Raw genomic sequence first — 115343 nt, forward strand, 5'->3', positions numbered from 1 at the left:
AATCGAGCGCGCGCACCTGGCGACCACCCTCGACGATCAGGGCGACGACGGTGCACAGCGGGCGGATTTCGCAGCGACCGCTGGCCCGAGCCTTGGCGATGAAGGTCACGTCGGCCGAGCCTTTGTCGCCGCGTGGACAGCCGCGATTGCAGCCGCCGCAGTAGTTGCACGGCGGACGACCGTCGTAGGGCAGGGACAGGGCCGAACGCGGGCTCGCCTGCCAGTGCCAGCCCAGCGCCTCGGCACCGCGACCCAGACAGCGCGCCGCGTGACTGATCGGATGCGGCGGCAGGGGATACGCGGCACTGCGCCAGCGATCCCCCGGGTCGGCGGGACCGGCGACACCGATGAGATTTTCAGCGACGACATAAAAGGGTTCGAGCTGCGCATAAGTCAGCGGCCAATCCGCGCCGACGCCGTGGTCGCTGCGCAGGCGCATCGAATGCGGATTCATCCGGTGCGCTTCGCCGGTGAAATGCAGGGTGCTGCCGCCGATGCCGCGCACATGGTGATAGCCCGGGCCGGAAATGCCGCGGCGCTCGCCGCGGTTCAGACGGCCCGCGACGGCATTCCACGAACGCAGACCGTCATCGCGTGGGTCCAGCGTCTGCATCTCGCCGAAGCTATAGCGCCCGCGACTGCCGGGCTTGAGCGGAAACCGGCTGAGCTCCCAGTCGGGCCGATCCAGACGGTAATCGGTCGCCGCATCGAAGCTCGGACCGGCATCGAGCAGCAGGACGCGCAGACCGTGTTCGGTCAGACGCCAGGCCGCCGCCGCGCCGCCCGCGCCCGCGCCGACCACGACCGCGTCGAAGGTCGTCTCGCGACTCATTCCACGCTCTCGAAATGACCGAAGGGCTGCGGCGGCTGCGTGATCGCCGAGCCTTTCCAGGCCGCCGGCTGCGCGTAGTAATAGCCCATCGCCAGATCGCGGATGAGATCGAAGAACCGCCGTGGCGGCGCTTCCCAGGGCAGCTCGGACATGGTGCGTGCGATCGCGTCGCGCGCCGACGCGTCTGCCGCATCGAAGGCACCCCCGGCCGCCTGATCCAGCCACGCGATGCTGACTTCGATCAAGCGTCCGAACAAGGCATTGCCCTCGGCGTCGGCGAGGATGCGCGCCGGCACGCCGAGCGCAGACGCCGCCGGGCTGAAGTCATCGGCCGGCAGCAGCGTGTCGCAAAAGCGCGCGAACGTCGTCGCCACCGCGGTCGCTCTGACTGCGGCAGCGGGCTCGGCCGCCAGCGCGACCGCGCCGGCGGGGATCGCCGTGCTCGCGAGCGTCGTGGCGATGAGTGCCAGGGCCTGCCGACGGGTGAAACGGGCGTGGAGAGGGGACATGACCGAATCCTAGCGCAAAGCCGTCGCTCCGCCCGCACGGCGGCGGCCGTGGCGGCTCTGCTATCTTTTCCGTCCCTGCCAAGGCCGACCTGATGAGCGAACTGCAAGACCTGTCTTCCCTGATCCGTGCGAACACGCCCTTGATCGTCATCGAAACGCCCGACGAGGGTCGCGTCGTCGATCTGTTCCGGCATGTGCTGGCGAACGTGTTCCGCGCGCTGTACCGCTGGTCGATCACCGAAGGCATGCGCCGCGTCGACATGGACCGCGAGGACGCACCGGAAACGGCGCCGGACATCAGCGCGACCTTGCACGCGATCAAGAGCCACGACCAGCGCGGCATCTACCTGCTGCTCGACGTCATGCCCTACCTGGGCTACGCCAGCACGCAGCGCATGCTGCGCGAAATCGTCGAGCGCCGCGGCAGCCTCGACCACACCGTCGTCCTGGTCGGCAGCAAGATCGAACTGCCGACCGAACTCGACACCCTGGCCGTGCGTTTTTCGCTGCGCCTGCCGGACGAAAACGCCCTGCTGAAGATGCTCAACGACGAAGTCGCGCTGTACATGCGCGAGCACGGCGGTCGCCGCGTGGTCGTCGACAAGGCCGCGGTCGCGGCGATCGTGCGCAATCTGCGCGGCCTGGCGATGACCGAAGCGCGGCGCATCGCGCGCCACCTGGTCTTCCGCGACGGCGCGCTCGGCGAGGCCGATCTGCCCGAGCTGGCCAAACTGAAGTTCGAACTGCTCAACAAGAGCGGGCATCTGCATTTCGAATACGACACCGCGCGCTTCGCCGATGTCGCCGGCGTCGCGCGCCTCAAACAATGGATCGGCCAGCGCCGCGAAGTGTTCGCCAGCGGCGACATGCCGATCGGGCTGGATCCGCCGAAAGGCGTGCTGCTGCTCGGCGTGCAGGGTTGCGGCAAGTCGCTGGCCGCGAAAGCGGTTGCCGGCGGCTTCGGCGTGCCGCTGGTGCGCCTGGATTTCGGTACGCTGTACAACAAGTTCCACGGCGAGACGGAAAAGAATCTGCGCGAGGCCCTGGCCTCGGCCGAGCAGCTCGAACCCTGCGTGCTGTGGATCGACGAGCTGGAAAAAGGCCTCGCCAGCGCCGGCAGCAGCGAAGACGGCGGTGTGTCGCGGCGCGTGCTCGGCTATTTCCTGACCTGGATGGCCGAACGCAAGTCGCGCGTCTTCCTGGTCGCGACCGCGAATGCCGTGCATGACCTGCCGCCGGAATTGCTGCGCAAGGGCCGCTTCGACGAAATCTTCTTCGTCGACCTGCCCGATCACGCCACCCGCGACGAGATTTTCCGCCTGCACCTGGACAAGCGTCGCGTCGACTGGAGCGCGTTCTCGCTCGATCGCCTGTCGGCCGCGAGCGCCGGTTTTTCCGGTGCGGAAATCGAGCAGGCGATCGTCAGCGCGCTGTACGCCGCGCATGCCGGCAAGACCGTGGTGTCCGAAGCGAGTCTGCTCGAGGAACTGCGCGGCACGCGTCCGCTGTCCGTGCTCATGGCCGAACAGGTCGAATCCCTGCGCGAGTGGGCGAAGACCCGGACCGTGCCGGCGGACTGACCGGCGCACCGACGGGCGACGGCGGACGGCGTTATCGCCGCGGCGTCGCCGGCGCGATCTCGAAGCCGGCGTGCCAGCCGTCCGGCGGATCCAGCGGACGCTTGGCCTGCACGAGCGCGCTGCGCATCGCCGCGAGTTCGCCCTGCTGAAGCGTTGCCCGGAAATACGCATGTGCCTCGGCGCCATGCGGGTCCGGGTGCAGGCTGGCGAATTGTTCGAGTTGCCACGACAGACGTCGACGCGCGATCAGGGCATGGGCCTTATCCGCCTCCGTGTCAGCGAGATGCTGCACGAGCGCCATCGCGATTGCGACTTCGAACGCCGTTTCGCCTTCGGCCGCGATGCGCGTGTTGAGCGCACGACAGTCCTCACGGACCGAACCCACCGCGTCCTTGCACAGCGCATGCAGGACGCCGAACCCGGGCAGGCCGAATTCCACGGCGATCGCGCCGGCGAGCATCTGCGCGGAATCTTCATCGCCCTGTGCGTCGATCTGCGCGCGCGCGAGCACGTCGCCCCAGGCCAGGCCATCGAAGGTCGGATAGACCGCGCGCAGCAGCGGGCCGTAGACGCTGCGATAGGTTTTCGCCTGCGCCGCCTGATGCAGCAGCGCGGCGACGCGGGTCGGGTCGGCCTGATTTTCGGCGCGCGAAAACAGCACGAGACCGAAGAAGCCGTTTTGTGCGATCGCCTGTTGCAGGACGCGATTCGCCGCCGCGCGCGGCGCGGCATTGGCCGGCGTCGTCGGCGACTGATCCATCTGCAGGGCCAGGGCCTGCACCATCGGATCCTGACGGCCGTCCTGCAGCGCCGCATCGCGCAACTGCAGCCACTGCGCGCGGGTTACGGACGACGTTGGCGCGACCTGGGACTGCATCGCCCCCATGCCCGACAATGCCAGACGGGCGAGCGGCGAGGCCTGGTGGCTGGCGGCGCGCAGATAGATCGACGACAGATCCGCCGGCGCCGTATCGTCGGTCGTCGGTCGTGCGGAGGCGGCCGTCGAAACAAGTAGGAGCAGGGCGGTGCAGGCGAGCTGGCGCAAGTTCGATTCCAGTCAATGCAGGGACGTGAGCAGCCAGGCCCAGGCGGGCAAGGTGATCAGCGACAACAAGATGCCATAACCCACCAGGGCCGCGGCGAGACCGGGCGCGAGCCGATGCGAGATCGCGAGCGCGCCGGCGGTGATCATCGGCGGCATCGCCGATTCGAGCACTACCGTCTGCGCCTTGAGCGGATCCAGGCCCAGCCAAGGCACGATCAGCCAGGCCAAGGCCGGCATCAGCAGCAGTTTCAGCGCCAGGCCGGCGGCGAGCGGTTTGAGTTCGTGCCGGGGCAAGGCGAACTTGATGCTCAGACCGATCGCGAGCATCGCCAGGGGCAACAGGGCATCGGACACGCGTTGCAGCAGGCCGGCGATCACCGCCGGCGGATCGGCCGGCATCAGGCTCAGGCCGACCACCAGGGCCAGGAACGGCGGAAACCGCAGGATGCGCCGCACGATCGCGCCGGTGCTGGGCGTTTCATCGCCGCCGTAGCGCGCGAGCACGAACAGGCCGAAGGTCGACAGGATCAGGAACGCGCCGAACTGGTCGTAGACCACGGCGTAGGGCAAGGCCGCCTCGCCGAGCAAAGCGCGCACCAGCGGATAGCCGAGGAAACTGGTATTGCCCAGGCCCACGCACAGCAGGAGCACCGCGTGTTCGTCGCGACGCAGCGACAGCCCGCGACTGAGTGCGGCGACGAGGCCGATCGTCGCGACCAGCAAAACCCAGGGCACGAGCGCGATGCCGAGCACCGACGCGTCCAGGGGCAGGCGCGGCGCATAGCGCAGGACCGCCGCGGGCAGGCAGACGTAAAGCACGACCTGGTTCAGCGTTTCCGCGGCGTTGTCGGGAAACACGCGCAGGCGCCGGAAGACGACGCCTAGCGCCAGCATCAACAGGATCGACAGGAAGGCATCGAAAGCCAAGCGTCGCCTACATCGCCTGCACGTGCAGGCGCAGGCGTTCGGCGGCGGTCTGCACGTCGGCGCTCAGCGGCAACAGCTGCGGCCAGTCGGCGGCCTTTGCCGCGAGTTCGAGTTCGGCGGCGGCGTGCGCGAGTTCCTGTGCGCCGACGAGCTTGGCCGCGCCCTTGATCTTGTGCGCCTGGCGCGCGAGCGCGGCGGTGTCGCCGTCTTCGCGCGCCTGCCGCAGCGCCTGCAGATCGTCCTGTGTGCTCGCGAGGAAATCATCGAGCACGGCGCGCAGATCGGCTGCATCGCCACCGGTGAGTTCGGCCAGCACGCTCGGATCCAGCGGCGATGGCGGCGTGTGCAATTGCGGCAGGGACGTAGGCAAGGGTGCGATCGGCAGACTCGGCAGCGTGCCCGTCTCCGGCGCCCGCGTATGCGGCAACCACTTGAGCAGACAGGCGGCGAGTTCGGCAATGCTCACCGGCTTGGCGAGATAGTCGTCCATGCCGGCCGACAGACAGCGTTCGGCTTCGCCCTTGAGCGCGGCAGCGGTCAGGGCCACGACCGGCGTGCGGACGCGGTGCGCACGCATTTCTTCCTCGCGCAGCGCGCGCGCCATCTGATAACCGTCCATGACCGGCATGTGCACGTCCGAAAGAACCAAGGCATAGCGGCCGCTGCGCCAGCGCTCCAGACCTTGCGCGCCGTCGTCGACCGCTTCGCTGGCATAACCGGCGAGCGCGAGTTGGCGCGCGACGACCAGACGATTGGTCGGATGATCGTCGACGATCAGGATCAGGCTGCGCTCGGCTTCGGCCTGCGCCACCGTGGGCAAGGCGCGCGGCGTGAACGCGCCGGGCTGACCGGGCCGTGCGGGATCGGCTTCGATGTCCTCCACGCGGCCGCGCGGCAGACTCACCGACAAGCGCAGCGTCGTGCCCGCGCCGGGCGTGCTTTCCATGGTGACTTCGCCGCCCATCATGCCGGCCAGGCGCTGGCTGATGACCAAGCCCAGGCCGGTGCCGCCGAAGCGCCGCGTGGTGCTGCCTTCCGCCTGACTGAACGGTTGGAACAGGCGCGCCTGCTGTTCTTCGGTCACCCCGATGCCGGTGTCGGTGACGCGGAACACCAGCTGATCCTGATCTTCGAGGCGGCCCTTCCATTCCAGCGCGACCTCGACAAACCCGGCGTCGGTGAACTTGATCGCGTTCGACAGGAAGTTCGACAGGATCTGGCGCAGGCGCAGACCGTCGGCGACATGCGCCGGCCCGACGCGCGGATCGAGCGTGATGGTCAGCACCAGGCCCTTGCTCGACGCCGAGCCGGTGAAATTGGCCGCGGTCGATTGCAGCAGGCGGCCCAGGTCGAGGGTGATCGGCGCCAGTTCCAGGCGACCGGCTTCGACCTTGGAGAAGTCCAGGATGTCGCCAATGATCTTGAGCAGGGAATCGGCCGACTGCTGGATCACGTGGATCGTGCGCCGCTGTTCGGTGTCGAGTTCGCTGTGCGAGAGCACTTCGAGCATGCCGGTCACGCCAATCATCGGCGTGCGGATTTCGTGGCTCATCGCCGCCAGGAAACTGCTCTTGGCGATATTGGCCTCGCGCGCGGCGACTTCGCTCGCGCGCAGTTTGCGTTCGAGCAGCTTGATCTGGGTCAGGTCGGTGGCGACGCCGAGAAAACCGACCATCTTGCCGCTTTCGTCGCGCATGCCCGAGGTCGCCAGCAGCACCGGCACATGGCTGCCATCCTTGCGCACGATGGTCCATTCCTGCGGCGGAAGGCCCTGCTCGATCATCACCGGAATCAGGCGCGCGTCGGTCGGCACCGGCCGATCGAGCGCCGCGGTGAGATTGCCCGCGACCATCGCCATTTCTTCGGGCAGCAACAGGCGGTCGGCGGTGCGCCGGCCGTTCATCTCCTCGGCGCGATAGCCGGTGAGTTTTTCCGCGAAGGGATTGAAGCTGGTGAAGCGGCCTTCGAGATCGATCGACATCACCGCCACGCGCGCGGCCGCGAACAGCGAGCGCTGGAATACCTCGCTCTGCTGCAGGCTGAAACGCACGCGCTCGTTGTTGAGCAGCTGTTCGTTGAGTTCGTTCTCGAACCGCTGTACGTCGTCGCGCATGGTCAAAAAGCCGTCGAGCACCTCGCCCAGCTCGCCTTCGGCGCGGAAACGCGGCACCGCGTTGTAGTCGTGCCGGCGCATCTGCTGCGACAGGTCGCGCAGGCTTTCCACGCCCTTGTAGATGTTGCGCACGATCGATTGCGCGATGAACGCGAACAGCACCAGGCCGCCGATGATCAGCACGATGCGCAGCAGCGCGGCTTCGCGCGCACGCCACAACGAGGCCTGCACGCGCCGGTTGGCCTCGATCAGCTGCAGGTCGGAAAAATATTTCAGGCGCATCGTCACTGGATCGATCGCCGGATACAGCTCGGTGTCGGCGAAACGGCCGAGTTCGCCGATGTCCTTGCGTACGAGGATGCCGCGCAAGGTCACCGCGGCGGCATCGGCGCGCACCTTGGCGCGGTCGATCTGCGCGATCAGTTCTTTCTGTTCGGTGCTTTGCGGCTCCGCCGACAGGGTCCGCCAGTGCGCATCGATGCGCAGCTTGGCGCCGTCGATGACCTGCACGCCTTCCTCCCAGCTCATGAGATCGTTGCGCACGCGGAAGGTCGTGTCGACATAGTCCAGGCCGTAGGCGTCGGATACCGCCTTGATGCGACGCAGGCTGTTGAGCGATTCGTCCTTGAGCTGGCGCAGGGCGTCGGTGTTGTTGCGCCGCTCCCATTCGTCGAGCAACAGGACGCCGATACTGGCGATCAACATCAGGCCGAACAGGCCCAGCAGCTGTTGCCGGATGCTCAGGGTCTTGCCGAGAGCGATCATGCGCGCCGGTTCAGTGCCGGGTATTGCGCCAGCGCTGGATCGCCTCGACGAGGGTTTCGCCGGGCACCGCGGGCGAGATCAGATAGCCCTGGGCGTAGTCGCAACCCAACTGCGCGAGCAGCTGCCACTCCTCCATCGTCTCCACGCCTTCGGCGACGACGCACAGGTTGAGTTTGCGCGCGAGATCGAGACTGGTTTCGATGACCGCGCGCTTGCGCGGCTGGTCGGGCGCACCGCCGACGAAACCGCGGTCGATCTTGAGTTCGGTGAAGGGAATCTGCGACAGCTGGGTGAGCGAGGAATAACCGGTGCCGAAATCGTCGACCGACAGGCCGAATCCCTTCAGGCGCAGGCGCGCGAGCAGGCCCAGGCCGCGCGCGGTATCGCTCATGACCGAGCTTTCGGTGATTTCCAGGATCACATGTTCGGGCGACAGCCCGTGTTCGCGCAGGATCGACTCGTAGCGGTCGGCGACTTCCGGTCCGCTGAGATTGTGCGCGGACACGTTCACGGAAATGCGCAGTTGTTCCAGGCCCGCCTGGCGCCAGCGGCTCGACCAGCGGCAGGCTTCGGCGAGCATGTGCGTGGTCAGGCCCTCGACCAGGCCATTGCTCTCCATGATCGGCACGAACACCGACGGCGGCACCATGCGGCCGTCGGCCAGACGCCAGCGCGCGAGCGCTTCGACACCGACGACCTTGCCGTTGGCGAACTCGGCCTGCGGCTGGAAATACGCAACGATGTCGCCATCGGCGAGCGCCTTGCGCACCTGTTCGACGTCGACGTGGATGCTGTCGTCGGGACCGATGCCGGCCGGCTGCGCCTCGTACAGGGACAGGATGTGGGTGAGCTTGCCGGGCGACAGCGGCTTTTCCACCGCGCCCAGCACCCGCAGGCCCGAGGCCTGGGCCATGACCTGGACGGTATGCAACAGGGCCGGATCCATCGCGCTGACCACGGCGATTGACCGGGCCAGGTGTTCCTGGGCGACATGGCCGATGAACTCGACACCGTCCATGCCGGGCATGTCCAGGTCGACCAGGACCACGTCGGGCGGTTCGGGCAGGGCACGCAGCAGTTCCAGGCCCTGGAAGCCGTCAGCCGCCTCGAGCAGGCGGGTCAGGCCCAGATCGGCCAGCAGCCGCAGGCCCAGCCGGCGCTGGAAACCATGGTCTTCGACGAGCAGCACCTGCAATTGCGTCAGACTCATCCCGCTCCCCCAGAGCAAGCTCGGACTCTATCCGGGCCCGGGGGCCGCGTGAAGAGCGCAGCGCAGCATAAGCAGCAAACTGTGACGGCGCTTTCACAGCCACGCGAGAAGGGCCCGCCGCCGGCCTGATCCGGCTGCCCTGCTATAATTTCGAGTCTTTGCTCGACGTATTCCAGAGTCCCGCCATGTCCGTGCCCGCCAATCCCGTCAGCGCCATCCTCGATCCCGAGTACACCCTCGAACACAAGTACACCCGCAGCGAAGGCCGGATCTATCTGTCCGGCGTCCAGGCGCTGGTGCGCCTGCCGCTGATGCAGCAGATGCGCGACCGCGCCGCCGGGCTCAACACCGCCGGCTTCATTTCCGGCTATCGCGGCTCGCCGCTGGGTGGATTCGATCTCGAGCTGTGGCGCGCCAAGAAGCACCTGGCGGCGTCGGCGATCGAATTCACGCCGGGCCTGAACGAGGATCTCGGCGCGACGATGGTCTGGGGTTCGCAGCAGACGAACCTGTTCCAGGGCGCGAAATACGACGGCGTGTTTTCGATGTGGTACGGCAAGGGTCCGGGCGTGGACCGCTGCGGCGACGTGTTCAAGCACGGCAATGCGGCCGGTACGTCCCGCCACGGCGGCGTGCTCGCGCTCGCGGCCGACGACCATGCCTGCCGTTCTTCGACCTTGCCGCATGGCTCGGAACTGGAATTCGTCAGCGCGATGATGCCGGTGCTCAATCCGGCCGGCGTGCAGGACATTCTCGACATGGGCCTGCTGGGCTGGGCAATGTCGCGTTTCACCGGCCGCTGGGTCGGTTTCAAGACGATCGCCGAGACGGTGGAATCGTCCGCGTCAGTGAACGTCAATCCACACCAGCTCGACATCCTGATGCCGGGCGATTTCGAGATGCCGATGGGCGGACTCAACATCCGCTGGCCGGATCCGCCGCTGGACCAGGAAATGCGCCTGCACCAGTACGCGGTCAAGGCCGCGATCGCGTTCGCCCGCGCGAACCGCATCGACAAGGTGATCTTCGATTCGCCGAAGGCGCGCCTGGGCATCGTCACCACCGGCAAGAGCTATCTGGACGTGCTGCAGGCGCTCGAATACCTCGGCATCGATCACAAGGCCGCCGAGGACATCGGCATCCGCGTGTACAAGGTCGGCATGACCTGGCCGCTGGAACCGGTCGGCATCCAGGAATTCGCGCGCGGCCTCGAGGACATCATCGTCGTCGAGGAAAAGCGCAGCTTCATCGAATCGCAGATGAAGGAATACATGTTCAACTGGGAGCACCGCCCGAGCATCGTCGGCAAGTACGACGAAGCCGGCGAGTGGATCCTGCCGAGCACGAACGAACTCACGCCGGCACGCATCGCCCGCGTGATCGCCAAGCGCCTGTCGCGCTTCTTCACCTCCGAGCACATCACCGGCCGCCTGGCCTTCCTCGCGGCGAAAGAGAAGGAACTCGCGCAGCCGCGCGCGAACTTCCCGCGCGCCGCGCATTACTGCTCGGGCTGCCCGCACAATTCCTCGACCGTCGTGCCGGACGGTTCGCGCGCGCTCGGCGGCATCGGTTGCCACTACATGGTGACCTGGATGGACCGCAAGACCGACACCTTCACGCACATGGGCGGCGAAGGCGTGACCTGGAGCGGCCAGGCGCCGTTCACCGATGAAAAACACGTCTTCCAGAACCTCGGCGACGGCACGTATTTCCACTCCGGCTCGCTCGCCATCCGGCAATCCATCGCCGCGAAGGTCAACATCACCTACAAGATCCTCTACAACGACGCGGTCGCGATGACCGGCGGCCAGCCCGTCGACGGCACCCTGACCGTGCCCGACATCGCGCACCAGGTGCGCGCGGAAGGCGTGCAGACGATCGTCGTGCTCTCGGACGACATCGAGAAGTGGTCGCGTCCGGAGATCTTCCCGAGCGGCGTCGAATTCCTGCACCGCGACGAACTCGATGCCGTGCAAAAACGCCTGCGCGAGCTGCCCGGCACCACCGTGCTGATCTTCGACCAGACCTGCGCCGCGGAAAAACGCCGCCGCCGCAAGCGCGGCAAGATGGTCGATCCGGCCAAGCGCACGATCATCAATCCCGCGGTCTGCGAAGGCTGCGGCGACTGCGGCGTCAAATCCAACTGCGTGTCGGTGCTGCCGCTGGAAACCGAATTCGGCCGCAAGCGCGAAATCGACCAGTCCAACTGCAACAAGGACTTCAGCTGCGTGAAGGGCTTCTGCCCCAGCTTCGTCACCGTCAAGGGCGGCGGGCTGAAGAAGAAGAAAGGCACGGGCGCGGAAGTGAATTTCGACGCCCTGCCCGCCCCGGTGTTCCAGACCGACCTGAGCGAGCCCTGGAACATCCTCATCACCGGCATCGGCGGCACCGGCGTGGTCACCATCGGTGCGCTGCTGGGCATGGCCGCGCATCTGGAGAAAAAAGGCGGCAGCGTGCTCGACCAAACCGGTCTGGCGCAGAAAGGCGGCGCGGTCACCACGCACGTGCGCATCGCCAAGGAACCGGCCGACATCAATGCCGTGCGCATCGCCGCCGGTGAAGTCGACCTGGTGCTCGGCTGCGACATGGTCGTGGTCAACGACTACTGGGCGCTGTCGAAGATTCGCGCCGAGCGCAGCCATGTCGTGCTCAACAGCTACGAGGCGATGCCGGGCACGTTCACGCGCAACACCGAACTGCAGTTCCCGGCCAACGACATCATCGGTGCGGTGAAAACCGCGCTCGGCGGCAAGGATCCGTCCGTGGTCGACGCCAGCGAGCTCGCGCTCGCGCTCATGGGCGATGCGATCGCGACCAACCTGTTCATGCTCGGCTACGCCTGGCAGCTGGGCCTGGTGCCGATTTCGTTCGAGGCGCTGATGCGCGCGATCGAACTCAACGGCGCCGCGATCGAGATGAACCGCAAGGCCTTCGCCTGGGGTCGCATGGCCGCGCACGACATCGCCACCGTCAAAGCCGCCGCCGGCGTTGTCGCCGCGCCGGCGACCGCCTCCTTCGTGGCCGCCGGAGCCCTGGCCACCAGCGCCGCGTTCGTCGGCGAGGGCAAGCTCACGCAGACGCTCGACGAAGCGATCACCCTGCGCGCGAAGTTCCTCACCGAGTACCAGGATGCGAAATACGCGTCGCAGTACACGAGCTTCCTGCAGCAGGTGCGCCGCGCCGAAACCGAACGCACGCCCGGCCTGACCGGTCTGTCGGAAGCGGTCGCGCGTTATTACTTCAAGCTGCTGGCCTACAAGGACGAGTACGAAGTCGCGCGTCTGTACACGACCGGCGATTTCGAAAAGCGCATCCGCGACACCTTCGACGGCGACTTCAAGCTGCACTTCAATCTCGCGCCGCCGATGTTCAGCAAGAAAGACAACAACGGCCACCTGATCAAGCGCGAATACGGCCCGTGGCTGTTCACCGCGTTCAAGTTGCTCAAGCGCCTGAAGTTCCTGCGCGGCGGCGCGTTCGATCTGTTCGGCAAGACCGAAGAGCGCCGCATGGAGCGCCAGCTCATCGTCGACTACCGCAACACCATCGACGAGCTGCTGGCCGGCCTGACGCTGTCCAACCACTCACTGGCCGTGGAGATCGCCCGTCTGCCCGAACATATCCGCGGCTACGGGCACGTCAAGGAAGATCAGCTCGCCAAGGCCAGGAGCAAGTGGGACACGCTCATGCAGGCCTGGCGCGATCCGGCGGCGGAACGTTCGGCGGCCTGAGGCGCCGACACGGAAGACAAACAACCCGCTTCGGCGGGTTTTTTGTTGCGCGTGCCTAGGGCGCGGCGGCGTCGAGCGCCGCGACGGGCAGCAGGATGCGGACGTGGCGCAGGCCCGGTACTTCAACGACCTCCTCGATGCGCCATCCGAGCGCCTCCGCCAGTCGCGACACCAGCGTCAGGCCCAGGCCCGTATCCGATCGGGCGGGTGCGTCCGGCGGCGCCGTCGTCGTGGCCTGCCGAGGCGAGAAACGCAGCGACAGCGCCTGGCCTTCGCGATCGATCTGCAGGCGACCGGCCGCCTCGGGCACCAGCAGGCGCCGCAACACACCCTGCAGCACGAGCACGGCTTCACGCTGCGGCACCTGCCAGGTGCCGGAGACGTTGTTCTGCACCTGCAGGTCGGCATTGCCGGTGAGCGCGGTCAGCGTCGCCAGGCTTTCCTCGATCACGGCTTGGGCCGGCACGGCTTCGATCACGCGCTCACGGCGGCGCGCGAGACCGAGCAGCACGTCGAGCAGCATCGTGAGCTCGCCGATGCCGCGATCCAGACGACCCAGGCGCTGGCGCATGCCCAGGCTGACCGCATCGTCGTCGAGGATGACTTCGGTGACGCCGCGCACGACCGCGATCGGCGTGCGCAGCTCGTGGCTGGCGTCGGCGAAAAAACGGCGCTCGTTGGCGTCGGCGTCGACCAGGCGACCTTGGTAATCGTCGATCGCCGAGGCAAGCCGGCCGAGTTCGTCGGCACCGACGGCGGACGCCAGTTGCGTGCGTTCGGGCATGACCGACAAGGCATCGACGGCGCCGGCGAGACGGCGCACCGGCGCCAGGCTCGCGCCGGCGAGGAACCAGCCCAGCCACGCGGAAAACGCCGTGCCGATGACGAATACCGCCGCGACGAACATCGCCAGCAGGCGTTCGGTGGCTTCGATGTCGCTCAGATCGATCGCGAAATACAGCCGTCCCTGATCGATGTCGTACACGCCGGCATGAATGCCGGGCGGCAGACGCGGATCGTCGTCGTAAAAGCCCGGCGCGAGCCCGAGCAGCTCCGGCGGAATCGTGCCGCTGCCGTCGGTTCGGCGCAGATAGCCGCTCAAGCGGTGACTCTGCGGCAGCGGCGTCATCGGATCGACGGCCAGACGCAGGCTGTAGTCCTGGGCCTGGCCTTCGAGCAGCTCGCCGACCAGGGTGTCCTCGTATTCTTCCGCGACGAACACGGTCACCGCGGTGAACAGCAGGGACAGCACGAGACCCAGTCCGGTCGCGGCCATCGTCACGCGCCAGCGCAGGGAGCGCGGCGAGCGGGCCGTCATGGCGCCGCCACCAGGCGATAGCCCAGGCCATGCACGGTCTGGATCATCGCGTGTGCGAAAGGTTTGTCGATGAGGGCGCGCAGTTCGTAGACATGCGTATGCAGGGCGGCGGTATCGCCGCCTTCTTCGCCCCAGATCGCGCGCAGCAAGCTCGCATGCGACACCACCGCCGGCGCGGCACGCACGAGTTCGGACAACAGACGCGACTGCGCGCGCGTGAGCGCGACCGTCTTGCCCGCACGGGTCGCCCGCAGGGATTGTTCGTCGTACACCAGATCGCCAACCGCCAGCGTCGGCCCGTTCGTCGGACGACCGCGCCGGTGCAGCGCGCGGATGCGCACTTCCAGTTCCTTCATCGCGAACGGCTTGACCATGTAGTCGTCGGCTCCTTCGGCAAATCCGCGCAGCTTGTCGTCGAGCGTATCGCGCGCGGTAAGCATCAGAACCGGCACGCCGTGGCCGGCCTCGCGCAGGCGCCGGCACAGGTCGAGGCCATCGAGCCGGGGCAAGCCGAGGTCGAGCACGATGACATCGTTCGCGCCCGCCAGTGCCCGCGCCAGACCCGATTCGCCATCGGCCGCGTGATCGACCACGTGGCCGCGCCGCTCCAGGAAATCCCAGATATTGGCCGCGATGTCGTGCTGGTCCTCGACCACCAGCACCCTCAGTCCCGCCTGACTCATGTCCGTTCCCGGCGCCGTGATGGCGCTAGCTTGCCACTGGCGCGATCGCAGCGATTAACGAATGCCTGAGAAGCGCCTGAGACCGCTTTACATCCGGACATCAAGACTGCGCTCCGGCCGGGCCACCCGGCCCCGCGCGCCATCGGGCGACGGAGACCGGAGCCGGATTTGTTCACCGACCACCCCTTGTTGCACCGCTTCCGCCCGCTGCTGTGGCTGGGCGCCTGTTTCCTGACGCTGTCCACGCTGACGCGCCTGGCCTTGTTGATCGCCACCGGCAGCGGCATTCCCGCGGCGGCGGGCCATTGGCTGCGCATTTTCGGCGTTGGCCTGGGCTACGACCTGCTGACCTTCGTGTATTTCGCCTGGCCGCTGGTGGCGCTGCTGTGGCTGCTGCCCACGCGCTGGCGGCGGTCGCGCACCGGTCGCGGCGTCCTTGCCGGCCTTTGCCTGGCGATGCTTTTCGTACTGCTGTTCGTGGCGATGGCCGAGTGGACGTTCTGGGAAGAATTCCAGACGCGCTTCAATTTCATCGCCGTCGACTATCTGGTCTATACGACCGAAGTCATCGGCAACATCCGCGAGTCCTATCCGATCGGCTGGCTGCTTGCGGGCCTGGCCGTGTTGACCGGCGCGGTGTTCGCGCTCGGCCGGCGATACTGGCGCGTGTCCGACGACGACACCGGATTCGCGGCGCGCAGCTCGGTGGGTCTGGCCTGGCTCGCGGTCACGGTGCTGGGCACCCTGCTGGTCAGCGGCGACCTCAAGGACCGCAGCGGCAACCAGTACGTCAACGAGCTTTCCGGCAACGGCATCTACGAATTCTTCGCTGCGTTCCGCAGCAGCCACATCGACTACGACCGCTTTTACCGCACCGTGCCGCTGCCCGAGGCCTATGGGCAACTGCGCCGCGACCTGGCGGCGCCGGACGCGACCTTCGTCAGCGCCGATCCGTCCGACATCCGCCGCGACATCCGCAATCCCGCGCCCGAGCGCCGGCTCAATGTCGTGCTCATCAGCGTCGAAAGCCTGTCGGCGTTCTATTCGGCCAGCTACGGCGGCGAGCCGGGCCTGACGCCGGAGCTGGACCAGCTCACCGACCACAGCCTGTTCTTCAGCCAGCTGTACGCCTCGGGCACGCGCACCGTGCGTGGGCTGGAAGCGCTGGCGCTGTCGGTGCCGCCCACGCCGGGCGAGTCGATCGTCAAGCGCCCGCACAACGAGGGCCTGCCGAGCCTGGCCGATGTGTTCAATGCACGCGGCTATCAGTCGCAGTTCCTGTACGGCGGCTACGGCGCGTTCGACAACATGAATTATTTCTTCGGCCACAACGGCTACCAGGTGCGCGATCGCAGCGCGATTCCGGAAGCGCAGATCCACCACGCCAACATCTGGGGCGTTGCCGACGAGGACCTGTACACGCTCGCGCTGACCGAGTTCGACCAGGCGCATGCGCGCGGCAAACCGTTTTTCGCGCACCTCATGACCACGTCCAACCACCGCCCGTACACCTTCCCCGAACACCGCGTCACCGGCGCGCAGGGCAAGCGCGAGAGTGCCGTGCAATACACCGACTGGGCGATCGGCGATTTCCTGCGCCGCGCGCGCAGCAAGCCCTGGTTTGCCGACACGGTATTCGTGATCACTGCCGATCATTGCGCGTCCAGCGGCGGCATCGCGCAGTTGCCGGTGTTCCGTTATCACATCCCGCTGTGGATCTATTCGCCCGCGCATATCCGTCCCGCGCGCGTGGACCGCCTGATCGCGCAGATCGACATCGGACCGACCGTGCTCGGCCTGCTGGGCATGGACTACCGCAGCAGCTTCTACGGCAGCGACATTTTTCAGCGGCCGGCCGGACGCGAGCGCGCCTTCATCGGCAACTACCAGCGCCTGGGCTATCTGCGCGCGAACCAGTTGATCGAGCTGTCGCCGCACCGCCGCATCGACAGCGTCAAGCCGCAGTACGAACAGGATCTGCCGCAAGCGCCCGAAGCGGTCGATGGGCCGCTCGCGCTGGAAGCGATCGGCTACTACCAGACGGCGAGCCACCGTTTCAGCCACGGCCTCATGGCGCTGCCCGAAGACCGCACGGCGGCGGCGACGGTGATTCCGGTCGCAGCCAAGACGACCCTGGCCGCCGCGCGATGAAGCGCCTGCCCGAGGTCGACCTGCGCTACTGGGTGCTGATCCTGAGCGCGACCACCTTGGGTGAGACCGCCGGTGATCTGGTTTCGCAAAGCCTGGGCCTGGGCTACGGCGCGGGTTCGCTGGTGCTGTTGACGGCCTTCGTCGTGGCCTTGCTGGGACAGCTGCGCGCGCGTCGGCAACGGCCCGGGCTGTACTGGACCGTCATCCTGCTCACCAGCACCGCCGGCACGACGATGTCGGATTTCCTGACGCGCTCGCTCGCGCTCGGTTATGCCAGCGGCACGCTGCTGCTCGCGGCCCTACTGGCCGTTGTCATCGTCGTCTGGCGTCGCGTCGAAGGCGCGGCCGGTCTGCGCGGCGCGCTCGATCTGCGTGCCGAGGCGGTGTACTGGTCGGCGATTCTCGCTTCGAGCACCTTGGGCACGGCCTTCGGCGATCTGATCGCCAATGGCACGGCGCTGGGCTTCGCCGGCGGCACGGCTGCGCTCGCGGTGCTGCTCGCGGGCATCGCATTCGCAGCGCGTTTTACCCGCGTGTCGAAGGAGACCTGCTATTGGCTCGCGATCGTGGTCACGCATCCGATCGGCGCGACGATGGGCGATTTCCTCACCAAACCCGAGGGCGTCGGCCTGGGCAATGTGCTGGCGAGCCTCGTGCTGCTGGCGGTGCTGGCCCTGGTGTCGCTGTCGGTGCGCGGCGATCGGGAGGTCGACGTCGATCTGTCGCCGATGTGAGGTGATCGCGGCGGCGATGCTCAGACCGCCAGTCGCGACGGTGGCGCCATGCGGATGCCCGCTTCCTCGAACGCACCCAGGATCATCAGGCGCAGATCGCTGGCGATGCGCCGACGATCGACGCCGGCGTTGAGTTCGATCCAGTAGTGCAGCACGAAGCGCAGACCGTTATCGGCGAACTCGTCGAGGAAGACCACCGGCTCGTTTTTCTCCGCGAGCTGTCCGTGCCGCGACGCCGCGACGCGCATCGCATCGATGACGATGCGCGGGTCGGAGGCCGCCTCGACGACGAGGCCCAATACCTGCCGGCTCAGGCGCGAGCGGAAGGTGACGTTCTTGACGTTTTCCTCCATCAGCGCCGAATTGGGAATCAGCGTTTCCGCGCCGTCGCCATCGCGCACCACCGAGGTACGCAGGTCGATGTCGACGACGGTGCCGCGCAGGTCGCCGACCTCGATGACATCGCCCAACCGGAACGGTCGCTCGACCAGGACCAGCACGCCGCTGATCAGATTCTTGAACAGCGCCTGCATGCCAAAGCCAATACCGATGGCCACGGCGCCGCCGATAAACGCGAACGCGGCCAGCGGAATACCCGCCAAGGCCAGGCTGGCGAGCACGCAGGCCGCCACGAGCAGGGCGAACAGCCAGCGCCGCATAAGCCGTGCGCTGCCTTCGTCGCTGCCGCGCCGGCGCAACCAGCGCTCGCCCCACGCCGTGAAACGCAGGGCCAGAAACACACCGCAGACCAACAAGAGCGGCGCCTTGACGAGTTTGCCGAGGGTGACCGCTTTCGGCACCGCCGTTTGCCGTCCCTCGACGTCGATGGTTTGTGCAACCGTGAACAGCTCGAAATTCCAGGCGCGCGCCAGCCCCGAACGCAGGCGGGCGAGCACCGTGCGCACGCGCTCGGGCCAAGGCGCATGACCGATGCGCTCGTCGAAGTCCGCGCGCATGCGCGCGATCAGGTCGGCGAGGCGGCGCTCGTCGGACATCGCGGTCTGCACCAGGTGCAGACGTTGTTCGAACACCGCGCGCAGAGCGCGTTTGTCGGGCGTCGTCACCGCCGTCGGCGCCTGCGCGATCGCCGCCGATAGCGTGCCGATGCGCGCGAGCAGTTGCTCGGACAAGGCCGCGAGAAACTCACGCCGACGCCGCAGGCGTTCGACCAGCACCGGACCCTGATCGCGCGCTTCGACCAGGGCCGCGGCATCTTCGTCGCGGTAATAGCGCAGGGCGATCTGCCAGGCGGCCTGTTCGGTCGCGAGATTGGACAGGGCTTCGCGCCCGAGCTCCAGGTCGATGTCGGCATTGGCCAAGCGTTCCTTCAACCATTCCCGATGCGATGCGGGCGCCATGGCCGCCGCCTGGAGTTCGTCGCGCACACGCTCGCGGTTCGCGGCCGCGTCGGCCATGCGCCGGCGCAGTTGCGCCGCCTGCACGCGCAGCCGTTGCTCGATCGCCGCCGCATCGTGCACCGATACCGCCACGCGGCCGCGCTGGTTCGCCTGCATCAGACGCTGCGCCAGGACTGCACGGTCGCGGCGCGCGAGCTCCTGCTGCAGGTCGACCAGGCGCAAGAGGAGATCGAGCTCGGCGGTCGCCGATTCGACGAGCTCGGTTTCCAAGCGGGCGAGCGCGAGCGGCGCGGCGGCCGCCTGCGTCTCGGTGAGGACGCGCAGGGCGGCGACCTGTTGGGCGAGTTGGGCGGCGGTCGCTTCGCGTTCGGTTTTCAGGATGGCGAGCCGCCGTTCGCCGCCGGCAAGGGTCGTGTCGAGCTGCTGCAGCTCGCTGCGCAGATCGTCCAGCGCCAGTACGCCTGCGGGCAGCGGCGGGGCCGCCGGTTCGGTCCGGACGGCCAGGCGGCGCGCGTCGGCGAGAGCGCGCTGCAGGTCCTGCCGGCGCTCGAGCGAGGCGAGCAACTGCCGGCGATAGAAATCGCCACGGTCTTCGGCGAGCGATTCGGACGGCGGCGCCAGACTCGCGCGCAAGACCGCTGCCCGCTCGGCCAAGGGCGTCTGTGCCGACGCCGTGGCCGTATGCATCGCGACGACCAGCAGCACTGTCGCGAGCGAACCCCGCGCGATCACGGCGTGGCTTCCTTGACGCCATAACTCACTGCGACCATCACCGGCAGCACGATCAGGGTCAGCAGGGTCGCGGCGGTCAGACCGCCCATGATCGCCCAGGCCATCGGACCCCAGAAGGTCGAGCTCGTCAGCGGAATCATCGCCAGGATCGCCGCCAGTGCCGTCAGTACGATCGGGCGGAAGCGGCGCAGCGTAGAGCCGATGATCGCGTCGCGCGGTGCGAGGCCCTGCGCGAGATCCTGGTCGATCTGGTCGATGAGGATCACCGAGTTGCGCATGATCATGCCCGCGAGCGCGATCGTGCCCAGCATCGCCACGAAACCGAACGGCACCTGGAACACCGCCAGCACCCCCGACACACCGATCAAGCCCAACGGCGCGGTCAGCAGCACGAGCACCATCTTTTTCATGTTCTGCAATTGCAGCATCAAGAGCACGAGGATCAGCGCGAGCGCGAACGGTACGACCGCCGCGATGGACGCCTGGCTGGTCTGGCTCGATTCCGTCGCGCCGCCGACCTCGATGCGATAGCCCAACGGCAAGGTGCGGGCGACTTTCTCGATCGCCGGCCAGACGCGTGCGCTGACATCGGGCGCCTGCGCGCCGGCGACATCGGCGCGCACGGTCACCGTCGGCAAACGATTGCGTCGCCACAGGATGCTGTGTTCGCTGCCCAGGTCGATGCGCGCGACCTGCGACAGCGCCACGAACTTGCCGTCGCGTACATAGACCTTGGCGTCCTTGAGGTTGTCCAGGTCGGTGCGTTCGTCGGCCGTGAGGCGCGCGACGACGTCGATGAGCTGATCGCCTTCGCGGTACTGGGTGATGCTCAGGCCGGACAGGGAGTTCTGCGTGGCGTCGGCGATCTGCTTGGAGCTGATGCCGAGCGCCCGCGCCTTGTCCTGGTCGACGGTCAAGCGCGCGGTCTGCAGGCGTTCGCCGAGATCGGAATTGACGTCGCGGATCGCCGGGTCGGCGCGCAGGATCGCCTGCACCTGCGCGACGATCGGCAGCAGCTTCTGCGGATCGGGACCCGAGATGCGCAGCTTGACCGGATAGCCGACCGGCGGACCGTTCTCCAGGCGCGCGACACGGCCGCGCACGTTGGGAAAGTCGCGTTTGAACAGTGCCTCGATGCGCGCGAGCACCTGTTCGCGCGGTTCTTCGCCCCGCGTCATGACCATGAGCTGGCCGAAATTCGTGTTCGGCAGCTGCACGTCGAGCGGCAGATAGAAACGCGGGCTGCCCATGCCGACGTAGCCGGTCACGGCGACCACGTCCGGATCGTGCTTGAGCGCGGCTTCGAGTTTTCCGACCGCCGCCTCGGTCGCGGCGATGCTCGCCGCTTCCGGCAGCCACAGATCGACCATGAGTTCAGGCCGGCTCGAGGCCGGGAAGAACTGCTGCGGCACCGCGCTGAACAGGCCGATCGCACCGATGAACAGCGCCAGGGTCGTGCCCAGCACCAGGGCGCGATGACGCAGGCAGGCATCGAGCAGACGGCGGAACAGCGCGTAGAAACCACGCTCGTGGTCGACCGCGTGTCCGCCGTGGGCGACGTCCGTCTTCATCTCCGGCAACAGCTTGAAGCCCAGGTAGGGCGTGAACACCACCGCGACCAGCCACGACAGCAGCAGCGCGATGCCAACGACCTGGAAAATCGAGATCGTGTATTCGCCGGCGCCGGACTTGGCCAGGCCGACCGGCAGGAAGCCCGCGGCGGTGATCAGGGTGCCGGTCAGCATCGGGAACGCGGTCGCCGTGTAGGCGAAGGTTGCCGCGCGCGCGCGGTCCCAACCCTGTTCGAGCTTGAGCGCCATCATTTCCACCGCGATGATCGCGTCGTCGACCAGCAGACCCAGCGCGATGATCAGTGCGCCCAGCGAAATGCGCTGCAGGTCGATGCCGAGCGCGTACATGGCCAGAAAGGTCATCGCGAGCACGAGCGGAATCGACAGTGCGACGACGATGCCGGTCCGCCAGCCGAGCGAGGCGAAACTGACGATGAGTACGATGACGATCGCTTCGCCCAGGCTCTTGGTGAATTCGTGTACCGACTCGGCGACCACGGCAGGCTGGTTGGACACCGCATGGATTTCCACGCCGACCGGCAGGGCCGCGCGCATGCGCGCGACTGCGGCATCGAGATCGCGGCCCATGCGCAGCACGTCGCCGCCATCGCGCATCGCGATCGCCAGACCGATCGCATCCTTGCCGTCGTAGTGCATCTTGCTGGTCGGCGGATCGACGAAGCCGCGGGTGACCGTGGCGACATCGCCAAGCCGGAAATTGCGGCCGTTGGCCTGGATGCCGATGTTGGCGATCGCCTCGACCGAGTCGAATTCGCCGGAAATGCGCAGCGCCACGCGCTGCTCGCCGGCCTCGACGATGCCGCCGGGCACGACGACATTGGTCGAGCGCAGCGCGTCCTCGATCACGCGCGGATCGATGCCGAGCGTGGACAGTTTCGCGGTCGAGGTTTCGACGAAGACCTTTTCGTCCTGCACGCCGAGGTACTGCACCTTGCTGACGTCGCCCACGCGCAGGAACTCGTCGCGCGCCTGATCGACGTAACGGCGCAGCTCGGCATAGGTGAAGCCGTCGCTGGTGAAGGCGTAGAGATTGCCGAAGGTGTCGCCGAATTCGTCGTTGAAGAACGGACCCTGCACGCCCTGCGGCAGGGTGTTCTGGATGTCGTCGAGCTTCTTGCGTACCTGGTACCAGACCGCCGGGACGCGTGCGGCCGGGACGGATTCGCGCAGGATCACCGTGATCTGCGCCACGCCGGGCTTGGAATAGCTGGTCAGGTAGTCGACTTCGGCGACTTCCTGCAGTTTGCGTTCCAGGCGGTCGGTGACCTGCTGCGCGACATCGTCGGCGCTCGCACCCGGCCAGTTCGCCTGCACGACCATCGCCTTGACCGTGAACGCGGGATCTTCCATCTGGCCCAGATGCAGGTAGGCGTAGATGCCGCTGGCGCTGAGCAGCAGGATCAGGAAGAACACGATTTGCTGGTGGCGGATCGCCCAGCCGGAGAGATTGAACGTGCTCATGCTCAGCCCTCCGTGCGCGGCGCGGGAACCAGCGGCTGCACCTTCTGGCCGTCGTGCAGTAAGTTCACGCCCGCCGTCACGACGACATCGCCATCGCGCAGCCCGGCGCCGATCAGCACGCCGTCCTTCTGCGCGCGCACCAAGGTCACGGCGTGCTGGCTCACACGCGAAGTTTTCGGATCGACGATCCAGACGCTGGGTTTGCCGTCGGCGTCGTAGATCGCGGTCAGCGGCAACCGACGCAGGCCGGCGATGGGCGGCAATGCGACGAGCACCTTGCCGGTCATGCCCAGACGCACGGCGGCATCGGCGTCGACGAGACTGATCTTGGCCTCGTAGGTGCGCGTGACCGCATCGGTGTCAGGCGCCATTTCGCGCAGGCGGCCGGTATAGCGGCGGGTCGGTCCGGCCCATAGTTCGACGGCCAGCGCGCGGGCCTGACGCAATTCGTCTACACGTGTTTCCGGCACGCTGACGACGATCTCGCGTTCGCCGTTTTCGGCGATGTGCACCACGACCTGGCCGGCCGACACGACCTGGCCGGCTTCGATGTCGATGCGCGTGACCACGCCCGCGACCGTGGCCTTGAGCGTGGTGTAGCCGGACTGGTTCGCGGCGACGCGATAATTGGCCTCGGCGGCGCGATAGGACTGCTCGGCCGTCTCGACCTGCAGCCGCGCCTTTTCCAGCTCCGAGCGCGAAACGTAGTTTTTCTCCGCCAGCTGCGAATAACGGGCGAAGTCGTGCTGCGCCTGGCGCAGCTGGCTGCGCGCCGAATCGACCTGGGTGCGCGCGGCGTTCGCGTTCAGGGCGGCGTCGGTCGGATCAATGCGGAACAGCGGCTTGCCGACGGTGACAACATCACCGACCTCGACCAGTCGCTGTTGCACGCGGCCCGAGACCAGGAAGCCGAGCGCGGTCTCGCGACGTGCACGGATTTCGCCCGAGTAACTCGCGGCGATGCCGTTGGCCTGGGCGGCCACGGTTTCGGTGCGCACGGGACGCGGGGATTCGCCTTCAACGGCGGGCGGGGCACAGGCCGAGAGCAGGCAGAAGACAGCCGCAGCAGCGGCCAGACGGGTCGGAGCAGACATGAGGGCAGTTCCTTGAACGGACGCGGGGCGGGTCACTACGGGAGGGCGTCGGGCGTCGGCGCAGGTTTTCGCCGGCTCTTGGTCCAGCGGCCCGAGAACGCCGTCCACAGCTCGGTCACGGAGTGAAACGGGCGCGACTGGCCCGTCTTCACGTCCTCGACCACGCCCGCGAGGCCTTCCCGGTCCTGCCGGTAGATGCGGACGACATAACTGCGGATGGGTTGCATGGCGCTCTCCTTTCGATGGCGAGAGCGTGGCGGCGGAGCGCCTACTTATTGGCTATTTATTGCCGAACCGGCCCGCACGGGCCGCGGCCGGTGCCGCCGGATCAGTCCAGGCGCAGGGACTGGTAGAGCCGCTCGCTCGCGGCCGAGGGCGCCAAGCCCAAGGTGATCGACAGGATCTGCTTGAGCCGCAGGTAGGCAGCGATCGCCTCGCTGCGCCGGTCGAGCCGGTGATAGCAACGCATCAGGCCCTGATAGAAGGATTCGATCGCCGGGTCGGCGTCGATACCGCGCAGATAGGCCTGGATCGCTGCCTCGTCCTGCTGCGCGGCCTCGAGGGTTTCGCCCTGGCGCGCGAGGGCATGGATGAACCGACCGCGCAGGCGTTCGCGCACCGCAACCGGCCAGGCTTCGCCTTCGTCTTCGGCCAGGAACGCGCCGCGATACAAACCCAGGGCCCGTTCCCGATGCATGGCTTCGGCCGGATCGCGCGCGTGAGCGGCGGCTTCGGCCGAGGCCAGCGCCTGTTCGAACGCGAACACGTCGATCCAGACGCGATCCCGGTCCAGGCTCAAACGTCCGCCGCGTTGCAGGACCGCGTTCGCATCGCCGAGCAGGGCACGCAGGCGCAGCACCGTGGCATCGAGCGCACGCGCGGCCGCATCGCCTTCTTCTTCGGGCCAGAGCGTATCGATGAGGCGCTGCTCGGACACGCTGCGACCGCCCAGCGCGACGATCGCCTTGAGCAGGGCGAGCGTCTTGCGCGGCACCTTGCGCGAGAACTCCAGCGGCCGGCCGTCGCACAACACCGCGAAGCGCCCGAGCATGCGCACCTCGAACGGCCAGGGCCAGCCGGGCGGATCGTCGGTGGGCGGACGCAGGGCGAAATCGCGGATCGTGCGGCGCATGTCGCCGCGATCGCCGTCCAGACCGAGCGCCGCACCGAACACCACCGACAGCACGCGCGGATGCATGCGCAGCGCAAACAGGCCGCGCGGCGTGTGGCTGTCGGCCACCAGGCGTTCGAGCGGAACACGCGCACCGGCGATGTCGCCAGCCTGCAAGGCGGCATAGGCCTGGACGCAATCCACGGCGGTTTCCAGCCGCGCGAAACAAGTGTCGGCAAGCAAGGCACGCGCTTCGCCCAGCAGCGCCGGCACCGCCTCACCCGACCCCGCATCGACCTGCGCCAGCGCCAGCTGCAAACGACCGCAGCAACGCAGCCAGACCGGACCGACCACGTCGAACAGCGCCAGTTGCTCGCGCGCGCAGGCCAGGGCTTGCGCCGGTTCGCCGCGATGCGCCGCGATCGAGGACTGCAGGCCGGCATCGAGCGCCTGATCAAGCCGGCGCGCAAAGGTCCAGGACGCGGCGGCGAGCAGGCGTTCGGCCTCGGCGCGGTCGGCGTCGCCGGCCGCCAGGGCGATCATCGCCAGACCGATGTGGCCGTAGATGCGCAGCGGCAGCAGGGTCAGCGCGTTTTCGCGCGCGAGCGTCTCGGCCTGGGCGTAGAGGCGTTCGGCATCCGCGTCGCGACCTTGCTTGACGCGGAAATGCGCCAGCTGCAGCAACCACAGCGCGTGCCGGTTCGCCGTCATCTCCGGATCGGCCAGCCACGGCGAGGTCATCGCGACGATGCGCTCGGCTTCGTCGAACTCCATCGCGATCTGGTAGTGCGCCAGCATCAGCGTCGCGGCGTCGACGCGCGCATTGGCGGGTACATCCGCCGCAGGCAACAGCGTGCGAATCCGGCGGAGGCAGGCGTCGACGAGATCGCGGCGCGGACGCTGGTAGCTCAGGGCGAACAGCAGTGCCGACTGCGCGCGCAGTTCGGCGGCGGTCGCCGGGAACGGCGGTGCCTGCGCGAGCAGGGGCAGGACTTCGTCGAGCCAGTGATCGGCCGAGCCGTGATCGAACTCGAGGTAGTGCGTCATCAGCACGGCGGTCGCGGCGAGAATGCGGCCGATGATGTCCTCGCCCGGAAACTGCCCGTAGCTGAGCTCGAATTGTTGCCGTGCCTGCAAGGGCGCGGTCGGCGAAAGCGCCACCCCGAGCCACAGGTTCAGCCAGGGCGAGGCGCGCACGAGCTCAGGCGGCAGCGCGTCGAACCAGCCGCGCAGCGTGCTCATGCGTCCTTGCTCGAACAGGCGCGGCGCGAACACGGACACCAGCGATATCGCGAACGGCCAGTCGCCGGCGCGCGCGGCCAGCCCGAAAGCGGCTTCGATCTGCTCGGCCGCGGCAAGCAGGCGTGCCGCCGCGGCACACCGTTGCGCAACAGCCTCGGCGCTGTGCGTGCGTTCGAGTTCGCTGATCAGGAACGCGCGAAACAGATCGTGGAACTGATAGGCGTCGCCACGCCGTTCGACGAACAGGCGCTTGCGGTAGAGCGATTCGAGCAGGGTCCCGGTGTCGGCGTACTCGCTGATCGCGGCCGCCTGCGCGGCGTCGGCGCGCGGCAGCAAGGCCACACGCATGAGTTTTTCGCGCTCGTCCTCGGGCAAGGCGGCGAGGATCTGGCCGGCGAAATAGTTGAACAGCACGTCGCGGCTTTGCGCTTCCTGTCCCGCGAGACCGACGGCGCCGCGCTTGAGTTGTTCCAGCGACAAGGTCAGGCCGACCGGCCAGCCGCCGGCGTGTTCGTGCATGCCGCGCACCGTGTCCTCGTCGACGACCTGACGCAGGGCGGCGATGCGCCGGGTTTCATCCAGGGTCAGGCGCAACTCGTCCCAGTCGAGCACGGCGAGACGATCCAGGGCGCGCAGCGCGGCGCATTCGGCCGGCGGATCGCTGCGACTGGTCGCCACCACGGTGAATCCATCCGGCACTTCGCGCGCGATCGCATCGAACAGACGATGCAGATCGGCGTCGGCCGGCAGCTCGTGGTAGTTGTCGAAGACCAACACGGCCGGCGCCTTCAGGCATTCGAACAGGGCCCGGAAATACACGCGGGCGTAGCCGGGCAGATCGGCGCGGTGTTCGGCGGTGAACGGCGGCAGGACGACGCGGCGCTTGCGGGTGGCGGCGAGGGCGGCGCGGCTGAGGTAGTGAAAAAACGTGGCGAGGTCGTGGTCGCCGGGATCGATCTGGTACCAGATGCCGCCGCTGCGGCTGGCTTCGAGATAGCTGGCGACGAGCGAGGTTTTTCCGGCGCCGGGCGGACCCATCACCCAGACCAGCGGACGGCTGCGACAGTCGTCCAGCCGTGCGAACAGGCGCTCGCGCGACAGCACCTGATGCAGCTTCGGACGGGTCAGCTTGGCCAGATTGGACACCGCGCCCCCGGGCTGGCGAATCCGCGGGTCATTCTATGCCGATGGCCTTTCCCGGCAAGCCTCGGGTTTCGGACAGACAAGGCCGGAAGGCGTGGGTATTTCGGCCTCTTGGCGCGACGGCTTTGCGCGCGGTTTTTAGTTCGCGCCGGCGGTCGACTGCTTGAGCACCTGCTGCGCGAGCCACTTCTCGCCTTTTTCCATGAGCTCGATCGGCGTCATCTGCCAGCCGGTGAGCACCATGGTTTCGCCGACGCTGAATTCGAGTTGTTCCTTGGTGAAATTACGCTTGCCGGCGATCACCGCTTCGAGCACGGCGCGGCTGGGCATCGGCGCATTCATCTCGGCGTCTTTTGCGGCGGCGGCCGCGGCGGGATCGGGCTTGCCGTGCATGACCAGCCATTCGATGCGCGCAAGTGCCGCGACCTGCGGATCGGCCGCGCTGCTCGCCTCCGGCGCGGCCGCAGCGAGCGATTTCTGCAAGGTATTGAGCTGACCGGCGACTTTCATGCGCGCCAGGTTGGCGGCATCGCGCGCGTGCTCGGCATCCTCGACGTCCTGCAACGCCTGTTTGAGCTTTGCCTGCAAAACGTCCAGATCGGGGGGAGTGGTCATGCCCCGATTATAGAACCGGCCAGCCGCCGTTTTGCCACCGCATTGGCCGGCCCGTGGCGACAGGGGACGGGCGGGCGGCGGCGGGCCGTTTCGACCAAGCCGGTAACGTGCGGCGACTCGAAACGGCCTCCCGTCGCCCTCCTGTCCAGCCGCCCGCCTCCCGCGGAAGCCGACACCCGGATCCTAGCGGCCGGACATGTCGATGAACTGCAGGAACTCCATGCGCGTGCGCGCATCGTCGCGGAAGGCGCCGAGCATCTTCGAGGTGACCATGCTCACGCCGCGCTTGTGGATGCCACGCGTGGTCATGCACTCGTGCGCGCCCTCGATGACCACCGCGACGCCACGCGGCTGCAGCACATGCTCGATGCAGCGTGCGATCTGCGCCGTCATCTTTTCCTGCACCTGGAACCGCCGCGCATAGGTTTCCACCACGCGCGCGAGCTTGCTGATGCCCACGACCTTGCCGTCGGGCAGATAACCCACATGCGCCTTGCCGATGATCGGCGCCATGTGATGTTCGCAATGCGATTCAAATTCGATGTCGCGCAGCACGATCATCTCGTCGTAGCCCGCCACTTCTTCGAACGTGCGCGCGAGATACTCGGCCGGGTCCTCGCCGTAACCGGAGAACCAGTCCTTGTACGCCTTGGCCACGCGCTTGGGCGTGTCGATCAGGCCCTCGCGCGCCGGATCTTCGCCGGCCCAGCGCAGCAATACGCGGACGGCCGCTTCGGCCTCGGCCTGGGTAGTGGGTTCGCTCATGTGGTTCTCCCGATTCGACGGCACAGATTACCCAAGCCCCGTGATGCCCGCGTGCGCATCATTCGCCGCGCGTGACCCGCCACGCCACCAGCCCGCCCAGCGCGACCATCGTCGCCGCCAGGTAGAACGTCGCGCCGGCCAGCACGCCGTGCAGGTTCGCATGCACCACGGCGGCAAAGGTCTGCGTGAACAGGGCCGGCGCGAGAATGCCGGCGATCGAGTTCAAGCTGCCGATCGCGCCCTGCAGACGGCCCTGCTCCTGCGGCGAAACATGCCGCGTCATGATCGCCTGCGCGGAGGGATTGGCCACGCCCCAGAGCGCGGCCAGCGGCATCGCCGCCCAGAACCAGTAGCCGGTCGGCGCCAAGCCGTAACACAGGAAACCCAGCGCCCCGCAGCCCATGCCGAACATCAGCGCGCGGCGCTCGCCCAGCTTTTTCACGATGCGTCCGACCAGACCACCCTGCACGATGATCGTGGTCACGCCGACGATCAGCAGGGTGTAGCCGACCATCTTCAGGCCCCAGCCGAAGCGGTAGTCGGCATAGAGCACGAAGGTCATCGGATAGACCAGATGCGCCAGGCCCATGAGGAAGACGACGCTGGCCAGGCCGAACAGCTCCGGATGCCCGCGCAGCAGGCGCAGCGAGGCGAGCGGGTTCGCACGCTTCCACTCGAACTGCGGCGAGCGGTTTTCCGGCACCAGCGACTCGGGCAGGACGAACAGGCCGTAGCAGAAATTGGCCAGGCACAGGCCCGCCGCGACCATGAAGGGCATGCGGATGTCGATCAGGCCCAGCCAGGCGCCGAACACCGGCGCGAACGTGAAGCCCAGACCGAAGGCCATGCCGAGTTTGCCGAACGCCGCCGCGCGTTTTTCCGGCGGCGTCACGTCGGCGATGTAGGCATTGGCCGTGCTGAAACTCGCCGAGGTGACGCCCGACAACAAGCGGCCGATGAACAGCCAGGGCAGGGTCTGCGCGAAGGCCATGATCAGGAAATCGAGCGCCAGACCGAGGTTGGAGATCAGGATCACCGGTCGCCGACCGAAACGATCGGACAACGCGCCCTGCACCGGCGCGCTGAAGAACTGCATGACCATGTAGCCGGTGGCGAACAGACCGTGCCAGGCCGTGGCGCGACCGATGTCGCCGCCCATGAACTGCTTGAGCAGTTGCGGCAGCACCGGAATGATCAGTCCGAACGAAAGGATGTCGATCAGGACGGTGACGAAGATGAAAGCCAGCGCGGCGCGGCGCACGGGCTGGGCGACGGATGCGTCCACGGGCGGTCCTGCAGGGGGATTTTGGGAGTTTACCAGCGAACAGCCTCCCCTCATCCGCCCTGCGGGCACCTTCTCCCCGATGGGGAGAAGGGAATCTCGCCGTCGCAGATGACTCCCTCTCCCGCTCGCGGGAGAGGGCCGGGGCGAGGGTCAGTCGACCCGGCAGAACACCGCCTTGAGATACCGGCTTTCCTTCACATGCGCCATGAACGGATGATCGCCGCCCGCGCCCGACACTTTCAGGATCTGCACCGTGCGACCGGCGTAGAACGCCGCGCGGCGGATCATGTCGAGGAATTCCTCTTCACTGACCAGGCCCGTGCACGAACACGTCAGCAGGATGCCGCCTGGCGCAGTGACCTGCATCGCCAGCTTGTTCATGTCGTTGTACTTCTTCAGCGCGGTGATGACCTCATCGCGGTCGCGCGTGAGCTTGGCCGGATCGAGGATGACCACGTCGAACTGTTCGCCGCGCGCCTGGGCGTCGCGCAGATACGGGAACAGGTCGGCCTGCACGAACTTGATCTTCGCGTTGTTCAAGCGCGCATTTTTTTCCGCGATCTCGAGGATGCCCTCGTCGAGATCGATGCCGATCACTTCCTCCGCTTCGCCGCGAGCTTTCGCGTAGATCGCGAACCCGCCGGAATTGCAGCAGATGTCGAGCACGCGCTTGCCCTTGGTGAAGCGCGTGAGGAATTCGCGGTTGTCGCGCTGGTCGGCGAAAAAGCCGGTCTTGTGGCCGCTGCCGGGGCTGGCGCGGAACTTCAGTCCGTATTCGGTGATGACGCTCGGTGCCGGTGCCTCGGGCGCACGGAAGTCGAAGCTCTCCTGCTTTTGCACGTGTTCTTCGGCGAAGCTGTAGAAGCGGCAGCCCGGGAAACATTCCTTGAGCGCGTTGTAGATCCACTCGCGGTGTCGGAATGCGCCGGCCGAGAAGAACTCGACCACGAGCAGGTCGCCGTAGCGATCGACCACGAGCCCGGACAGACCGTCGCCTTCCGAATGCACGACGCGCCAGGCGTCAGTGACCTCGTCCAGGCGCAGCATGTCGCGGCGCAGGGCGACGGCGGCGCGGATCTTCTTGAGGAAAAACGCCTCGTCGATCGTTTCCTCGAAATCCTCGGTCAGCACGCGCAGGGCGATGCGGGAATGGCCGTTGTAGAACCCGCGCGCGACCCAGTGGCCGGTGTTGTCGACGATTTCCACGATCGAGCCCGGCTTGGGCTTGGCGACCGGCTTTTCGACCATCTTCTGGAAGATCCAGGGGTGGTTGGAGCGCCGTTCGATCTTCAGATGAACGACGGGCAGGTCGGTATGGGCGGGGCGGGCGGTAGTCATGGCGCCATTGTACCGGCTGGGCCCGGAGCCGCTGCTCGAGACCCCATCCACGTGACATTCACGGGCCGGGCGCGTTAATCTGGCGGTGAAGGGGAGTAGCTCCCGCTTCCGAGATCGTCAATACGAGGGCAACCCCCTCCGGTCCGGAAGGCAGGTCAAGACCTGCGAGCAAGACCTTCGTCCTCCGGGGCGAAGGTCTGTCCGAAATCGAACAGCCCTGCGCCTTGGTCGCGGGGTTTTTCATTCTCGGAGCTCGACATGCAAAGTATTGGCACCCCGATGATGTGGACGGCGTTCGCCGTCTTCGTGGTCATCGCTTTGATCGTGGACCTGCTGGTCCTCAAGCAGAACGGTCCGCATCGCGTCGGCCGGCGCGAAGCCCTGATCTGGAGCGCGGCCTGGATCGGTCTGGCGCTGCTGTTCAATGCCGGCCTGTGGTGGTACCTGAAAACACATCTTCCCGCGGTCGACGCCGACCGGGTCGCGACCGAATTCCTGACCGGCTACCTGGTCGAGAAGGCGCTCGCGGTCGACAACATCTTCGTGTTCCTGATGCTGTTCAACTATTTCGCGGTGCCGGCGCCGTCGCAGCAGCGCGTGCTGATTTTCGGCGTGCTCGGCGCAATCGTGTTGCGCGCGGTGATGATCTTCGTCGGCGCGGCGCTGATCGCGCAGTTCCACTGGATCCTGTACCTGTTCGGCGCCTTCCTGCTGCTGACCGGCGCGAAAATGCTCTGGGCCGCCGGCAAGGAACCGGACCTGGAGAACAATCCGCTGCTGCGCTGGTTGACCACGCACCTGCCGCTGACGCGCGGCTATCGCGGCGAAGCGTTGTGGCTGGGCGAAGGCGGCCGACGCAAGTACACGCCGCTGTTCGTGGTGCTGGTGATGATCGGCGTGACCGATGTGATCTTCGCGGTCGATTCGATTCCGGCGATCTTCGCCATCACCACCGACCCGTTCATCGTGCTGACCTCAAACGTGTTCGCGGTGCTGGGCCTGCGCGCGCTGTATTTCCTGCTCGCGGACATGGCGGCAAAATTCCACCTGCTGTCCTACGGCCTGGCCGCCGTGCTGATCTTCATCGGCGCGAAGATGCTGCTGGTCGACGCGATCAAGATTCCGGTGTTCGCCTCGCTTGGCGTGGTCGTGACCCTGATCGCGATGGCGATGGTGCTGAGCCTGTGGATCAAGCCCCGCCCGACAACGTAGGCGGCCGCTTGCCTTCGCCCACCTCCGCCCCATCTATCCCGAATGGACGCCACCAACCTCGATCCCGAACTCGCCGCCGCCCCGACCGTGCTTGCCCGGTTCCGGCGCGCACTGAACCTGAGCATGGCCGCGGTCATCGCCCTGACCGCGGTCTTTCTGGCGCAGGGGCAGTTCGATGTCGCGCCGTTCTCGATTCATCCGCAGGATCCGGCCGCGCTGATCGGCGTGCTGACCGCGCCGCTGCTGCACGGCTCGGCCGGGCACCTGGCCTCGAATGCGATTTCCGTGCTGATCCTGGGCACGCTGGCGGGCACGGTGTTTCCGCGCGCGACACTGCGTGCGCTGCCGGTGATCTGGATCGGGTCGGGCCTGGGGACCTGGCTGATCGCCACACAGGGCTACCACCTCGGCGCCAGTGGCGTGACGCATGGCCTCGGATTCCTCGTGTTCACGCTCGGCCTGTTGCGTCGCGACCGGCCGTCGATGGCGGCGGCGCTGATCGCGTTCTTTTTCTTCGGCGGCATGCTGCTGACGGTGCTGCCGCACGAACTGGGCGTGTCCTGGGAATACCACCTCGCCGGCGCCGTCATGGGCGTGCTCGCGGGCATCGTCTGGCGGCATGCCGATCCGGCGCCGCCGCGGCGTCGTTACAGCTGGGAGGACGAAGAAGACGCGGAAAACCCGGTCGCCGATCCCGAGCTCGACCTGCCGCGTCCCGACGAGGTGCCGGTGCTCTGGCGCCGGCCGCCGCCGGTCGCGCCGGGCGACAATGTCGTTGAATTCCGCCGACCAAAGTCCGATTCTGTGGGCGAGTAGACACTAACGGCCGGATTCGGTCGCCGGCCTGGTCCGGGAGTTGCATCGAACTACTCACCCCTTTCCGTGAGGCGCCTGGTTGCAATGGCCTGGACGTTCGACATCCGCACCGCCCTGTTCCTCGGCGCCTTCCTGTCGCTGCTGATCGGCGTGCTGTTGCTGGTCGTGCGGCGCAGTGTCAGCGGCGGGCTGCAGCCAAGCCTGCGCTGGTGGATCGCCGGCACCTTGCTGTATCCGGTCGGTTTCACCCTGATCGCGCTGCGCGGCGTCATCGACGACCTGTGGACGGCCGTGGTCTCGAACATGGCCATCGCCGCCGCGTTCGCCTGCTTCGCGGTCGCGCTGCGCGTGTTCAACGGCGGCCCGCAGCGACGCACGCGCCTGGGCGTGCTGGTGGTCCTGGTCGCCGCGACCGCGGCGTATTTCACGTTCTGGATTCCGGACCTGTCGGCCCGCACGGGCTGGATCTCCGCGCTCGATGCGATCCTGCTCGGCAGTTCGGCGCGCGCGATCTACCGCCGCGGCCAGGCCCTGAGCGCCGCGATGCACGTCACCGGCTTTCTCTTCGTGTTCAGTACCGTGTTGATGATCTTGCGCTCGGGCCAGCACCTGATCCTGCATACCGGCATCAGTACCGTGTTCACGCCGACGCCGATGCAGGTGACCGCGTTCGGGTTCGGCGGCCTGTTACCGGTCATCGGCACGGTCGGCTTCCTGCTCATGTGCACCGAACGCAGCCAGCAGGAGCTGGCCTCGGCCGCCCGCCTGGACTACCTCACCGGCATCTGCAACCGGCGCGCGATCGAAGACCTCGCCTCGCGCGCGATCGCCGCTGCCCGCCGGCACGGCATGCCGCTGGCGATGATGATCATCGACGTCGACCACTTCAAACGCATCAATGACGAACACGGCCACGAAGCCGGCGATCAGGCGCTGATCGAAACCGTGCGCCGCATCCGCGACAGTCTGCGCGCCGAGGATCTGGTCGGGCGCCTGGGTGGCGAGGAATTCGTCGCGGTCATGCCCAATACCGATGCGCAAAGCGCGCTCGCGGCGGCCGGTCGCACGCGCCAGGCCTTCGCCGATGCGCCGATGTTCGTGTCCGGCAGCCAGGTACGCGTGACCGTGTCGGTCGGCGTGGCCGTGCTCGTGGCCGAAGACGCACAGTTCTCGCACCTGCTGCGCCGCGCCGATCGCGCGATGTACGCGGCCAAGGCCGCCGGCCGCAACCGCGTGATGCTCGACGGCGCCGAAACCTGAGCGCTCAGGACAGTCCGAGCTGACGGTCGTGCACGCGCGACCAGACCCCCTGAGAAACGATCGCGCCGCACAGGCACAGGAACATGTCCCATTGCGTGTCCCAGACATCGCCCTGGGTCGCGAGAAACGCGTCGGCCTTGCCGCCCCAGACCAGCGCCGACCACCATTCGATCATCTCGAAGAACGCGCTGAACGCCAGGCACGCGCAGGTCACCAGCACGAACAGCCAGGTGCCGCGCGTGAGCGGACTGGTGCGCAACAACAACTCGCGCACCAGCACCGCCGGCACGAAGCCCTGCATGAAGTGACCGAGGCGGTCGTAGTGGTTGCGCGCCAGGCCGAAGGTCTCGCGCGCCCAGTCGCCGAGCGGGGTTTCGGCATAGGTGTAGTGACCGCCGTACATCAACACCAGCGCATGCAGCGCGAGCAGCCAGCACAGCAGGCGCGTGAGCGGAAACGCACGCCAGCGCCACGCGACCAGGGGCAGGCCGATCAGGATCCAGACGATCTCCAGTACCCAGGTCATCGGATCCTTGCAGCCGATCGCCGACACGACCAGGGCCGCCAATACGCCCCAGAGCAGAAAATGCGCTTCGCCGCGACCCGGGGACTGCAGGGTGTGCATCGTCATCGTGAGTCCTTCAAACCAGGTGATCGAGCGCCAGTCGCCGCGTCTGTTTTACCGCGCGCAGCACGAAACTGGAATTGACGTCGGCGACCGCATTGCCCTGCAGCAGGCGATCGAGCAGAAAACGCGAGAAATGTTCCAGGTCACGCACGACCACCTGCAACAGATAGTCCATGTCGCCGGTCAGCGCGTGGCAGGCGACGATCTCGTCCCAGGTGTTGACCTGGCGGCTGAAGTCGGCGATCGCCTCGGCGTCATGCCGCGCGAGCTGCACGCGCACGAAGGCCTGCAGGCCCAGGCCGACCTTGGCCGGATCGACCCAGGCCGCGTAGCCGGCGATGACGCCCGTGCTCTCCAGGCGCTGCACGCGGCGCAGGCAGGCCGAGGGCGACAGATTCACGCGCTCGGCGAGTTCGGCATTGGTGATGCGGCCGTCGACCTGCAGGGCCGCAAGAATCGCCAGGTCGGTACGATCGAGCCGGGAATCGTCCATTTGTTGTGCCTCTCTGCGTTTTGACAACATAACATTGCGCATTTACGGCCTGCTGGCGCAATTTTGCAAGCTCCTTCGGTGCTGGGGCCGATAGAATTCGCGCAACCGGAGATTCCCATGGCCAGCCCGCAGCGCGTCGAACACCAGCTCACCGACAAGGGACAGGTCCCGGTCTACACGACGGCCGTGGTCGAGCAGCCCTGGGACAGCTACACCGCGACCGACCACGAAGTCTGGCGCGCGCTGTTCCGCCGCCAGCGGCAACTGCTCGAAGGTCGCGCCTGCCAGGAATTCCTCGACACCCAGGATGCGATGGGCATGGGCGAGGACAGGATTCCGAAATTCGTCGAGCTCAACCGTCAGCTGCAGGCGAAAACCGGCTGGACCCTGATCGGGGTCGAAGGCCTGCTCCCGGAACTGGATTTTTTCGACCACCTGGCGCATCGGCGCTTCCCGGTCACCTGGTGGATCCGCAAACCCGAACAACTCGACTACCTGTCCGAGCCGGACTTGTTCCACGACCTGTTCGGGCATGTACCGCTGCTGATGAATCCGGTGTTCGCCGATTACATGCAGGCCTATGGCCTGGGCGGCGTGAAAGCACACGGCATCGGTCCCGAGGCGCTGGCCGAACTCACGCGCCTGTACTGGTACACGGTGGAATTCGGCCTGATCAACACGCCCGCGGGCCTGCGCATCTACGGCGCCGGCATCGTCAGCTCCAAGGGCGAGAGCATCCACTGCCTGGACAGCGCGGCGCCGAACCGCATCGGCTTCGACCTGCGGCGCATCATGCGCACGCGCTATCGCATCGACACGTTCCAGAAAACCTATTTCGTCATCGACAGCTTCGATCAGCTCATGCAAGCGACGGCGCCGGACTTCCGCCCGTACTACGCGCAGCTGGCGACCGAAGCGACGATCCCGGCGGGCGACATCCTGGCGAGCGATACGGTGTTCCAGCGCGGCACCGGCGAGGGTTGGCTGACCGACGGCGACGTGTAAGCCGGTGCAACCGACGCGCGGCGGACGGTATCCATCCCGGAAATCCTCACCGTGATGACTGTCCATGCGTGCGTTCGTTCTGTCCTGCCTGTGTCTGTGTGCCGCCGCCTCCCCGTTCGCCTTCGCCGCCGATGAGCTCGATGTCGGTCTGAGTGCCGCGCCCGGCACCGTCTATGTCGAACGGCTGCCGGACGTGCAGTCGCTCAATTTCGAATTGCTGCTGGTCAACCGCGGTGCGGTTGCGCTCGACATCGACCGCATCCAGCTCAGCGCCTATGACGCGCAGGGTGCGCTGCTGCTGCGCCGGCTGGTCGACGGTAACGGCGTGCGCCCGAGCATCGGCGTGATCGACGGCCGCCGCATTGCACCGGGGCAGACCTTGGCCGTGTTCAATCCCTTCCACAGCCTCGCCCGCGAATTGCCGCTCGCGCGCCTGCACTACGATATCGACCTGTCCAACGAAGACGGCAGCCACACGCTCACGCGCAGCCTCGATGTCGCCCCGGTCGCCTACGAGAACCGCAGCGAGCTGCTGCTGCCCGTGCGCGGCCGCCTGATCAACTACGACGGCCACGATTTTCTCGGCCATCACCGCCGCTTCGACGTGCATTTCGCGCCGATCGCAGCGATGGGCTTCACCGCGAACTTCATGCGCTACAGCTACGACTTTGTGCCGGTGAACGCCGCCGGCGACATGGTGGCCGGCGATCGGGCGGCCAATGAAAACTGGTTCGGCTTCGGTGCCGACGTGCGCGCCGTTGCCGCCGGCACCGTGGTCGCCGTCGTCAACGATCAGCCCGACAACCGCCAGTTCGACCAGGGCAAACTGGCCACGCAGCCGATGGTGCTGTTCGGCAACTATGTCGTCATCGACCATGGACACGGCGAGTTCGGCGTTTACGGACATCTGCGCCAAGGCAGCGCAAAGGTGAAACCCGGCCAGCGCGTCCGGGCCGGCGAGACGATCGCGGCGATCGGCGCGTCGGGCAGTTCGCTGTTTCCGCATCTGCATTTCGAACTGCAGGACGGTCCGGATACGCGCGCCGAAGGCCTGCCGTCCTACTTCAGCCACTACGCGCGCCTTGTCGGTACGCAGCGCATCGCGCGTGCGCGGCTGCCGGTGGATACCGGCGAGATCGTCGAAGCGGACTGAGGGGTCCCCGCCGCCCTGGCCCGAAAGAAAAACGACCGGCAAGCCGGTCGTTTTTTCTGTTCGCGACAACCAGTTCAAGGATCGCCCGGCTCGGCCGGCATGTCCGGGAACTCTTCGCCGTACTCGTTCAGATGCGCCTTGTCGTGGTGCTCGCCGGTCTTGAGCGTGATGGTGACCGGCGGTCCCGGCGGGCAGGGCGCGCGGATGCACCAGCGCATTTCGCTCGCGCGCATGACGCGCATGTCGCCTTCGTGGAACCACGCGTACACCTTGTAGTCGCCGGCAGCGAGCCGGTCGATGCGGTATTCGCGCTGATCGGCTGTCGTGCGCACACAACCGGCCTGTGCGCCGTCGGTGCTGATCGCGCAGACATGCATCGGCGGGATCGCCTCGCTGGGGTATTCGATATGGCCGGAGATCATGCCGCTGCCACCCGGCGCGGGCTTGGGCGCCGGTGTCGGCGCAGAGGCGTCCGCCGCTGCGGCCGTAGCGACGACGCAGCGCAGCACCGATTGGTTGGCTTCGGCGCCGTCGGCGAATTCGATGCGCTCGCCGCCGTGGCCGTCGAGATCGAGGAAGTCCTGGCCGGCCGCGTCTTTGGACAGCGCGAGTTCGGAGGCCGCAGCGACATCGCTGACCAGACCCGCGCGATCTCCTTGCACCTGCATTGACAAGGTCTGTGCGCTCGCCGAAGACGCGAGCTCGAACGAAAAGATGCGGCGGCCGCCGTACGTCGACAGCGGCTCGGTCGGCTGACAGATCACGAGCGCACGATCCTTGCGGTCCTGCGCATGGCATTGCAGGCGCGGATCGGCGCCGAGCTTGGCCAGTTGCGCCGCCGGTGGCTGCGTCAGCAGGCTGCGATCGCCGCAGTGCACGAGCGCGCTGAGCGCGTCGTTGTCGTCGCTCGGTTCCGACGGCGCCGGCGCGGGTGGCGGCGTCGCCGCGACCGGCGTCGCAGGCGGGCTCGGTGCGGCGGATGCCGCCGGCGCGCGATCGCAGGCGCTTGCCAGGATCGCCAAGGTCAGGACAACAAGTGCGCGCATTGGTGCGTCTCCGCCATCGGGAGCGCCGACTGTACCGCGCCTGCCCCCGACTGGCGGCTGAACTCAGGCGAGTTTCGCCGCCGGCAGCGCGGCCGGCGCCGGCAGGAATTTGCGACCCAGGTAGATGCGCGCGAGCACAGCGGCTGCGAGCGGGGCCAACCAGGCGAGATTCTGCAGCAGCGGGCCGGCCAGCATCGGCAGGAGCTTGGGCAGGCCGATCGAGAGGAAGGCGATATGCGTGGCGACGCCGTTGCCGATCATCGCGCCCAGATGTTCCTCGAGCCACCAGCGCGGCTGCGTCGGCGCACGACGCGTGAAGCGCAACATGCCGACGCCGCCGAGCAGACCGACCAGCGAGAACGCGATGAAGATCAGCTGCGACTGCGACGCGAAAAACAGACCCAGTGCGAGCACGACCGCGCCGCTGGCGAGGTTGAGCACCGCGAGGCCGCGATAGACCGGTCCGGTGAAACGCGCCCAATCGCGCTTGTCACGGATCGCGCGCCAGCTCACCCAGACCGACGTGATCGTGATGACCCACAGGTACAGCAGGAAAATGCCGCCGAAGGTGCTCTTGAGCGTCAGGACGCGGACCGCCAGCGGTAGCGCCGGCACCAGCAGGCCCACCATCGCCGCGAGATAGACCTTGCCGGCCCGCTTGTGCAGCGGACTGCCCTTCTTGCTCATGCCCGCGACCCAGAACGTCGCCAGGGCCACGAGGCCCAACAGGCCATGCAGGGACAACAACACTTGATAGGCGCTCATCATTCTGTCTCCTCGGTGTGGCTGCAGCATCGCCGGCAGGTGCAGGCCGGACAGGTGCCGGCCGTCATCAAGGCGTGGTGCCGGAAGTCACCATCTCGCGCCAACGTCTTGAGCTCGCGCGCGCCGCGGCCCAAGCTGCACCCATGCTCAAGCACCTGCGCCCGCTGATCGACCCGATGAACATCGCCGCCTACCTCGCGTGGGTCGCGATCGGCCTGGAGGTGTGGATGTCGTCGCCCAAGAGCACGGGCCTGCTGCCCGCCGCCGTGTTGTGGCCGACCATGGTTGCGGCGCATGCGGCCGTGCTCGCCCTGTTCCTGTTCGGTCAGCTCGGCACCTGGACCCTGGCGATGCGCCGCGGCCTGGTCTGGGCGCAGATGCTGATCGCGCTGGTGATGATTGCGAGCGCGCGCTACACGGCGGTGCCGGTGCTGCTGATCATCGCGATGGCGCAGAACGCGCAGTTGTATCCGGCGCGGCCGCTCGCGCTGCTGTTCGTTGCCGTGAACGCGGTGATTTACGCCCTGCTGCGCGGCCTGTGGCAGTCCTCGTCGCCGGTGCTGTTCCTGATCATCAATGCCAGCTTCCAGTTGTTCGCAATGATGACCAGCTGGTACGCGGTAACCGCGGAACGCTCGCGCGACGCCTTGCTGGCCGCCAATGCCGACCTGGTGGCGACGCGCTCGCTGCTCGCCGAATCGGTGCGCGACTCCGAACGCCTGCGCCTGTCGCGCGAGCTGCACGACATCGCCGGGCACAAGCTCACCGCGCTCAAGCTCAATCTCGCCGCGCTCGCGCGCGATCCGCGCCTGGCTGACCACGAACCGGTCGCCCTGTGCGCGCAGCTGGCCGACGAATTGCTCGCCGACATCCGCGGGGTCGTGCAGCAGATGCGCCTGCACGACGGCATGGACCTGCGCAGCGCGCTCGTGGCGCTCGCGGCGCCGTTTCCGAAACCGCAGGTGCATCTGGAACTGGCGCCGGACGCGCGCGTGGCCGATCTCGCCCAGGCCGAAGCGGTGTTGCGCTCGGTGCAGGAGGCGCTGACCAATGCCGCGCGCCATGGCAATGCCGACCACATCTGGATCGTGTTGCGCCGGGACGAGGATCGCATCGCCCTGGACATCCGCGACGACGGTCGCGGCAGCGGCGCGCTGGAGTTCGGCAATGGTCTGTCGGGCATGCGCGAGCGCCTGGAAGCGATCGGCGGTCGCTTGCAAGTCGAACGCAATGCCGCCGGGGGCGTGCAGCTGCTCGCGACCTTGCCGGTGATCGCGTGAGCGCGCCGATCCGGCTCGCGCTCGCCGACGACCAGGCCCTGGTGCGCGGCGGCCTGCGCGCCTTGCTCGAGGGCTTCGCGCCCTTGCAGGTGGTCATCGAAGCCGGCGACGGCGAGGCCCTGCTCGCGGCGCTCGACGCGACACCCGTCGACGTGATCCTGTCCGATATCCGCATGCCCGGCACCGACGGGTTCGTCCTGCTGCAGCGCCTGCGCGAACGCGGCGATGCGACACCGGTGATCCTGCTGACCACGTTCGATGAGCCCGAGCTGCCGCTGCGCGCCAGCGCCGCCGGGGCGCAGGGCTTCCTGCTCAAGGATGCGTCGCCCGAAGATCTGTTCGAAGCGATTTCCCGCGTCGCGCGTGGCGAGACCCTGCTCGCGCCGGTGCCAACTGATCCGGTGCGCGCGCGTTACGCCTTCCGCGACCAGAGCCCACCGACTGACACCTTCAACGAGCGCGAGGTCGCGATCCTGCGCCTGCTCGCCGGCGGCTATTCCAATCGCGAAATCGCCAAGGCCGTGTTCCTGTCCGAGGGCACGGTGAAGAACTACGTCTCCGACATTCTCGACAAGCTCGGCACCCGCGACCGCACGCGCGCCGTGCTCAAGGCGATCACGCTGCGCATCATCTGAGCCTCAGCGCTGGAAGAGGATCGCCAGCAGCACGGCCAACAGCATCGCCGACAGGCCGATCGCCACGCGCAGGCCATAGCCGCGGCCGCCACTGACCGTCGCGATCGTGCTCTTGACGATCGCACTAACCGACAGCAGTACCCACAGACCCCAGCGCGACTGGTCGGCGGTGAGTACGGCCTGTTCGAACAATTGTCCGAGCGTGGCGATCGCCGCATGCAGTTCGGCCGCCGCAGCGATCACCGTCGCGAGCAAGGCCCCGCGCGGACCGATCCAGGCGTTCATCGCGGCGGAGACGAAGACGACAGCCGCGATAATCACGGCCAGTCCCAGCGCCGGCCCGAACCGGAACATGCGCGCCTCGGCCGTGGGCGCCGCCTGTGTCGCCGACGCCCCGCCATGCAGGCCGAGCAGGCCACCGAGCAGCAGCGTCGCGCCGCCGGCCACCAGCGGCAGCGCGAGCGTGCGCAGCAGCGTCGGCGAGACAGTGAGCAGGATCGGAACGAACAGGCTCAGCGAGGCGAGGTTGGCCAGCATCGCCGCGCCCACGCAGGCCCGCAGCAGCGACGGGGTTTCGCGCGCGCGTTGTCCGAAGCCGGCGGTCGCCGCTGTCGACGAGGCATAGCCGGCGAAGAATCCCGCGACCGCCAATCCCCAACGGATGCCGACCACGCGCAAGGCAACATGACCCAGTGCGCTGACCGCCATGATCAATACCACCAGTCGCCAGAGGATCGCCGGATTGAAGGCGGCGTAGGGACCGATGCCGCGGTCGGGCAACAGCGGCAGGATCACCAGCGCGGCCGCGAGCAGGACCAGGCCATCGTGCACCTCGCGCTCGCTGATCCGCTCGCGGGTGAAGCGATGCAGTTTCGTCTTGAAATACAGCAAGGCCGCCGTGAGCACGCCCAGGCCCGCCGCGAGCGCCGGGTGGGCCAGACTCAGTCCGCCGATCAAGGCCGTCAGCATCAGCGCCACTTCGCCGGTGACGCCGATATCCTGCGCCGACGAGCGCCAATAGCTGATCAGTACCAGGCCGGCGACGAGGGCGAGCACCAGCAGGAAGACCCCCGGCCCCAACCAGAGCGCGACCGCTCCCAGCAGGGCCGTCAGCGCATGCGTGCGCACGCCGGCCAGGGCATCGCGGTGCTGGCGCTCGCGCACGGTGCCGATCAACAGGCCCAGGCCCAGCGCGGTGATCAGGGACGGCCACAGAGCCTGGAACAGCGGCATCGCACCTCCGGCGTAGTCGCCCCGATTCTGCCACGGCCCTTACAATGGCGGCCTCCCGCCCCCGCCGAGCCGCGCATGAAGCCCATCTCCCTGACCCGCTTCCTGATCCAGGAACAGCATGCCGGCCATATCAATGCCGACCTGCGTCTGCTGATCGAAGTCGTCGCACGCGCCTGCAAGACGATCTCCAACGCGATCGGCAAGGGCGCGCTCGGTGGCGTGCTCGGCGAAGCGGGCACCGGCAACATCCAGGGCGAGGCGCAGAAGAAGCTCGACGTGCTGTCCAACGAGATCCTGCTCGAAGCCAACGAATGGGGCGGACACCTGGCCGGCCTCGCGTCCGAAGAAATGGATCACTCGCATCCGATCCCGAACGCGTATCCAAAAGGCAACTACCTGCTGCTGTTCGATCCGCTCGACGGCAGCTCCAACATCGACGTGAACATTTCCGTCGGCACGATCTTCTCGGTGCTGCATTGCCCCGACGGCATCACCGAACCGTCGGACGAACATTTCCTGCAGCCAGGCACCGCTCAGGTGTGCGCGGGCTACACGACCTACGGCCCGAGCACGATGCTGGTGCTGACGATCGGTCGCGGCACGCACGCGTTCACGCTCGATCGCGAGCAGGGCAGCTTCATGCTGACCACGCGCGATATCCAGATCCCGGCCGACACGCGCGAGTTCGCGGTCAACATGTCCAACCAGCGCCACTGGGAGACGCCGATGCAGAACTACATCGGCGATCTGCTGGCCGGCAAGCAGGGGCCGCGCGGCAGCGATTTCAACATGCGCTGGGTCGCCTCGATGGTCGCCGACGTGCATCGCATCATGACGCGCGGCGGCATCTTCTCGTATCCGCTCGACGCCAAGTGCCGCGACAAGGGCGGCAAGCTGCGCCTGATGTACGAAGCCAACCCGATGAGCTTTCTGGTCGAACAAGCCGGCGGCGCCGCGAGCACCGGCCGCCAGCGCATGCTCGACGTGATGCCGACCGGGCTGCACCAGCGTGTGCCGGTGTTCATCGGTTCGAAGAACGAAGTCGAGACCGCGGTGCGCTACCACCGCGAGTTCGACGCGGGTCAGTAACCGTCCCGCGCCGACCGCGCCAGCGAAGGCAAGCATGAGCCCGCCCGACTTCATCGAGGTTTACGAGAACGCGCTGTCGGCGGACGTGTGTGCGCAGCTGCTCGGACATTTCGAGCGCAGCGGACAGGCCGTGCCGGGGCGCGTCGGAGCCGGCGTGCTGCCCGAGCTCAAGGACAGTCGCGACATCGGCATCAGCGGCAAGCCCGAATGGCGCGAGGCCGAGGCGGCCTTGAACGTCGCGATGTTCACCGGGCTGCTGGCCTATCTGCGCAAGTACCGGCATGTGCTGCTGGCGCCGCTCATGGTGCAGACACGCGATGCGCAGACCGGCGGATTGCGCCGCCTGAGCGAGGCGGATTTCGACACGCTGTCCGATGCCCAGCTCAGCGATATCGTGCGCTCCTTGCTGCGGCCGGGCACGATCAACCTGCAACGCTACACCGCCGACCAGGGCGGCTATCCGTACTGGCACTGCGAGCTGTATCCCAAGGACGCGAGCGCCGACACCCTGCATCGCACCTTGCTGTGGACGATCTATCTCAACGACGGGTTTGCCGAAGGCGAAACCGAGTTCCTGTACCAGCAGCGCAAGATCGTGCCGAAGACCGGCTCGCTGCTGATCGCGCCGACCGCGTTTACGCATACGCACCGTGGCAACCGGCCGCGCGGCGGCGACAAGTACATCGCCACGAGCTGGGTGTTGTTCCAGCGCGCGGAGATGCTGTTTCCGGACAAGTAGGCGGGTTTACTGCGGCTTGTCTTTCGAGCGCGTATGCGAGACCGCCGACAGGATGCCGGCACCGGCAACCACGATCGCGCCGACGATGATCCATTGCGAAGGCACGCTCATCAGCCAGGCGCCGTAGACGAGGCCGCTGATGAGGACGATGACGCCGAGTAGATAGAGTGCGAATGACATGGAAGTTCCTTGGTGTGCTGAGGAAAGCGGGCCGAGTCTGTCCTCGCGACCTGCGCTGCCACCTGAACGCCGTCGTCACTCCGTGAAGATCACCTCGCGTGCTAGGGTGCGCACACCTGTGTTCCACGGGTATTGGTCCACTTACGGGAGAACCTCATGTCCATCGAATCCCTGCTCATCATCCTGCTCATCGGCGGCATCGCCGGCTGGCTTGCCGGCTTGATCATGAAAGGCCGCGGCTTCGGCGTGCTCGGCAACATCGTCATCGGCATCCTCGGCGCCTTCGTCGGCGGTTGGGTGCTGGGTCTGCTCGGCATCGTCATCGCTGGCGGCATCGCCGGGGCAATCATCAATGCGCTGATCGGCGCGCTGATCGTGTTGTTCCTGATCAGTCTGGTGAAACGGGCCTGACGCGACGCGTCTGATCTGCCCGATCCGATCTGTGTGAAGCGAACGGCCGCCCTCGGGCGGCCGTTATCGCCGGCGCGCGTTGGCGTCGCCGGCGCTTTCCGCCTACGCTTGCTGCCGCGCCGACCGCCATCGTGGCCGTCGGCCTTGCGGGATGACGCATGAGCCTGGCCGACCTGTGGACCCCTCTGTCGCTGATCCTTTCGCTGGCCTGGATCGGCTATCTGATCGTGCTCGCGGGCTGGATCATCTTGCAAAAACGCGAGCCGATCGCGACGCTGAGTTGGCTGATGTCGCTGGCCCTGCTGCCGGTGCTGGGTCTGCTGATCTACCATTTTTTCGGCCCGCAGCGCATTCATCGGCAACGCGTGAAGCGTCTGCGCTCGCGTCTGTTGCTCGGCCGCGAAGAGACCACCGCGCGACTCGACCACAGCAGCCCGCTCATGCGCCTGGCGCAGGGTAGCAGCGGTTTTCCGCCCAGCCATTGCCAGCGCGTGCAGTTGCTCGTCGATGGCGGTGCAACCTTCGACGCCCTGCTCGCGGCCATCGCGCAGGCACGACACCACGTGCACCTGGAGTACTACATCTTTGAGCCCGACCGCACGGGCACGCTCGTGCGCGACGCGCTGATCGAACGCGCGCGCGCCGGCGTGCAGGTGCGCGTGCTGCTCGATGCGCTGGGCTCGGGACGCATCAAGAACGATTTTTTCGCTGAGCTGCGTGCTGCCGGCGGCGAAGTCGCGTTCTTCCACCGGCTGCGACTGCGGCTGCGCGGCCTGTGGCGACCCAAGCTCAACCTGCGCAGCCACCGCAAGATCGTGGTGATCGACGGCGCGATCGGTTTCACTGGCGGCATCAACATCACCGATGACGAGAACGAGCGTTTCACCGCGGGCGCCTATCACGACCTGCATCTGCGCATGGACGGCGAGGCGGTCCGCTGGCTGCAGTTGGCGTTTCTCGAGGACTGGACGTACGCGTGTTCGCGCGTGCCCAAGGACGAAGGCCTGTGGCCCGCCCACGACGCCGGCGCGATTCCTGCGCAGGTGCTGCCGGCGGGACCGGATTCGCCCTGGGAAACGATCCATCGCGTGAAGATCGCCGCGATCGGTCGCGCGCACACGCGGGTATGGCTGGCGACGCCGTATTTCGTGCCCGGCGAGGCCGCGCGCATGGCACTGACCTCGGCGGCGCTGCGCGGACTCGACGTGCGTCTGCTCGTGCCCGAACGCAGCGATTCCTTGCTCGTGAGCGCGGCCGCGCGGTCGTATTTCGACGACCTGATCGCGGCCGGCGTGCGCGTGTTCGAGTACCCGCGCATGCTGCACACCAAGGCCCTGCTGATCGACGACGATACCTGCGTGCTGGGCAGTTCCAACTTCGACAATCGCAGCTTCCGGCTCAATTTCGAGCTGTGCGTGCTGTTCGAGGACACGGCCGTGGCGGCTGATCTCGAGGCAGTGTTGAGCGAGGATCTGGGCAAGGCCGCGGAGGTCCCACCGCAACGGCCCATGAGCCTGCTGCACCGGCTGATCGACGCCGCCGCGCGACTGGTTTCGCCCCTGCTGTGAGGGCTACACTTCCGGCAACCGAAAGGGGTGCCCCATGCATTGGATCTACCTGCTGATCGCCGCCATCCTGATGTTCGCCGCCATGATGGCGCGCCTGCCCGGCTGGCTGGTTTTCCTGATGATGCTCGGCTCGCTCGTGGCCGCGATCGCCTGGATCGTCGGCTGGATGTCGGCGCGCATTTCCAGCGGAGCGCGCAGCGAAGTGCATATCCTGAGCCCGGACGAATTGCGTGTGCTGCGCGAACAGGCCGAGGCGCGCCGGAACAGCAGCTCGGCCGACTCCGAAGACGCCGCGCCCTGAAGCTTCCGGCCCTGCCCTGGCCGACGCTGGCCGCGGCCGCACCGCCGGCGCTGGCCGACGATGAATTGCGCCTGGTCTGGTGTCCCGAACGCCCCGATGCTCGACCCCGCCGCCAGCGCATCGATGCGTTGCTGCGCCAGGTGCTCGCGCCGTTGGCCGACGCGGCGCCCGCTGCCTTGGTCTTCGGTCGCGAACGCAAGGGACGGCCGTTTCTGCGGCCCGAACCCACGCCCGACTTCAATCTCACCGATACCGGCGGCGGTAGCCTGATCGCGATCTGCCGGCACGGCCGCGTCGGGGTCGACATCGAACGCCACGACCGCCAGTTGCCGGTCGCGCGACTGGCGGCACGCTGGTTTGCGGCCGAAGAAGCGCAGGCCTTGGCCGCGTTGGATGCCGAAGCGGCACGCGTCGCATTCCTGCGCCTGTGGACGGCGAAAGAAGCGAGCTGCAAGGCGACCGGCACCGGAATTTTCGGCTATCTGCCGCGCTGGCAGTTCGAGGTGACCGAGACGGCGCCGATCGCGCGGGCGGTTCCCGACGATGCGGGCGCGCCCGAACGCTGGCGCTTTCTGCGCTTGGCGCCGTCGCCCGAGCACACCGCCGTCGTGGCGATGCGCGATGCGAACTTTGTCCGCGTGAACGGCTATACCTTGAGCGATTGAACCGCAGCGATCGCGGTGTTCGGGTCAGCGCGGCGGCGGCGGATCGGCGTCGGCTTCGACGCGATTGCGGCCAGCCCGCTTGGCGCGATACAGCGCTGCGTCGGCGCGGCGTAGCAGGCTATTGGGCTCACCTTGCACACTGGGCACGAAACCAGCGACGCCAATACTGACCGTGGTTTCGGTGACTTCGGCATGCATCGCCGCGCGAATGGCTTCCGCACGCCGCAGCGCTTCATCCAGGTGTACGCCGGGCAGGAGCAGGGCGAATTCTTCGCCGCCGTAACGCGCCATGAGTTCGCGCTTGGGATCGTGCAGGGCGATCAGACGTTGCGCGATGCGGCGCAGCAGCACGTCGCCCTCCAGATGGCCGTGGGCGTCGTTGTAGCGCTTGAAGTGATCGACATCGATCATCAACACCGCCAAGGGCCGGCGTTGATCGAGGCAGCGGAACCATTCGCGTTGCAGGCCCTGCTCGAGCGCGCGCCGGTTGTTGACGCCGGTGAGTGCGTCCTCGGTGGCGAGTTCGGCGAGCTTGCGGTTCACTTCCTCCAGCTCCGAGGTGCGCTCGGCGATGCGTGCCTCGAGCTTGCGGTTGGCCTCGCGGTAGCGCTGCGTGCGTCGGCGGATGAATTCCTGCACGACGAACGCGGCGGCGACGAGCACGACCAGGCCGAAGATCGTCAGCACCCACCAGCGCATGTACCACTCGGGCAGCACGCGGTAGCGATAGCTGACCGGGCCGGCGGTGCGGCCGCCGCGCGTGCGCGCTTCGACTTCCAGCACGTAGTCGCCCGGCGTGAGCGCGCGCACGTACAGATCGCGATCGGTCCAGTCGCTCCATTGTTCGGTCAGGCCATGCAGCAGATAGCGGAACTGCAGTCCGCCTTCCATGCTGACGAGGCTGTAGCGGAAATGCAGGCGGTAGCCGGCGGGAATCTCGACCGGCTGCTCCTCGCTCACGATCGGCAGACGCAGGGGTTCCTGGCCGTCGGGACGTTCGGCGCTGACGCTTTCGAAGCCCAGGCGCAGCGGTGCCTGTGTCGGCTCTTTCTGGCTGGCGTCGAATTGCAGCAGGCCGCTCCAGGTCGCCACGCGCAGCTTGCCGTCGCGATTGAAACGCACGCGGGTGAAGCCGGCCGCGCGTTGTGAGCCCAGGTTCACCGCTTTCCATTCGCTCGCGCCGACCGGGCGCAGCCACAGCTGGCGGCTACTGTAGGCATAGGTACCGACCGGCGTTTCGACGACGTCGAGTTCGTTGGGGCGATCGACCAGGGTGAACGGCGGGCCGGTGTCGGCCACGAAACGCTTGCCGTCGAAACGGTAGCCGCGCTCGCCGGTGATCACGTGCACCTGGCCCTCGAGCAGATACAGGCTGGAGCCGCTGTTGGCGTCGATGGCCAAACCGTCGTTGGCGCCGAACACTTCCGCGCGCAGTCGCTTGCCTGCGGCATCGAGCGTCCAGCGTTGCGGACCGCCGCGGGAGTCGCCGAACCAGATCTGATCGGCGGCGGTTTCGACGAGCGTCGCGGCACTGGCGCCGTCCAGGGGCGTCGATTGCGCGAGTTTCCAGTGGCCGTCGACGTTCTGCAGCACGAGCAGGTTTTCTTCGCTCAGACCGTAGGCGCGACCAGCGACCTTGCTCGACAGGCGGATCTCGAACACGCCTTCCTGCGCGCCGGTGAACAGGATGCGCGTCTTGCCGTCGTCCTTGTCGCGCACCATCAGCCCATTGCGGAAACCCATGAGCAGACCGCTATCGGTGCCGACCAGGGTGTAGGCCTCGTAGTCGATGTGATGCGGAATATCGGCCTGCGTGCGGCCGGCGGCATCGGCAGTCAAACGGATGAAGCCACGCGTGGTCGCGACCCACAAAGCGCCGTCGAACCATTCGAAATCGGTGACCGTGCCGCGCAAGCCTTGATCCGACCCCAGGAATGACCACGGCGAGGGCAGGGCCATGCGCACGAGATCGCCTTCGGTCGCGGCCCACAGGCCGCCCTCGGAATCGGCGCCGAGCGCCTGGATGCCGTAGCTTCCCAGGTTCACGCGCTCGGCGAGGTGATAGTCCTTGGCATAACGGAAGACTTCGCCCTCGAGCGTGCCGACCACGAAGCTGTCGTCGGCGAGCGGCAGCACTTCGTAGGCGCGCGTGCCGGCGAGTTCGCTGCCGGCGTTGTTGGGCAAGCGCGCGATGCCGCGGGCGTCGGCGCGATACAGTCCGTCGTCACCGACCAGCAGGCGCCAGCCGGGTTTGGGAATCATGCCTGGCAAGGGTTTGTCGGCGAACAATGCGCCGCCGGGTTCGAGCGTGAAACGACCGTCTTCGAAGCGGCAGAAGCCGAGGCCGGCGACGCGCGCATACAGCGCGTCGTCTTGGACGTAGAAACTGCGCACGTTTTCCGCGAGCGGCCAATGGCGTACGCGGCGGCGATCGTAACTGAGGAAATGCAGATTTTTTTCCGCGCGGAAGTACACGCCTTCGCTGGTCGCATGCACGTCCCAGACGATGCCGACGTCGCGATCGCGTCCACTCAGGCCGCCGGCGGTTAGCAGCTCTTCGTAGCGCATCTGGCCGTCATCGCTGGTCTGCAGCCAGCCGAAGCTGTCGTAGCTGGCGACATAGACGTGGTTGTCGCGACCGATGGCGAGGTCGCGTGCAATGGTCTTGCCCGGCAAGGTGATCAGCGTCCAGGCATCGCCGTCGTAGCGCAGCACGCCCTCGCCGTTGCCGACGTACAGACGTCCCTCGCGGTCGGTCGCGATCGCCAGTTGCTGCGGCGTCGCGTTGTAGTCCTCGGGCAGATAGCGCCGCAGCAGCGGCATGCCCGAGGGGCCGTCGGCCCGGGCGTCCGGCAACGGGCACAGCGCCAGGCTCAACACCAGGCTCAGCGCAACAAGAAAACGACCGGGGAGCGAACGCATCCGGCCAGTATGCGTCAGCGTCGTCGCGCGGTAATGTGCCTGCCTGCACAAATCGCCAACGCAGCGCTCGGTTGCGGGCAGCGGACGGGAATTCAAACAGGCTTCCGATGACGGTATTGAGCGTGAATGTGAACAAGATCGCCGTGCTGCGCAACTCGCGCGGCGGCGACGAACCTAGCGTGGCGGCCGCCGCGCGCGCGGTCATCGCCGCCGGCGCCGGCGGCATTACCGTGCACCCGCGTCCCGATCAGCGGCATATCCGCCCGGCGGACGTACTTGCCCTGGCCGAGGTCGTGCGTGGCCGCGTGGAATACAACCTGGAAGGCAACCCGTTCGCGCCGGCACGCGAGGGCTATCCGGGGTTTCTGGCCCTGGTCGCGGCCGTGCGGCCAACCCAGGCGACCCTGGTGCCCGATGGCGACGGCCAGATCACCTCCGATCATGGCTTCGATCTGCGCCGGGACGGCGAGCGCTTGCGCCCGCTGATCGCCGAGCTGCGGGCCCTCGGCGCCCGTGTTTCCCTGTTCATGGATGCCGGGACCCCCGACATCGCGCGCGTGGCCGAGCTCGGCGCCGAGCGCATCGAGCTCTACACCGGACCGTTTGCGGCCGCGCACGCACGCGGCGACGCGGCGGCCGCGATCGCCCTGTGCGCCGACACCGCTCGGCAGGCGCAGGCGGCCGGTTTGGCGGTCAATGCCGGCCACGATCTTAGCCAGGACAATCTCGGCGATTTCCTGCGCGGGGTGCCGGGCGTGCACGAGGTGTCGATCGGCCATGCGCTCGTCGGCGAAGCCTTGTACGCGGGACTCGATGTCACCGTGCGCCGCTATCTGGCGATCATCGCGTCCGCGGGAGCCCCTGCGAACGCGTGATCGCCGGCGACGTCAGTGCGTCGCGATGTCGAGGTTTTCCAGACCGGCATTGCGCGCGAGGGCCAGGCCCTGCGCCACGGTCTCGTACTCCGCCTCCGGACTGGCGATGACTTCGACGACGATCGGCAGGCTCGCGGCACGCGCGGCCTGTTCGAAACGCTGACGCAGTTCGACCCGGCCTACCGCGACGCCATCGAGGGTGTACAGGTCGCCGGCACCGATCGTCAGGTGCAGGATCTGGCGCTCGGCCGCTTTGCCTGCGGTCCCGGGCAAGGTCAGGGGCATCACCTTGGTCATCGCTGGCGCCGCGATCATGAAGATCACCAGCAGGACCAGCATCACGTCCACGAGCGGGGTGATGTTCATTTCGGCGATCTGGGTGTTGCGTGAGTCCGCGGTTGCAAAAGCCATGGCGCTATCCCCCGGTTGGATGACGCCTCCTATTACTACGCCTGTCCTCGAGTGCCGGCAAGGCGCGCAAAAAAAACGCCGCCCGAAGGCGGCGTTGCTGCGAAGGGTGTTGCGATCGTTAGCCGCCCGAACCGGGCTGGACAAAACTGATTTTGACCAGGTTCGCGTTCTTGGCGCGCGAAAGGACCTTGGCCAGTACTTCGTATTCCGCGTCCTTGTCCGTCTCGATCTCGAGCGTCGGCTGGCGCGCGAGTTCACGCTCGCCTTCGACTTCGAACTGCGACTGCAGGGTCGACATCGGCGTCGGGCTGCCGTTCCAGCTGACCGTACCGCCGGCATCGATGCGCAGGCGGATCGGCTCAGGCGGATCGACCGGGGTCGGCGGCGGATTGGTCGACGGCTGCGGCAGATCGACTTCGATCGGATACGAAGTCGGCGGCACGGTGACCATGAAGATGATGAGCAGCACCAGCATCACGTCCACGAGGGGCGTGACGTTGATGTCGGCCATCGGGCCGCTACCGGAGTTGGATGCAAAAGCCATTGTGTTCTCCTGTCCCTAGGCCGTTACTGGCCAGCGCGTTCCGGGCTCGACACGAAACCCACCTTGCGCATACCGGCCTTGCGGACGGTCTGCACGGCATCGTTGATGATGCCGTACTTGGTGGTGGCGTCGGCGCGGACGTTGACCATCGGCTGCGGGGTACGCTGCACGGTCACGGCGAGTTTCTGTTCCAGCTGGGCGGTGGTGACGCGCTCGTCGTTCCAGTACAGCTCGCCGTTCGACTTGATCGCGAGCGTGACGGGCGGAACCTTCACGATCACTTTCTCTTCGAGCGTGGCGTGCGGCAGCTTGACCGTCACTTTGTGCGTCATCAGAGGGGCGGTGATCATGAAGATGATCAACAGCACCAGCATCACGTCCACGAGGGGCGTGACGTTGATGTCGGCCATCGGGCCACCACCGGAGTTGGAACTGAATGCCATGACTGCGTACCTGTAAGGCCTTGGGAGCTCGACTTAGCGCTTGACTTCGCCGACGCGCGAACCGGTCGCGAAGAAGTCGTGCAGGTCGTGCGCGAAGGTGTCGAACTTGGCGTAGGTGTTGCGGTTGCTGCGCACGAAGAAGTTGTACGCAAGCACGGCCGGAATCGCGACGGCCAGACCGAACGCGGTCATGATCAGCGCTTCACCGACCGGGCCGGCAACGGCGTCGATCGAGGCCGAACCGGACTCGCCGAGGCGGATCAGGGCGTGGTAGATGCCCCAGACAGTGCCGAGCAGGCCGACGAACGGCGCGGTCGCACCGACGGTGGCGAGCCAGGTCAGGCCGTCTTCGAGCTTGGCGCTCTCGCGGGTCACGGCCTGGCGCAGGCCACGGTCGATGAACTCCGAACGGTTCAGGGCTTCGACCAGACGGCTGCCTTCATGACGCTGATGGTGCGCAGCGGCCTGGGCGCAGTCGAGCGCGATCTTCGAGAAGGGCTCGTTGACCGGCTGTTCTTCCATGAAACGGATCGCGTCCTGCGCGTTCGGGGTTTCCCAGAACGTGCGGATGACCTTGTCGGCGCGGCTCTTCACCACGGTGTTCTTGACGAGGTTGACGACGGTGTACCACCAGGAACCGACCGACATGATGCAAAGAATGACGAAGACGGACAGGCCGACCGCGTCGAAATTCTGAACCATGTGGCTGAAGCCCATCTGCTGCAGGGCTTCGGCGTTGTTGGCGGAACCGCCCGCAGCCGGCGCGGCAGCGGCGGCAGTGGTGAGAAGGATGTCCTGCAGCATAAAGATGACCTTTCTTCAGTGTTTATTGAGGGGTGAAATTGACGGGAACGCGCACGAGTCCGCCCACACGCTGACCACCGCGCATGCCGGCATTGAATCTCCATTTGCGTGCTGCCTGCGAGGCGGCACGATCAAGGTTGCGGTTACCGCTGGATTTCTCGACTTGCACGTCAAGGACCGCACCGCTTGCATCGATCTGGACGAGCAGGATCACGGTGCCGCCAATGCCGCCGCGGGCTTCCGCGGGCGGGTAACGCGGCGGAAACAGGGCGCGACCGCTCGGATCTTCGCTGGCGGCGAAGTCGGAGGTGCCGACCGGCGGCGACGGCGGAGCCGGCGGCGGCGCGACGGTGTCGACCGGGCTCGGCGTGTCGTAGACCATCGGCGGCTCTTCCGGCGGCGGCGGAACCGGCGTCGGGCGCGGCTGTTCGACGATCTTGGTGATCGTTTTCGGCGGCTCCGGCGGCGGCGGCGGCGGCGGGGGAGGCGGCGGCGGCGGTTCGATGAAGTTGACCTGGGTCACTTCTTCTTCGTCGTCGGTCGCCGTCGGGGACGAAATCGGCGCCATCAGCATCATGAAACCAGCGACGTGCAGGGCAATGGCAAACGCCGTGCCGCTGATGCGTGGCCAGCTGATCGACTGACGCTCGTTATCGGAATTGAGGTGGTAATCCGTCATGCGGGTGGCGGCTCATCAATACGTTCCCGCGGCGCACGAGCGACGCGACCCGCCGCAATCCGGCGGCGGGAACTTAGTAGCTTATACGAAGGCGTCGGCATAACCAACCGGTCACTTGGCGCCGGCTTGACGCAGCGCCTGCTCGGCAGACTTCTTAGTTTCCGGGTACTTAGCCGCTTCCCGGTACGCCGCGAGCACAGCCGCCTTGTTGCCAAGTCCGAATTCTGCGCGGCCGATCACAATCCAGGCATCGCCCTTTTTCTTCACGCCTTTGGCCAGGGCCTGCTGGGCTGCGGCCCGGGCTTCGGTCCAGTGATCCTCGGTGACATGCAGCTTGGCCAGGTTGAGGTAGGTCTCGCCGTCCTTGCCCAGCGGCGCGGCTTTGTTCCAGGCATCGATCGCCTGCGGAATCTGGTCGGCGTTGTAGTAGATGTTGCCCATGTACGTGTACAGGTCGAAGTTCGGCGTCAGCAGGCCCTTCTGCAGGCCTTCGTTGATGATCGCCATCGCGTCCTTGTCGCGGCCTTCGATATTGGCCAGCAGACGGTAGGCGTTCTCGTAGTCCTTGGTCTCGGTCATCAGGCCGGCGGCGCGCATGCGATCGAACGCCGCGCTGGCTTTGGCGTCCTGGCCAGCCTGCTGGTAGACGCTCGCAAGGTTTTGCAGCAGAGCCTTGTCATTGGGCTTCTTGGCGAGCATTTCCTCGATGATCTTCGCCGCTTCTTCCGGCTTGTCGAGTTCGAGGTAGTTGGCCATGAGCAGGCGGATGTTGTTGTCGTCCGGCGTCGGGCTAAGAGCGATTGCCTTCTTCACCGCTTCGGCCGAATCGGCGTAGCGCTCCATGCGGTAGAGCACGAAGCCCTTGAGGCCGTAGGCCTTCGGGTTCTCCGACTTGGTTTCGCTGAGATAGCGGTCGACCGTGGCCAGCGACGCAGGGTACTGCTCGAGCTCGGACTGGATCTGCGCGATCTGCAGCAGCATCTGGAAGTGCGTGTTGTTGGACAGGCCGTTTTCGCTGATGGCGCGCTCGAGGTACTTCAGCGCCGCCGGGTAGTTCTCACCGTCCTTGCCCAGCCAGGCATAACCGGCGATGTAAGCGGCCGTGGCGCGGTCGAACGCGTTCGCCTTGGGATTGGCCAGGATCTCGTCGGCCTTGGCGATCGCCTGGTCTGCCTTGTCGCCTTCCTGCAGATCGAACAAAGCGCTGAGCTGCTTGCTGAGTTCCTTTGCGCCTTCCTGCTTGGGGTCGACGCGCGTGGCGTTCGGGAACATCGCCGCGGCGGCGGTCGTGGTGCCTTCCTTGCCGGCGGCCTGCGCGCGGCGATTCGCGCGGGTGTTCGCCTGCACGCGGCCCGGGCCGGTGTCGGTCTGGGCGTACGCCTGCATGACGGGCATCGGCAGGAGCACCGCGGCGAGAGCGGCGGACAACAAGAGGGACTTTTTCATGACAGACGCTCCGGGGGCCGCGTCGCCGCGGCGGGATGGGGGGTGAAGGGTAATGAACTTGGGCCGGCAAGCTCAAGCCGCCGCCGGGGAATGATTCAGCTGGCCGCGCTTAGAAACAGGCCGGGCGACGCCCGCCCGATCGCGCCGCGCGGTAATCGGCCTGCAGGCCGGGCGCGCGCCGGGCCAGTTCGCGGATGCGGTTCTGCGGATCGGGGTGGGTCGACAGGATCTGCGGCGGCGCGCCGTTCTTGCTCGCGCTCATCATGTGCTGCCACAGCGTCACGGCTTGGGCCGGATCGAAACCGGCGCGCGCCATGAACTCCTGGCCGCGGGCGTCCGCTTCGGCTTCCTGCTTGCGCGTATTGGGCAGCAAGACGCCAACCTGCGCCCCGAGGCCCATCGCGCCCATGATCAGCTTCGCGCGCTCGGGCGAGGTCTTGGAGCCCGTGTACGCGCCCAGCATGTCCAAGCCGACACCGGCGAGCATCTGGCGCGACACGCGCTCGTTGGCATGCTGGGACGTCACGTGGGCGATTTCGTGGCCGATGACCGCCGCCAGCTCGTCCTGCGAGCGGATGACCGAGAACATGCCCGTGTTCACGCCGACCTTGCCGCCGGGCAACGCGAACGCATTCGGATTGGGATCGTCGAACACCTGCACTTCCCAGGGCTGACGCGACATCTGCGGCGGCAGCACGGCAACCAGGGCATCGACGACGCAGCGCGACTGCGCCAACCGGCGCGGGTCCCGCGACAGCTTGTCGCTGGCCTTGAGCTTGTCGAACGCCTCGGCGCCCATCTGGTCCATCTGACTGTTGGAGACCAGCAGCAACTGCCGGCGCGCGAAGCTTGCCGGCGAGACGACCAGGATCGTGGTCAACGCGGCCATCAGGACGAGCGAACGCTTCATGAGGATCTCCATGAGCCGAATCAGGCCCGGACGTTATGTACGACGCCGGGCCTTAACGTGACGTCAATGCGCCCTCGGCGACTCAGACGTCGAGATTGCCCACGCGCAGCGCATTGTCCTCGATGAACTCGCGGCGCGGTTCGACCACGTCGCCCATGAGCGTGGCGAAAATCTGGTCGGCCGCCACCGCGTCCTCGATGCGCACCTTGAGCAGACGGCGCGTGTCGGGATTGACCGTGGTGTCCCACAGCTGTTCGGGATTCATTTCGCCCAGGCCCTTGAAGCGCTGGATCGCCCGGCCCTTCTTGGCTTCTTCGAGCAACCATTCCTGCGCTTCGCGGAAACTCGCGACCGGCTGCGTCTTGCCACCGCGGGCGACGCTCGCGCCCGCCTGCAGCAAGCCGTGCAGTTGGCCGGCGACCTCGTTGAGCTGGCGCAGTTCGCCGCTGAGCACCTGATGCGCGGCGAGCGTCTGCACGCTGGCCAGACCGTGATGGCGTTTTTCGATGACCAGGGCGCCGCCGCTGGTGTCGGTCGCCGCCTGCACGCGCACAGCGTAGGTGGGACGACCCAAGCCGACATTGTTGAGCTTGCCGGCGAGTTGCGCGGTCCAGTCGTTGAGGCGCTGGTCGTCAGCGAAATCCTCGGCCACGAGCGGACGCAATTCCAGCATCGTCTGCAGCACCGCGCGATCGACGCGATAGGCATGACGTTCGATCACTTCACCGGCGGCGACAACTTCAAGCATGAGCTTTTCCAGCGCCGTACCTGCGATCGCAGGCGCCGCATCGGACGGACGCAATTCGGCGCCGTCGATCGCGTTGCTGACCAGGTAGGCGTTGAGCGCCGCATCGTCCTTGAGATAGAGCTCGTTCTTGCCCTGCTTGATCTTGTAAAGCGGCGGCAGACCGATGTAGATGTGCCCGCGCTCGATGAGCTCGGGCATCTGCCGATAAAAGAACGTCAACAGCAAGGTGCGGATGTGCGAGCCGTCGACGTCGGCGTCGGTCATCAGGATGATGCGGTGATAGCGCAGCTTGTCCGGATTGTATTCGTCCTTGCCGATGCCGCAGCCGAGCGCGGTGATCAGCGTGCCGACTTCGGCGGACGCGAGCATGCGATCGAAGCGCGCGCGTTCGACGTTGAGGATCTTGCCCTTGAGCGGCAAGATCGCCTGCGTCTTGCGATTGCGGCCTTGTTTGGCGGAGCCGCCGGCGGAGTCGCCCTCGACGATGAACAGTTCCGACAACGCCGGATCTTTTTCCTGGCAGTCGGCGAGCTTGCCCGGCAGGCCGGCGATATCGAGCGCGCCTTTGCGGCGCGTGAGATCGCGCGCCTTGCGCGCGGCTTCGCGCGCCCGCGCGGCGTCGACGATCTTGCCGGCGATCGCGCGCGCCTCGTTCGGGCGTTCCTGCAGGAACTCCTCGAGCTTGGCGCCGATCACCGCTTCCACGGCGGGACGCACTTCCGAGGAAACCAGTTTTTCCTTCGTCTGCGAACTGAAGCTCGGGTCCGGCACCTTGACCGACAGCACCGCGATCATGCCCTCGCGCATGTCGTCGCCCGACAGCGTGATCTTGGCCTGCTTGGCGATGCCGTTTTGCTCGATGTAATTGGACAGCGTGCGCGTGAGCGCCGCGCGGAAACCGATCAGATGGGTGCCGCCGTCTTTCTGCGGGATGTTGTTGGTGAAGCAGAACATCGTTTCCTGGTACGCGTCGGTCCACTGCACGGCGATGTCGACGACGATGCCGTCCTTTTCGCCCGAAGCAGAGATAACCGATTGATGCAACGGGGTTTTTAGCGCCGCGAGGTGTTCGACGAAGCTCTTGATGCCGCCTTCGTATTCAAACAGGTCGCGCTTGCCTTCACCGCGCTCGTCGATGAGCTCGATCTTCACTCCGGAGTTGAGGAAGCTCAGCTCACGCAGGCGCTTGGCCAGGATGTCGTAGTGGAATTCGGTGTCGGTGAAGATCTCGGCGTTCGGCAGGAAGCGCAGCTCGGTGCCGCGCTTGCTCGACGGGCCGACGTCCTTGAGCGGGTACATCGGCTCGCCGACTGCGTATTCCTGCTGGTGGTGATGGCCGTCGCGCCAGATGTCGAGCCACAGCTTGGACGACAGCGCGTTGACCACGGACACGCCGACGCCGTGCAGGCCACCGGAGACCTTGTAGCTGTTGTCGTCGAACTTACCGCCGGCGTGCAGCACGGTCATGATGACTTCCGCCGCCGAGACGCCCTCTTCCTTGTGGATGTCGGTCGGAATGCCGCGGCCGTTGTCCGACACCGAGCAGGAACCGTCGTTGTGCAGGGTCACGATGAGGTGGTCGCAGTGTCCGGCCAGGGCCTCGTCGATACCGTTGTCGACGACCTCGAACACCATGTGATGCAGACCGGTGCCGTCGTGGACGTCGCCGATGTACATGCCGGGGCGCTTGCGGACCGCTTCCAGGCCTCGCAGTACCGTGATCTTGCTGGAATCGTACGTATTGGTTTCGGGGGTGGTCGGCGTCTGCGGATCAGTCATCGGTGTGTTCGTCTCGGGCGCGTACGGGACGGCCTGCCGCGCTGGGCAGGTCGTCCGAAAGGGTCTCGCGAGTATAGCGCGATGGGGGTTTTCCTGCCTCGGCGACCCGCCCCGAAGTCTAGTGGCGACGGCTGATCTGGCCGCGTTCCACGTGGAACCAGGTCGGTGCAACTGCCAGTTCCTGGAGGGCCGGTGGCGGCTCCGTGCCGGTCAGCAGCACCTGGGCGCCGGACGCCAGCACCGCCGACAGCACCTGCCGTTGGTGGGCCAGATCCAGCTCCGAGGCCAGGTCGTCGAGACAGACCAGGGGCCATTCGCCGCGATCAGCGGCATAGGCCTGGCCCTGCGCCAGCACGCAAGCCAGGGCAGTGAGCTTTTCCTGCCCGCGCGAAAGCGCTTCCCGACCCGGCAGTCCGGTGTAGGTGACCTGCCAGTCCGCGCGGTGTGGACCCACCGAGGTGTAGCCGCTGGCCAGGTCCCGGTCCCGGGACAGCTGGAGGGCGTCGAACAGGGACAGGTCGCTGCGACGCCAGCCGGGCAGGAACTGCAGGTCGGCGGCGCCCAGCTCGGGCAGGAAATCCCGGGCCACCCCCGCCAGGATCGGCTCCAGGTGCTCGAGATAGCGCTGACGCTGGCGGGTCAGTTCCTCGCCGGCCTCCGCCAGCTCCTGGTCCCAGGGTGCCAGCACCTGAGCCGAGGGTTGGGTCTTGAGCAAGGCGTTGCGCTGTTTAAGCGCGCGCGCCTGCCGTCGCCACAAGGGAAGAAAGCCCGGTTCCACGTGGAACAGACTCCAGTCGAGGAAACGCCGGCGCTGTTCGGAGCCCCCACCGATCAGCTCGTGGCTGCCCGGCTCGAAGGTCACCACCGGCAGCTCCGCACACAGCTCGGTCAGGCTCGGGGCTGGGCCGCCATCGAGTCGGGCTTCCCAGGCGCTGCCGCTGTGACGCAGTCCGGCCCGATGCGCTTGCCCGCGACCGTCGGTCCATTCGGCGTAAAGCGACAAGGCCGGCTGACCCGTGCGGATCAGCCCGTCACGTACCCGGCCACGGAAGGAGCGGCCATAGCCCAGCAGGTGCACGGCTTCAATCACGCTGGACTTGCCTGCCCCATTGGGACCGGTGATCAGGTTCACGCCCGGTGCGAGCGCCAGTTCGGCCGCTTCGAGACAACGCAGGTGCTGGATGCGCAACAAGGACAGGATCATGGCGAACCAAGTAAAACAGGCCCGGGGACACCGGGCCTGTCGAAAGGAACGAGCGCTGCCGACCGCGTCACAGGCGCAGCGGCATCACCACGTGGCGGCTGCGTTCATGGCTGGCCTCGCGGATCAGGGCCGAGGAATTGCCGTCGCGCAGATTGAGGATGACGAACTCCTCGCGCAGCGCCGACAGCGCATCCAGGAGATAGGTCACATTGAAACCGACCGACAGGTTGTCGACCCGGGTTTCGGCTTCGACTTCTTCCTGTGCTTCTTCCTGTTCGGGGTTGTGCGCGACGATGCGCAGCTGCCCCGGCGACACTTCCAGCTTCACGCCGCGGTATTTTTCGTTGGACAGGATCGCCGCACGCTGCAGGGCCGCGCGCAGGATTTCCCGGTCGACCTTCACTTCCTTGTCGGCGCCGATCGGAATGACGGCGTCGTAATCGGGGAAGCGGCCGTCGATGAGCTTGGACGTAAAGGTCACATCCTCGCGGCGCATGCGCAGGTGGTTGCGACCGATTTCCAACTCGACCTCGCGGTCGCCGCCTTCGAGCAGACGCTGCAATTCCAGCACGCCCTTGCGCGGCACGATGATCTGCTTGCGCGTCTGTGCCCCGGCCGGCAGTTCGGCTTCGCACAGGGCCAGGCGGTGACCGTCGGTCGCGACGCAGCGCAGGGAATCCTCGCGCAGGTCCAGCAACAGGCCGTTGAGGTAGTAGCGGACATCCTGCTGCGCCATCGCGAACGCGGTGCGCTCGATCAGTTCCTTGAGCGCGGCTTCGGAAACGCGGATGCGTTCGACCAGATCGAGATCCTCGATCGCCGGGAAGTCGTTCGAGGGCAGGGTCGCCAAGGTGAAGCGGCTGCGTCCAGCCTGCACGGTGACCTTGTCGCCGGTCTGGCTCAGGGTGACCCGGGAACCGTCGGGCAGGGCGCGCACGATTTCGAAGAGCTTGCGCGCCGGAATCGTCGTCTCGCCGTTTTGGGCGTCGTCGACAGCGGAGCGCGCCACCATCTCGACTTCGAGATCGGTGCCGGTCATCGAGAGTTTGCCGTCGGCGATCTGCACTAGCAGGTTGGCCAGAACGGGCAGGGTCTGACGTCGTTCGACGACGTTGACGACCTGCTGCAAGGGTTTGAGTAGAGCTTCGCGCGACAGGCTGAAACGCATGCAGGGAACCCCAAGAACTAAGTGGATATTTATAAGCTTGGTGGTGGTAGAGGGGCCGAGAAACGCCGCCGACCCAACACAACCAATTGTTTTTATTACAAATATTTGCCGTTTTGGCTGTGTGCCAAAGGGCATCAGGGGTCAGGATAATCTGTGGATAAGTTTTGGGGTCCGATATCGTCCCCGGCTTATCCACAGGCTGTCCCCATCCCCCTGGGGATCGATCATTCCGTCAGCTTGCGAACGAGCTTGTCCCAATCCTCGTGGTGCTTGCCGTCGGTCTCGACCAGGTCGCGGATGACCCGACAGGCATGCAATACGGTGGTGTGGTCGCGGCCACCGAACGCATCGCCGATTTCCGGCAGGCTGTGCTCGGTAAGTTCCTTCGACAGGGCCATCGCCATCTGCCGCGGACGCGCCAGGGAGCGTGTCCGCCGCTTCGACAACAGGTCCGCCATTCGCAGCTGATAGTAGTCTGCCACGGTCTTCTGGATATTGCTGATGGAGATCACCTGCGCCTGCGCGCGCAGCAGGTCGCGCAGCGTTTCCTGGGCGAACTCGGGCGTGATCGGCCGACCGGTGAAATTCGAGCGCGCCGCGAGCGTGTTGAGGGCGCCTTCGAGGTCGCGCACGTTCGAACGCATGCGTTTGGCGATGAGGTAGGCGACGTCGTCGGGCAGGCCCAGATGGCGCTCGCTGGCCTTTGCGGTCAGGATCGCCGCGCGCGTCTCGAAATCCGGCGGTTCGATCGCGACCGACAGGCCCCAGCCCAGGCGCGACTTGAGCCGCGGCTCGAGGTTCTCGACTTCGCGCGGGTAGCGGTCGCAAGTCAGGATGATCTGCTGCTTGCCGTCGAACAGCGCATTGAAGGTGTGGAAGAACTCCTCCTGCGTGGTGTTCTTGCCCGCAAAAAACTGGATGTCGTCGATGAGCAGGGCATCGACCTGCTGGAACTGACGCTTGAACTGGTCCATTGACCGGTCCTGCAGCGATTTCATCATCGCGCTGAAAAACTGCTCCGAACGCAGGTACAGCACGCGCATGCCGGGATTGTTCGCGCGCATGAAATTGCCGGCGGCGTACATCAGATGCGTCTTGCCCAGGCCGGTGCCGCCATAAAGCAGCAGCGGGTTGTAGGCGCGACCGGGATTGAGCGCGACCTGGCGCGCCGCCGCGAGACCGAGCTGGTTGCTGCGGCCCTCGACGAAATTTTCGAAGGTGTAGTGCCCGTCCAGATTGCCCTGGAAGTCCGCGCCGCCGGGCCGGGCCGGACTGGCCGCGGTCGCCGAGGGCACGACCACGGTTTCGCGCTTGAGCGAGCCGACCTCGAGCGTGACCGGGGTCGGTAGGCCGGCGTAATGGCTGATCAGTTCGCGGATGCGCGCCAGGTAACGCTCGCGGATCGTGTCGACGACAAAGGCATTGGGCGCGAACAGGGTCAGGCCGTCGCTACGGGCATCCACCTGCAGGGGCTTGAGCCAGGTGTGGACGTCCTCGGCGGGGAGCTCGGCTTCGAGGCGTTCGAGACAGCGGGGCCAGACAGATTCCATCGATTCCAGGGACAGGTTCGCCAGACCGGAAGACATCACGGCCTGTGGATAAGTGGGTAGAGGCCGCAGTCTAGCCCCGTGGCCACTTCCCTGCCAAGCACGATCGGCTTGACGTGCCCCGGCCTGATTCGCTATCCTTTTCAGTCTTTTCCGCCCCTTTTTGAATCCGAGGTGCCACCATGGCCACCAAGCGCACTTATCAGCCCAGCAACATCAAGCGTAAACGCGACCACGGTTTCCGTGCGCGCATGGCAACCGCCGACGGCCGCAAGATCCTGGCCCGTCGCCGCGCCAAGGGCCGTGCCCGCCTCTGCGTCTGACCCTGTGCCGCGATTTCGCGGCACATCGTTTGGATAAGGACGGGCCGTGACTGCCACGACCCCCTCCCGTTTCCCTCGCCGCGCGCATCTGCGCGCCTCGGCCGAATTTCAGGTCGTGTTCGGCGAGGGAAAACGCATTTCTGGCGCCTGCTTCCGTCTGCATGCCCGCGTGGTCGCCGATGCGACCGCGGCGCGCGTCGGCGTGGCGGTGTCCAAGCGTGTCGACAAAACGGCGGTCGGCCGCAATCGCGTCCGCCGGCAGATTCATGAAATTTTCCGGCTGCAGCGCGCGCGTCTGCCCTCGGGCGATTTCGTTTTCGTCGCCAAGCCCGAAGCCGCGCGTGCCAACAATGCGGCCTTGCGCGCCGATCTCTTGTCATTGCTCGATCGCGCCCGCACGTTGAAGCCCATGACCGTGCCCGGCACAATGCCGCCCTCTGCTGCGACTGCTGGTCGCGAGCCCACCGACCCCTGATAGCGCTTACGCGCTCGGCCCCCTTGTCCATGACTCAGACCCGCTCGTTCCTGTTGATCGCCTGGTTGTTCGTCGCTGCCTTGTTGTGGATGGAGTGGGGCAAGGCGCCGGCAGACGCGGCGCCCGGCGCCGTGACGACGTCGGCTACCGCGCCCGCCGCGCCGGTCCCCGGTGCTCCGGGCGTGCCCGCCGCGCCGTCCTCGCCCGGGCAACCGCCCGCGCCGGGCACCGCACCGTCCGCGGTCGCGCAACCGATCACGATCGAAAACGACGTGTTGCGTCTCACCGTTGATCTCAATGGCGGCCGGCTGACCGATTCGCACCTGCTCAAGTACACCGTCGAGAAGAAAGCCGGCAGCCCGAGCGTCGCGCTGCTGAGCAGCGAGCCGGGCCGTTATTTCACCGCCGATGCCGGCCTGTACAACCAGGATCGCTCGCGCAAACTCGACGAGCATTTCACCACCGAGAACGGCGCGACCCAGTTCCAGATTCCGGCCGGCGCCGCGTCGCTGGTCGTGCCGCTGACCTGGGTGGACGCACAGACCGGTCTGACCGTGCGCCGCACGCTGACGCTCGATCGCGGCAGCTATGTGCTCAAGCTCAGCGACACCGTCAGCAATGGCGGCACCAGCGCACAGCAGGTGTATCCCTATGTGTCGCTCGATCGCGTCGCGCCGCCGGCGCCGCCCAAGCACAGCTTCATGACCAATCCGGAGACCTTCAGCTTCGTCGGGGCAGCCTGGTACAGCCCGGAAGAAAAATACGAGAAAGCCAAGCTCGCCAAATTCGACAGCGACAAGCCGCCGACCGGCGATATCGCCGGCGGCTGGATCGCGATGCTGCAGCACCACTTCGTCACCGCCTGGGTGCCGAACGAAAAAGAAGTGCAGCGCTTCAGCACGCAGACCAGCGCGCACAATGGCGCCGCGCTATACGAAATCCAGAGCATCGGCGCGCCGCTGGCGATCGCGCCGGGCGCCTCGGCCACGCACGACTCGCGTCTGTGGGTCGGCCCGAAACTGCAGGCACCGCTGGAGAAGCTCGCGCCGACGCTCAAGCTCAGCGTCGACTACGGCATCTTCACCGTCATCTCGCAACCGCTGTTCTGGTTGCTGTCGTGGTTGCACACCCTGCTCGGCAACTGGGGCTGGGCGATCATCGCGATCGTGGTCCTGCTCAAGGCCGCGCTGTATCCGCTGTCGGCCAAGCAGTACAAGTCGATGGCGAAGATGCGCGCGGTGATGCCGCGCATCGAGGCGCTGAAGGAGCGTTATGGCGATGACCGCCAGGCGTTCGCGATGGCGCAGATGGACCTGTACAAGAAGGAAGGCGTCAATCCGATCGGCGGCTGCCTGCCGATGCTGATCCCGATCCCGATCTTCCTCGGTCTGTACTGGGTGCTGCTGGAAACGGTCGAGCTGCGCCATGCGCCGTGGATCGGCTGGATCCAGAACCTCACCGACGCCGATCCGTATTTCGTCCTGCCGGCATTGAACCTGCTGGTGATGTTCCTCACGCAGAAGCTCACGCCGACGCCGGGCATGGACCCGATGCAGAAGAAGATGATGCAGTTCATGCCGCTGGTGTTCGGCGTCATGATGGCCTTCTTCCCGTCTGGCTTGGTTCTGTACTGGGTCACCAATGGCGCGCTGGGTCTGCTGCAGCAGTGGTGGATGACCAAGCAGCACGGCCCGAACACGCCGGCGACGAGCGACAAGAAACCAGTCATCGCCAAACGCTGATCGACAAGATCCGAGAGGCCCGCGCAAGCGGGCCTTCTCTTTCCGGGCCACCGGCGGCGGCCGCTCGGCTAAACTCGCGGCCATGTCCGCTGCGCCCACCGAAACCATCGTTGCGATCGCCACGGCCGCCGGTGCCGGCGGCGTCGGCATCGTGCGGTTGTCGGGGTCGAATGCGTTGGCGATCGCCGCACCGATCGTCGGCACGCCGCTCGTGCCGCGGCGCGCGCAGCACGTGCGTTTCCGCGACGGCGACGGCGAAGTCATCGACGACGGCATCGTGCTGTATTTTCGCGCGCCGCATTCCTACACCGGCGAAGATGTCGTCGAGCTGCAGGCACACGGCAGCCCGGTCCTGCTCGCGCAATTGCAGCGCCGCTGCATCGCGCTCGGCGCGCGCGCCGCGCGCCCGGGAGAATTCACCGAACGCGCTTTCCTCAACGACAAACTCGACCTCGCCCAGGCCGAAGCCGTCGCCGATCTCATCGCGGCCGGCTCGCAGGCGGCTGCCCGCGCTGCGCGTCGCTCGCTGGAAGGCGAGTTCTCGCGTCGCGTGGATGCCGTCGTCGAACAACTGCTCGGCCTGCGCGTGTACATCGAAGCGGCCTTGGATTTTCCCGACGAGGAAATCGATTTCCTGGCCGCGCCCGAATTGCTGCAGCGGCTGCAGGCGTCGAGCGCGAGCCTGGCGCAGCTGCGTCGCGACGCCGAGCACGGCAAACGCCTGGTCGACGGCCTGCATGCGGTCATCGTCGGCGCGCCCAATGCCGGCAAGTCGTCCCTGATGAATGCACTGGCCGGCAGCGACCGCGCCATCGTCACCGATATCGCCGGCACCACGCGCGACCTGTTGCACGAAACCCTGGACCTCGACGGACTGGTGCTGACCCTGGTCGACACCGCCGGCCTGCGCGAATCGGGCGACGTTGTCGAAGCCGAAGGCATCCGCCGCGCGCACGCCGAACTCGCGCGCGCCGATCTTGCCTTGGCCGTCCTCGACGATCGCGACCAAACCGCGCCGGCGGTCCTCGCCGCCGCGCTCGCGAAAGTCCCGCGCGTGCTGTGGCTGCACAACAAGACCGATCTGTCGGGACATGCGCCGGGGCAGGAGCAGCGCGCCGACGGCGAGCATCTGTGGCTGTCGGCGCGCACCGGCGCGGGACTGGAGGCGTTGCGCGCGCGCTTGCGGACGCTGGCTGGCCACGGCGAAACCGGCACCGGGACCTTCAGCGCGCGGGCGCGCCATCTCGAAGCCCTGGCGCGCGCCGCCGGCCATTTCGATCGCGCCCAGGCGCATTTGCGGACCGGGGCGGGCGAGCTGGCGGCCGAGGAGCTGCGCAGCAGCCAGTCCGCGCTCGCCGAACTGACCGGCCAGGTCGATGCCGACCAGCTGCTGGGGCGGATCTTTTCGAGCTTCTGCATCGGAAAGTAGCGCAGTTCCCAAATCCGGCGCGCGGAATGGCGAGCCCGTCACAGACGCGAAAGACGAAAACAAGGCTAAATTTCAAGAAAGTGACGGCCGCAACGGAAATGGCTTGACAACTCGGCCAAACTTTTATGTGCTGAAAGTCACGCCCCATCCCTCAGGAAGCGCTACCCATGTCCAGAATGTCCCCGTCCACCGTGTCCCTGCGTCTGGCCATTGCCCTCGCGCTGGGTCTGGGTCTCGCCGCCTGCGGCAAGGACCAGCCTGCCGATACCGCTACCCCGGCCGCGACCGCGCCGGCCGGCCCGACCGCCGCCGAGCAGGCGGCTGCCCAGGCCGCCCAGCAGCAGGCCGCTGCCCTCGCCGCCCTGTCGGCCGAAGAACTCAAGTCGCGCGGCGGCAAGGCCCTGCGCGAGCAGCGTCTGTATGCGCCGGCCGGTGACAACGCGATGGAGTACTACCTCGCCCTGCGCAAAAAGACCGAGAAGCCCGATGCCTCCGCCGAGAGCGCGCTCATCGACCTGCTGCCCTACGCGGTCATCGCCGCCGAGCAGGCCCTGGGCCGCGAAGACTTCATCGAAGCCGAGCGTCTGCGTGCCCTGATCGCCGACACCGATGCCCAGGCCCCGGCCTTGCCGCGCATCGCCGACGCCATCGCCAAGGGCAAGGCCAATGTCGCCACGCGCGCGACGGCTGAAGCCACGCGTGCCGAGCAGCTCGCCAAAGCGGCCGAAGAAGCCAAGACCAAGGCTGCTGAAGCGGCGGCCGCTGCCGCGATTGCCGCGCGCACGCCGTCCACGCCGTCCGCACCGACGCCTTCGGCGCCGACCCCGGAACGCGCGGCGCCGCCGCCGGAGCGCAGCACCCCGGTCGCGACCGCCCCAACCCCGCCGCCGCCGGCGCCCACGCCGCCGCGCGCAGCCAGCAGCGGTGGTCTCGTGCCGGTGAGCACGCCGCAGCCGGCTTACCCGCCGGATGCCCTGCGCCAGGGCACCACGGGCGAAGTCGTGGTCAGCTTCACGGTCAACTCCGACGGTTCGGTCAGCAATATCGATATCGTCAGCGCCAAGCCGCGTGGCGTGTTCGATCGCAACGTGCAGGCCGCGGTGCGTCGCTGGAAATTCCAGCCGGTGGATCAGCCGCAGAACGTCACGCGCACGTTCACCTTCGCGCGCTAATCGCGATTTAGCCACAGGAAAAAGGCCCGGCAATGCCGGGCCTTTTTTTTCCGCGTCAATCGCGTCGGTTATGCCGAGATCGCGAGTCTCTCGTCGTGGTAGCGACGCGCAGCCAGCAACCACAACACCAGGCCGAGGCCGAAGCCCGCCGCCAGGTACACCCCCCATTCCATCGGGCTGATCAGTTCGCCGCGCACGAGCTTGAGGATCATCTGATTCTGCGCGAGGAACGGCGTCGCCAGCATCCACAGCTGATTCTTCACCGGGTTCACCATCAGGATGATGGTCGGCAGCATCGGCAGCAGGATCAGCAGACTCATGTAGCTCTGCGCTTCCTTGACCGACTTGGCGCCGGCGGCGATCAGCGTGAGCAAACAGGTGCCCACGAGCACGATCGGCACCAGCACGACGAGGATGCGCACGATCGCCCACAGCGACACGTCGAGCTTGATGCCGAGGCCCGGCGAGAGCAGGAAGCTGAGCTTGAACATGATCAGGGTCAGCACCAGGCTCAGCAGCCCGATCGCGGTCGCGGCGAGGATCTTGCCGCTCATGATCGTCGCGCGCGACGCCGGCGTTGCCAGCAGCGGTTCCAGCGATTGCCGTTCGCGTTCGCCTGCGGTGACGTCGATGACCAGGGCCGCGCCGCCGAGGAAGCCGCTGAGAATCAGCATGTAGGGCAGGAACGCGAGTGCCTGGCCGACGCGACTTTCCGGCGTCGCCATGTCGCGATGGCTCACGCGCAGCGGCTGTGCCGTGGTCGGACTGACACCACGCGCGATCAGGCGCAAGGCGCCGATGCCCTGCCCGTAGGTTTCCAGCAAGGCCTCCACGCGACGCACGGGAATGTCGGCATCCTGGCGCGAGGTGTCGTGGATGATCTCCACGCTCGCGGGCAAACTGCCCCGCCATTGCTCGCCGAACTTGCCATCGATACGCAGGATCACATCCTCGGCCTGGCTGCGGATCGCCGCATCCGGATCGGCGGGCGCGGGCTTGATCACGATGTTCTGGCCCTCGAGCCAGGCGACCAGGTTCGGCGCATTCTGCGCACCGACCACGGGCAGCTCCAGCGGCTTCTCCAACTGCGTGCTGATGCGATTGCTGGCCAGGTAGCCGATGCCGAGGATCAGCGCCGGCGCCAGCAGCGGGCCCATGAGCAGCGACACCATCAGGGTGCGGCGATCGCGGAACAGGTCGGTCAATTCCTTGACCATCACGGTGAACAGCGGGCTCATGCGTGCAGTCCTTCTTCCGAACCGATGGCTTTGACAAAGGCCTCTTCGAGATTGGCCTCGCCGGTTTGAGCGCGCAGCTCGTCGGGTGTGCCGGCGGCCATGACGCGGCCGTTGGCGATCACCACGATGCGATCGCACAGCGCAGCGACCTCTTGCATGATGTGGCTGGAGAAAATCACGCAGCGACCTTCGGCGCGCAGCTGGCGCAGGAAGTCGCGCAATCCGCGCGTGGTCATCACGTCGAGGCCGTTGGTGGGCTCGTCGAGAATGACGTTCTTGGGATCGTGCACCAGCGCCCGCGCGATCGCGGTCTTGGTGCGTTGGCCTTGCGAGAAGCCTTCGGCCTGGCGATCGAGTACATCTTCCATGCCCAGCGCTTCGGACAGTTCGCGCGTCCGGCGGGCGATGTCGGCATCGCTCATGCCGTGCAGGCGGCCGAAATACGCGATGTTCTCGCGCGCGGTCAGACGTTTGTAGACGCCGCGCGCGTCGGGCAGCACGCCCAGGCGGCGACGCACGGCTTCGGCATCGCGTACGGCATCGAAGGCATCGACTTCGACGCGGCCTGCGTCCGGCGACATCAGGGTGTAGAGCATGCGCAGCGTCGTGGTCTTGCCGGCGCCGTTGGGGCCGAGCAGGCCGGTGATCTCGCCGTCGTTGGCGCGAAAGCTCACGCCTTGCACGGCTTTGACCAGACCGGTCTTGGTCTGGAAGGATTTATGCAGATCGAGGGCTTCGATCATGACGGGAACCTCGCGAGTAGGGGGTTCGAAACGGGGCGGTGCGCGGCGCTCATGGATCCCATCCATAGAAGCCGACGAAGGGTTGTGCGTAGGCGACCTTGTCCAGGCAGTGCGCATCGAGCGCCTTGGCGTCGGCGGTTTCGACGAAGCGCGCAAACAGCTTGGGCATGCAGCCGATCGGCAGCACGTTGTGGCCCTGACCACGCACGACCAGATGGCGGCCGTTGACCAGATTCTTGAGCACTTCGTCGCCGTAGCGCGGCGGTGTGACCGGATCGAATTCGCCCGACAGGATCAGCACCGGGCCCTTGCCGGTCAGCGGTGCGCGGAAATCCGCCGGACGCTGGCCATGCGGCCAGACGGCGCACTGTTCGGCCAGCACCACGACCAGGTCCTTGCCAAGCAGACGGGCCGCATCGGCGGGATCAGCGCGCAGTTCCGGCGCGTCTTCGGTGCAGATCACCGACAACTGCATACCGGTCATGATCTGGTCGCCGACGGTGCCGGTGATCAGCGTCGACAGCGCCATCAACGGCTCGTAACGCCCTTGCACGGCTTCGTTGAGGACCAACGGCAACAACCCGGCGGCCTGCGGCGAATACGCGAACATGCGCGCGAGGTTGGCGACATGGTCGGGGGTCAGCGTGCGCGTTTTGACTTCGCCGGTGATCGCGTCGCGGAAGGTGACCTGCGGCGGCGCTTTCGCGAGCGTCGCCATCAGCGTGTCCAGACGCGCGCGCGGATCGCCGAGCTTGGCCGTGCAGGTTTTGTCCTGGCGGCAGCGCGCGAACTGCAGGCCCAGCGAATCTTCGAGGTTGCGGGCAAATTCGTTGCCGAACACCAGCGTGTTCGGCGCGATGCCGTCGATGGTGATCGTGCGGGTGTGCTGTGGGTAGCGCTTGCCGTATTGCTGGGCGACGCGCGTGCCGTAGGACACGCCCATGAGGTTGATCTTCTCGGCGCCGATCGCCTGGCGCACGGCGTCGAGATCCTGGATCGCATCGGTCGTGGTGTACAGGCGCAGATCGGCCTTCTTCGACAGTTCGGTCACGCAACGCGCGGCGAACGCGCGCGCGCCGGCGAGATCGTCGCCTTCCTCCATGTCGGCGTTCTTGCCGGCGCTGTTGCGGCAGGAGAGCTTGTTCGAACCGCCGGTGCCGCGCTGGTCGACCAGCACGATGTCGCGCTTGCGATTGACCTCGGCGAAGGCCGGCGCGATGCCCGGATACGATTCAAGCGCGGACTGGCCCGGACCGCCGGCGATCATGAACATCGGATCGGGTTCGGCTTCGCCGCGCGCAGGCAGCCAGGCGATCGCCAGCGTGATCTTGCGGCCGGCGGGTTTGGCATGGTCTTCGGGCACCTGCAGGCTCGCGCATTGCGCTTCCACGCTCTGCGTGCCGAAATCCGGCGCCAGCGTGCAGGGCGAGAATTCGAGCCGTCCCAACCGGCGCGGGACCGCGGGCGCGACCGTCGCCGCGCTCGTACGGGCCTCGGTCTTGTTCGCCGCCTGCGGATGCCAACGGTTCCAGGCCAGCACCACCAGGACGACGATCAGTCCCAGCCAGCGCAAGTTCTTCTTGTTCAACATCGCGATCTCCCGTAATTGCCCGCTCACGATGACAGACGCGTGGGCGGACGCCATGTGACAAAGGGGGGTCGGGTCCGGTCGGACCCGCGGCTATTTGCTGCTGACGTATTTTTCCCGGCGGATGTGCGGGATCGGCAGGCCATGGCCCTTGAGCGCCTCGAAGGCGGCGTCGACCATGTTCGGATTGCCGCACAGGTAGGCGATGTCGCCCTCGGCCTGCGGGGCGAATTCGGCCAACGCGTCCTGCACATAGCCACGGCGCACGTCGGGATGGGCGTTCTCCGGGAGTTCGCGCGAGAAGCACGGCACGAAGCGGAAGTTCGCGTGACGGTCGGCGAAAGTGCGGAAGTCCTCGCCGTAAATCAGTTCTTCGGGCGTGCGCGCGCCGAACAGCAGCACGACTTCGACGCCGCGGTCGCGCATGAGCGCCTCGAGCTGCGGCAGCATCGCGCGGTAGGGCGTGACACCCGTGCCGGTCCCGATGAGCAGATAGCGCTTGTTGGCGTCGTTGGGCATGAGGCAGAACCGGCCATACGGCCCGCTCGCCTGGATCTGCTGGCCTTCGTCGAGCGCGGTGAACAAGGCAGTTGCTGCGCCGCCGGGCACGTAGCTCACGGCGATCTCGACCGCCTCGCCGGGCCCGAGGGCGTGATCGTGCACCGTCGCCAGCGAGTAGCTGCGCTTGGTCGCGGTGCCGTCGGGATAGTTGAAATGCACCTGGATGAACTGCCCGGGATTGAAATCCAGCGGCTGGCCGTCGTCGCGCGCGAACACCAGATGGCGCACGCTGGGCGCGAGCATGCGGCTGCCAATGAGCCGGAGCGGGAAGGGAAGGGCCACGGACACTCCAGGAGGGTCGGCGCCCGCGAACGGGGCCGGCCGGGAAAGGGAAGGCCATATAATAAAGGTCGCCCCCGGGTTTGTGCCGCGTTTCGCGCCACACCGGACCGATGGAGCCCCACCTGCATGTCCGCCCCCGCGCTGGAAATCACCGAGCTGCGCAAGACTTATGACAATGGCGTCGAGGCCCTCAAATCGGTCTCGCTGTCCGTCAATCCCGGCGACTTCTTCGCCCTGCTCGGCCCGAACGGCGCCGGCAAATCGACCCTGATCGGCGTGGTCAGCTCCCTGGTCAACGCCAGCGCGGGCAGCGTGAAGGTGTTCGGCGTCGACATCGCCAAAGAGCGTTCGGCCGCGATGCGCCTGCTTGGCCTGGTGCCGCAGGAAATCAATTTCAACATGTTCGAAACGCCGTTCGACATCCTGGTCAACTACGCCGGCTTCTACGGCATGCCGCGCGCGCAGGCACTGGTGCGCGCCGAGGAAGAGCTCAAGGCCGCGCAACTGTGGGGCAAGGCGCGGGTGATGAGCCGCACGCTCTCGGGCGGCATGAAGCGCCGCCTGATGATCGCGCGCGCGATGATGACCAAGCCGCGTCTGCTGATCCTCGACGAACCGACCGCCGGCGTCGACATCGAGATCCGTCGCGGCATGTGGAAGACGCTCAAGGAAGTGAACGCGGCCGGCACCACGGTGATCCTGACCACGCACTACCTGGAAGAAGCCGAAAGCCTGTGCCGAAATCTCGCGATCATCGACCGCGGCCAGATCATCGAGCAGGGCCCGATGAAGATGCTGCTGTCCAAGCTCGACGTCGAAGGCTTCGTGCTCGACATCGACGGCCAGCTACCCGGTGTGCTGCCGCAGCTCGAGGGCATCAAGCTCGAAGCCAGCGACGATCACACGATCCAGCTGGAAATGCCGCGCAGCCGCGACCTCAACGGCGTGTTCGCCGCGCTCGATGCGGCCGGCATCCGCGTGCGTTCGATGCGCACGCAGAGCAATCGTCTCGAAGAACTTTTCGTACGCCTGACCGGCGACAACAACAAGAATCCGATCACGGCCGGAGCGGGCGCATGAGCAATCCCAACCTGGTCGCCCTGGGCACGATCGCCCGTCGCGAGGTCTCGCGCATCCTGCGCATCTGGGCGCAGACCCTGGTGCCGCCGGCGATCACGATGACGCTGTACTTCCTGATCTTCGGCACCCTGATCGGCTCGCGCATCGGCCAGATGGGCGGCTTCAGCTACATGGACTTCATCGTGCCCGGCCTGGTCATGATGGCGGTCATCCAGAATGCCTACGGCAACATCAGCTCCTCGTTCTTCGGCGCGAAGTTCGGTCGTCATGTCGAGGAACTGCTGGTCTCGCCGATGCCCAACTGGGTGATCCTCGGCGGCTATGTCGCCGGCGGCGTGCTGCGCGGGCTCATGGTCGGTGCCATCGTGCTGATCATCGCGATGTTCTTCACGCATGTGCGCGTGCCGCATCCGCTGGTGACCTTCAGCACCGTGCTGCTGGGCGCGACGATCTTCTCGCTGGCCGGGTTCGTCAATGCGGTGTACGCGAAGAAGTTTGACGATATCGCCTTGATCCCGACCTTCATCCTCACGCCGCTGACTTACCTCGGCGGCGTGTTCTATTCGGTGCACGTGCTGCCGCCGTGGGCCGAGGCCGCAACGCACGCGAACCCGATCTTCTACATGGTCAACGCGTTCCGTTACGGCCTGCTCGGCGAAAAGGCGATCGACCTGCCGTTGTGGGCCGCGTATGCGGTGATGCTCGGCTTCGTCGCGGCGCTGACCTGGCTCGGCCTGCGCCTGCTGACCAAGGGCGTCGGGCTGCGCAGCTGACCTCGGCGGCGTTTACGCGCTTGTTGCGCGAGCGTATGTTGGCGGCACCGGATGCCGCCGCGTCGAGGAGCTCGCGATGTTCATCGGCCACCTCGCCCTCGCTTTCGCCGCCAAACCGCTGGTGCCGCGCGTCTCGCTCGGCTGGCTGATGGCGGCGACCTTGTTCATTGACCTGCTGTGGCCGATTTTTCTCTTGGCCGGCTGGGAACACGTCGAGATCGCGCCCGGCAATACCGCGTTCACGCCATTGGCGTTTACGGACTATCCGATCACGCACAGCCTCGTCGGCGCGGCGGGCTGGGCCCTGTTGGCGGCGCTGGCGTTCGGTGTGTGGAAAAAGGATCGGCGCGGTGCGTGGGTGATAGGCCTGCTCGTGCTCAGTCACTGGTTTCTGGATGCGATTTCGCACCGGCCGGATCTGCCCTTGTGGCCCGGGGATTCGCCGCTGATCGGCCTGGGCTTGTGGAATTCGATACCGCGCACGCTGATGGTCGAGGGCCTGATGTTTGCCGTCGGCGTCGTGTTGTACCTGCGCGCGACCCTGCCGGGCGATCGCAGCGGGTTGTATCCGTTCCTGGGCTGGCTGGCGCTCGTGCTGGTGAGTTACGCGGCCGCGAGTTTCGGTCCGCTGCCGCCGGATGCGCATACGCTGGCCCTGTCCGCGCTCGCCGTGTATCTGCTGCCGCCGTGGGCGGCCTGGTTCGACCGCCATCGCGTGCCGGCCGAACGACCGCTCGCGCGCTGAGCCGACTCAGGCCGAGGGCGCTTTTCGGCTCGCGCGCCGCTTCACCCACTCGCCCAGATCATCGAGCACGGTGAACGCGGCCGGGATCACGATCAGGCTCAGCAGCGTCGAAGTAATCAGGCCGCCAATGACAGCGATCGCCATCGGCGCGCGGAAGCTCGAATCACCCGAGAAACCCAGCGCGATCGGCAACATGCCCGCGCCCATCGCCAACGTGGTCATGACCACCGGCTGCGCACGCTTGCGGCAGGCGTCGATCAGCGCGTCGTGCTGGCTCAGATGGCCCTCGTCTTCGGCCATGACGGCATAGTCGACAAGCAGGATCGAGTTCTTCGTCGCGATGCCGATCAGCATCAGCAGGCCGATCAGTGCCGGCAACGACAGCGCGTTCTGCGTGAGCAGCAACGCACCGAACGCGCCTCCCGCGCACAGCGGCACCGCGGTCAGGATCGTCAACGGCTGCAGCGCGTGGTTGAACAGCAGCAGGAGCACCATGTAGATGCAGATCAGACCGGCGGCCATCGCCAGCAGGAAGCCGACGAACAGCTCGACGAACACTTCCGCATCGCCGGTGTTGAGGAAGCTCACGCCGGCTGGCAGTTTTTTCACGCTCGGCAGCTGCTGCACTTCGTTCATGACATCGCCCAGCGGCCGACCATTGAGTTCAGCGGTGAAGGTGATGTTGCGCTGCCGCTGGTAGCGCGAGATCTGCGAGGGGCCACTGCCGGCGCGGATGTCCGCGACCGCCGACAAAGGCACGCTGCCGTTTTTGCCCGGCACGCGCAGGTTGCCGATCAGCGCCGGATCGGCGAGCGTGGCTTCGTCGAAGCCCACGCGGATCGGCACCTGGCGTTCGGGCAGGTTGAGTTTGGCCAGACGCTGGGTGAAATCGCCCGTGGTCGCGATGCGCGCGGCCTCGGCGATGTCGCTGGTTGCCACGCCCAGATCCGCGGCACGCGCCGGGTCGGGCGTGATGACGATTTCCGGACGCAGCAAGGACGCCGAGGATGTGATGCTGCCCAGGCCCTTGAGCGTGCGCAGGTCGCGTTCCAACAGCTGCGCGGCGTCGAGCAGACGTTGCGGGTCGTCACCGGCGAGCACGAGCTGCATCAGTTCGCCCGGTTCGGAACTGATGTAGCTCACGCGCGCCCCGGGCAGGTCGGCCAGGCGCGCGCGCGCATCACGCTCGAGATCCTTCTGGCTGCGCTCGCGGGTATCGGGGGTACCCCAGTCGAGCACGAGCGTGGCCTTGCGCACTTCACCGATGCCGGTCTTGGTCGGATCACCGATGTCGAGCACGCTGCCGACCGTCGTGTAGGTCTGCTGGAGTTCCTTGATCGCACCGAGTTTGGCGCGCGCCTGTTCCGCGAGTGCGACCGTGTCGGTCAGGCGCGTGCCGGGCGGCAATTCCAGGCTGAGATTGCTGCGACCCAGATCGGTGAACGGAATGAAGGTCGCGGGAATGAAGGGCACGATCGCCAACGACGCAACGAACAGACCGGTGGCGATCCATAGCGTGAGCGCGCGATGGCGCAGGGCCGCATCGACCCAGCCCAGGTACCAGGTCATCAGTCGCGATTCGCGCTCGTCGATCGGATGCGCCTTGAGCTGGTACGCCGCCATCATCGGCGTCAGCAGGCGCGCGACCAGCAGCGAGAACAGCACCGCGGTGGCAGCCGTCCAGCCGAATTCGCGGAAGAACTTGCCGGCGATGCCGGGCATGAAGGCGACGGGCACGAACACGGCGGCGAGCGTCAGTGAGGTCGCGATGACGGCGGTGCCGATCTCGTCGGCGGCTTCGCGCGCCGCTTCCAACGGCGACTTGCCCATGCGCAGATGGCGCACGATGTTCTCGATCTCGACGATCGCGTCGTCGACCAGGATGCCGACCACGACCGACAGCGCCAGCAGCGTGATGAGGTTGAGGCTGAAGCCGAACCAGTACATGACCGCAAACGTCGGAATGATCGACAGCGGCAGCGCGACGGCCGACACCCAGGTCGCACGCCAGTCGCGCAGGAACAGCCACACGACCAGCAGGGCGAGTGCCGCGCCTTCCCACAGCATCGTCATCGAAGAATCGAAACTGCGTTGCGCTTCCTCGACCGTGGAGGTCACCAACTGGAAACGCACCGCGGGATTGGCCGCCTCAAGGTCGGCGAGTACGGCGCGCACGCGTTTGGCGACGTCGATTTCGCTCGACCCGCGCGTGCGCGAGAGCGAGAACGCGACGACCGGCTGGCCGTCGAGCAGGGCGACCTGGCTGGGATCCGCCGCGCCGTCGACGATGTTGGCGAGCGCCGAGAGGCGCACGCCGCGGCCGTCGGGCAGGCTGATGGAAAAATCGCGCAGAGCGTTCGCGTCGGCGATCGTGCCGACGGTGCGGATCATCTGCTGCGCGCCGTCGACTTCGGCTTTGCCGCTGGGCCGTTCGGCCTGGATACGCGCGAGCTGCTGCGACACCTGCCCGGCGGTCACGCCGTAAGCCTGCAGGGCCTGCGGATCGAGGTCGACGCGCACCTGGCGATCGATGCCGCCCGAGCGCGTGACCAGGGCGACGCCCGGCACGCCGTACAGCGCCTTGCTCACTTCGCGATCGACGAACCAGCTCAGCTCGTCGGTGCGCAGCGATTTCGATGCGACCGCATACGTCATCAGCGAGCCGCCGACATTGATCTTGGCGACGATCGGCTCCTGGATGTCCTGCGGCAGATCGGCGCGGATGCGCGTGATCGCGTCGCGGGTATCGTCAAGCGCCGTCGCCAGATCGGTATCGAGGGTGAACTCGATCGTCGTCGTGCTGACGCCGTCGTTGACGCCGGACATCACCCGCTTGATGCCGGGGATCGTCGCGACCGAGTCCTCGACCTTGCGCGTGACTTCGGTCTCCAGCTGACTGGGCGACGCGCCCGGCAGCGGCACGGTGACCGTGACCATCGGGAAGGAAATATCCGGGAAGCGCGATACCGGCAGCTTGTGGAAACCCCACAGGCCGGCCACGCACAACACGAAGAACAGCATCAGCGCCGGCAGCGGCCGGTTGATCGCCCAGGCGGAAAAATTCATGGCGTCGGACCCGCCGCCGCGGCGTCGGTGACCACGTGCACGCGATCGCCGTCGCCGAGGAAGCCGGCGCCCCGGTCGACGACGGCATCGCCGGCCTTCAGACCTTCGACGACCTCGATGTCGCCGCCGCTGGCCGCACCGGTGCGCACGCGCAGGCGATGTGCGATGCCCTGTGCGTCGACGCTGAATACGTAGGCGTAACCATCGCGCTGCACGATCGCCGCCGCGGGCACCATCAGCGCCTGCGCGGCGCTGGTGACGATGCGGCCTTCGACGAAGGCGCCGGCTTTGAGCGCGCCGGGGGCGGGCAGATCGGCGTACATCGTGCCGGTGCGCGTGCTCGCATCCAAGCCCGGCGAGACCGCACGCACGCGACCTTCCACCGGCCTGCCGTCGGCGCCGGTCAGAATCACTTTCGCACCGGTCTGCACGCGCGCGAGTTCCGCTTCGGCGAGCTCCGCACGCCATTCCAGACGGCCCTGGCGGATCAGGCGCAACAATTCGCTGCCGGCCGCGACTACTTGGCCCGGTTGCACGAGACGTTTGGAAATCACGCCGTCATCGGGCGCGCGCAGGTCGGCGAAATCGCGGCGCAGTTGCACGCCGTCGCGTTGCGCCCGCGTGGTCGCCTGGCGCGCCTGCGCCTGCACGAGCGCGGCGCGCAGTTCGTCGAGCGCACTGGCACTGATCAGCTGGCTCTTCGCCAGCGCCTGGCCGCGCGACAGATTGACCTCGGCGAGCTTCACGCCCGCATCGGCTTCGTTGAGCGCGGCCTGCGCCTGGCGCAGGTCGCTGTCGAGCGTGCGGTGATCGAGCTCGAGCAACACCTGGCCCTTCTTCACGGCCTGGCCGACGTCCACGCGCAGGGCGGTCACGCGCACGCCGCTGAGTTCGACGCCCAGCTGCATTTCTTCCCAGGCCGTGACCGGCCCGGAAGCGATCACCGTGCGGTCGATCGCGCGCAGTTGCGCACGCGCCAGGGTGACGGTGAGGCTGGCGGCGGGCGCCGCGCTGGCCTCGGTTTCGGACGCGGGATCCTTGCTGCAAGCGGCCAGGATCAGGCAGGACGCGACGAAGACCGTCGCGGAGAGGGGTCGGAAAGCCATGTCGGCGGATGCTCGTCGTGTATTATCAGGGCCATGATAACTTATCAGTACCCTGATATTGCAACCCGCCAGCCATGAGCCAGCCCGCCGCCAAGAACGACCCCCTGAATCTCGCGCTCAAACAGCTCGATCACCTGTGCCGCATCGTCATGAGCAGCCGTCTGCGCGCAGACGGTATCGAGATCAGCTATCCGGCCGCGGCCGCGCTGTGCTTCCTCGAGGAAACGCCGGGCCTGTCCGGCGCGCAGCTCGCGCGCTGGGCGATGGTGACGCCGCAGACAATGAACCAGATCCTGACCGGGCTCGAGCGCGATGGCCTGCTCGTGCGTGAAGCCGACCCCGATCATGGGCGCATTCTGCGAGCCTTCCTGACCGCGCGCGGGCTGGCCGAGAACCGCCGTTGCGAAACCGTCGCCGAACAACTGGTCGAGGACATGCAGAACGGCATGTCGCGGGCGGACCGTTCGGAATTCCTGCGCCTGATCCATCGCTGCCGCGACAACATGCAGCAGTACGCCAAGCTGGAGAAGGCGGCGGGGGAGGAGGAACTGGTGCTTCCCAATAAGAAAGTGGTGCGCAAGAAGGCGGCGGCAAAAAAGGTGACGCCGAAGTAAACTAGCCGCGCATGTCCGGCCTCAATTCCCCCCAGAAACTCGCCGTCGAATACACCGACGGTCCCCTGCTCGTGCTCGCTGGCGCGGGCAGCGGCAAGACGCGCGTGATCACCGAGAAAATCGCGCACCTGATTGGCAGTGGCCGGCACGAAGCCAAGCACGTCGCCGCGATCACCTTCACCAACAAGGCCGCGCGGGAAATGCGCGAGCGCGTGGCCAAGCGCGTGAAGGGCGACAAGGCCGAGGGTCTGACGATCTCGACCTTCCATTCGCTGGGTTTGAAGTTCCTGCAGATTGAACACGAGCGCGCGAAGCTGCGTCGCGGCTTCTCGATTTTCGACACCGACGACCAGATGGGCATCGTCAAGGACCTCCTGGGTCCGGGCCTGAAAAACGATGCGTATGAAAGCATGCGCGGCTTGGTCTCGCGCGCGAAGAACGAAGCCCTGTCGCCCGAGCAGGCGCTCGAGGCCGCGCGTTCGGCGCGCGAGCGCGAGGCCGCCGCCTTGTACGCGAAATATCAGCAGCGTCTGCAGGCCTTCAACGCCGTCGACTTCGACGATCTCATCCGGCTGCCGCTGACCTTGCTCGAAGCCGAGCCCGATCTCGCCGCCGGCTGGCGTGAGCGCATCCGCTATCTGCTCGTCGACGAATGCCAGGACACCAACGGCGCGCAGTACCGCCTGCTCAAGCAGCTCGCCGGCGCGCGCGGCAACATGACCTGCGTGGGCGACGACGACCAGAGCATCTACGCCTGGCGCGGCGCCAATCCGGAAAACCTGGATCTGCTCGCGGTCGATTATCCGAACCTGAAAGTCGTCAAGCTCGAGCAGAACTACCGTTGCTCGGGCCGCATCCTGCGCTGTGCGAACACGCTGATCGCGAAGAATCCGCACGCGCATCTCAAGCAGCTGTGGAGCCAGCACGGCGACGGCGAAAACGTGCGCGTCTGGGCCTGCCGCAACAACGAGCACGAGGCCGAACGCGTCGCCGGCGAGATTCATTATCTCAAGCAGGCCAAGGACATTCCCTGGGGCGAGTTCGCGATCCTGTTCCGCGGCAACCACCAGTCGCGCGTGCTGGAAAAGGCGCTGCAGCTGCTGCGCATCCCGTACCACCTCACCGGCGGCACCGCGTTCCTGGATCGCGGCGAGGTCAAGGACGCGCTGTCCTGGCTGCGCGTGCTGGCCAATCCCGACGACGACGCGGCCTTCCTGCGCGCGATCACCTCGCCCAAGCGCGAAGTCGGCGGCACCACTCTGGCCAAGCTCGCCGAAATGGCGCAGCAGGCGCATCTGCCGCTGTCGAAAGCGGCAGAAAACATCGCGATGCTCAAACAGCTCACGCCGCGCGCGGCCGCCGGCCTGGACGAATTCACCCGCATCGTGCATCGCCTGCGCGATGCGGCGGAGACGCTGACGCCGGCCGAACTGACCAAACAGCTCGCCGAACAATCGGGCCTGCTCGCGGCGATCCGCGCGCAATGCAAGGACGAAGCGAGCTATCTGCGCCGCAAGGAAAACCTCGATGAGCTCGCTTCCTGGTTCGAAGCGGTCAAAGGCAACGGACCGGGCGAACTCGCCGCGCAGCTGGCCCTGCTCAGCCATGCCGATCGCGGCGAGCCGGGCAACGAAGTGCGCCTGATGAGTTTGCACGCGGCCAAGGGCCTGGAATTCCGCGCGGTGTTCGTGGTCGGCTGCGAGGACGGCAACCTGCCGCACGAACACGCGATCGACGAAGGCGGACTCGAGGAAGAGCGGCGCCTGATGTACGTCGGCATCACGCGCGCGAAGGAACGCCTGTATCTGTCGCACAGCGCGGAGATCAAACGCTGGGGCGAACACCAGCATCTGCTGCCCAGCCGCTTCATCGACGAATTGCCGGCAGGCGATCTGCAGCGCGACGGCGCCGACCCCGAACTCGAATCGGTGCAGAAGAAGGAACGCGGCCGCGCGCATATGGACGCGATCGCGGCGCTGTTCGACTCCTGACTCGCGTGTGACCCGCTCGAACCAATGCTGCTCGGTTGGGAGCGGGCTTGATCGCGATGCACTTGCGGCTTCGCTTCGATGTTTGTTGCTTGGAAATCTCGCTTTCGCACCCGCGCCCCCAGCGCCGGCGGGTACCTGCGTGCCGGTTCGGGGGTACGTCCTGTACCCACTCACCGTCGTCGGCCATCCCTGGCCGACTCACACAGGTATCCCACCGTCACTGGGAGCGCTCTGACATCGCGAAGAGACTTTGCGAAGGTAAAAAGCTTTTCCACGCTGCTCCGAAAACATCGCAGAGCACCCCCGACCCACCCGGAATGATGTGAGCAGGCCAAGGATGGCCTGCGACGGTTCGTGAAGGGCAGGATGCCCGACCCGAACCGGCACCATCACTCCGGGTGGGTCGGGGGTGCGGGAGCCACAGCGAGATTCACCGGACGATACATCTCGGCAAGCGGACAGTCTTCGGCGAGCGGAGCACCGAGGCACTGGGTGCGAGCAGGTATCCGACCGATCACACAAGTCGCAGGGCTCTGCGACAATGCCGCTTTCCAATTTCGACCGGGGAATCCCGATGACCTTGCACCGCCTGCTTCCGCTTTCCCTGCTCGCCCTGGCCCTGGCCGGCTGCGAAATGCTGCCCACGCGCACCACCAGCACGCCCGAGGGCGCGCCGGTCGCGAGCACCGGTACAACCAGCGCAGGCGCGCCCGCCGCGCATGACAATCTCAATGCCGTGGCCTGGATGCAGACCTCGGTGGAATTTCGCCTGCTCACCGGCCAGACCTACCGCAGCGGCCTGGTCCAGCTCGACCGCGGCCTGAAGACGCCCACCTGGGACGCGCTGACCAAGGAAGACCGGGATACGCCGGCCGCGGGCCTGCCGCCGGCGGTCATCGTCGACGTCGACGAGACCGTGCTCGACAACTCGCCCTACCAGGCGCGCCTGATCCGCGACGGCAAGGGCTATGACGAATTCACCTGGGCGCAGTGGGTGCGCGAGGAAGCCGCCAAGCCCGTGCCCGGTGCCCTGGAATTCGCGCGCGCCGCCGCCGCGCGCGGCGTGACCATCTACTACGTGTCCAACCGCGCTGCCGACCTGGGCCCGGCGACCCTGGCCAACCTGCGCAAGGCCGGATTCCCGGTCAAGGACGACAGCCAGTTCCTGGGCCTGGGCACGATCGTGGACGGCTGCGAGGACAACGGCTCGGAGAAGGGCTGCCGCCGCCGCCTGGTCGGCCGCAGCCACCGGGTGATCCTGCAGTTCGGCGACCAGATCGGCGACATGGTCACCGTGCTGGCCAACAATGCCGAAGGTCGCGAGCAGGCCATGCGCCCCTACCTGGGCTGGGTCGGCGAGCGCTGGTTCGTGCTGCCCAACCCCAGCTACGGCAGCTGGGAGCCGGCCCTGTTCAATAACGAATGGTCCCAGCCCGAGGGCGAGCGCCGGCGCGCCAAGATCGACGCGCTTCGCTACTGATGTCAATAAAAACAATAGGTTGAACACGGAAACTTCAGGTATTGCATAAGCTTTGCGGCTGGCCTAAGCTGCCGCGGTCGGGGTTGGTTTTCGAACACACAACGACAACCTGTCCTCCGGTTCCACCGGATTTGCGGGAGGCCTCGGCCTCCCCTTTTTTTTGCCGCGGCCAATCGCCATACCGTGATCGGACACATACAGGGCCTTACGGCCGATCTGCTAGATTCCCCTTCCGATCCCTGCAACGGCCCGTTTCGGCCTCCGCACCCCTTCGTGATGCCCCGACCGACTTTCCGGCTGTTCGTCCTGCTGCTGCTGACCTGCCTGGCCCTGGGCCTGGGTGCCTGCCGTCGCGAGGTTGTGGCGCCCGGCGACCCGGTCGCGGCGGTCAAGGGCCTGGCCGAAGCGATCCAGGACAACGACCTGGTGCGTTACTCGCGCCTGTCGGTGCCGCCGGCCCTGCACAAGCAGATGGAGGAGCGCTGGCACGCCAAGCTCGCGGTGGCGCCGCCGCCGACCGAGAAGGAGCGCGCCGAATTCGCCCGCTGGATGGGCCGGCTCACCGAGCCCGGTGCCGAAGGCAAGCTCTATCAGTCGCTCGATCCCAAGCTCAAGAAACTCGAGGCCGAGATCGGCTCGCAATGGCCGCTGATGCAGACCACGGCCGGCATCTTCATCAAGGGCGTCATCAACGCCAATCCCAAGCTCACCGACTCGGAAAAGGCCCACGCCAGCGAAGTCGGCGGTGCCGTGATGGCCTGGTTGCAGCCGCAGGTGCTCACCGACCGTGCGCGGGCGCGCCAGGCCATGGTGGTGCTCAGCGCGACCGCACGCGAGCTCGATCTGCACACGCTCGAACAGACCCGTCAGCTGGAAATGATTCCGGCCTTGGAGAAAGGCGGCGTCCTGCTCAAGGGCCTCAAAGACATGGGCCGCGTGTACGGCATCGACGGCGACGCGGCCCTGGCCGGCGTCAGCGCCAAGACCATCGCGGCCGACGGCGATTTCGCCACGATGCAGGTCACCTATCCCCTGCTGGGAAAAACCGTGAGTTTCGAAATGCAGTTGATCCGCCGCGACGGCCGTTGGTACAGCGCCGACGCCGTGCGTAGTGCCGAAGCCGAGCTGTCGCAGCCGCTGTCGACCGCCGTCCGCTGAGTCCGCGCATGACCGAACAACCCTCGTTGCCCTTGCCGCCGCCCCCGGCCCCGACGCCGCCGCCGGCGCCCGCGGGCAAACGCGCGCGTCCGCCGCTGTGGGCGCGCCTCATCGAAAAACTGCTGGTGCCCTGGATCGAGATCAAGCGCGAACCGGCGGTGCCGCCGTTCACGCTCGACCGGCCGGTCTGCTACGTGCTGGAAAACTACGGCCTGTCGAACACGCTGATCCTCGACCGCGCCTGTCGCGAAGCCGGCCTGCCGTCACCGCTGGCGACGCTGCCGGGCGATCCGCTCGGACGCAAACGCGCCTACGTCGCCCTGTCGCGACGTGGCGGCGGCCTGTGGACGCGGCCCAAGAACAAGAACCACAGCGACGGCCTGTCGCGCCTGCTCATGGCCCACCGCCTGTATCCCGACCAGGACGTGCAGGTGGTGCCGGTATCGATCTTCGTCGGACGTGCGCCGTCGCGGCAGTCGGGTTGGTTCTCGGTGCTGTTCTCGGAAAACTGGGCACTGGTCGGCCGCTTCCGCCGCCTGCTCGCGATCCTGCTCAACGGTCGCGACACGGTCGTGCAGTTTTCGCCGAGCGTGCGCGTCTGGGAGATCCTCGACGAGGACCTGCCGCACGAGCGCACCGTGCGCAAGGTCTCGCGCATGCTGCGTGCGCATTTCCGCAAGATCCGCTCGGCCGTCATCGGCCCGGACCTGTCGACGCGGCGCCTGCTGGTCGATCGCGTGCTCGATGCCGAGCCCGTGCGCAAGGCGATCGCCGACCAGGCGCGACGCGACGGCAGCGAGTATCTGGAAGCCTGGAAAAAAGCCCATGGCTTCGCCTGGGAAATCGCCGCCGACTATTCCAATCCCGTCGTGCGATCGGCCTCGTTCGCGCTGACCGGTTTCTGGAACCGCATCTACGACGGCGTCGACGTGCATCACCTCGACAAGCTCAAACAGATCGCGCCCGGCCACGAAGTCGTCTATGTGCCCTGCCACCGCAGCCACATGGACTACCTGCTGCTCAGCTACCTGCTGTACACGCATGGCATCGTGCCGCCGCACATCGTCGCCGGTATCAACCTCAACATGCCGGTGATCGGCTCGATCCTGCGTCGCGGCGGCGCGTTCTTCATCCGTCGCAGCATCCGCGGCAACGCCCTGTACGCGGTCGTGCTCGGCGAATACGTCGCGCAGCTGGTCGGCGAAGGCTTTTCGATCGAGTATTTCATCGAGGGCGGGCGCTCGCGCACCGGCCGTCTGCTGGCGCCCAAGGGCGGCATGATCGCGATGACGCTCAAGGCCTTCCTGCGCGCGCCGCGCCGGCCGGTGGTGTTCCAGCCCGTGTACATCGGTTACGAAAAGGTCATCGAGGGCAAAAGCTACCTCGACGAACTCACCGGCCAGCCCAAGCAGAAAGAAACGATCTGGGCCTTGATCCGCGGCGTGTTCGAAATCCTGCGCGAGCACTACGGCAAGGTCACGGTGAATTTCGGCGAGCCGGTGTTCATGGATGCGATGCTGGCCAAGAACGCGCCCGACTGGCGCGAAACCGCCGACACCGACGACAAACCGGCCTGGTTCAACGACACCGTCGACGAACTGGCGCACCAGATCCAGGTCAACATCAACCGCGCGGCCGACGTCAATCCGATCAACCTGCTGGCGTTGGCGCTGCTGTCCACGCCCAAGCACGCGATGGCCGAAAGCGACCTGCTCGCGCAGCTGGCCCTGTCGAAAAAACTGCTGGCCGCGCTGCCGTATTCCGACCGCGTGACGGTGACCGCCAAGTCGCCGGAAGAGATCATCGTGTACGGCGAGAAGATCGGCGTGCTCACGCGGCGCAAGCATCCGCTCGGCGACGTCATCGGCGTCGAGGGCGAGACGGCGGTGTTGCAGAGTTATTTCCGCAACAACTCGCTGCACCTGTTCAGCGCCGCGGCGTGGATCGCGCTGTGCTTCCAGAACAACCGCCGCCTGTCACGCAGCAGCCTGCTGCGTCTGGGCAAGACGATCTATCCGTTCATCCAGGAAGAGCTGTTCCTGCCCTGGAACGAAGACGAATTCAGCGAGCGCCTCAACGCCACGATCGACCTGTTCATCGCCGAGGGTCTGCTGTCGCAGGTCAACGAGGGCGAGGACGGTTACATCGCGCGCGGCCCCGGCCAGACCGACGAGGTATTCCGTCTGCGCGCGGTCGCGCACAGTCTGCAGCAGGCCTTCGAACGCTATTTCATCGCGATCACGACCCTGGTCAAGAACGGCCCGCGCACGCTGTCGGCCGGCGAGCTGGAGACGCTGTGCCATCTCGCCGCGCAGCGTCTGTCGTTGCTGTACGCGCCGGCGGCGCCGGAATTCTTCGACAAGTCGCTGTTCCGCGGCTTCATCGGCAAGCTGCGCGAACTCAAGCTGGTCTGGCTGTGCCCGAACGGCAAGCTCGATTTCGATGAGCGCCTGAACACCTGGGAAAAAGATGCCAAGCTGGTGCTGTCGCGCGAGCTGCGCCACACGATCACCAAGATTTCGCCCGAGGCGGTCAGCAAAGTCGCCGCCGGTGCCGCCGGTGCTGCCGAGAGCAAAGCCTAGGCGGCACCGCGCTCAGGCATCGAGATCGGGGATCATCTGGTTTTCCAGATAGCTGATCATGTCCTTGATCTTGAGCTTGCGCTTTTTCAGCCGCTTCACCGACAGCTCGTCGGCTTCGATGCTGGCCGCCAGGCGAGCGATCGCCTCGTCCAGATCGCGGTGTTCGGTGCGCAGCTCGATGAGCTGGGCGGCGATCTTGGCGGGATCGGGCGGCTGGGACATGGCCCTGAGCTTAGCGCCGTCGGCGCAGTCGCGACAGGGGTAAACTAGCGTCCTGCGTCGCCCGGTTCGGCCCGTCGTTCGACGATCGCCGGTCCTCCCCCTGCCAGTCCGTCTTCCCGGTGCGAACCGGGGGCCGGATCGTTTTCGGCCCGTCGTGCGGCCGCCGGTGCGTGCCGGTGCGTCGGCGCCATGTTCATCACAGGAATTCCATGTTCTTTCGCAATCTCACCCTGTTCCGTTTTCCCGTTTCGCTGAAAAAATCCTTCGACAACATCGAAGCCGCACTCGCCGACGCCGTGCTCAAGCCGGTCGGTGTGCTGGAAATGCAGTCGCGCGGTTTCGTCTCGCCCTTCGGCCGCGACGAGCCGGCGCTGTCGCACGGCGTTGGCAACGCGCTGTGGCTTACGCTTGGCGGCGAAGACAAGATCCTGCCCGGCTCGGTGGTCAACGACGCGCTCGGCAAGAAGATCGCCGAGATCGAAGGCAAGGAAGGACGCAAACTCGGCGGCAAGGCGCGCAAGCGTCTCAAGGAAGACCTCGTGCACGAGCTGCTGCCGCGCGCGTTCGTCAAGCCGATGCGGCTCAACGCCAGCCTCGATCTCAAGCTCGGCTTCATCGCGGTCGACACCTCCTCGCGCAAATCCGCCGAAGGCTTCGTCAACGAATTGCGGCATGCGATGGGCAGTTTCGCGGCCCTGCCGCTGAACGCCGAAGTCTCGGTGCGCACGCTGCTGACTGGCTGGATCGCCGGCGAGCCCCTGCCGGAGGGCTTTTCGCTCGGCGACGAATGCGAGCTCAAGGACAGCATCGACGGCGGCGCGGTGGTGAAGTGCCAGAACCAGGAATTGCTCAGCGACGAGATCAAGAAGCATCTGGATTCGGGCAAACAGGTCACGCGCCTGGCGCTGGTGCTCGACGATCACGTGAGTTTCGTGCTCGGCGAGGACCTGGTCGTGCGCAAGCTCAAGTTCCTCGACGGCGCCGTCGACCAGCTCGAAAACACCGAGCGCGAATCCCTGCACGCCGAACTCGACGCCCGCTATGCGCTGATGTCGGCCGAACTGGCGCGCCTGTTCGTCGTGCTCGAGAAAGCGCTGAAGCTGAGCAAACCCGAGGAATAATCGACTCTATTGGCATCCTGCCCGCTCCTGCGTGTGGCGCCGGGGCGGCAAACGGAATTTCAGAAGAGCCCACCGCGCACACGAACCGATCGCGGCGCTAGAATCGGCCAAACCGGAGACGCGCCCATGTCCCACGACAATGCCGCATTGCTGACCCGCTTCTACACCGCGTTCGCCGCCCTCGATGCCGAGGCGATGGCCGACTGCTATGCGCTCGATTCCCATTTCGAGGATCCGGTGTTCAACCTGCGCGGCCGCAACGAGATCGGTGGCATGTGGCGCATGCTCTGCGATGCGACCCGCGCCAAAGGTCGCGATGCCTGGTCGTTGAGCTTCGACGGCATCAGCGCCGACGCCGCCAGCGGCCGCGCGCATTGGGAAGCGCATTATCGTTTCAGTGCGACCGGACGCCTGGTGCACAACATCATCGACGGCCAGTTCGTGTTCCGCGATGGCTTCATCGTCAGCCATCGCGACCAGTTCGATTTCCCGCGCTGGGCCGCGCAGGCCTTGGGCTTCAAGGGCCTGCTGTTGGGCCGCACGCAGTTCCTGCACGACAAGGTGCGGGCGACGGCGGCGGCGAACCTGCAGACCTTCCTGGCGCGCGCGACGACCTGATGGCCTGGCTGCGTTTCCTCGAGCCCAAACCCGCGCAGGAACAACGCATGCTGGTGCTGCGCAGCGGCGAGGCGGTGCCTGTGCGTTGGGTGCGCGATGCGCGCGCGCGCCGGCTGCGCCTGATCGTCGGCGACAAGGGCGTGCGCCTGACGCTGCCGCGCAGCGCGTCGATCAAGCTGGCCGAGCAGTTCCTGTTTGAACATCGCGACTGGCTGCAGGCGCAGTTGGCTAAACTGCCGGTCATCGACACGCGGCCGTTTTCGCGCGACCACGACCAGCATCTGTTGCTGCGCGGCGAACGCGTGCCGATCCTTTGGTCCGAAGGCCGCTACACGCGGGTCACCGGCGAGACGCACGGCATCACGGTCGCCTGCGCGGCGAAAGCGACCGACAAACAGCTGCGGGCGGCGCTGCGCGATTTCTACAGCCAGCAGGCGCGCGCCGATATCGGCCAGTGGCTGCCGCGCTATCTGCCGCAACTGCCGCGGCCGCCGTCGAGTTTCCGCCTGCGCGCGCTGTCGTCGCTGTGGGGCTCGCTCGCCCCCGACGATGCGCTGTCGCTGGACCTGTCGCTGGTGCTGGGCCGTCCGAGCGCGTTCGAATACGTGCTCGTGCACGAACTTTGCCATCTCATCCATCGCGACCATTCGCGGCGCTTCTGGCGCGAGGTCGAAGCTCGCTGCCCCGACTGGCACGACGCCCGCGACTACCTGCACGGCGAAGGCCTGATGCTGAAATCCGAGCTGCGCCGCCTGGCCTGAGCCGACCGCGGCCGCTGCCGGCCGGCGCTGACGTTGCCCTGTCTGCGGCGCGATGGCCGCCCTGCCTGCCGGAGGCCCCATGAACGCCGCGATGATCGTCCGTCCCTGTCTTGTTGTCCTCGTTGTCGGCCTGGCCGCCTGCGGCCACAGCGAAACGCCCGCGCCCACGCCGGCCGCGCCGGCGACACCGGTCGCGGGTACCGCCGCGCCGCCGCCGAAGGAAGAACACATCGACATCGGCGGCATGAAGGTCGACAGCGGCGCCGACGTCGCCCTGCCCAAGGATTTCCCCGCCGATATCCCGCTGCCGCCCGGCGCCCACCTCACCGATGCGATCAGCATGGGCAAGATCCAGATCGTCGCGTTCACGCTGTCGAGCGATCCGGCGGCGACGTTCGCGACGATGTTGCCGCTGTATGAGGCGCAGGGCTGGAAGAACAGCACGCGCGTCGGCGGTCAGCCGGTCATGGCCAGCGATGGCTTCGAAAAGGACGGAAGGCATCTGATCTACACCGTCGTCGCCGATGGCGGCGGCAGCAAAGTGTCGCTGCGCCACTACCCGCCGGCGCAGTAGGCGCGCTCAGGTCGCCAGGAATTCGCGCAGCGGCTCGGCGACGCGCGCCGCCTGTTCCATGTGCAGATGATGGCCGCCGGCAATGACCTGCACGCGGCCGTCGCGCAACTGCGCGAGCCGGCCGGCGCGGATTTCGGGATTGAAATACGGTGGCGCCGGATCGGCGGCGATGACCAGCACCGGGGCTTCGATCGCGCGCAGCCAGCTCTGCACGAAGGCCTCGCCGGTGCGCACATGCGTGGGCAGGGTCAGGCGCGCATCGCTGCGCCAGGCGAAGCCGTCCTCGAGCGGCCGCAGGTTGCGCTCGACGATCAGGCGCGCGGCCTCGCGCGTCATCTTCGAAGCGGCCAGGCGCGCATCCACGGCGGTGTCGAGGTCGGGGATCTTGCGCGGCGCGCGCGTGGTGTCCAGCGCCCGTCGCGCCGCGACTGCCTGGCGTAGACGCGGACCGGCCTCGTCGGCGATGCCCGAGATCGGACCGAGCGCTTCGATGAGTGCGAGTTTTTCCACGCGTTCCGGCGCCGAGGCCGCGACCACGGTCGCGATCGCGCCGCCCATCGAATGGCCGAGCAGATGCGCGCGTTGCCAGCCGAGCGCATCGAGCGCATCGAGCACATCGTGGATCCAGTCGACGAAGACATAGTCGTAGCCGGGCAGGCGATGCGCGCTGGCGCCGTGGCCGGGCAGATCGAGCGCGACAAGATCGAACATCGGCAACTGCGCCTGCAGCGGCAGGAAGCTCGCGGCATTGTCCAGCCAGCCGTGCAGGGCGAGCACGCGCGGCCCGCCGGGCGTACCGCCGCGCAGCGCGGCGATCGGACCGCGGGCGGTATCGAGAAAGACTTCCTGCATCACGAGGATCCTGGGCGAAGAGTGACGGGTACGCGCCGGCGGTGCATGACAGCGGGCGCGCCCAAGACGGTCAAGGGCCATTCCCGACAGCGGCTGGCGCTTGCCGCCCGCCGGATCACTGCGGCCAGCCGCTCGCATGCCGGCGCGCGAGATGCGCCAGGGCCGCGACATGCGCCGGCTGTGCATTCAGCGCGGGAATGTAGCGCAGGGTCTCGCCGCCGGCCTGCCGGAAGCCGTCGGCATTGGCGATCGCGATTTCCTCGAGCGTCTCCAGGCAGTCCACCGCGAAACCGGGACAGACGACGTCGACCGTTTTCACGCCGGCCTTCGCCAGCGCGGCGAGCGTGTGATCGGTGGCCGGACCCAGCCAGGGCTCGCGGCCGAAACGCGACTGATACGTCAGCTGCCACTGGTCTTCGCCGAGTCCCAGTCGCTGCGCAAGCAGGCGTGCGCCAGTCTCGCATTGCTGCTGATAGGGATCGCCGGCGCGCACGAATCGTTCGGGCAGACCGTGGAAGGAGATCAGCAGTTTTTCGCCGCGACCGTGCAGGTCCCAGAAATTTTCCACGCTCGCCTCGAGGGCATCGAGCCAGCCTTCGTCGCGGTGGTAGTCGTTGATCAGGCGCAACTCGGGCAGGCGTCGCCACTGCGCCAGTTCGGCCATGACCGCATCGTGTGCCGAGGCCACCGTGCTCGCCGAATACTGCGGATACAGGGGCAAAACCAGCACGCGTTCGACACCGCGTGCCTGCAGGGCCTGCAAGGTTTCGGATACGGCGGGCTTTCCGTAGCGCATGGCCAGGCGCACGTCGAACTCGGGCAACTGCGCCTGCAGCGCCTGCGCGAGCTCCTGGCTGAGCACCAGCAAGGGCGAGCCCTGCGCCGTCCAGACGCGCGCGTAGTTGCGCGCGACCTTGCGCGCGCGCAGCGGCAGGATCACGCCGTGCAGGATCGGGCACCACAGCCAGCGGGTCAGATCGACGACGCGATAATCGTGCAGGAATTGCCCCAGATAGCGGCGCACCGCCCGCGGCGTGGCCGCGTCGGGCGTGCCCAGGTTCACCAGCAATAGGGCGGTGCGGCTGGCGGGCGTCGGCGGCGTGCCGTCGCGAAAGCGGGAGGTCATGGATACGTTCCGGAACGTTTGCGGCAAAATACCATCCCAGTACGTGAAGCCGATGGACTCACCCCGGATTCATGCCCCGGGGCGATACTGACCCCTTGCCCCCTGGAGACCCCCCATGCGCCGCATTCTGTCCCCGCTGTACGCGCTCACCCTCGGTCTGCTGCTGACCACGCTCGCCCTGCCGGCCTTCGCCGGTCAGAAGGAAGACGAACGCGCCGCCAACGCCACGCGCGTGCTGGCCGAGATCCTGCGCATTCCCGAGGATTCGATTCCGAGCAAGCTGCTGGTCGAGGCGCAGGCGATCGCGGTGATTCCCGACGTGGTCAAGGCCGGCTTCGTCGTCGGCGGTCGCGGCGGCAAGGGCCTGATCGCGGTGCGCGGCGAAGACGGCACCTGGTCGAACCCGAGCTTCATCCGCCTCGGCGGCGGCAGCATCGGCTTCCAGGCCGGCGTGCAGTCGGCCGATGTGATCCTGGTGTTCAAGACCAAGCGTGGCGTCGATTCGATCGTCAACGGCAAGTTCACCCTCGGCGGCGATGCCAGCGTGGCGGCCGGCCCGGTCGGACGCAGCGCCCAGGCCAGCACCGACGAGCAGCTCAAGGCCGAGATCTACAGCTATTCCCGCGCGCGCGGCCTGTTCGCCGGCGTGTCGATCGACGGCACCGCGCTGACCATCGACAACAAGGCCAACCAGGCCGTCTACGGCCAGGGCAATACCGCCCGGGCGATCTTCGAGGGCCGCGCCTCGGGCGCGCCGTCCGACGCCGTGGTCGCGTTCCGCGACCGCCTCGAGGAAAGCACCCTCAAGCAGCCGGAAAACCCCGCGAAATAAGCCGCAGCGCACGCGCTGCGGTATTCTTGTGCACTGACTTCTGGAGACGCAGCCATGATCGGCTGGAAAGAATTGCTCATCGTGCTGGTCATCGTGCTGCTGGTGTTCGGCACCAAGCGCCTGTCCAACATCGGCAAGGACCTGGGCGGCGCCGTGCACGGCTTCAAGAAAGGCATGGCCGGCGAAGACGAGAACAAGCCCAAGGACCCGGCCGATCCCGGCCTGCGCGACGACTCGCGCAAAGACTGATCGCGCGCGCCGGCGGAACGCCCGATGTTCGACGTCGGCCCCATCGAAATCCTCATCGTCGCGATCGTCGCCTTGGTCGTGCTCGGTCCCGAGCGCTTGCCCAAGGCCGCGCGTCTGGCCGGCCTGTGGGTGCGCAAGGCACGCGCCCAGTGGTACAGCGTCAAGGCCGAACTCGAACGCGAGCTGGCTGCGGAAGAACTGCAGCGCAGCCTGAAGAATCCGCTCGATGGACTCGCGCCCGAACTCGAGCAGATGCAGCAGCAGTTGCGTGACACCGCGGCGCCGCTCGCGCAGATCGCGACTCCGACCGAGACGCCGCCGCCGGCATCCGCATCCAGCGACAGCGACGCGCGATGAGCGATCCGGCCGAACGCGGCGAAGAAAGCCTGATCAGCCACCTGCTGGAGCTGCGTTCGCGTCTGCTGCGCGCGCTGATGGCGGTGATGCTGGTGTTCCTCGGCCTGCTGCCGTTCGCGGACCGGCTCTACACCTGGCTCGCCGCGCCGATGATCCAGAGCCTGCCCAAGGGCGACGAACTGGTCGCGACCGGCATCCTGTCGCCGTTTTCGGTGCCGCTGACGCTGGCGTTTTTCACCGCGATCATGCTCGCGATGCCCTTCGTGCTGTACCAGCTGTGGGCCTTCGTCGCGCCGGGCCTGTACCAGCACGAGAAAAAACTCGCGCGACCGCTGCTGGTGTCCGCGACGGCGCTGTTCTACATCGGCTGCGCATTCACCTACTACCTGCTGCTGCCGGTGATGCTCAATTATCTCGGTACGACCGCCCCCGAAGGCGTGCGCCGCCTGCCCGATATTTCCAGTTATCTCGATTTCGCGGCGGTGATGTTCATCGCCGGCGGCCTGAGTTTCGAAGTGCCGGTGGCCGTGCTGGTCACGGTGATCCTGGGCTGGGTCACGCCGGCGCAGCTGGCGGAGTGGCGCGGTTATGTGATCGTCGCGATCTTCATCATCGCCGCGATCATCACGCCGCCCGACGGCCTGTCGCAGGTCATGCTCGCCGTGCCGATGTGCCTGCTGTACGAAGTCGGCATCCTGCTGGCGCGGATGTTGCGGCGGCGCGCCGATCGCGCCGCGACGCAGGAATGAACCCGCCGCCGGTGTCGCCGGCCGGTTTCTGGAAACGCTACGTCGCCTACAGCATCGATGTGCTGCTGCTGTCCTTCGTCTGCCAGCTGGTGCTGACGATCGTGTTCGCGATCATGGGCCTGAACGACGACAGCCTGGTGCCGCGATTGCTGGCGATGGCCGCCGATCCCGAGGCGCTCGATACCGACGCCGCGCTGTCCCTGCTGACCGGCCTGTGGCCGCTGCTGTGGCGCATGAGCTGGATTTCCACGCTCGTGTACGCGCTGATCGCGGGCGTCTATTTCGTTGGCATGGAGAGTTCGGCCTGGCGCGCCTCGCTGGGTAAGCGCCTGCTGGGTCTGGTGGTGCTCGACGGGCAAGGCCAGGCGCTGACGCCGTGGCGCGCGGCGGCACGGTTTTTCGCGGCGGCGCTGTCCTGGCTCACGCTCAATCTCGGTCATGCGCTGGCGGCATGGACGCCATCCAAACGTGCCCTGCACGATTTCGTGGCCGGCACGCGCGTCGAGCACGCGAATCCGACGCAGACCACGATGCCAGCTTGGGCCTGGGCGTTTCTCGGGCTGCAGGCCCTGCTGCTGTTCGGCACGGTGATCGTGTTGTCGGTCGCACTGGCGCTGTGGCTGACCGCCGTCGGACTGGTCTGAGAGTCCCGTTCAGGCTTCGATCTCGGTCACCGGTGCCGGTGGGGCTTCGGACACCGCGAAGACATCGCGCCAGGCCTGATACATCACCAGGCTGTCGAGCGCGAACATCAGGCCGACCGCGCTGACGAACACCAGCAGCTGCAGCAGACTGCCCAAGGCCGGACTGGCGGCGGCGAGCACGCCGGCCAGCGTCAGCGGCACCAGCAACAGGCCGCTGAAGAGCAAGACGAGCAGCACCTGGCAGGCGAGATTGATCAGCAAGGCACCGAGATTGGCCAGCACCGCCGAAAACGCCTCGCGCAGGGCGACGCTGCCGGAGACCTCGTCGAGCATCGTGCGCGGCACCGCGAACAGCAGCAGCCAGTTCACCAGCACGCTCGCCGGCCCGAGCACGAGCAACAGGCGCGGCAGTTTCGCGGCGACGGCGGCAGCCAGCGCCGGGTCGAGTTTTTCCGGTGTTGGCGTGCTGCGCAGCGCCTCGAAGAATTCCGGGCCCAGCGTGGCGACCACGACCATCACCGCCAGCAGCGCGAAACCGAGCTTGAGCAGGGCCGCCGGCAACAACCGGCGCAAAGCCCCGGGGCGAACGAACGCGGCGAACAACAGGCCCAGCCGGACCGGACCACGCTGCGCCTGCACCTGCGCGGACACGACCAGGCCGCCATAGAAAAACGTCAGCAACAGGCCAGTCACCAGGCTCACGACGGGCATCACGCTGAGCAGGGCCAGCCACAGGCACACGCCGATGAAAGGCAGCGGGCGAGGTGCAAGCGACGCCAGGCCATCGATGATCCACGCCGCGCCGCGACCGGCGCCCACCTTGCGAAACCCCATGGATCGTCCTTGATTCAGCCGCGCTTGCGCGTGTGATGGATGAAACGCTTGAGCACGCGCCGCGCCATCGGCGCCGGATGCACCGATTGCAACAAATGCTGGTGACTGGTGCCCTCGCTGACCAGGGCCTCGCGCCGTGCGTGGATATAGCGGCGCATGAGCCAGGCGCTGAACTCGGGATGGAACTGCACGCCCCAGACCGATTCCTTCCACCGGAACGCCTGGCAATCGTCGAGATCCGAACGCGCCAGTACCGCCGCTTCCGCTGGCGGCGCGAGCACGGTCTGCCGATGCGTGGCCTGCGCGGCGAAACTCGCCGGCAATCCGGCGAACAGGGGATCGGTCGCGGCCGCGGGTTCCAGCCGTACGGGCACCGTGCCCATTTCGCGGCCGCGCGGGTTGTAGTCGACCTTGCCGCCGAGCGCATGCGCGAGCAGCTGATGGCCGTAACAAATGCCGAACAGCGGTTTGCCCGCTTCGGCGGCCGCACGCAACCAATCGGCGCTGCGTTCGCTCCAGTCTTCGCGATCGCTGACCATCGCGCCCGAGCCGGTGATCATCACGCCGGCATAGTCCTTGGCATCGGGCAGGGATTCGCCGTGGGCGACGTCGCAATGGCGGACCTCGCGACCGTGCAGGCCGGCGGCGACACGGATCCAGTGACCGAAGCTGCCATGCCGCCGCAACGGGTCGAGCGGACGACCGGTCTCCAGGATCAGGAAGGGCTTCATCGGGGGCGGAAAACTAGAAGGGGCGCGGTTCGTAGCTATACTAACCCTCTTTGCTTCCACGCTTCATTCCTACCGGCGGTTTTCACTTCATGACGGCACCGACCTTCCAGGAACTCATCCTCCGGCTCAACCAGTTCTGGGCCGCGCAAGGCTGTGTCCTGATCCAGCCGCTCGACCTCGAAGTCGGCGCGGGCACCTTCCATCCGGCGACCTTCCTGCGTGCGCTGGGCCCCGAGCCGTGGAACGCCGCCTACGTGCAGCCCTGCCGTCGGCCCACCGACGGCCGCTACGGCGAAAATCCGAACCGCCTGCAGCGCTATTACCAGTACCAGGTGGTGATGAAGCCCAATCCGGTGAACCTGCAGGAGCTGTACCTCGAGTCGCTGAAGGCGCTCGGTGTGGACCCGCTCGTGCACGACCTGCGCTTTGTCGAGGACAACTGGGAATCGCCGACGCTGGGTGCCTGGGGTCTGGGCTGGGAAGTCTGGCTCAACGGCATGGAAGTCACCCAGTTCACCTATTTCCAGCAGGCCGGCGGCCTCGAATGCCGGCCGGTGACGGGCGAGATCACCTACGGTCTCGAACGCCTCGCGATGTACCTGCAGAATGTCGACAACGTCTTCGACCTGGTGTGGACGGTCGGTCCGCAGGGGCCGGTGACCTATCGCGACGTGTACCACCAGAACGAGGTCGAACAATCGACCTACAATTTCGAACACGCCGACGTCGCCGAGCTGCTGCACCGCTTCGACGCCTGCGAAAAGGAAGCGCTGAAGCTGGTCGAGCTCGGTCTGCCGCTGCCCGCCTACGAGCAGGTCTGCAAGGCCTCGCACAGCTTCAACCTGCTCGATGCGCGCCGCGCGATTTCGGTGACCGAACGCCAGCGCTACATCCTGCGCGTGCGCACCCTGTCGCGGGCGGTGGCCGAGGCTTACTTCGCACAACGTGAGAAGTTGGGCTTTCCGAATCTGAAGAAAGCCGCAGTACCGGCCTGAGGGCCGGCGGGGTCGTCCTCCTGCCGTCGCGGCGGGGGGATAACAAGGGGAGCGGGGCTGCCGGCATGCCGGACAGGGCCGCTGCGGGAATCACCCGTTTCCGGGGAGGAGACGGGAACATCGATGCGAGGATCGTCATGCTCGACGCCAAACCGTTGTTGATCGAGATCGGTACCGAGGAACTGCCGCCCAAGGCCCTGCCCGAACTCGCGCAGGCGTTCTTCGACGGCGTGACCAAGGGTTTGGCCAGCCGGCATGTGAAATTCGAGACCGCGGACGGTTTCGCCGATGCGCGTCCGCTGTACTCGCCGCGCCGCCTGGCGGTGCTGTTGCCCAAGGTCGCGCTGACCCAGCCGACGCAGTACAGCGAGGTGCTCGGCCCGTACAGCAATGTCGCGCTCGACGAAAAAGGCCTGCCGACGGCGGCCCTGCAGGGCTTCGCGCAGAAGAACGGCATGAGCGTCGAACAACTCGGCCGCACCACCGACGCCAAGGGCGCGCGCTTCGTCGCGCGTCATACGCGCCAGGGCGCGACGACGCGGGAATTGTTGCCCGAGATCGTTGCCGAGGCGATCAAGGCGCTGCCCGTGCCCAAGCCGATGCGCTGGGGCGACAGCGACATCAGTTTCGTGCGTCCCGCGCACTGGCTGCTGATCATGCTCGGCCGCGATGTCTGCGACGGCAACGTGCTCGGACTGAAAGCCGATCGCATGAGCCGCGGCCATCGTTTCCATCACGACAAGCCGATCTGGATCAACGAGGCCGGCGATTATCTGGACGTGTTGCGCGACGCGCGCGTGCTCGTCGACCCGGTCGAACGCCGCAAGCGCGTGCGCAGTGAGATCGAACGCGCCGCCAAGGAAGCCGACGGCGTCGCCCGCATTCCCGAAGCCCTGCTCGAAGAAGTGAATTGCCTGGTCGAGTGGCCGCGCGCGGTGCTGTGCGGTTTCGAGCCGGCATTCCTGCGCGTGCCGCAGGAAGCGCTGATCTCGACAATGGAATCGAACCAGAAATTCTTCCCGGTGCTCAATCGCGAACACCGTCTGACCGAACGCTTCATCGGCATCGCCAACATCGAGTCGACCGACGAGAACGAGATTCGCCAGGGTTACGAGCGCGTGATCCGTCCGCGCTTCGCCGACGCGCAGTTCTTCTTCGACGCCGACCGCAAGCAAGGTCTCAAGGCGATGGCCGAAGGCCTGGCCGCAGTCACCTACCAGCAGAAGCTCGGTTCCTACGCCGACAAGACCCGGCGCGTGGCCGCGCTCGCGGTGGCGATCGCGCAGCAGATCGGTGTCGACGTCGACTACGCGCAGCGCGCGGCCCTGCTGTCCAAGGCCGACCTGCAATCGCGTCTGGTCGGCGAATTCCCCGACCTGCAGGGCATCGCCGGTCGCTACTACGCCAGCGCTGCCGGCGAGCCGGGCGAAGTCGCCGATGCGATCGATCATGCCTACATGCCGCGCTTCGCCGGCGACCAGATCGCGCCGACCAAGCTCGGCCAGGTGCTGGCGATCGCCGAGCGTCTGGACACGATTGCCGGCGGGTTCGCCGCCGGGCTCAAGCCGACCGGCAACAAGGATCCGTTCGCGTTGCGGCGCAATGCGCTGGCACTGGCGCGCACGGTGATCGAAGGCGAACACGACCTGTCGCTCTCGCACTACCTGGGCCTGGCCCTGGCGCAGTTGCCGACCGGACTGACCGCGGACGCGAACGAAATCATCGGCTTCGTCATCGAGCGCCTGCGCAGCTACTACACCGACCAGGGCTTCACGACGCTGCAGTTCGATGCGGTCGCGGCCGACGGCGCGGCGGCCTCGGTGTCGATGCTCGACTTCGATCGTCGCCTCAAGGCGGTGAAGGAATTCATGCGTCTGCGCGAAGCCAGCGCACTCGCCGCCGCGAACAAGCGCATCCGCAACATCCTGCGCAAGACCGAGGACGCGATTCCCGAACACGTCAACGCGGCCTTGCTGGCCGAGCCGGCCGAGCGCCTGCTCAACGATGCGCTCAATGCCGCCGTCGCCGATACCGATCCGCTGCTGGCCGATCGCGATTATGTCGGCGTGTTCAAGCGCCTGGCCGATCTGCGCTCGCCGGTCGATGCCTTCTTCGACGGCGTGATGGTCATGGACAAGGACGCTGCCGTGCGCGGCAACCGTCTGGCCCTGCTGCGTCGCGTGGCCGATCGTTTCGCCAGCGTGGCGGCGATCGAACATCTCGCGACGGGCGCCGAACCGCAGGTCGCATGATCGCGGGACGGACCGCGCCGGCGCGATGACTCCGAACGAACTCGCGCTCTGGAACGAAGGCCAGCAGCATATCGTCGACGGCCGCCTGCCAGCTGCGCAGGCGGCGTTCGAGTCCCTGCTGGAAAGCAATCCCTGGCTGGTGCCCGCGCGCCTGCTGCTGGCCAGCGTATTCCTCGCCCAGGGCCGCGTGCGCGCAGGCGCGGAGCAAGCCAAGTTCGCCGCGTTCGCGCTGCCCGATGACGCCGACACGATCCATCGGGTCGCGCAATGCCTGGTACGCGTCGGCGAAACCAATGCCGCACGCGCCTGCCTGCAACATCCGGAAGTGGCGCGCACGCGCAATGCGCCCGCGCTCGCGGCCCTGGCGCATATCTGCCAGGCGCTGGGTCTGCACGCGCCCGCGCTGGCGATGATGGACCGCGCGAAAGCGCTGGGTTACGACACGGCCGATTTCCGCTACTTCCGCGCCATCCAGTTGCAGTTCAATGGCCGTCTCGCCGAGGCCGAAGCCGAGATGGAAGCCTGTCTGAAGCAAGGGCCTACCTATGGACGCGCATCGCTGACACTGGCGCGTCTGCATCGGCAACGCGAAGACAGCAACCACCTCGATTTCATCCGCGCGCGGCTGGCCAGCGTGCCGACCGGCACCGAGGATCACGCGGGCTTCGAGTTCGCGCTGTACAAGGAACTCGAAGACCTCGGTCGCCTCGACGAGGCCTGGGCGGCGCTGCAACGCGCGAACGCGATCATGCACGCGCGCCTGGGCTACGATCCGGCGACGATGCCGCGTCTGGTCGACGGGCTCATCGCGCAGACGCCGCCGTCGTTCCTCGCCGCGTCCGATCACCGTCTCGATGGCCCGGTGCCGATCTTCATCGTCGGCATGCCGCGCTCGGGCACGACCTTGCTCGAGCGCATCCTCAGCGGGCATTCGCAGGTCGCATCGGCCGGCGAGCTCGCCGATTTCCCGCGACAACTGCGCTGGGTCGCCGATCAGCACGGTCACGAACTCATCGACGACGCGCTGGTCGCGCGCCTGTCCGCGCTCGACTACGCCGAACTCGGGCGCCGTTATCTCGAACAGACGCAATGGCGTGCCGAGGGCAAGGCGTTTTTCGTCGACAAGTTGCCGGCCAACTACCAGGTCGCGGGACTGATTCGCCGCGCGCTGCCGCAGGCGCGCATCCTGCACATGAGCCGCGAGCCGATGGATGTGTGCTTCTCGAACTACCGCGCGCTGTTCGGCGACGCGTTCGCGTATAGCTACGACCTGGCGGCGCTGGCGAACCACTACCGGCAGTATCGCCGGCTCATGGCGCATTGGCAGATGGCGATGCCCGGCGCGATCCTGGATATCCCGTATCCGCGTCTGGTGCAGGACACCGACGCGATGGCGCGCGAGATCCTGGATTTCTGCGGCCTGCCCTTCGAGGCGGGCTGCGTGGACACCGGTAGCAATCGCGCCGCCGTGGCCACGCTCAGCAGCGTGCAGGTGCGCGAGCCGATCCATGCGCGCACGCTCGGCGAATGGCGACGCTACGAACGGCCATTGCAGCCGCTGCAGGATCTGATCGGCGATTTGTAGGCGATCGCGGCGGCGCGCCGAGCGGCGCAAAAAAAGGGCCGGCGAATGCCGGCCCTTCGTTGTCACTGACCTCGCCGCTTACTTGCCGGCGAAGTTGATGTTGTACTCCAACCACAGCGCACGGCCGTAGCCGTTGTAGTTGAAGATGTTGTAGTACGGATAGACGTTGTAGGTCTTGTCCACCGGCGCGCGCGTATTGCGCAGGTTGTTGACGGTCAGCGCCAGCCCGCTGTTCTCGTTGAGCTTGTAGGCGATGTTGGCGTTGTAGACCATGTGCGGTCCGACCGTGCCGGCGTTGTCCAGGTCATCCAGCTGCGCGGCGTAGTTGGGCGTGTTGCCGTAACGGGTGCCGTACAGCGTGGCCGACCAGTCACCGATGTTCCAGGTGATGTCGCCGGTGAACACCGACTTGAACTCCGACGACGCCGTGGCGTCACGCAGCAGGTCGCGCGGCACGTCGCCCGGATAGCGCTGGAAGATGTGCGAGTGGCTGATGTTGTAGTTGCCGGTGAAGACGAATTCGCCAGCGCGGCCGGCATCCATCGTGTAGCTCACGTTGGCGACCACGCCCGAAACGCGCTCCTTGGACACGTTGATCGGGTTGATGCGCACGCTCTGCAAGGCGTTCGGCTGCAGGCCGCTGTTGGGATTGCGCACGATGCGCGCGAGCGCGTCCACGCAGGTCGGCGAGTTGATGTCGAGCTGGCCTTGGCGGCAACGGGCTTCGTCGAAGAGCAGCTGGTTGATGCTCAGGTCGCTGACTTCGTTGTCGATGCTGACGTTGTAGTAATCGGCGCGGATGTCGAACTGCTGGGTCGGCGACCAGACGAAGCCGTAGCCGAACGACTTGGCGGTGATCGACTCCAGTTCGCGGTTGCCGGTGCGGCTGCCCTTGACCTGGAAGGAGTTGTACGAGCAATCGCCGATCGGACCGGGTTCTTCGACCGAGCACCGGTAGTAATCGGTGACCGAGGTGAAGAATCCGCTCTCGCCGGCATAGATGTACGACATGTCCGGGGCGCGGAACGCCGTCGCGTAGCTCGCACGCAGCAGCAGCGTGTCGATCGGACGATATTCCAGGCCCAGCTTGTAGGTGGCCTTGGAATCGCCGCCGGCATCGATGTTGCGGTACTTGTCGAAGCGGCCGGAGATGTTCGCGGTCAGCGTGCTGAACACCGGCACGCGGAACTCGAACGCGATCGCGTCGTTGGCGCGCTTGCCCGAGCCCTGGGTGCCGGTCAGGCCCCAGAATTCGCCGGCGATGATGCCCGGGTCGGTCGGGTTGTTCCAGACCTGGTAACCGGACTGGATCAGCGCGGCCACGCCGACCGAACCGGCCGGCAATTCGAACAGGTCGGTATTGGTGATCGACAGGTTGACGTTATGCGTCCAGGTCGTCGATTCGGTGTGGATCGCACCCTGGAAGCTGCGGTACTGCGCCGGCGTGAGCGACTGGTAGAACGCGGCATTGTTCGGCGTGTACACCGGATAGCCGTAGTAGGTGCCGAGCTGCGGACCGAGGAACTGGTTGCGGAAGAAGTCCTCGATCTTGCCCGTCAGCGGCCACAACTGGTTGTCGGTCAGGTTGTACTGCGAGCGGCTGTAGAACGCGTTGTAGTCCCAGTTCGAGTCGCCGAAGCCGCCGCGAACGCCGAACGCGGCGTTGTAGGAATTGGACCGCGTCTTGGCCATGTTGGTGCCGACGCCGGTCTCTTCGGGCGAGAAGATGTGCTGGTACAGATCCAGGCGGAAGTTGACCGGATCCCAGATATAGCCGCCCGACCCATTGATGTCCGGCGACCAGAAGCGCGAACCCGAGTTCGAGTTGCTCTCGTTGATGCCGTACAGCAGGCTGCCGTAGAGCTCGGCATTGGAATTGAGCTGATAGCTTCCGTTGAGGTAGAAGCTGGTGCCCTTTTCCTCGTTGAGCAAAGTCGTGTAGCCGATTTCGTCGCGGCTGCCGCAGAAATAGCCGCGGCCGGGACGGAAGTCGCGGAAGGTCGAGCCGCCGAAATTGCCGCGCAGCGAATCGCAGGCCGCACCCGGGTCGTAGTAGGTGTTGCTGAAACCGTCGAGAATGATGAAGGTGCGCGAGCCGTAACGGCTGTCCGGATCGGGATTGTCGTTGGTCGAATCGGCCCAATCACGGTCATACCCGTAGATCGGCTTCTGCTGGCTGTATTGGAAACCGAAGGTCAGATCCAGCGCGCCCCAGGCCTTGCCGCCAGTGACCTGGAAGCGTTCGTTGCGGCCACCGCCGTCGCTGTAACCGCCGGCACGCACGTTGAACTGCACGCCGTCGAGTTTCTTCTTGAGAATGATATTGACCACGCCGGCGATCGCGGAGGAGCCGTAGATCGCCGACTGGTTGCCCGGCAGGATGTCGATCTGTTCGACCATGCCGGTCGGAATGCTGGACAGGTCGGTGAAGTTGCTCTGCCCGTTGTAGAGCAGCGGATAGTCGGCAAGCGGACGACCGTCGATGAGGATCAGCGTGAAGCCCGGTTCCAGACCAAGCAGGCTGACCGTCGTCGCGCCGGGCGTGAAGCCGCCGCTGAACTGGTTGTCCTGCACCGCGCCGGTCGACAGCGGCTGCGAACGCAGCGCGTCGGACACGTTGCGGAAACCCTGACGCTGGATTTCGGCGGCGGTGATGGTGGTGACCGGTGAGGCGGTCTCCTTCTGCGCTTGCGGAATCAGCGAGCCGGTGACGACGACGGCGGCGATATCGGTGGCATCTTTCTTGTCTTCGTCGCTGGCGGCGGTGCCGGTCGTGTCCTGCTGCGCGTAAGCCGTGTCGGCCCAGGCGGAGAAAGCCAGGATGGCGCTAATCGAAGTCGCTAGTAGCTTTCGATCCATGATGGTTTACCTCGTATGTTTTGTCTGACGGCCGTGCCAAGCAGCACGCGCCGTCCCCCGGGACGCAACGTAAAACCCCGGCCCCCAGCCAGCCTCACCCGAGCAGGGAGACGAGGCGCCGGTAGCACAGGAATGTTGCGAATTCCGAACATACGCCCAGGGATGCGAAGCAGGCAAGCCGTGCTAACGGGCTGGGCCATCGAAGGCTGTCGACGCGCGGCCAGCGGCGTTCTTCACAAGCGTGAATACGGTCGTGTCGATGCCGGTGACGCCGACGCGGGTCAGGGCTGCGCGGCGGCGAATTCCGGCGTCATCATCTGCGCGAAGCCGGTGCCGGCGCGGACCAGGAACAGGGCGGCGACATGGTGTTCCCGCGCGTACTGCAAGCCCTGCTCAGGGCCGAGAATGCTCAACGCGGCGGCGAGCGAATCGGCCTGCAGACCCTCGTCGGCGAGGACCGTGACCGAGGCAAGCGCATGCGTCACCGGGGCGCCGGTACGCGGATCGATATGGTGCGAATAGCGCTGGCCGTCGAGCGTGTAGAACTTGCGATAGTCGCCGGACGAACCCGAGGCGCGGTCGGCGAGCACGACCACGCGGGCGATCAGGTCTTCGCTGTCGGGTTGTTCGATGCCCACGCGCCAGCCGTGGCCGCCGGGGCGGTTGCCGCGACCACGCAGTTCGCCGCCGTGTTCGACCAGAAAATCGTGCACACCGGCGCGGTCGAGATAGCGCGTGATCTGATCAACGGCGTAGCCGGGCGCGATCGAGGACAGGTCGAGGGCGACGCCACCGGGTTGGCGCGCGCGCCGCGCGGCGGCATCGAGGGTGACGCGCTGCCAGCCGACGCGTGCGCGCGCCGCAGCCAATGCCGCGGGCGCGGGCGTCGTGCGGGTCTTGGGTCCGGGCCCGAAGCCCCACAGGGTCACCAGCGGACCCACGGTGGGGTCGTAGGCGCCGCCGGTATCGCGCGCCAAAGCCAGCGCCTGGGTGAGCACGGCGAACATTTCTGGCGGCAGGCTCACCCACTGGCCGGCCGGCGCGGCATTGAATCGCGCCAGGTCCGAATCCTCACGCCAGGTGCTCATCTGCGCGTCGATGCGGTCGAGCTCGGCCTGGATGCCGGCCTGCAACGCCGGCCGCGGTGGCGTGTCGGCGGCAGACACGAGTTTCACCGTCCAGGTGGTGCCCATCGCCTCGCCCGTCAAGGTATCGACCGTGCGTGCACGCGGCGCGCTCGCGCAGCCGGGCGCCAGGCCCGCGATGACGAGCAGCAGTGCCAGGGTCGCCGTGCGTCGCGACCCAGCTGCGCGTGCGCGGACGCCGTGCATCGCGATTACTGCGGCAACACTTCCAGCGTCGCCACATAACTCAGGCGACGCTGCTTGGCCTGTGGCAGGCTGGTTTTGCCGTCGGTCGTGACAACTTCGAGCCAATAGCGACCCGCCTGCGGCCAGGTGACGCTGAACGCACCGTCGCCATCGCTGGTCAGGGTCATTTCATCCTGCTTGGCGCGATAGCGGATGCCCTCGGGCACGATCGTGATCTTCAGGCCGGGCGCCGGCTGGCCGTCGATGGTCAATTTGAAACGCGCCGCTTCCCCAGCGAACAGATCGTTGGGATGCGTGACCGGCACGAGTTCCAGACCGGTGCCGTCGGCTTTGAGCGCGCTGGGCTTGCCGGCGGTGATGAAGGTTTCCACCCGCGTCTGGCTCTGCAGGACCTGCAGGTCCTTGGCATCGGCGGGCACTTCCTTCGCGAACGCCTCCGCCGTACCGCGCCAACGCTTGGTCTCGGTGCCGACCAGATAGCTCGCACTCAAGCCGCGGCTGCCATTGCTCAGGCGATACGTGCCGCTCTGCGCGAGCTGCAGATCGAAGGTCGTGCGGTATTTTCCAGTAGCCAGATTCTCTGGCTTGACCACGCTGCCGTCCGGCGCAGTGACGACGAGGTTGTCGATGCGCAGCGGCACATGGTTGAAGTAGAAGATGTCATTGGACACCGCGGCATCGACGGTCACGTATTCGTTCGGCGTGACCACGGTCGAGGACGGCAGCAGCCAGGCCTTGTGCGCCTGCGCCGAGAACGGCAGGGCGAGGGCGAAGGCCAGCGCGGCGAATTTCAGCGTCGTTTTCATCAGGGGCTCCGGAGCAGGAAGGTCGTCGGTCGATGGCAGATGTCAGGGCTTGAGGTCGAGCGTGATCGTGCCGAGTTCGTGCTCGCCCTGGACTGCGGTTTGCACAGGCATCTTCGCCGGCCAGGTGAAAGGGATTTTCAGCAGTTCGCGACCGCCGACTTCGCGCACGGCCTCCACGACCAGGGTGTAATCGCCCGGCGGCAGCTTCGCGAGCACGCCCTTGCGGTCGTCGAAACGCAGCGTCTGTACGCCGGCCGATCGCGTCGCTCCGCTGACTCCGTCCACAGGCAGGGACAGGTCGCGGCCGCTGCGTCGCCACCATTGGCGTAATTCGGGCAGCCATTTTGTGCCGGGTTCCTTGCCATCGCGCGTCTGGTACCAGATCGCGAGATTCGCCGCGACGCTCTGGTCGGACTTTTCGACCCAGATCGCGACATAGGGCTTGTGGTACTCGGCGACTTTTAGTGCGGGCACCTGCACGCTGACCGAGAGTTCGGCGGCGGACGCCGCAGACGCCGACAGCGCGGCAGACAGCAACAGGGAACGGATCATCAGACGTTTCATGACAGCCTCAGCGATGAATGAAGAACACGAGCAACAACGCGGGCAGCACCAATCCGAGCGCCACCACCGGCCAGGTGCCGGGACGATGCCGCGAATGCAGCTGCAGCAGGACCAGCCCGGTGCCGGCGAACACCACGCAGGCGACGGCGAACAGGTCGATGAACCAGGTCCAGGCCGTGCCGGTATTGCGGCCTTTGTGCAGGTCGTTGAAATACGACACCCAGCCGCGATCGGTGCGTTCGTATTCGACGGCGCCATTCGTACGGTCGATGCTCAGCCAGGCATCGCCGCCGGGGCGCGGCAAGGAAACATAGATTTCCTCGTCGGACCATTCCGCCGCACGATCGCCCACGTCAGTGGCCAGGGTCTTGCCCAGCCATGCGGCGACGTCGGCTGGCAGCGGCGCGTTGTCAGTGGAGGGTGCGACCAGCGCCTGGCGCAGCGGCGCGGGCAGCGTGATCTTGCGTGTGTGTACGGCCGGCTCGGCGGAAACCTGCGCGGCGTGATTGAGGGTGATGCCGGTGATCGCGAAACCGAGCATCGCGACCAGACAAACCGCCGAGCTGATCCAGTGCCATTGATGCAGGGTTTTGAGCCAATACGCGCGGCCGCTCGGCGCCGGACGCGGGCGCGGTTGCCGATGTTCGCTCGCGCGCATCGCTCAGACCTCGGCCCAGCGCCGCAGCAGGTTGTGATACACGCCGGTGAGCTGCACGAGCGCCGGATGGTCCGGCGTCGCCTGGGTCAGGCGGCGAATGGAGATGTCGAGTTCGAACAGCAGGCGGCGATCGCCGTCGTCGCGCACCAGGCTCTGGATCCAGAAAAACGAAGCCAGCCGCTCGCCGCGCGTCACCGGCGTGACGCGGTGCAGGCTGGTGCCCGGATACAGCACCATGTCGCCGGCAGGCAGCTTGATCTGCTGCGTGCCATAGGTGTCTTCGATGATCAGCTCGCCGCCGTCGTAGTCCTCGGGCGCATTGAGGAACAGCGTCGCCGACAAGTCCGTACGTACCGGCTGCACGAGGTGTCCGGTGCGGTCGTAGCGGATCGCGTTGTCGATGTGGAAACCGAAGGCCTGCCCGCCGCGATAGCGATTGAACAGCGGCGGGAACACCACGCGCGGCAACGCCGCGGCGAAATAGTTGTCGTTGTTCTTGAGCGCGGCGCGCACGAGCGCGCCCAGTTCGATCGCAACCGGATCGGACTCGGGCAGTTGCTCGTTGTCCTTGGCCTTCACCGACTGGTGGCCGGCGGTGATGCGTCCGTCCGCCCAGGACGCCGATGCCAGGCGTTCGCGACAGAAAGCGACTTGCTCGGGGCTCAGTACCTGCGGGATGTGCAGCAGCATGGCGGGGTCCTCGGGACGGAAAATCCCCGTCCATGACGGACGGGGATCGGGGTTCGCGCAGTCTCTTTCAGAACACGCGCGTGGGCAGGCTCAGAAACGGTAGCTGGCGCTGAGCACGACCGTGCGGGCATCGCCCGGCGTGGCCCAGCCGTTGTTGCGGATGCGCGTGTAGTACTCGCGGTCGGTGGCGTTGTTGATGTTCAACTGCAAAGTCAGGTCGCGGGTCGCGCGATACGCAGCCATCAGGCGATGCGTGGTGTAGCCGCCGTAGGTCGCCAGGTCGCCGGCCGGCTTGGTTGCCGAATGCTGCTCGACGGTGATCTCGCCCTGGTAGGTCGCGCCGTAACCGAGCTGCCATTTCCGCGACAGGTCGTAGGTCGTCCAGACACTGGCGGCATTTTCCGGCGTGGCCAGCAGCGGATCGCCGGCGACGAAATCGGGATCGGCCGCATTGCCGCCCGTGCAGGTGCCCTGACCCGGATGCGCGAGGCAGTAGTCGGAGACGTTGCGCAGCACTTTACTGTCCAGACGCGTGACGTTGGCGAACACGGACCAGTGGTCGGTGATCAGGCCCGACAGACCGAGCGTGAGGCCGTCGACGCGCGCCTGGCCGTCGAGCGCCTGCTCGCCAGTGACATTGGCCGGATCGGGATCGGCGACGCGATAGTTCTCGCGGTCGTTGCGGAAGATCGCGGCGGTGAAGCTGAGCTTGCCGCCATGGAAGTCCCACTTCGTGCCGAGTTCGTAGTTCACCGCGCTCTCGGGATCGACGCTGCAGTTGGCCGTGCCGGTGCTGCTGGTCGCAGTACAGGTGCCGTTGACCGAGGCCTTCGACGGCGTCTTGGAATTGCCGTAGGCCAGGTAGATGCTCGCGTTCGACTGCGGTTTGTAGACGAGGCCGGCGCGGTACGAGAACAGGTCGTCGGCATTCTTGGCCGGCGCGGCGGCGCCAGTGATCGCGCCGATGTTGGGCAGAACGGTGGATACCGTGTAGATCGTCGAGCTGCCCTCGTTGCGCTCGTGGCGCAGACCGAAGCTGGCCTGCCATTGCTCGTTGAAGGTCAGCGTGTCGAACAGATACACGGCGATGTTGTCCTGCTCGCCGTCGGTCTTGCCGATCAGGGTGTAGTGCTGCGGACCGGTGTAGATGGAATCGGGCTGGTACAGGTTCATCGGCGGCAGGGTCACGCCGGTATCGGAACCGTTGGCGTTGCGGAACAGGCGGCCGGTATCGAGCTCGAAGGATTCATGCGAGAGCGCGAGTCCGATGACCATCTGGTGATCGATGCCGCCGGTGGCGAAGCGCGCCGTCAGGTCGGTCTGGTTCACCAAGGCTTTGTTGGTGGTATCGCGGACATAACCACGCGGATTGGTGATGCCCGGACGGAAGCTGCCCGGCGGCGTGCCGACGGCGCAAGCGGTGCCGGTCGGCGTGACATTGCTGGGCAGGCAGATCGAACCCTGTACCGCGTCGACGATCGACCGCTGTTCGACTTCCGACACGCGGGTGAGGTTGCGCACCGACAGGTGCTCGCCGAATGCGTGCGTCAGGATCGCGGTGAAGGCGTCGTTCTCGATGTCCTGACGATCGACGTTGGCATAACCGTAGTAGTTGCCGGCATCGACGCCCGGCAGCGGACCGCCGTTGTAGAAGGGCACGCCGTATTGCGGGATGTTGCTGTCTTTCTGGTGCACGTAGCTCAGGGTCAGCGAGGTATCGGTGCCCAGACCGAAGGCCAGCGACGGCGCGATGCCCCAGCGCTGGAACTGTTCGACGTCGCGGCCCGGCGCGTCGTTGCGGTGCGCCATCGCATTGATGCGGAACGCGCCGTTGTCGCCGATTTCCTGGTTGCTGTCGAAGGTCAGGCGGCCGTAGCTGTCGGTGCCTGCGGCGGCGGTGAGCGTCGAAGATTCACCGCGGCGCGCGGTCTTGGTCACCAGATTGATGCTGCCGCCGACCGAACCGGCACCGGCGTAGACCGAGTTGGCGCCGTTGACGAGTTCGAGCTGCTCGAGATTGAACGGGTCGGTGCGCGAGTACTGCGCGCTGTCGCGCACGCCGTCGACGGTGATGTCGCTGCTGGCGCTGAAGCCGCGCAGGTTGATGCTGTCGCCGTAGCCGCCGCCACCTTCGCCGGCACCGAAGGTGATGCCGGGTAGGGTGCTGAGCATGTCGCGCAGGGACAGCAGGTTCTGCTGGTCCATCGTCTCGCGGGTCATCACAGTGACGGTCTGCGGGGTGTCGAGCAGGGGCGCGGTGTATTTGGGCGAGCTCACTTCCGGCTTCGCGGCGCCTTGCACCTCGACGCTCGGCAGGCGCGTGGCCTGGTCGGCCGGATCCGCCGGGATGGCCGTCCCAGGCTCGGCGGCCAGGGCCGGCAGGCCCGAGGCACCGAGAATCAGGCCGATGGTGGTCGAAAGAAGGCGCAGGCGCGGCGTCGGCCGGGGAAAGCGAGAAGACATGGAGGATTCCGGAGCGATGGTTGTTTGCAGATGCGAATCAATCGTATTTGCATTCGCTCTTTGGCGCAAGCAAAACGTTCGCGCGGCGTGAAAAAAGCGGTTCGCCCGGTCATCGCCCTTATCCTTGGTGATATGCCAAATCCCCCCGCGTGGTTTCGACGCCACTTGTTGCTGTCTGTTTTGTGCCTGGCCAGTGGCGCGGTATCGGCGACCCGGCTGGCGGCGGTGCAGGTGCGGGGTCTCGACGAGGAAATGGCCGCGAACGTGCGCGCCGCCCTGTCGATCGAACAGCTCGATGCCGCGCGCCGCGCCGATCTGAGCGAAGGACGGCTGTCCTTCTATCTGCGCAATGCGCCGCGCGAGGTACGCGAGGCGCTCGAGCCGTTCGGCTACTACGATGCGGAAGTGACGCCGGAAATCGTGCGCGACGGCGACGCGGTCACGGTGATTTTCGTCGTCGTGCTCGGCGAGCCGGTGCGGGTGCGCGCGCTGGACGTCGGCATCGACGGCGCTGGCGCGCAGGACCCGGTGCTCGCGGCCCTGGTCGGCGATTTCCGCCCTGCGCGCGGTGCTGTCTTTCACCATGGTCAGTACGAATCGAGCAAGGCCGCGATCAGTCGTGCGCTCAATGATCGCGGCTATTTCGACGCCGATCTCAGCGCGCACCGCGTCGAGGTCACGCGCGCCGCGCGCGCGGCCGATATCGACCTGCGCTGGACCGGCGGCCCTCGCTATGCCCTCGGCGCGGCGAGTTTCGAAGGGCATCCGTTCGAACCGGGTCTGCTGGAAAAACTCGTGCCCTGGAAACCCGGCGAGCCCTACGACCAGGCGCAGCTGTTGCGTCTGCAGGAATCGCTCACGGATCTGGACTATTTCAACGCCGTCAGCCTGACGCCCGAGCCGGACCAGGCGAAAGACGAACAGGTGCCGATCAAGGTCGTGCTGGTACCAGCCAAACGCAGCATCTACAGCGCGGGCGTGCGCTACGGCACCGACAGCGGCGCCGGCGTGTCCGGGCGCGTGGAGCGGCGCTGGATGAACCGCCGCGGCCATAAGGCCCTGCTCGACGTGAACCTCGCGCAATACAAGAGCGACGTCACCGCCCAATACCGCATTCCCGCGTTCGCCTGGCTCGACGGCTGGTACGCGATCGGTGCCCGTGCCAGCGAAGAGGACATCGAGGACATCACCAGCCAGTACGCCGAACTCTCCGCCACGCGCAGTGGCCGCTGGCGTCAGTGGAGCCTGCTGGCCGGGCTGTATCTCAAGCGCGAACGCTTCGACACGGTCAGCGGCAACCGCATCGGCGACTACGGTTACACCAATCTGGTCTATCCGGGCCTGTGGGCGCAGTGGCAGGACAGCGACAACCGCGTCTATCCGCAGCGCGGACTCGGTCTCACGCTCGATCTGCGCGCCGGCACGAGCGCGCTGGGCTCGGATGTCGACTTCCTGCAGCTACGGGCCGAGGGCCGCTACATCCGCGCGCTCGGAAACAGCAACCGGGTGCTGCTGCGTGCGGAGCTGGGCACGACGATCAGCGACGAATTCGCCGCGCTACCGCCGTCGGAGCGTTTCTACGCCGGCGGCGACAAGAGCGTGCGCGGCTACGGCTACAAGGAAATCGGCGAGCGCAGCGGACAGTTCTATCTGAGTCGCGACGGCCGCCATGTCATCGATCCCGTGTTCGGCGGTCGCCACCTCGCCGTGGCCAGCGCCGAGATCGAACACATGTTCACGCCGGTCTGGGGCGGCGCGCTGTTCGTCGATGCCGGCGATGCCTGGGACGAACGCTTCGAGGTCGAAGTCGGCGTCGGTGCCGGCCTGCGCTGGCGCTCGCCGGTCGGACCGGTGCGCGTGGACCTCGCCCACGGACTCGGCGACGCCCAACAGACGCTGCGTCTGCACATCGTCATCGGACCGGACCTGTGAAGCTTGCGCGACTCCTGCGCTGGCTGCTCCTGCTCGCGGCGATCGCGATCGTCTTCGTGCTCGCGACAGGCGGCTGGTTGCTGCGCAGCGACAGCGGCCGCGACTGGCTGCTGTTGCGCGTCAACACGCTCTTGCCCGAAGGCGCCACGCTGACCTGGGATCAGATCGACGGCACGCTGTCGGGACCGCTGGATATTCGCGGCATCCACTACCGCGACAGCGACACGCGTTTCGACGCCGCCCATTTGCGCGTCGATCACGGCCTGTGGCCGCTGCTTTCGGGCCGGCTCGACATCCATAAGCTCGAACTCGAACACGGCGTGATCGTCCTGCCGCCGGACGAGGAACCGTTCGAACTGCCGCGCTGGCCAGACGTGTTGCCGACCCTGCCGATGCCGCTGACGGTATCGGTCGACGAACTGGTCATCACCGATCTGGCAGTGCGCCGCATGAACGCGCCGCTCGTGCAGATCGCCAGCGTGCGCAGCGAGATCACGCTCGGCGACGGCTTCGTGCAGCTGGGCCGGTTCGATCTCGACAGCGACCGCGGCCGCGTGCACCTGCGGGGCAGCTACCGGCCGCGCGAGCGGTTTCGCACGCAACTCGACGGCCAGATCGTATTTCCGGCGACCGCGTCCGGCGTGTCGCCAGCACGCGCGGCGTGGAAAGCCGGCGGCGACATCGACGACTTCCGTCTCGACGTCGACGGCACGGCGCCGGCACCGCTGGCCCTGCGTCTGCGCTTGCGCGACGGCGAAGGCACGCAGCACTGGTCGTTCACCGGCAAGAGCGAACAGCTGCTGCTCGATCACCTCGGCCTGCCGGCCGACGTGCCCTGGGCTTTCGATCTGCGCGCAAACGGCGAAGGCGGTCGCGCCCAGGTCGAGGGCGCGATCGTGCGCGATGCGCTGAAGGTGGACATCCTGCCCTCGCAGATCGCGCTGGCTGCCGGCGTGATCACGCTCGATCCCCTGCAGTTGTCGCTCGCGCAGGGTCCGGTGCGCATCGCGGGCACGCTGGCATGGGAAGGCGAGGATCCCCGTTTCGATTTGCGGGTCGCGAGCAGCGATCTGGTCTTGTCGCCCGATACGGCGGGCGGATTGCCAGTGAACGCCCGTGGTCAGCTGTTGATCAACGGCCACTGGCAGGCGTGGACAGTGCGCGGCGACGCGAGCCTGATGCGCGCACGCGACACCGCGACGGTGGCGTTGACCGGTCGCGGCGACAGCAAGCAGTTGCAGCTGCAATCGCTGACGATCACCTCGCCGACCGGCCGTCTGCAAGGCACCGGCCACCTGCATTGGGACCCGCGTCTGGGCGGCGCCCTGCAGGCGCAACTGGCCGGTTTCGATCCCGGCTATTTCTTTCCCGACTATCCCGGTGCGCTCAACGGCAAACTGGTCGCGAACGCCGAACGCGCGGCGACCGGCGACTGGAGCGGCGAGATGCAACTCACCGGACTCGGCGGGCAGTTGCGTCAGCGGGCGGTCGCCGGCGATGCGCACGCACGTTGGCGCGCCGGACGCGGCGATGGCGCGGCGCGCCTGGCGATCGGCGCGAGCCGGCTGGCGATCGACGGCCGTTTCGGCGACACGCTCGATCTGCATGCGCAGTTCGCGCCACTCGATCTTGCCGACGTGTTCGCCGATGCTGGCGGCCGACTCACTGGCCGTCTCGATATCGTCGGTGCGAGCGCCATGCCGGATTACCGCGCCGATCTGCAGGGACAGTCTCTGCGCTGGCAGGACGACGAAATCGCCAGCGTGACGGCCCAGGGCCGCCTCGCCGGTCGCGGCCGCGACGGCCGGCTGCAATTGAGTGCACGCGCGCTGAAAATCTCTGGCGAGACCTTCGATCGTCTCGAGCTGCTGCTCACCGGCAGTCTCGCCGCCCTGCATGCCCAGGGCGAACTCAGCGGCACGCCAGGCAGCCTCACACTCGCTGCGACCGCCGCGCGGCAGGGTAGCGCATGGCAAGGAAAACTGGAGTCGCTGCGGCTTGCGCCCGAGCGTAGTCCGGTCTGGAACTTGCGCGCTCCGGCGGCGTATCGCGTGCAGGCCGGCAGTCTGCGCTTGGAACGCGCATGTCTGCAGGCCG

97 protein-coding genes and 1 pseudogene (2 of these 98 cut by a window edge) are annotated in these 115343 nt (G+C 66.8%); 45 read left to right on the forward strand and 53 right to left on the reverse strand.

All coding sequences use genetic code 11. The annotated features are described in order from the left end of the window. A protein-coding gene (locus G467_RS0109700; RefSeq protein WP_022969541.1) for a GMC family oxidoreductase crosses the window boundary here: on the reverse strand, positions 1 to 832 show its 5' portion. 845 nt of this gene lie to the left of the window's left edge; only the first 832 of its 1677 coding nucleotides appear in the window; the start codon lies at positions 830 to 832; its stop codon lies beyond the left edge, outside the window. Further along, positions 829 to 1341: a gluconate 2-dehydrogenase subunit 3 family protein gene (locus tag G467_RS0109705; protein WP_022969542.1), complete on the reverse strand. Its 513-nt coding sequence runs from the start codon at positions 1339 to 1341 to the stop codon at positions 829 to 831. The genes G467_RS0109700 and G467_RS0109705 overlap by 4 nt, the downstream gene beginning before the upstream one ends. A gap of 92 nt (positions 1342 to 1433) precedes the next feature. Between G467_RS0109705 and G467_RS0109710 the strand changes: the two genes are divergently transcribed. Beyond that, on the forward strand, positions 1434 to 2921 hold the full coding sequence (locus G467_RS0109710; protein WP_022969543.1) for an AAA family ATPase: 1488 nt from the start codon (positions 1434 to 1436) through the stop codon (positions 2919 to 2921). A 31-nt stretch (positions 2922 to 2952) separates the two neighbouring features. On the opposite strand, the gene G467_RS0109715 is transcribed toward G467_RS0109710, so the two are convergent. From G467_RS0109715 to G467_RS16255, 4 genes are read right to left on the reverse strand one after another with little or no spacing between them, the layout of a single operon-like run. Then, positions 2953 to 3966: a hypothetical protein gene (locus tag G467_RS0109715; RefSeq protein WP_022969544.1), complete on the reverse strand. Its 1014-nt coding sequence runs from the start codon at positions 3964 to 3966 to the stop codon at positions 2953 to 2955. 12 nt (positions 3967 to 3978) lie between these two features. Next, complete coding sequence (locus G467_RS0109720; protein WP_022969545.1) at positions 3979 to 4893, reverse strand: AEC family transporter; 915 nt, start codon at positions 4891 to 4893, stop codon at positions 3979 to 3981. Positions 4894 to 4900: 7 nt separating this feature from the next. Beyond that, positions 4901 to 7771: a hybrid sensor histidine kinase/response regulator gene (locus G467_RS17530; RefSeq protein ID WP_022969546.1), complete on the reverse strand. Its 2871-nt coding sequence runs from the start codon at positions 7769 to 7771 to the stop codon at positions 4901 to 4903. 10 nt (positions 7772 to 7781) lie between these two features. After that, positions 7782 to 8981, reverse strand: a complete 1200-nt coding sequence (locus tag G467_RS16255; protein WP_022969547.1) for an EAL domain-containing response regulator — start codon at positions 8979 to 8981, stop codon at positions 7782 to 7784. Between the two features lie 185 nt (positions 8982 to 9166). Between G467_RS16255 and G467_RS0109735 the strand changes: the two genes are divergently transcribed. Continuing rightward, positions 9167 to 12712 carry an indolepyruvate ferredoxin oxidoreductase family protein gene (locus G467_RS0109735; protein WP_022969548.1) on the forward strand — a complete coding sequence of 1182 codons (3546 nt, stop codon included), beginning with the start codon at positions 9167 to 9169 and terminating at the stop codon, positions 12710 to 12712. A gap of 55 nt (positions 12713 to 12767) precedes the next feature. Here the strand turns inward: G467_RS0109735 and G467_RS0109740 are convergent, their stop codons facing one another. Both G467_RS0109740 and G467_RS0109745 read right to left on the reverse strand, forming a co-directional pair. Further along, on the reverse strand, positions 12768 to 14030 hold the full coding sequence (locus tag G467_RS0109740; protein WP_022969549.1) for a sensor histidine kinase: 1263 nt from the start codon (positions 14028 to 14030) through the stop codon (positions 12768 to 12770). Then, positions 14027 to 14698: a response regulator transcription factor gene (locus G467_RS0109745; protein WP_026802546.1), complete on the reverse strand. Its 672-nt coding sequence runs from the start codon at positions 14696 to 14698 to the stop codon at positions 14027 to 14029. Before G467_RS0109745 ends, G467_RS0109740 begins: the two co-directional genes overlap by 4 nt. A gap of 183 nt (positions 14699 to 14881) precedes the next feature. Here G467_RS0109745 and G467_RS0109750 point away from each other — a divergent pair, with 183 nt between their 5' ends. Both G467_RS0109750 and G467_RS16260 read left to right on the forward strand, forming a co-directional pair. Continuing rightward, entirely contained in the window at positions 14882 to 16864 is a 1983-nt protein-coding gene (locus G467_RS0109750) for an LTA synthase family protein (protein WP_022969551.1), read from the forward strand. Continuing rightward, entirely contained in the window at positions 16861 to 17598 is a 738-nt protein-coding gene (locus G467_RS16260; protein WP_022969552.1) for a COG4705 family protein, read from the forward strand. Before G467_RS0109750 ends, G467_RS16260 begins: the two co-directional genes overlap by 4 nt. A 20-nt stretch (positions 17599 to 17618) precedes the next feature. On the opposite strand, the gene G467_RS0109760 is transcribed toward G467_RS16260, so the two are convergent. From G467_RS0109760 to G467_RS0109800, 9 genes are all read right to left on the reverse strand, one after another. Beyond that, positions 17619 to 19688, reverse strand: a complete 2070-nt coding sequence (locus G467_RS0109760; protein WP_022969553.1) for a mechanosensitive ion channel domain-containing protein — start codon at positions 19686 to 19688, stop codon at positions 17619 to 17621. After that, positions 19685 to 22741, reverse strand: a complete 3057-nt coding sequence (locus G467_RS0109765; RefSeq protein WP_022969554.1) for an efflux RND transporter permease subunit — start codon at positions 22739 to 22741, stop codon at positions 19685 to 19687. The genes G467_RS0109760 and G467_RS0109765 overlap by 4 nt, the downstream gene beginning before the upstream one ends. 2 nt (positions 22742 to 22743) lie before the next feature. After that, entirely contained in the window at positions 22744 to 23835 is a 1092-nt protein-coding gene (locus G467_RS16265) for an efflux RND transporter periplasmic adaptor subunit (protein WP_022969555.1), read from the reverse strand. Positions 23836 to 23870: 35 nt separating this feature from the next. Then, positions 23871 to 24062, reverse strand: coding sequence for a hypothetical protein (locus G467_RS0109775; protein WP_022969556.1), 192 nt, complete (start codon positions 24060 to 24062; stop codon positions 23871 to 23873). Between the two features lie 101 nt (positions 24063 to 24163). Further along, a complete protein-coding gene (locus G467_RS0109780; RefSeq protein ID WP_022969557.1) occupies positions 24164 to 27334 on the reverse strand; it encodes an AfsR/SARP family transcriptional regulator in 3171 nt (1056 codons plus the stop codon). A gap of 135 nt (positions 27335 to 27469) precedes the next feature. Continuing rightward, the gene (locus tag G467_RS0109785) at positions 27470 to 27946 is read right to left on the reverse strand and encodes a hypothetical protein (protein ID WP_022969558.1); all 477 of its coding nucleotides are present in this window, start codon (positions 27944 to 27946) and stop codon (positions 27470 to 27472) included. A 183-nt stretch (positions 27947 to 28129) separates the two neighbouring features. Next, on the reverse strand, positions 28130 to 28711 hold the full coding sequence (gene folE / locus G467_RS0109790; RefSeq protein WP_022969559.1) for a GTP cyclohydrolase I FolE: 582 nt from the start codon (positions 28709 to 28711) through the stop codon (positions 28130 to 28132). 58 nt (positions 28712 to 28769) lie between these two features. After that, positions 28770 to 30050 carry a TCR/Tet family MFS transporter gene (locus G467_RS0109795; protein WP_081644633.1) on the reverse strand — a complete coding sequence of 427 codons (1281 nt, stop codon included), beginning with the start codon at positions 30048 to 30050 and terminating at the stop codon, positions 28770 to 28772. Between the two features lie 96 nt (positions 30051 to 30146). Beyond that, a complete protein-coding gene (locus G467_RS0109800; protein WP_026802547.1) occupies positions 30147 to 31334 on the reverse strand; it encodes a class I SAM-dependent rRNA methyltransferase in 1188 nt (395 codons plus the stop codon). Between the two features lie 258 nt (positions 31335 to 31592). On the opposite strand from G467_RS0109800, the gene G467_RS0109805 reads away from it, so the two are divergent. From G467_RS0109805 to G467_RS17535, 3 genes are all read left to right on the forward strand, one after another. After that, positions 31593 to 32546, forward strand: a complete 954-nt coding sequence (locus G467_RS0109805; RefSeq protein ID WP_022969562.1) for a TerC family protein — start codon at positions 31593 to 31595, stop codon at positions 32544 to 32546. Between the two features lie 42 nt (positions 32547 to 32588). Next, the gene (locus tag G467_RS0109810) at positions 32589 to 33362 is read left to right on the forward strand and encodes a rhomboid family intramembrane serine protease (RefSeq protein ID WP_022969563.1); all 774 of its coding nucleotides are present in this window, start codon (positions 32589 to 32591) and stop codon (positions 33360 to 33362) included. An 84-nt stretch (positions 33363 to 33446) separates the two neighbouring features. Beyond that, the gene (locus G467_RS17535; protein ID WP_022969564.1) at positions 33447 to 34622 is read left to right on the forward strand and encodes a GGDEF domain-containing protein; all 1176 of its coding nucleotides are present in this window, start codon (positions 33447 to 33449) and stop codon (positions 34620 to 34622) included. 4 nt (positions 34623 to 34626) lie between these two features. Here G467_RS17535 and G467_RS0109820 read toward each other — a convergent pair whose 3' ends face one another. Beyond that, positions 34627 to 35253: a DUF2238 domain-containing protein gene (locus tag G467_RS0109820; RefSeq protein WP_022969565.1), complete on the reverse strand. Its 627-nt coding sequence runs from the start codon at positions 35251 to 35253 to the stop codon at positions 34627 to 34629. A 10-nt stretch (positions 35254 to 35263) separates the two neighbouring features. Beyond that, complete coding sequence (locus G467_RS0109825; RefSeq protein WP_022969566.1) at positions 35264 to 35743, reverse strand: Lrp/AsnC family transcriptional regulator; 480 nt, start codon at positions 35741 to 35743, stop codon at positions 35264 to 35266. Positions 35744 to 35860: 117 nt separating this feature from the next. Here G467_RS0109825 and phhA point away from each other — a divergent pair, with 117 nt between their 5' ends. Both phhA and G467_RS17540 read left to right on the forward strand, forming a co-directional pair. After that, entirely contained in the window at positions 35861 to 36748 is an 888-nt protein-coding gene (gene phhA / locus G467_RS0109830) for a phenylalanine 4-monooxygenase (protein WP_022969567.1), read from the forward strand. A gap of 64 nt (positions 36749 to 36812) precedes the next feature. Continuing rightward, positions 36813 to 37901 (forward strand): M23 family metallopeptidase, encoded by a 1089-nt coding sequence (locus tag G467_RS17540; RefSeq protein WP_022969568.1) that lies wholly within the window; start codon positions 36813 to 36815, stop codon positions 37899 to 37901. A gap of 74 nt (positions 37902 to 37975) precedes the next feature. Here the strand turns inward: G467_RS17540 and G467_RS0109840 are convergent, their stop codons facing one another. Further along, positions 37976 to 38947 carry a hypothetical protein gene (locus G467_RS0109840; protein WP_022969569.1) on the reverse strand — a complete coding sequence of 324 codons (972 nt, stop codon included), beginning with the start codon at positions 38945 to 38947 and terminating at the stop codon, positions 37976 to 37978. Between the two features lie 63 nt (positions 38948 to 39010). Beyond that, positions 39011 to 39712 carry a hypothetical protein gene (locus G467_RS0109845; RefSeq protein ID WP_155844866.1) on the reverse strand — a complete coding sequence of 234 codons (702 nt, stop codon included), beginning with the start codon at positions 39710 to 39712 and terminating at the stop codon, positions 39011 to 39013. A 143-nt stretch (positions 39713 to 39855) separates the two neighbouring features. On the opposite strand from G467_RS0109845, the gene G467_RS0109850 reads away from it, so the two are divergent. Continuing rightward, entirely contained in the window at positions 39856 to 40992 is a 1137-nt protein-coding gene (locus tag G467_RS0109850; RefSeq protein ID WP_026802551.1) for a sensor histidine kinase, read from the forward strand. After that, positions 40989 to 41627, forward strand: a complete 639-nt coding sequence (locus G467_RS0109855; RefSeq protein ID WP_022969573.1) for a response regulator — start codon at positions 40989 to 40991, stop codon at positions 41625 to 41627. The genes G467_RS0109850 and G467_RS0109855 overlap by 4 nt, the downstream gene beginning before the upstream one ends. 3 nt (positions 41628 to 41630) lie before the next feature. On the opposite strand, the gene G467_RS0109860 is transcribed toward G467_RS0109855, so the two are convergent. After that, complete coding sequence (locus G467_RS0109860) at positions 41631 to 42860, reverse strand: MgtC/SapB family protein (RefSeq protein WP_022969574.1); 1230 nt, start codon at positions 42858 to 42860, stop codon at positions 41631 to 41633. 75 nt (positions 42861 to 42935) lie between these two features. On the opposite strand from G467_RS0109860, the gene G467_RS0109865 reads away from it, so the two are divergent. Further along, positions 42936 to 43949: a class 1 fructose-bisphosphatase gene (locus G467_RS0109865; RefSeq protein ID WP_022969575.1), complete on the forward strand. Its 1014-nt coding sequence runs from the start codon at positions 42936 to 42938 to the stop codon at positions 43947 to 43949. A gap of 34 nt (positions 43950 to 43983) precedes the next feature. After that, on the forward strand, positions 43984 to 44688 hold the full coding sequence (locus G467_RS0109870; protein ID WP_022969576.1) for a 2OG-Fe(II) oxygenase: 705 nt from the start codon (positions 43984 to 43986) through the stop codon (positions 44686 to 44688). Between the two features lie 6 nt (positions 44689 to 44694). Here G467_RS0109870 and G467_RS18220 read toward each other — a convergent pair whose 3' ends face one another. After that, positions 44695 to 44868 (reverse strand): hypothetical protein, encoded by a 174-nt coding sequence (locus tag G467_RS18220; protein WP_022969577.1) that lies wholly within the window; start codon positions 44866 to 44868, stop codon positions 44695 to 44697. 156 nt (positions 44869 to 45024) lie between these two features. On the opposite strand from G467_RS18220, the gene G467_RS0109880 reads away from it, so the two are divergent. The 4 genes from G467_RS0109880 (at position 45025) to G467_RS18180 (ending at position 47813) form a co-directional block, all read left to right on the forward strand. Beyond that, positions 45025 to 45279 (forward strand): GlsB/YeaQ/YmgE family stress response membrane protein, encoded by a 255-nt coding sequence (locus G467_RS0109880; protein ID WP_022969578.1) that lies wholly within the window; start codon positions 45025 to 45027, stop codon positions 45277 to 45279. Between the two features lie 158 nt (positions 45280 to 45437). Further along, positions 45438 to 46847, forward strand: a complete 1410-nt coding sequence (cls, locus tag G467_RS0109885) for a cardiolipin synthase (RefSeq protein ID WP_022969579.1) — start codon at positions 45438 to 45440, stop codon at positions 46845 to 46847. Between the two features lie 34 nt (positions 46848 to 46881). Continuing rightward, positions 46882 to 47148: a hypothetical protein gene (locus G467_RS18175; RefSeq protein WP_026802553.1), complete on the forward strand. Its 267-nt coding sequence runs from the start codon at positions 46882 to 46884 to the stop codon at positions 47146 to 47148. A gap of 65 nt (positions 47149 to 47213) precedes the next feature. Further along, positions 47214 to 47813 (forward strand): 4'-phosphopantetheinyl transferase family protein, encoded by a 600-nt coding sequence (locus tag G467_RS18180; protein WP_051130449.1) that lies wholly within the window; start codon positions 47214 to 47216, stop codon positions 47811 to 47813. A gap of 24 nt (positions 47814 to 47837) precedes the next feature. Here the strand turns inward: G467_RS18180 and G467_RS0109900 are convergent, their stop codons facing one another. Continuing rightward, on the reverse strand, positions 47838 to 50735 hold the full coding sequence (locus tag G467_RS0109900) for a ligand-binding sensor domain-containing diguanylate cyclase (protein WP_022969581.1): 2898 nt from the start codon (positions 50733 to 50735) through the stop codon (positions 47838 to 47840). Positions 50736 to 50842: 107 nt separating this feature from the next. Here G467_RS0109900 and G467_RS0109905 point away from each other — a divergent pair, with 107 nt between their 5' ends. Next, on the forward strand, positions 50843 to 51610 hold the full coding sequence (locus G467_RS0109905) for a pyridoxine 5'-phosphate synthase (RefSeq protein WP_022969582.1): 768 nt from the start codon (positions 50843 to 50845) through the stop codon (positions 51608 to 51610). Between the two features lie 12 nt (positions 51611 to 51622). Here G467_RS0109905 and G467_RS0109910 read toward each other — a convergent pair whose 3' ends face one another. The 11 genes from G467_RS0109910 to dnaA all read right to left on the reverse strand — a co-directional run bounded on the left by G467_RS0109910 (position 51623) and on the right by dnaA (position 63296). Continuing rightward, the gene (locus G467_RS0109910) at positions 51623 to 52021 is read right to left on the reverse strand and encodes an ExbD/TolR family protein (RefSeq protein WP_022969583.1); all 399 of its coding nucleotides are present in this window, start codon (positions 52019 to 52021) and stop codon (positions 51623 to 51625) included. A gap of 118 nt (positions 52022 to 52139) precedes the next feature. After that, complete coding sequence (locus G467_RS0109915; protein ID WP_026802554.1) at positions 52140 to 52565, reverse strand: ExbD/TolR family protein; 426 nt, start codon at positions 52563 to 52565, stop codon at positions 52140 to 52142. Between the two features lie 23 nt (positions 52566 to 52588). Next, positions 52589 to 53008 (reverse strand): ExbD/TolR family protein, encoded by a 420-nt coding sequence (locus G467_RS0109920; protein ID WP_026802555.1) that lies wholly within the window; start codon positions 53006 to 53008, stop codon positions 52589 to 52591. A 33-nt stretch (positions 53009 to 53041) separates the two neighbouring features. Beyond that, positions 53042 to 53812: a MotA/TolQ/ExbB proton channel family protein gene (locus tag G467_RS0109925; RefSeq protein ID WP_022969586.1), complete on the reverse strand. Its 771-nt coding sequence runs from the start codon at positions 53810 to 53812 to the stop codon at positions 53042 to 53044. 22 nt (positions 53813 to 53834) lie between these two features. Further along, positions 53835 to 54491, reverse strand: a complete 657-nt coding sequence (locus G467_RS0109930) for an energy transducer TonB (RefSeq protein ID WP_022969587.1) — start codon at positions 54489 to 54491, stop codon at positions 53835 to 53837. A gap of 111 nt (positions 54492 to 54602) precedes the next feature. Beyond that, the gene (locus G467_RS16285) at positions 54603 to 55937 is read right to left on the reverse strand and encodes a tetratricopeptide repeat protein (protein WP_022969588.1); all 1335 of its coding nucleotides are present in this window, start codon (positions 55935 to 55937) and stop codon (positions 54603 to 54605) included. 109 nt (positions 55938 to 56046) lie between these two features. Continuing rightward, a complete protein-coding gene (locus G467_RS0109940) occupies positions 56047 to 56847 on the reverse strand; it encodes a M48 family metallopeptidase (protein ID WP_026802556.1) in 801 nt (266 codons plus the stop codon). Between the two features lie 82 nt (positions 56848 to 56929). Beyond that, the gene (gene gyrB, locus G467_RS0109945; RefSeq protein ID WP_022969590.1) at positions 56930 to 59374 is read right to left on the reverse strand and encodes a DNA topoisomerase (ATP-hydrolyzing) subunit B; all 2445 of its coding nucleotides are present in this window, start codon (positions 59372 to 59374) and stop codon (positions 56930 to 56932) included. Positions 59375 to 59492: 118 nt separating this feature from the next. Beyond that, complete coding sequence (gene recF, locus G467_RS0109950) at positions 59493 to 60578, reverse strand: DNA replication/repair protein RecF (RefSeq protein ID WP_022969591.1); 1086 nt, start codon at positions 60576 to 60578, stop codon at positions 59493 to 59495. Positions 60579 to 60645: 67 nt separating this feature from the next. Continuing rightward, entirely contained in the window at positions 60646 to 61746 is a 1101-nt protein-coding gene (gene dnaN / locus G467_RS0109955; RefSeq protein WP_022969592.1) for a DNA polymerase III subunit beta, read from the reverse strand. A 224-nt stretch (positions 61747 to 61970) separates the two neighbouring features. Continuing rightward, positions 61971 to 63296, reverse strand: a complete 1326-nt coding sequence (dnaA, locus tag G467_RS0109960) for a chromosomal replication initiator protein DnaA (RefSeq protein WP_026802557.1) — start codon at positions 63294 to 63296, stop codon at positions 61971 to 61973. Positions 63297 to 63475: 179 nt separating this feature from the next. Here dnaA and rpmH point away from each other — a divergent pair, with 179 nt between their 5' ends. From rpmH to G467_RS0109985, 5 genes are all read left to right on the forward strand, one after another. Continuing rightward, positions 63476 to 63616, forward strand: a complete 141-nt coding sequence (gene rpmH, locus G467_RS0109965; RefSeq protein ID WP_022969594.1) for a 50S ribosomal protein L34 — start codon at positions 63476 to 63478, stop codon at positions 63614 to 63616. Positions 63617 to 63662: 46 nt separating this feature from the next. Continuing rightward, complete coding sequence (gene rnpA / locus G467_RS0109970) at positions 63663 to 64091, forward strand: ribonuclease P protein component (protein ID WP_022969595.1); 429 nt, start codon at positions 63663 to 63665, stop codon at positions 64089 to 64091. A gap of 29 nt (positions 64092 to 64120) precedes the next feature. Beyond that, positions 64121 to 65833: a membrane protein insertase YidC gene (gene yidC, locus G467_RS0109975; RefSeq protein ID WP_022969596.1), complete on the forward strand. Its 1713-nt coding sequence runs from the start codon at positions 64121 to 64123 to the stop codon at positions 65831 to 65833. A gap of 82 nt (positions 65834 to 65915) precedes the next feature. Next, the gene (gene mnmE / locus G467_RS0109980) at positions 65916 to 67262 is read left to right on the forward strand and encodes a tRNA uridine-5-carboxymethylaminomethyl(34) synthesis GTPase MnmE (protein ID WP_022969597.1); all 1347 of its coding nucleotides are present in this window, start codon (positions 65916 to 65918) and stop codon (positions 67260 to 67262) included. Between the two features lie 167 nt (positions 67263 to 67429). After that, entirely contained in the window at positions 67430 to 68434 is a 1005-nt protein-coding gene (locus G467_RS0109985) for an energy transducer TonB (protein WP_026802558.1), read from the forward strand. A gap of 68 nt (positions 68435 to 68502) precedes the next feature. Here G467_RS0109985 and G467_RS0109990 read toward each other — a convergent pair whose 3' ends face one another. The 4 genes from G467_RS0109990 to G467_RS0110005 form a co-directional block, all read right to left on the reverse strand. Continuing rightward, positions 68503 to 69672, reverse strand: a complete 1170-nt coding sequence (locus G467_RS0109990; protein ID WP_022969599.1) for an ABC transporter permease — start codon at positions 69670 to 69672, stop codon at positions 68503 to 68505. Then, positions 69669 to 70415, reverse strand: coding sequence for an ABC transporter ATP-binding protein (locus G467_RS0109995; RefSeq protein WP_022969600.1), 747 nt, complete (start codon positions 70413 to 70415; stop codon positions 69669 to 69671). The genes G467_RS0109990 and G467_RS0109995 overlap by 4 nt, the downstream gene beginning before the upstream one ends. Positions 70416 to 70464: 49 nt before the next feature. Next, on the reverse strand, positions 70465 to 72006 hold the full coding sequence (locus G467_RS16290; RefSeq protein ID WP_022969601.1) for an alpha/beta hydrolase: 1542 nt from the start codon (positions 72004 to 72006) through the stop codon (positions 70465 to 70467). Between the two features lie 90 nt (positions 72007 to 72096). Next, a complete protein-coding gene (locus G467_RS0110005; RefSeq protein WP_022969602.1) occupies positions 72097 to 72846 on the reverse strand; it encodes an FAD-binding oxidoreductase in 750 nt (249 codons plus the stop codon). Positions 72847 to 72972: 126 nt separating this feature from the next. Here G467_RS0110005 and G467_RS0110010 point away from each other — a divergent pair, with 126 nt between their 5' ends. The 3 genes from G467_RS0110010 (at position 72973) to G467_RS0110020 (ending at position 75444) form a co-directional block, all read left to right on the forward strand. Beyond that, positions 72973 to 73926, forward strand: a complete 954-nt coding sequence (locus G467_RS0110010; protein ID WP_022969603.1) for an ABC transporter ATP-binding protein — start codon at positions 72973 to 72975, stop codon at positions 73924 to 73926. Continuing rightward, positions 73923 to 74699 carry an ABC transporter permease gene (locus G467_RS0110015; RefSeq protein WP_022969604.1) on the forward strand — a complete coding sequence of 259 codons (777 nt, stop codon included), beginning with the start codon at positions 73923 to 73925 and terminating at the stop codon, positions 74697 to 74699. The genes G467_RS0110010 and G467_RS0110015 overlap by 4 nt, the downstream gene beginning before the upstream one ends. Positions 74700 to 74775: 76 nt before the next feature. Beyond that, positions 74776 to 75444: a hypothetical protein gene (locus tag G467_RS0110020; RefSeq protein WP_022969605.1), complete on the forward strand. Its 669-nt coding sequence runs from the start codon at positions 74776 to 74778 to the stop codon at positions 75442 to 75444. Positions 75445 to 75450: 6 nt separating this feature from the next. On the opposite strand, the gene G467_RS0110025 is transcribed toward G467_RS0110020, so the two are convergent. After that, positions 75451 to 78510, reverse strand: coding sequence for an efflux RND transporter permease subunit (locus G467_RS0110025; RefSeq protein ID WP_022969606.1), 3060 nt, complete (start codon positions 78508 to 78510; stop codon positions 75451 to 75453). Then, the gene (locus G467_RS16295) at positions 78507 to 79616 is read right to left on the reverse strand and encodes an efflux RND transporter periplasmic adaptor subunit (protein WP_022969607.1); all 1110 of its coding nucleotides are present in this window, start codon (positions 79614 to 79616) and stop codon (positions 78507 to 78509) included. Before G467_RS16295 ends, G467_RS0110025 begins: the two co-directional genes overlap by 4 nt. A 74-nt stretch (positions 79617 to 79690) precedes the next feature. Here G467_RS16295 and G467_RS17545 point away from each other — a divergent pair, with 74 nt between their 5' ends. The 5 genes from G467_RS17545 to plsB all read left to right on the forward strand — a co-directional run bounded on the left by G467_RS17545 (position 79691) and on the right by plsB (position 87441). Then, the gene (locus tag G467_RS17545; RefSeq protein ID WP_022969608.1) at positions 79691 to 80230 is read left to right on the forward strand and encodes a MarR family winged helix-turn-helix transcriptional regulator; all 540 of its coding nucleotides are present in this window, start codon (positions 79691 to 79693) and stop codon (positions 80228 to 80230) included. 11 nt (positions 80231 to 80241) lie between these two features. Continuing rightward, positions 80242 to 82221 carry a UvrD-helicase domain-containing protein gene (locus tag G467_RS0110040; protein WP_022969609.1) on the forward strand — a complete coding sequence of 660 codons (1980 nt, stop codon included), beginning with the start codon at positions 80242 to 80244 and terminating at the stop codon, positions 82219 to 82221. A 574-nt stretch (positions 82222 to 82795) separates the two neighbouring features. Continuing rightward, positions 82796 to 83701, forward strand: coding sequence for a 5'-nucleotidase, lipoprotein e(P4) family (locus G467_RS0110045; protein ID WP_022969610.1), 906 nt, complete (start codon positions 82796 to 82798; stop codon positions 83699 to 83701). Positions 83702 to 83977: 276 nt separating this feature from the next. Next, a complete protein-coding gene (locus G467_RS0110050; RefSeq protein WP_022969611.1) occupies positions 83978 to 84859 on the forward strand; it encodes a hypothetical protein in 882 nt (293 codons plus the stop codon). Between the two features lie 8 nt (positions 84860 to 84867). Continuing rightward, positions 84868 to 87441: a glycerol-3-phosphate 1-O-acyltransferase PlsB gene (gene plsB / locus G467_RS16305; protein ID WP_022969612.1), complete on the forward strand. Its 2574-nt coding sequence runs from the start codon at positions 84868 to 84870 to the stop codon at positions 87439 to 87441. Between the two features lie 12 nt (positions 87442 to 87453). Here plsB and G467_RS0110060 read toward each other — a convergent pair whose 3' ends face one another. Next, positions 87454 to 87663, reverse strand: a complete 210-nt coding sequence (locus G467_RS0110060) for a YdcH family protein (protein ID WP_022969613.1) — start codon at positions 87661 to 87663, stop codon at positions 87454 to 87456. Between the two features lie 209 nt (positions 87664 to 87872). Here G467_RS0110060 and G467_RS0110065 point away from each other — a divergent pair, with 209 nt between their 5' ends. From G467_RS0110065 to G467_RS16310, 4 genes are all read left to right on the forward strand, one after another. Next, entirely contained in the window at positions 87873 to 88784 is a 912-nt protein-coding gene (locus tag G467_RS0110065; protein WP_022969614.1) for a recombination-associated protein RdgC, read from the forward strand. Positions 88785 to 88910: 126 nt separating this feature from the next. Next, positions 88911 to 89402 carry a nuclear transport factor 2 family protein gene (locus G467_RS0110070; RefSeq protein ID WP_022969615.1) on the forward strand — a complete coding sequence of 164 codons (492 nt, stop codon included), beginning with the start codon at positions 88911 to 88913 and terminating at the stop codon, positions 89400 to 89402. After that, positions 89402 to 90163, forward strand: a complete 762-nt coding sequence (locus G467_RS0110075) for a M48 family metallopeptidase (RefSeq protein ID WP_022969616.1) — start codon at positions 89402 to 89404, stop codon at positions 90161 to 90163. Before G467_RS0110070 ends, G467_RS0110075 begins: the two co-directional genes overlap by 1 nt. Positions 90164 to 90242: 79 nt before the next feature. Beyond that, positions 90243 to 90737 carry a hypothetical protein gene (locus tag G467_RS16310; RefSeq protein WP_022969617.1) on the forward strand — a complete coding sequence of 165 codons (495 nt, stop codon included), beginning with the start codon at positions 90243 to 90245 and terminating at the stop codon, positions 90735 to 90737. Positions 90738 to 90743: 6 nt separating this feature from the next. On the opposite strand, the gene G467_RS0110085 is transcribed toward G467_RS16310, so the two are convergent. Both G467_RS0110085 and hemH read right to left on the reverse strand, forming a co-directional pair. Further along, the gene (locus G467_RS0110085) at positions 90744 to 91589 is read right to left on the reverse strand and encodes an alpha/beta fold hydrolase (RefSeq protein ID WP_022969618.1); all 846 of its coding nucleotides are present in this window, start codon (positions 91587 to 91589) and stop codon (positions 90744 to 90746) included. A gap of 115 nt (positions 91590 to 91704) precedes the next feature. Then, positions 91705 to 92715 (reverse strand): ferrochelatase, encoded by a 1011-nt coding sequence (gene hemH / locus G467_RS0110090; protein WP_022969619.1) that lies wholly within the window; start codon positions 92713 to 92715, stop codon positions 91705 to 91707. Positions 92716 to 92842: 127 nt separating this feature from the next. Here hemH and G467_RS0110095 point away from each other — a divergent pair. The 5 genes and pseudogenes from G467_RS0110095 to G467_RS0110115 all read left to right on the forward strand — a co-directional run. Continuing rightward, positions 92843 to 93517 (forward strand): annotated as a pseudogene (locus G467_RS0110095) (lipid-binding SYLF domain-containing protein); the annotation flags it as partial. Between the two features lie 84 nt (positions 93518 to 93601). Further along, positions 93602 to 93796, forward strand: coding sequence for a twin-arginine translocase TatA/TatE family subunit (tatA, locus tag G467_RS0110100; RefSeq protein ID WP_022969621.1), 195 nt, complete (start codon positions 93602 to 93604; stop codon positions 93794 to 93796). Between the two features lie 24 nt (positions 93797 to 93820). Next, positions 93821 to 94153 (forward strand): Sec-independent protein translocase protein TatB, encoded by a 333-nt coding sequence (gene tatB / locus G467_RS18505; protein WP_022969622.1) that lies wholly within the window; start codon positions 93821 to 93823, stop codon positions 94151 to 94153. Next, positions 94150 to 94902 (forward strand): twin-arginine translocase subunit TatC, encoded by a 753-nt coding sequence (tatC, locus tag G467_RS0110110; RefSeq protein WP_022969623.1) that lies wholly within the window; start codon positions 94150 to 94152, stop codon positions 94900 to 94902. Before tatB ends, tatC begins: the two co-directional genes overlap by 4 nt. After that, entirely contained in the window at positions 94899 to 95546 is a 648-nt protein-coding gene (locus G467_RS0110115; RefSeq protein WP_022969624.1) for an RDD family protein, read from the forward strand. Before tatC ends, G467_RS0110115 begins: the two co-directional genes overlap by 4 nt. A 9-nt stretch (positions 95547 to 95555) precedes the next feature. Here the strand turns inward: G467_RS0110115 and G467_RS0110120 are convergent, their stop codons facing one another. After that, positions 95556 to 96380, reverse strand: a complete 825-nt coding sequence (locus G467_RS0110120) for a hypothetical protein (protein ID WP_022969625.1) — start codon at positions 96378 to 96380, stop codon at positions 95556 to 95558. 14 nt (positions 96381 to 96394) lie between these two features. Further along, positions 96395 to 97111: a glutamine amidotransferase gene (locus tag G467_RS0110125; protein ID WP_022969626.1), complete on the reverse strand. Its 717-nt coding sequence runs from the start codon at positions 97109 to 97111 to the stop codon at positions 96395 to 96397. An 89-nt stretch (positions 97112 to 97200) separates the two neighbouring features. Between G467_RS0110125 and glyQ the strand changes: the two genes are divergently transcribed. The 3 genes from glyQ (at position 97201) to G467_RS0110140 (ending at position 101943) form a co-directional block, all read left to right on the forward strand. Then, entirely contained in the window at positions 97201 to 98106 is a 906-nt protein-coding gene (gene glyQ, locus G467_RS0110130) for a glycine--tRNA ligase subunit alpha (protein ID WP_022969627.1), read from the forward strand. 137 nt (positions 98107 to 98243) lie between these two features. Beyond that, a complete protein-coding gene (glyS, locus tag G467_RS0110135) occupies positions 98244 to 100358 on the forward strand; it encodes a glycine--tRNA ligase subunit beta (protein WP_022969628.1) in 2115 nt (704 codons plus the stop codon). Positions 100359 to 100383: 25 nt separating this feature from the next. Continuing rightward, positions 100384 to 101943 carry a tetratricopeptide repeat-containing sulfotransferase family protein gene (locus G467_RS0110140; protein WP_022969629.1) on the forward strand — a complete coding sequence of 520 codons (1560 nt, stop codon included), beginning with the start codon at positions 100384 to 100386 and terminating at the stop codon, positions 101941 to 101943. Positions 101944 to 102021: 78 nt separating this feature from the next. On the opposite strand, the gene G467_RS0110145 is transcribed toward G467_RS0110140, so the two are convergent. The 7 genes from G467_RS0110145 to G467_RS0110175 all read right to left on the reverse strand — a co-directional run bounded on the left by G467_RS0110145 (position 102022) and on the right by G467_RS0110175 (position 111314). Next, positions 102022 to 104802 carry a TonB-dependent receptor plug domain-containing protein gene (locus G467_RS0110145; RefSeq protein WP_022969630.1) on the reverse strand — a complete coding sequence of 927 codons (2781 nt, stop codon included), beginning with the start codon at positions 104800 to 104802 and terminating at the stop codon, positions 102022 to 102024. 281 nt (positions 104803 to 105083) lie between these two features. Beyond that, the gene (locus tag G467_RS0110150; RefSeq protein WP_022969631.1) at positions 105084 to 106133 is read right to left on the reverse strand and encodes an FAD:protein FMN transferase; all 1050 of its coding nucleotides are present in this window, start codon (positions 106131 to 106133) and stop codon (positions 105084 to 105086) included. A 5-nt stretch (positions 106134 to 106138) separates the two neighbouring features. Further along, the gene (locus tag G467_RS0110155; protein WP_022969632.1) at positions 106139 to 106939 is read right to left on the reverse strand and encodes a DUF4198 domain-containing protein; all 801 of its coding nucleotides are present in this window, start codon (positions 106937 to 106939) and stop codon (positions 106139 to 106141) included. A 42-nt stretch (positions 106940 to 106981) separates the two neighbouring features. After that, entirely contained in the window at positions 106982 to 107494 is a 513-nt protein-coding gene (locus G467_RS0110160) for a DUF2271 domain-containing protein (protein ID WP_425386835.1), read from the reverse strand. Positions 107495 to 107510: 16 nt separating this feature from the next. Next, positions 107511 to 108161, reverse strand: coding sequence for a PepSY-associated TM helix domain-containing protein (locus G467_RS0110165; protein ID WP_022969634.1), 651 nt, complete (start codon positions 108159 to 108161; stop codon positions 107511 to 107513). Positions 108162 to 108164: 3 nt separating this feature from the next. Then, the gene (locus tag G467_RS0110170) at positions 108165 to 108851 is read right to left on the reverse strand and encodes a Fe2+-dependent dioxygenase (RefSeq protein WP_022969635.1); all 687 of its coding nucleotides are present in this window, start codon (positions 108849 to 108851) and stop codon (positions 108165 to 108167) included. A 90-nt stretch (positions 108852 to 108941) separates the two neighbouring features. Further along, a complete protein-coding gene (locus tag G467_RS0110175; RefSeq protein WP_022969636.1) occupies positions 108942 to 111314 on the reverse strand; it encodes a TonB-dependent receptor in 2373 nt (790 codons plus the stop codon). A gap of 168 nt (positions 111315 to 111482) precedes the next feature. Between G467_RS0110175 and G467_RS0110180 the strand changes: the two genes are divergently transcribed. Further along, a complete protein-coding gene (locus G467_RS0110180; protein ID WP_026802566.1) occupies positions 111483 to 113246 on the forward strand; it encodes an autotransporter assembly complex protein TamA in 1764 nt (587 codons plus the stop codon). Continuing rightward, positions 113243 to 115343, forward strand: the 5' portion of a protein-coding gene (locus G467_RS0110185; RefSeq protein WP_022969638.1) for a translocation/assembly module TamB domain-containing protein. It continues 1613 nt past the right edge of the window; 2101 of the gene's 3714 nt are visible here — the first part of the coding sequence; the start codon lies at positions 113243 to 113245; its stop codon lies off the right edge, out of view. The genes G467_RS0110180 and G467_RS0110185 overlap by 4 nt, the downstream gene beginning before the upstream one ends.

Source organism: Arenimonas oryziterrae DSM 21050 = YC6267, from assembly GCF_000420545.1.
In the GTDB taxonomy this organism is placed as follows: domain Bacteria; phylum Pseudomonadota; class Gammaproteobacteria; order Xanthomonadales; family Xanthomonadaceae; genus Arenimonas; species Arenimonas oryziterrae.

Coding starts and splice junctions, on each gene's coding strand:
- G467_RS0109705 (WP_022969542.1), bottom strand. CDS start 1,341: ATGTCCCCTCTCCACGCCCGTTTCACCCGTCGGCAGGCCCTGGCACTC.
- G467_RS0109710 (WP_022969543.1), top strand. CDS start 1,434: ATGAGCGAACTGCAAGACCTGTCTTCCCTGATCCGTGCGAACACGCCC.
- G467_RS17530 (WP_022969546.1), bottom strand. CDS start 7,771: ATGATCGCTCTCGGCAAGACCCTGAGCATCCGGCAACAGCTGCTGGGC.
- G467_RS16255 (WP_022969547.1), bottom strand. CDS start 8,981: ATGAGTCTGACGCAATTGCAGGTGCTGCTCGTCGAAGACCATGGTTTC.
- G467_RS0109735 (WP_022969548.1), top strand. CDS start 9,167: ATGTCCGTGCCCGCCAATCCCGTCAGCGCCATCCTCGATCCCGAGTAC.
- G467_RS0109740 (WP_022969549.1), bottom strand. CDS start 14,030: ATGACGGCCCGCTCGCCGCGCTCCCTGCGCTGGCGCGTGACGATGGCC.
- G467_RS16260 (WP_022969552.1), top strand. CDS start 16,861: ATGAAGCGCCTGCCCGAGGTCGACCTGCGCTACTGGGTGCTGATCCTG.
- G467_RS0109765 (WP_022969554.1), bottom strand. CDS start 22,741: ATGAGCACGTTCAATCTCTCCGGCTGGGCGATCCGCCACCAGCAAATC.
- G467_RS16265 (WP_022969555.1), bottom strand. CDS start 23,835: ATGTCTGCTCCGACCCGTCTGGCCGCTGCTGCGGCTGTCTTCTGCCTG.
- G467_RS0109775 (WP_022969556.1), bottom strand. CDS start 24,062: ATGCAACCCATCCGCAGTTATGTCGTCCGCATCTACCGGCAGGACCGG.
- G467_RS0109785 (WP_022969558.1), bottom strand. CDS start 27,946: ATGACCACTCCCCCCGATCTGGACGTTTTGCAGGCAAAGCTCAAACAG.
- folE (WP_022969559.1), bottom strand. CDS start 28,711: ATGAGCGAACCCACTACCCAGGCCGAGGCCGAAGCGGCCGTCCGCGTA.
- G467_RS0109795 (WP_081644633.1), bottom strand. CDS start 30,050: ATGAGGGGAGGCTGTTCGCTGGTAAACTCCCAAAATCCCCCTGCAGGA.
- G467_RS0109800 (WP_026802547.1), bottom strand. CDS start 31,334: ATGACTACCGCCCGCCCCGCCCATACCGACCTGCCCGTCGTTCATCTG.
- G467_RS0109805 (WP_022969562.1), top strand. CDS start 31,593: ATGCAAAGTATTGGCACCCCGATGATGTGGACGGCGTTCGCCGTCTTC.
- G467_RS0109810 (WP_022969563.1), top strand. CDS start 32,589: ATGGACGCCACCAACCTCGATCCCGAACTCGCCGCCGCCCCGACCGTG.
- G467_RS17535 (WP_022969564.1), top strand. CDS start 33,447: ATGGCCTGGACGTTCGACATCCGCACCGCCCTGTTCCTCGGCGCCTTC.
- G467_RS0109820 (WP_022969565.1), bottom strand. CDS start 35,253: ATGACGATGCACACCCTGCAGTCCCCGGGTCGCGGCGAAGCGCATTTT.
- G467_RS0109825 (WP_022969566.1), bottom strand. CDS start 35,743: ATGGACGATTCCCGGCTCGATCGTACCGACCTGGCGATTCTTGCGGCC.
- phhA (WP_022969567.1), top strand. CDS start 35,861: ATGGCCAGCCCGCAGCGCGTCGAACACCAGCTCACCGACAAGGGACAG.
- G467_RS17540 (WP_022969568.1), top strand. CDS start 36,813: ATGCGTGCGTTCGTTCTGTCCTGCCTGTGTCTGTGTGCCGCCGCCTCC.
- G467_RS0109840 (WP_022969569.1), bottom strand. CDS start 38,947: ATGCGCGCACTTGTTGTCCTGACCTTGGCGATCCTGGCAAGCGCCTGC.
- G467_RS0109845 (WP_155844866.1), bottom strand. CDS start 39,712: ATGAGCGCCTATCAAGTGTTGTTGTCCCTGCATGGCCTGTTGGGCCTC.
- G467_RS0109850 (WP_026802551.1), top strand. CDS start 39,856: ATGCTCAAGCACCTGCGCCCGCTGATCGACCCGATGAACATCGCCGCC.
- G467_RS0109860 (WP_022969574.1), bottom strand. CDS start 42,860: ATGCCGCTGTTCCAGGCTCTGTGGCCGTCCCTGATCACCGCGCTGGGC.
- G467_RS0109865 (WP_022969575.1), top strand. CDS start 42,936: ATGAAGCCCATCTCCCTGACCCGCTTCCTGATCCAGGAACAGCATGCC.
- G467_RS0109870 (WP_022969576.1), top strand. CDS start 43,984: ATGAGCCCGCCCGACTTCATCGAGGTTTACGAGAACGCGCTGTCGGCG.
- G467_RS18220 (WP_022969577.1), bottom strand. CDS start 44,868: ATGTCATTCGCACTCTATCTACTCGGCGTCATCGTCCTCATCAGCGGC.
- G467_RS0109880 (WP_022969578.1), top strand. CDS start 45,025: ATGTCCATCGAATCCCTGCTCATCATCCTGCTCATCGGCGGCATCGCC.
- cls (WP_022969579.1), top strand. CDS start 45,438: ATGAGCCTGGCCGACCTGTGGACCCCTCTGTCGCTGATCCTTTCGCTG.
- G467_RS18175 (WP_026802553.1), top strand. CDS start 46,882: ATGCATTGGATCTACCTGCTGATCGCCGCCATCCTGATGTTCGCCGCC.
- G467_RS0109900 (WP_022969581.1), bottom strand. CDS start 50,735: ATGCGTTCGCTCCCCGGTCGTTTTCTTGTTGCGCTGAGCCTGGTGTTG.
- G467_RS0109905 (WP_022969582.1), top strand. CDS start 50,843: ATGACGGTATTGAGCGTGAATGTGAACAAGATCGCCGTGCTGCGCAAC.
- G467_RS0109910 (WP_022969583.1), bottom strand. CDS start 52,021: ATGGCTTTTGCAACCGCGGACTCACGCAACACCCAGATCGCCGAAATG.
- G467_RS0109915 (WP_026802554.1), bottom strand. CDS start 52,565: ATGGCTTTTGCATCCAACTCCGGTAGCGGCCCGATGGCCGACATCAAC.
- G467_RS0109920 (WP_026802555.1), bottom strand. CDS start 53,008: ATGGCATTCAGTTCCAACTCCGGTGGTGGCCCGATGGCCGACATCAAC.
- G467_RS0109925 (WP_022969586.1), bottom strand. CDS start 53,812: ATGCTGCAGGACATCCTTCTCACCACTGCCGCCGCTGCCGCGCCGGCT.
- G467_RS0109930 (WP_022969587.1), bottom strand. CDS start 54,491: ATGACGGATTACCACCTCAATTCCGATAACGAGCGTCAGTCGATCAGC.
- G467_RS16285 (WP_022969588.1), bottom strand. CDS start 55,937: ATGAAAAAGTCCCTCTTGTTGTCCGCCGCTCTCGCCGCGGTGCTCCTG.
- G467_RS0109940 (WP_026802556.1), bottom strand. CDS start 56,847: ATGAAGCGTTCGCTCGTCCTGATGGCCGCGTTGACCACGATCCTGGTC.
- gyrB (WP_022969590.1), bottom strand. CDS start 59,374: ATGACTGATCCGCAGACGCCGACCACCCCCGAAACCAATACGTACGAT.
- recF (WP_022969591.1), bottom strand. CDS start 60,578: ATGATCCTGTCCTTGTTGCGCATCCAGCACCTGCGTTGTCTCGAAGCG.
- dnaN (WP_022969592.1), bottom strand. CDS start 61,746: ATGCGTTTCAGCCTGTCGCGCGAAGCTCTACTCAAACCCTTGCAGCAG.
- dnaA (WP_026802557.1), bottom strand. CDS start 63,296: ATGGAATCTGTCTGGCCCCGCTGTCTCGAACGCCTCGAAGCCGAGCTC.
- rpmH (WP_022969594.1), top strand. CDS start 63,476: ATGGCCACCAAGCGCACTTATCAGCCCAGCAACATCAAGCGTAAACGC.
- yidC (WP_022969596.1), top strand. CDS start 64,121: ATGACTCAGACCCGCTCGTTCCTGTTGATCGCCTGGTTGTTCGTCGCT.
- mnmE (WP_022969597.1), top strand. CDS start 65,916: ATGTCCGCTGCGCCCACCGAAACCATCGTTGCGATCGCCACGGCCGCC.
- G467_RS0109985 (WP_026802558.1), top strand. CDS start 67,430: ATGTCCAGAATGTCCCCGTCCACCGTGTCCCTGCGTCTGGCCATTGCC.
- G467_RS0109990 (WP_022969599.1), bottom strand. CDS start 69,672: ATGAGCCCGCTGTTCACCGTGATGGTCAAGGAATTGACCGACCTGTTC.
- G467_RS0109995 (WP_022969600.1), bottom strand. CDS start 70,415: ATGATCGAAGCCCTCGATCTGCATAAATCCTTCCAGACCAAGACCGGT.
- G467_RS16290 (WP_022969601.1), bottom strand. CDS start 72,006: ATGTTGAACAAGAAGAACTTGCGCTGGCTGGGACTGATCGTCGTCCTG.
- G467_RS0110010 (WP_022969603.1), top strand. CDS start 72,973: ATGTCCGCCCCCGCGCTGGAAATCACCGAGCTGCGCAAGACTTATGAC.
- G467_RS0110015 (WP_022969604.1), top strand. CDS start 73,923: ATGAGCAATCCCAACCTGGTCGCCCTGGGCACGATCGCCCGTCGCGAG.
- G467_RS0110020 (WP_022969605.1), top strand. CDS start 74,776: ATGTTCATCGGCCACCTCGCCCTCGCTTTCGCCGCCAAACCGCTGGTG.
- G467_RS0110025 (WP_022969606.1), bottom strand. CDS start 78,510: ATGAATTTTTCCGCCTGGGCGATCAACCGGCCGCTGCCGGCGCTGATG.
- G467_RS16295 (WP_022969607.1), bottom strand. CDS start 79,616: ATGGCTTTCCGACCCCTCTCCGCGACGGTCTTCGTCGCGTCCTGCCTG.
- G467_RS17545 (WP_022969608.1), top strand. CDS start 79,691: ATGAGCCAGCCCGCCGCCAAGAACGACCCCCTGAATCTCGCGCTCAAA.
- G467_RS0110040 (WP_022969609.1), top strand. CDS start 80,242: ATGTCCGGCCTCAATTCCCCCCAGAAACTCGCCGTCGAATACACCGAC.
- G467_RS0110045 (WP_022969610.1), top strand. CDS start 82,796: ATGACCTTGCACCGCCTGCTTCCGCTTTCCCTGCTCGCCCTGGCCCTG.
- G467_RS0110050 (WP_022969611.1), top strand. CDS start 83,978: ATGCCCCGACCGACTTTCCGGCTGTTCGTCCTGCTGCTGCTGACCTGC.
- plsB (WP_022969612.1), top strand. CDS start 84,868: ATGACCGAACAACCCTCGTTGCCCTTGCCGCCGCCCCCGGCCCCGACG.
- G467_RS0110060 (WP_022969613.1), bottom strand. CDS start 87,663: ATGTCCCAGCCGCCCGATCCCGCCAAGATCGCCGCCCAGCTCATCGAG.
- G467_RS0110065 (WP_022969614.1), top strand. CDS start 87,873: ATGTTCTTTCGCAATCTCACCCTGTTCCGTTTTCCCGTTTCGCTGAAA.
- G467_RS0110070 (WP_022969615.1), top strand. CDS start 88,911: ATGTCCCACGACAATGCCGCATTGCTGACCCGCTTCTACACCGCGTTC.
- G467_RS0110075 (WP_022969616.1), top strand. CDS start 89,402: ATGGCCTGGCTGCGTTTCCTCGAGCCCAAACCCGCGCAGGAACAACGC.
- G467_RS16310 (WP_022969617.1), top strand. CDS start 90,243: ATGAACGCCGCGATGATCGTCCGTCCCTGTCTTGTTGTCCTCGTTGTC.
- G467_RS0110085 (WP_022969618.1), bottom strand. CDS start 91,589: ATGCAGGAAGTCTTTCTCGATACCGCCCGCGGTCCGATCGCCGCGCTG.
- hemH (WP_022969619.1), bottom strand. CDS start 92,715: ATGACCTCCCGCTTTCGCGACGGCACGCCGCCGACGCCCGCCAGCCGC.
- tatA (WP_022969621.1), top strand. CDS start 93,602: ATGATCGGCTGGAAAGAATTGCTCATCGTGCTGGTCATCGTGCTGCTG.
- tatB (WP_022969622.1), top strand. CDS start 93,821: ATGTTCGACGTCGGCCCCATCGAAATCCTCATCGTCGCGATCGTCGCC.
- tatC (WP_022969623.1), top strand. CDS start 94,150: ATGAGCGATCCGGCCGAACGCGGCGAAGAAAGCCTGATCAGCCACCTG.
- G467_RS0110115 (WP_022969624.1), top strand. CDS start 94,899: ATGAACCCGCCGCCGGTGTCGCCGGCCGGTTTCTGGAAACGCTACGTC.
- G467_RS0110120 (WP_022969625.1), bottom strand. CDS start 96,380: ATGGGGTTTCGCAAGGTGGGCGCCGGTCGCGGCGCGGCGTGGATCATC.
- G467_RS0110125 (WP_022969626.1), bottom strand. CDS start 97,111: ATGAAGCCCTTCCTGATCCTGGAGACCGGTCGTCCGCTCGACCCGTTG.
- glyQ (WP_022969627.1), top strand. CDS start 97,201: ATGACGGCACCGACCTTCCAGGAACTCATCCTCCGGCTCAACCAGTTC.
- glyS (WP_022969628.1), top strand. CDS start 98,244: ATGCTCGACGCCAAACCGTTGTTGATCGAGATCGGTACCGAGGAACTG.
- G467_RS0110140 (WP_022969629.1), top strand. CDS start 100,384: ATGACTCCGAACGAACTCGCGCTCTGGAACGAAGGCCAGCAGCATATC.
- G467_RS0110145 (WP_022969630.1), bottom strand. CDS start 104,802: ATGGATCGAAAGCTACTAGCGACTTCGATTAGCGCCATCCTGGCTTTC.
- G467_RS0110150 (WP_022969631.1), bottom strand. CDS start 106,133: ATGCACGGCGTCCGCGCACGCGCAGCTGGGTCGCGACGCACGGCGACC.
- G467_RS0110155 (WP_022969632.1), bottom strand. CDS start 106,939: ATGAAAACGACGCTGAAATTCGCCGCGCTGGCCTTCGCCCTCGCCCTG.
- G467_RS0110165 (WP_022969634.1), bottom strand. CDS start 108,161: ATGCGCGCGAGCGAACATCGGCAACCGCGCCCGCGTCCGGCGCCGAGC.
- G467_RS0110170 (WP_022969635.1), bottom strand. CDS start 108,851: ATGCTGCTGCACATCCCGCAGGTACTGAGCCCCGAGCAAGTCGCTTTC.
- G467_RS0110175 (WP_022969636.1), bottom strand. CDS start 111,314: ATGTCTTCTCGCTTTCCCCGGCCGACGCCGCGCCTGCGCCTTCTTTCG.